Raw genomic sequence first — 109,956 nt, forward strand, 5'->3', positions numbered from 1 at the left:
TGAGTGGTGTCTGTCCCGGACCAGAACCTCTCCCACCCCTCCCCCTCTCCCACGCCCGCGCCGACCCACCCATCTCTCGCCCCAAACAAACCTCCCCCCCCCCCCCCCGCGACCGGCACCGCGCCCGGCCGGCACCGCGCCCGGCCGGCCCCGCGCACGTGCCGGTAGCGTGCCGGCGTGTCCCTGATACGGATCCTCGCCGACGCCGCCGGGGGCGTCTTCCCGCCCGCCGACGGCTCGGTGACGGTGGTGCCGCAGCCGTCGCCCCGCGACGCGGGCGTCATCGCCTTCACCGCCCACAGCGTGGTCTTCGCCGACGCCGATCCGGAGGTGGTCCGCGGACTGCTGCCGCCCGGCGACCTGTCGGCGCCGCTCAACCCGCCCTTCCTCACCGCGCTGTGCGGGCTGCTGGACCGCACGGTCGACAACATCGACCTGCTGACCGCCGCGCCGGCCCTGCCGGGACCGCCGCAGGCCGCCCTGGACCTGCCCCTGCGGGAGACAGCCGACCGGGACCGTCCACGGATCGCCCGGGCCCTGCGGCACCGTGACGGGGTACGGGCCTGGACGGTGCCCGGGGGCACGGTCCTTACGGGCCGCGGCGTCGCCGGCCGGTGGGAGGCGGCCGTGGAGGTCGACCCCGGGGCACGCGGTGCGGGCCTCGGCCGCCGGCTGGCACTGGCGGCCCGTCATCTCGTCCCCGCGGGCGCGACGGTGTGGGCGCAGATCGCCCCGGGCAACGCGGCGAGCGTGCGGGCGTTCACGGCGGCGGGCTTCGTACCGATGGGCGCCGAGGCGCTGCTGGTCACCCGGGAGGACTGACGGCCCCGCGGGGTCACTCGACGGCGGCGGTGGCCCAGGGCAGGCTGATCCACACCGTCTTGCCGCCCTCGGCGGTGGGGGTGACGAGGAGGGTGCCACCGGCCTCCGCCGTGAGGTGACGGATGATCACCATGCCGCGCCCGTTGTCCTGCTGCACGGCGGCGGGCAGCCGCTGGGGCCATCGGGGGTGACTGTCGGTGACCCCGATGCGCAGTTGCTCGTCCCGGTCCAGCTGGACGTCCAGAGTGAAGGTCGGCGACTGGCCGAGGGTGTGCAGCACCGCGTTGGTCGCGAGTTCGGACACGATGAGCCGGACGGAGTCGGCCGGGTCCGAGTCCTCGGGCATGCCCCACTCCACCAGCAGGTCGCTCACGTAGCGACGTACCGCGCGGACCGAGGCAGGGTCGCTCGGCAGGGTGACGGATGCTTCCTGGTGGTCTGCCATGGCGACGCTGTCCCTTTCCCGCCGTGACCAGGACGCCGGCGCCTGCCGCGCCCGTGGCCGCGCGCGCGACAGCCGAAGGCGCCGTGCCCCGCCTTCCGCGCGGCACGTCCCCGTACGGCACTCACGCGCCAGAGTGTCACTCATCGTCCCCTTAATCGGGTGTCACCACAGCTATATGCATATATCTGTCGCCCAAAGCGGTGAACTCTGCTACGAGAGAACGTATTTGCGCGGCAGACTTCGCTCGGGGACCGGCGAGGGTGCCGGGAACCGGGAGGTGCACACACCATGCAGCAGGTGCCGGCGGTACGCCGCCGAAAGATCGGCTCGGAATTGCGCCGTCTGCGCGACACGGCGGGGCTCACGAGCGGTGAGGCCGCCCAGCGCCTGGGATGGCACCAGTCCAAGGTGAGCCGGATCGAGACCGGCCGCAGCGGAGTGCGCCCCGAGGACGTCACGGCGCTGCTGGACGTGTACGGGGTGCGCGACCAGCGGCTGCGGGAGATGCTCGCCGCCCTGGCCGGCGAGGGCGACCGCCGCGGCTGGTGGCACGAGTTCCGCGAGGAACTCCCCTCCGCCTACCGGGACTTCATCTCGCTGGAGACCGACGCCTGCCGGGCGCGGACGCTGGAGACGACGGTGGTGCCGGGGCTGCTGCAGACCCCGGACTACGCCCGCGAACTGACCCGCTCCGTCCTCCCGCAGCTCGGAGCGCGGCAGATCGCGACCCTGGTGCAGGTGCGGATGGCGCGCCAGGCGGTGCTGCGCGCGGACCCTCCGCTGGAGCTGTGGGCGGTGCTGGACGAGGCGGTGCTGCGTCGCAGGGTCGGGGGTCCCGGAGTGATGGCGGCGCAATTGAGCCATCTTGTGGAGCTGGGTTCACTGCCTCATGTGCATCTGCAGGTGCTGCCTTTCTCCGCCGGTGGGCATATAGGCGTCACAGGGCCTTTCGTAATCTTCTCATTTCCGCGCATTGCTGATCTGGACGTGGTTGTTCTCGACCATTTGACGAGTAGTCTCTATCTGGATCAGCACGAGGACGTCAGGGCGTACGGTGCAGCCTTCAATCGGTTGCGCTCCCATGCCCTGTCGAGTGAGCAGTCGCTGTCCTTCATCTCCGGCATCGGCAAAGGCGCGTAAGGAGGCACACCCCCCATGTCCGACGCTCTGCCTCAGTACGTCACCTCAAGTGCGTCCCTCTTCGGCGTGAACTGGCGACGCAGCAGCTACAGCACGGCGGCGAACAACTGCGTCGAGACGGCCCTCATCGGGGACGGGCCGCTCTCGGGACAGCTCGCCGTACGCGACTCCAAGGATGTGCGCGGCCCCGCCCTGCTCTTCCCCCCGGCGACCTGGGCGGAGTTCCTCGCCGCCGTGGCGGCGGGGAACCTGACCGAAGGCCCCTGAACTCAGGGGCGCGGCGGCGCCGTACGGACGATCGTCCCCACGGCGTCGCCGATCTCCCGGTCCGTCAGGTCCGCCCGCGCGGTGAGCCGCAGCCGCGAGATCCCGTCGGGCACGGACGGTGGCCGGAAGCAGCCCACCGCGAGGCCCGCCCCGCGGCACGCCGCGGCCCACTCGACCGCCGCATCGGGCGACGGCGCCCGCACCGACACGACGCACGCGTCCGGCGCGGTGACGTCCAGTCCCGCCTCCACCAGCCGCTCGTACAGCTCGCGGGCGACCGCCCGGGCCCGTTCCGCACGCTCCGGCTCCCGCCTCAGCAGGCGCAGCGCGCCCAGCGCCGCGCCCGTGGCCGCCGGGGCGAGGCCGGTGTCGAAGATGAACGTCCGCGCGGCGTTGACCAGGTGCTCGATGACCCGGGCCGGGCCGAGCACCACGCCGCCCTGGCTGCCCAGGGACTTGGAGAGCGTGGCGGTGCAGACCAGTCCGGGCGCACCCGCCAGACCCGCCTCCGCGGCGGCCCCCCGGCCCCCGGGGCCGAGCACCCCGAGCCCGTGGGCGTCGTCGACCAGCAGCGCGGCCCCGTGCTCACGGCAGGCGGCGGCCAGCGCGCCGAGCGGGGCGGCGTCGCCGTCCACCGAGAAGACCGAGTCGGTGACGGCCACGGCGGGCCCCTCGTGGCCGACGAGCGCCTTGCGGAGGGCGTCGGGATCGGCGTGCGGCACGACCTCGGTGGTGGCCCGGGAGAGCCGGCAGCCGTCGATCAGCGAGGCGTGGTTGCCGCTGTCGGAGACGATCAGGGTGCCCGGCTCGGTGGTGAGCGCGGTGACGGCGGCGAGGTTGGCGGCGTAGCCGGAGGCGAGGACCAGCGCGGCCTCGAAACCGCAGAAGGCGGCGAGTTCGGCCTCCAGTTCGGCGTGCAGCTCGGTGCTGCCGGTGACCAGCCGCGAACCCGTCGAACCGGCGCCCCAGCGCAGGCAGGCGTCGGCGCCCGCCCGCGTCACCTCGGGGTGGTGGGCGAGCCCCAGGTAGTCGTTGGAGGCGAGGTCGAGCAGGGGCGAGCGCGCGGGGCGGGGCCGCAGGGTGCGCACCAGTCCGGCGGCGCGACGCCGTTCGGCGTGCGCGTCGATCCAGTCGAACGGGTCGCGGGTCATGGTCGTCCCCTGGGGTCGGCGGAGGGTTCGGCGCCACCGTAGTGTGCCGGACCGGCTCGCACGGTGTGGTGATGCACACACCCTGAGCGAGCTGTCTTGTGGGATGCCCCATTGGCCCGGGCCCGCGCGGTACGTCAGGATCGCGGCATGGATCTGCTGAATGCTTTGGTGGAGAAGGGCCTGCGCCGCGAGCTGCCCACCCGCGAGGAGGCGCTCGCCGTGCTGGCGACCTCCGACGACGAGCTCCTCGACGTGGTGGCCGCGGCAGGGAAGGTGCGCCGTGCGTGGTTCGGCCGCCGGGTCAAGCTGAACTACCTGGTCAACCTGAAGTCGGGGCTGTGCCCCGAGGACTGTTCGTACTGCTCGCAGCGGCTCGGCTCGGAGGCCGGGATCCTCAAGTACACCTGGCTGAAGCCCGACGAGGCGGCGGCCGCCGCGGCGGCGGGGGTCGCCGGCGGCGCCAAGCGGGTCTGCCTGGTGGCGAGCGGACGCGGCCCGACCGACCGCGACGTGGACCGGGTCTCCCGGACCATCGAGGCCATCAAGGAGCAGAACAAGGCCGTCGAGGTGTGCGCCTGCCTGGGCCTCCTCTCCGACGGGCAGGCCGAACGGCTGCGCGGCGCGGGCGCCGACGCGTACAACCACAACCTCAACACCTCCGAGGCCACGTACGGGGACATCACCACCACCCACACCTACGCGGACCGGGTCGAAACGGTGCAACAGGCCCAAGCGGCGGGTCTGTCGGCCTGCTCCGGGCTGATCGCGGGCATGGGCGAGAGCGACGGGGACCTGGTCGACGTGGTGTTCTCGCTCCGCGAGCTGGACCCCGACTCCGTCCCGGTGAACTTCCTCATCCCCTTCGAGGGCACCCCGCTGGCGAAGGAGTGGAACCTCACCCCGCAGCGTTGCCTGCGAATTCTTTCGATGGTGCGGTTCGTCTGTCCCGATGTGGAGGTGCGCATCGCGGGCGGCCGCGAGGTGCACCTGCGGACCATGCAGCCGCTCGCGCTGCACCTGGCGAACTCCATCTTCCTGGGCGACTACCTCACCAGTGAGGGACAGGCCGGCCAGGCCGACCTCGACATGATCGCGGACGCCGGCTTCGAGGTGGAGGGCGCCGGCGAGGTGACCCTGCCCGCGCACCGGGCGGACGTGGCGGCCACCGCGGCCGGGAGCTGCGGCGGACAGGCCTCCGCGGGCTGCGGCTCGCACGGCGAGGGCGGGGGAGGCTGCGGTCCCTGCGGCGGCCACGCCGAGGGCGATGTCCCCGGTGACGTCCCCGGTGACGTCCACCGCGACGCCGCGCAGCCGGCAGCCGCCGGTGCCGCCCGCACCGACCTGGTGGCCGTGCGCCGCCGCGGCACCGGGACGGACCTGCCCCCCAATGCCTGAGCCGCTCACCCCCGGCGAGCTGCTGGCACTGGACCGGGAGCACGTCTGGCATCCGTACGGGCCCATGCCGGGCCGTCAGGAACCGCTCGTCGTCGAGTCCGCGGCCGGGGTCCGGCTGCGGCTCGCCGAGCCCGTCGAGGGCGTGACCGACCTCGTGGACGGCATGTCGTCCTGGTGGTCGGCGATCCACGGCTACAACCACCCGGTGCTCAACGAGGCGGCCCGCGGCCAGCTCGACCGGATGAGCCACGTGATGTTCGGCGGCCTCACCCACGAACCGGCCGTGCGGCTCGCCGCCCGCCTGGTCGAGATCACCCCCGAGCCGCTGCGCCACGTCTTCCTCGCCGACTCCGGCTCGGTGTCGGTGGAGGTCGCGGTCAAGATGTGCCTGCAGTACTGGCGTTCGCTCGGACGGCCGGAGAAGCAGCGGCTGATGACCTGGCGCGGCGGCTACCACGGCGACACCTGGCAGCCGATGTCCGTCTGCGACCCCGAGGGGGGCATGCACGGCCTGTGGTCCGGCGTCCTGCCGCGGCAGGTCTTCGCGGACGCGCCGCCGGCCGCGTACGAGGAGGCGTACGCCGACCACCTGCGGGAGACGGTCGCCCGGCACGCGCACGAGCTCGCCGCCGTCGTCGTGGAGCCCGTCGTGCAGGGCGCGGGCGGCATGACCTTCCACTCCCCCGCCTACCTTCGGGTGCTGCGCGAGGCGTGCGACGAGCACGACGTGCTGCTGGTGTTCGACGAGATCGCCACCGGCTTCGGGCGCACGGGGACGCTGTTCGCCGCCGGACACGCCGGGGTCGCCCCGGACGTGATGTGCGTCGGCAAGGCCCTGACCGGCGGCTACCTCACGATGGCCGCCACCTTGTGCACCTCGCGGGTCGCCGACGGGATCTCCCGGGGCGAGGTGCCGGTGCTCGCCCACGGGCCGACCTTCATGGGCAACCCGCTGGCCGCCGCCGTCGCCTGCGCCTCCCTCGACCTGCTGCTCGGCCAGGACTGGGCGCAGGAGGTCAAGCGGATCGAGGCCGGGCTCCGCGAGGGCCTCGCGCCGGCCGCGGACCTCCCGGGGGTGCGCGACGTACGGGTGCTGGGGGCGATCGGCGTCGTCCAGCTCGACCACCAGGTCGACATCGCCGCCGCGACGCGGGCCGCCGTCCGCAGCGGGGTATGGTTGCGGCCGTTCCGGGACTTGATCTACACGATGCCCCCGTACGTCACGGGGGACGAGGACGTCGCGCGCATCTGCGCGGCGGTGCGCGCGGCGGCGGAGGCGGCATGACGGTGTTGTTCGTGACCGGTACGGGCACGGAGATCGGCAAGACGGTGACCACGGCGGCCCTCGCGGCGGCCACGCTCTCCGCCGGGTACAGCGTCGCCTACCTCAAGCCCGCGCAGACCGGGGTGGGCCCCGGCGAACCGGGCGACGCCGCCGAGGTCACCCGGCTCGCCGGTCCCGAGGTCACGAGCGTCGAACTGGCCCGCTACCCCGAGCCGCTGGCGCCCGCCACGGCCGCTCGGCGCTCCGGGATCGCCCCGGTGGGTCCGGCCGACGTCGCGGAGGCGGCGGCGAAGCTGGCGGCCGTGCACGACATCGTCCTCGTCGAGGGCGCGGGCGGACTGCTCGTCCGTCTCGACGACGCGGGGTCGACGCTCGCGGACGCGGCGCGGATGCTGGCGGCCCCGGTGCTCGTGGTCGCCCCGGCGGGACTCGGCACCCTCAACGGCGCCGCGCTGACGGCGGAGGCGCTGAAGGCGCGCGAACTGAAGTGCGTGGGCTTCGTCATCGGCAGCTGGCCGGAGGACGCCGACCTGGCCACCCGCTGCAACCTGGCCGACCTCCCCGAGGTGACCGGCGCCCCGCTGCTGGGGGCGCTGCCCGCGGGCGCGGCCGCCCTCGACCCCGCCACCTTCCGCCAGGCGGCGCCCGGCTGGCTCTCCCCCCGCATCGGCGGCATGTGGGACGCCACCGCCTTCACCACCCACTGGGCACCCCCGGTCCTGGCCTGACCCGCCGACCTCCCCCCGCCCCGGACCCCCTCACCGCAGCGGCGTCCGGGGCGGGGGCAGGCGCCCCCGCGGCGAAAGCCACACGGCACGGGCGCGCCAACGCCGCCCGGAAGGCGCCCACCCTCGGCCCCTGGCCTGACGTTCGCCTCCGGCCGCCCGCTGACTTCCCCGCTGCAACGGCGTCCGGGCGAGGGAGCGGGCGACCCCGCGGCGAAAGCCCCACGGCATCGGAGCGGGCGGCAGCGCCGGCCCTTCGCAACCTCGTAGCGGTCAACGGCGTCCCGCCCACCCGCACGCCCGCACGCCCGGGCCTGACGTTCGCCTCCGGTCGCCCCCTCGCTCCCCCGGTGCAGCGCTGTCCGGTGCCGACGGGCGGGCGGACCGCGCCGGGGGCGGCACGTCGCGGACTCACCGGCCTCCCCGAGGTGACCGGCGGCGGGGGCGCCCGCGCCCGGTCGTCCGCAGGGTCGGTCCACCCCGCACGGGACGCGCCGGAGGCGGACGGCGGGCGACACGTCCGAATTCACCCCGGTACGGGAAGGCTTGGGACGGGCTGCGGGGCGGCAGAATCGGAGGGAAGGGGACCCGAGGCGAAGGAGGTCCGGCGATGAGGAGCCATCCCGGCGTGCCGCGTGAATCCGTCCACCACCCACTGTTCGCCCGCTTCTACGCCCGCTGCGGCCCGGTCATGGACGCCCGCGCCGGCTTCGGCGCGTACCGGGAGACCGTCCTCGCGGGGCTCACCGGCCGGGTCGTCGAGATCGGCGCGGGCTCGGGACTGAACTTCCGTCACTATCCGCGCGGCGTCGCCGAGGTCGTGGCGATCGAGCCGGAACGGCATCTGCGCCGGCTGGCCGCCGACGTGGCGCGGCGCGCGGAGGTGCCGGTGGACGTCGTGCCGGGGGTCGCCGAGGCGCTGCCGGTCAAGAGCGACGCCTTCGACGCGGCGGTCGCCTCGCTGGTGCTGTGCTCCGTACGCGACCAGAAGCGCGCCCTCGCCGAGCTCCACCGGGTGCTGCGCCCGGGCGGAGAACTGCGGCTGCTGGAGCACTGCCGGGCCGAGGGCCGCGGGCACGCCGCGCTGCAGTGGGCCGCGGATCGCACGCTGTGGCCGCTGCTGTTCGGCGGCTGCCGGACCGGACGGGACACGCTCGCCGCAGTCGAGGCGGCCGGGTTCGAGGTGCTGGAGGTGCGCCGCTTCCGCGTCCCGGAGGGGGCCAAGGGCCTCACCCTGCCCCTGCCGAGCGCACCGCACGTCCTGGCCACCGCGCGCCGCCCCGGCTGAGCCGCCTGCGTCTCTGTACCTACTGGTATGTACACTGCTGCCATGGAGACGACGCCGGAGCGCCTGATCGAGAGCACCCGCGAACTGCTCTGGGAACGCGGCTACGTCGGCACCAGCCCGAAGGCCATCCAGCAGCGCTCGGGGGTCGGCCAGGGCAGCATGTACCACCACTTCTCCGGCAAGCCGGAGCTGGCGCTCGCCGCCGTGCGCCGGACCGCCGAGCAGATGCGGGAGACCGCCGAGCGCGAACTCGCCCACCCGGGCACGGCGGTCGAGCGGGTCTCGCGCTACCTGGGCCGCGAACGCGACGTGCTGCGGGGCTGCCCGATCGGCCGGCTCACCCAGGACCCGGAGGTCGTCGCGAGCCCGCAACTGCGGGCGCCGCTCGACGAGACCTTCGAGTGGCTGCGCGGGCGGCTGGCGGACGTGCTCGCCGAGGGCCAGGCGCGCGGCGAGATCGCCCCGGGCCTCGACACGGGCGACATCGCGGCGGCGCTCGTGGCCGTCCTCCAGGGCGGCTACGTCCTCGCCCGGGCGGCCGGCACGGCCGCCCCCTTCGACCAGGCCGTCAGCGGCGCGCTGAACCTGCTGGCGCACCACGCCTGAGCGCCGCGCCCACACCCGGCACCACACCCTGGGGGGACACATGTACGCGATGCAGTACGGGATCACGTTGCCGGCCGACTACGACATGAAGGTCATCCGCGACCGCGTCGCCGGCCGCGGCCGGCTCACCGACGCCTACGAGGGCCTGGGCTTCAAGGCGTACCTGATCCGTGAGCGCGGGGTGGAGGGCTCCCCCGTCAACGAGTACGCGCCCTTCTACCTCTGGGACGACACCGGCGGCATGAACCGCTTCCTGTGGGGCGGCGGCGGCTTCAGCGGGATCGTCGAGGACTTCGGGCGCCCGGACGTCAGTCATTGGACGGGGGTCGCCCACCGTCCGGGGTCCGCCTCCGGGGCCGCGCCCCGTGCCGCGAGCCGCCTCCGGCAGCGCATCCCCGCCGGTGCCGACCCGCGTGAGCCGGTCGCCCGGGCCCTGGAGACGTGGGAGGAACGCGCGGCCACGGCCGGAGTCCACACGACCGTGCTGGCCGTGGACCCGCGCCACTGGGAGACCGTCCTCTTCACGCTCTGGGAGCGGACGCCGCCCGCCTCCGTCACCGACCCGGACCGCTACGAGGTACTGCACCTGTCGGCACCGCACCTGGACGAGGTCCCGGTGGGACGCCAGTGGCCGTAGCCGCTCAGACGCACCAGGAGCGGAGTTCCCCGGCGATCTCCTGCAGCCCGGCGGTGCCACCCTTGACCAGCCGGGCCAGGTCGCGGACCCGCTCGGGCGTCGTGGCGACCTTCAGGCCGCCGGCGACGAGGTAGGCGTAGGCGACCGCGGAGGCGAAGAGCGCGTTGGAGCGCTCCAGGGCCGGCACGTGGACGAGCAGTTGCAGCAGGCAGGCGGCCCGCTCGTGGGGGTCGGTGTAGACGGGGACGCCGAATATCTCGGCCTCGTGGCGGCTGACGGCGGCCACCAGGGCGCCCCAGTCGGTCACCTGGGGGTCGCCGGGGGTGTTGTGCTCGGCGACCATGAGCAGCCAGGCGAGGTCGATCCGCAGGGTCAACGGCGACCTTCGCGCTCCGTGCCGAACTCCTCGGCGAAGACGGACTCGTAGCGCTCCATGAACTCGGCGGCGGCCTCGACGAAGCTGCGGCCCCGCTCCCCCGCGTCCTTGCGGACGAGTTCCTCGATGTACCGGTTGACGCTGACACCCCGCTGCGCGGCGCGCTCCCGGGCGGCCGCGGCGGTGGCCTCGTCCACCCGCACGTTCAACTGCGTCTTGGCCATACCGTCAAGCTAGCGCCGAGGCACTAGCAGTGACAAGCGGCCCCCGGGGGGCGCATCCGCCGTCGGGCCCGTGCGCCCCGGAGCCGGGCCGGGCTCCGGAGCGGACGGGGCGCGCCAGGCGCACGCGGGGCGCGCGCCGTGGCGGCAGCGTGCCCGGGGCGCGGGCTCAGAGGCGGCCGGCCACCGTGCGCGCCAGGTCCTCGAGCGGCTTGTCCAGCCGGGACGGGTCCTCGTTGCGGACCACCCGGATCGCGACCCACTGCCCGGACACCCGCAGGAAGACCGATCCGTCCTCCAGCCAGGCCTCGTCACCGATGCCGTCGAGCGGCCGCAGCTCGTGGCCGATCCCGCGCTCGGCGTCGTAGTAGTTCTTCCCCGCCTCCCCCGCGAAGACCTCGACCTGGCCCGTCGGGCCGGACGCCGGCGCGACGTAGGTGCAGGTCCCCTCCAGGTCCCGGCCGGGCTGGAGGGCGATGCCCGCGATCCCGTCGGCCTCGTCCTGCGTCACCAGGGCGCACGGGTCGCCGGCCGACGCGCCCGTCGGCGAGGCGGACGACTGCTGCGGGGAGGCCGCTGACGACCCCTCGGCGGCCGGGCCGCTCGGCGCGGTCGCGGACGGCTTGCCGCCGGCCCCGTCGGCGCCGCCGTCCGCCGCGTCCCCCTGGCACCCCTGGAGCGCCAGGACCAGCAGCGCCGCCACGGGCACCGCCGCCCAGGCCCGCGTGCGCCGGCGGTCGCCGGCCCCGGTCCGGCTGCGTGCGTACACCATCATTTCGGTCCCCCTCGAAACGTGTCCTCGCCCCCGTCCCGGTCAGCGTGCCCGGCGCGGGTGCACCTACAGACGTACGGGGACGGCCGGCCGGTTTCGGCGGGACGAACTCCGAGGTCGCGCGGATGCCGCCCGCGCGCCCCGGCGCTCACCCTCGGGGACGATGCGGCGCCGCATCCGACGACCTACGCTCGGGTCGCATACGGACAAGTGCGCACTTCCTCACGTTGGGGGGCAAGCGTGTCGACATGGACCGCAGCTGAATCAGAGGGCATCGAGGCGGGAGCCGGGGCCGCCGCACGGGCGACGGCACTGACGAAGTCGTACGGAACGGGCGAGACCCGGGTGGTCGCCCTGGACGCGGTGGACGTGGAGATCGCCCGCGGCCGCTTCACGGCCGTGATGGGCCCCTCCGGGTCGGGGAAGTCCACGCTCATGCACTGCCTGGCGGGGCTGGACACGGTCACCTCGGGGCGGGTCTGGATCGGCGGGACCGAGATCACCCGTCTGGCGGAACGCGAACTCACCCGGCTCCGCCGTGACCAGGTCGGCTTCGTCTTCCAGGCGTTCAACCTGCTGCCGACGCTCACGGCCGCCGAGAACATCACGCTGCCGATGGACATCGCCGGCCGCCGGCCCGACCGGGAGTGGGTGGACCGGGTGATCGACACCCTGGGCCTGCGCGACCGGCTGGGGCACCGTCCGGCACAGTTGTCCGGCGGGCAGCAGCAGCGCGTGGCGTGCGCCCGCGCCCTCGCCTCCCGGCCGCAGCTGATCTTCGCCGACGAGCCGACCGGCAACCTCGACTCGCAGGCGGGCGCCGAGGTACTGGGCTTCCTGCGGGAGGCCGTGGACGCGCTCGGCCAGACCGTGGTGATGGTCACCCACGACCCCACCGCCGCGGCCTGGTCGGACCTGGTGCTCTACCTGGCCGACGGACGGATCGTCGACGAGATGCACGAGCCGACCGCGGACGGCGTCCTGGAACGGCTCAAGCGGTTCGACGCGCTGCGGAAGCAGGGCTAGGCACCGGCGATGCTCCGGGCGACGCTGCGCAGCTTCCTGGCCCACCGCGGCCGGCTGCTGCTCAGCGCGCTCGCCGTCCTGCTGTCGGTGGCGTTCGTCACCGGCAGCATGATCTTCTCCGACACCGTCAACCGCACCTTCGACCGGCTGTTCGCGTCGACGTCCGCCGACGTGACGGTCGGTCCCCCCGAGGCCTTCAGCGAGGACCGGCGGTTCGCCTCCGGTGAGGTGCGCACCCTCCCGGCGTCGCTGCTGGAGAGGGTGAGGGCGGTCCCCGGTGTCGCCGACGCCCGCATCGACGTCACCGTGCACAACACCACCGTCGTCGACGCGCGGGACCAGCCGGTGGAGCCCACCACCGGAGCCCTCACGGTGGCCACCGACTGGTCGGGCAGTCCGCGCAGCTCCGTCCGGCTGACCAGCGGTCACGCGCCGCACGGCGCCGGAGAGGCACTGATCGACGCCGACACCGCCGCCAAGCGCGACCTGAGGATCGGCGACCGGCTGCGGGTGCTGGCGCAGCCGGGCGCCTTCTGGGTCCGGCTCTCCGGGATCGCCACCTTCACCACGACCAATCCGGGCGCCGCCCTGCTGTTCGTCGACACCCCCACCGCGCAGTCCCGGCTGCTGGGCAGGACCGGTGTCGCGACGTCGGTGCAGGCCGACGCCGCTCCCGGGGTCTCCGACGACGCCCTGAAGCGGCGGATCGCCGCCGCGCTCGGTCCCGGCTACACGTACACGACCCAGGCAGAGCAGGCGAAGTCGGCGGTGGAGAGTCTGGCGGGCTTCCTGGACGTGATCAAGTACGTGATGCTGGGCTTCGCCGGTGTCGCGGTCCTGGTCGGGGTCTTCCTCATCGTCAACACCTACTCGATGCTGATCGCCCAGCGCACCCGTGAGCTCGGTCTGCTGCGCGCGCTCGGCGCGGACCGCGGGCAGGTGCGGCGGTCGGTGCTCGTCGAGGCCGTGCTGCTGGGGGTGGTGGGCTCCGCCCTGGGCCTGGTGTGCGGGATCGGCACGGCCGCGGGGCTGATCGGGCTGCTCGGACTGTTCGGGATGAACATCGACGCCGCCGAGATGGTCGTCCGCTGGCGCGTTCCGGTGGCGGCGTTCACCGTGGGCCTGCTGGTGACGCTGGTCGCGGCCTACCTCCCGGCGCGGCGGGCGTCGCGGGTCTCCCCCATGGCCGCGCTGTCCGACGCCGAGGCCGGCGGGACCGAACGCGGCCTGCGGTGGCGGGCGGTGGGCGGCGCCGTCGCGACGCTGGTCGCGGCGGGGGCGCTGAGCGGGGCCGCGGCGGCCGGGAGCACCGGGGACGCCGCGACGTTCCTGGGGGTCGGCATCGGGCTGTCGCTGGTCGCGGCGGTGGTCGTGGGCCCGTTGCTGGTGCGTCCGGTGATCCGGGTGCTGGGCGGGGCGTTCCCCCGGGTGTTCGGGCCGGTGGGGCGGATGAGCCAGCGCAACGCCCTGCGCAACCCGCGCCGTACGGGGGCCACGGCCGGCGCGCTGATGATCGGGCTGGCCCTGGTCACCGGCCTGTCCGTCGCGGGCACGTCGATGGCGGGCTCCTTCGACCAGGAGATCGACCGGGCCCTGGGCGCGGACTACGTCGTGCAGGGCACCCACTTCGCGCCGTTCGCCCCGGAGATCACCGACCGGGTGCGCGCGGTGCGCGGCGCCGGGGAGGTGGTGCCGGTGCGGTACGTCTCCGTCCTGATGACGCTGCCCGACCGGCGCGCGGTGGAGCTGACGGGGACGGCCATCGGCCCGGGGGCGGACCGGGCCCTCAACCTCGACTACGCCGCCGGCGACACGGCGGGCGCCCTGGCCCGCGACAGCCTGTCGCTGTCCGCGACCTACGCCGCCCACCACGGTCTGCGGGTGGGCAGCCGGGTTCCCTTGCGCTTCGTCGACGGCAGCTCGGCGACGTTCACGCTGCGCGCGCTGACCACCAGCCAGAGCACCCTGCTGGGCGACGACGCGACCCTCACCATGGGCCTGGCCACCGCCGAGCGGTTCCTGCCCCGCGGCCAGGACGCCGCGCTGTACGTGAACGCCGCACCCGGCACGGACAAGCCCACGCTACGGGCGAACCTGGAGCGGGCCCTCGACCGCTATCCGCAGGTGGAGGTCCGCGACCAGGCCGACTACAAGGAACTGGTGCGCACCCAGATCTCCGTGCTGCTGAACCTGGTGTACGCCCTGCTCGGGCTGGCGATCATCATCGCCGTGCTGGGTGTCGTCAACACCCTCGCCCTGTCGGTGATCGAGCGCACCCGCGAGATCGGGCTGCTGCGGGCGATCGGTCTGTCGCGGCGGCAACTGCGCCGGATGATCCGGCTGGAGTCCGTGGTGATCGCGGTCTTCGGCGCCGTGCTGGGGCTCGCCCTGGGGATGGTCTGGGGCGTGGTGACGCACGAGGTGCTGGCGCTGGAGGGCATGCGGGCGTTCGCCGTCCCGTGGACGACGGTGGGCGCGGTCATGGCCGGTTCCGTGGTGGTGGGCCTGGTCGCGGCGCTGCTGCCGGCCCTGCGCGCCTCGCGGATGAACGTCCTGGCCGCGATCGCCCACGAGTGAGCCGCCCGCGGACGGGGAAGGCCGGTGACCGGCGGACGGGTCGCGACGAGGGAGCGGTCATGGCACGACGGTTCCGGTTCGGTGTGAATCTGCTCGAGCCCGCGCTGGGCGACGCGTGGGCGCGCAAGTGCCGCCGGGTGGAGGCACTCGGCTACGACGTGCTCAAGGTGCCGGACCACCTGGGATGGCCCGCGCCCTTTCCGTCACTGGTCGCCGCGGCGCACGCCACGCGGCGCCCGCGGCTGGGGACCTTCGTGCTCAACGCGGCGTTCTGGAACCCGGTGCTACTGGCCCGCGAGGTCGCCACCACCGTCCGGCTCACCGGCGGCCGCCTGGAACTGGGGCTCGGCGCGGGCTACGTCCGCGAGGAGTTCGAACGGGCGGGCCTGCCCTACGGCACCGCCCGCGACCGGGTCGACCACCTGGAACGCACCCTCGTGACGCTGGCCGGGCTGCTCCCGGGACCGGACGGGGCCGGCTCCGCCGGCGCGGGCAGCGGGACCGGCGTGCCGCTGCCGCCGCTGCTCCTGGGCGGCAACGGCCCGCGCATGCTGCGACTGGCGGCGCGGCACGCCGCCGTCGTCGCCTTCACCGGCGCGGAGGCCGACCCGGGCGCGGACGACGGGTCGATGCGGCTGCTGTCCGCCGCGACCGTGGAGGAGCGGGTCGCGGCCGCGCGCGGGTACGCCGCGGCGTACGGCACCGACCCGGAGTTCAACGTCCTCGTCCAGCGGGTCGTCGTCACCGGGGACCGCCGGGCGGCGACCCGGGAGCTCGCCCCGCACGCGCCGCACCTGGACGAGGAGGAACTGCTCGACCTGCCCACGCTCCTGGTCGGCACGGTCGCGGAGATCGCGGAGCAGCTGCGGCGGGGCCGGGAGCGCTTCGGCTTCGGCTACGTCACCGTGCTGGAAGGCGCCATGGAGGCCTTCGCCCCGGTGATCGCGGAGCTGCGCCGCGGGGAACCGCCGGAAGGACCCGGAGGGCACTGATCCGCTGGCCCCGCGGCCCGCCGGGCTGGTTGGCTGACCCGCATGGACGATCTGGGGATACGCAGCGCGGTACCGGCCGACGCCGAACGGGTGCTGGACTTCTGGGGCACGGCCGCCGAGGGCACCAGCATCAGTGACGACCCGGAGGGCGTGGCGCGGCTGATCGCACGCGACCCCGGGGCCCTGCTGCTGGCCGAGGCCGGCGGCGTGCTGGTCGGCACGGTCATCGCGGGCTTCGACGGCTGGCGCTGCCATCTGTACCGGCTGGCGGTCCACCCCGGACGGCGGCGGCAGGGCATCGCGCGGGCCCTTCTGGCGGCGGCAGAGGAGCGCTTCACCGCGCTGGGCGGGCGCCGCGGCGACGCCATGGTGCTGGAGCGCAACGAGCGCGCCCACCACGCGTGGCGCGCGGCGGGCTATGCGCCCCAGCACGACTGGCGCCGCTGGACCAAACCGTTCCGGAGCACCCGGTAGCCCACGCCCCGGGAGGGCGCCTCGCGGGGCGCCCCGCCTCCCGGCCGGGACCGGCGGCGCTCCCGGCTGTCCGTTGTGCGCGGGCTTCCTACGATGGGCTTATGGACGACCCTGCGAGTCCGTCACGCCTCCGGTCCCGTCGCCCACGGCCACGCTCGCACGCGCGCCCGCGCCCGCGCCCGGGTCCGCGACGACGGCGCGCGGTCCACCGGCGCCTGACCGATCATGGGACCGAGGTGTCCCGATGACCGAAGTGCTGCTCCTGGCCGTCGCCCTGCTGCTCACCCTGGCCTGCGCCGTCTTCGTCGCCGCCGAGTTCTCGCTGACCACGGTCGAGCGGGCCGACCTGGAACGGGCAGAGAAGGCGGGCGAGCGCGGTGCCTCCGCGGCGCTGCGGGCGGTGCGCGGCCTGACGGTCCAGCTGTCCGGCGCGCAGCTCGGCATCACCCTCACCGGACTGGTCATCGGCATGCTGGCGCAGGCATCGATCGCCGAGCTGCTGGCGGGGCCGCTGCGCGCGCTGGGGATGTCGGCCGGCGGGGCGGCGTCGCTGGGCCTGGTGCTGGGCACCGGCATCTCGACGGTGGTGCTGATGGTGGTGGGGGAACTCGTCCCCAAGAACTGGGCGATCTCGCGTCCGCTGCCGGTCGCCAAGGCCGTCGCCCCGCCGCAGACCGTCTTCACCAGCGCCTTCGGGCCGTTGATCCGTCATCTGAACAACACCGCCAACCGGGTGCTGCACCGGCTGGGCATGGAACCCACCGAGGAGCTCGCCTCGGCGCGCAGCCCCGAGGAGCTGGTGGCCCTGGCCCGGCACTCCGCCCGGGCGGGCGCGCTGGAGGCCGACACCGCCGAGCTGTTCGTGCGGACGCTGAGCCTGCCCCGGCTGACCGCCGAGAACGTGATGACCCCCCGCGTCCAGGTCGTCGCCCTGGAGGAGGGCGCCACCTGCCGGGACGTCGCCGACATCACCCGCGCCACGGGGCTTTCCCGCTTCCCCGTCCACCGGGGCGGCCTGGACAACGTCATCGGCATCGTCCACATCAAGGACGTCCTGGCCGTGCCGTACGAACGCCGGGAGGGCCACCCGATCACGCCGTTGCTGCGGGAGCCGGTGCCGGTCCCGGAGTCGCTCACCGTGGACCGGCTGCTGGACCGGCTGTCCGGCTCGATGAGCATGGCCGTGGTCATCGACGAGTACGGCGGCACCGCGGGCGTCGTCACGCTGGAGGACATCGTGGAGGAGGTCGTCGGCGAGGTGCGTGACGAGCACGACCCGCTGGAGACCCCCGACCTGGCCTTCAGCCACCAGGACCGCACCGGCCGCCGCGTCTACGACGCCGACGGGGCGGTGCGGACCGACCAGCTCGCGCCCATCGGCCTGCGGGTCGCGGACGGCCCCTACGAGACGCTGGCCGGCCTGGTCGCCGAACGGCTCGGGCGGATCCCGGCCACCGGCGACACCGTCGAGGTCAACGGCTGGATGGTCGAGGTCACCGACGACTCCCACCACCGCGCGGCACACGTACGGCTGATCTCCCCGGCCCCCCGCACGCAGAACGGGCTCGCGCCGGCGCACGGCGCGGACGACGGGACGGCGGACCCGCGATGATCTTCCTGCAGTTGTTCGTCGGCTTCCTGACCCTGGTCGTGAACGCCTTCTTCGTCGGCGCCGAGTTCGCGATGATCTCCGTCCGGCGCAGCCAGATCGAGCCCCGCGCGGAGGCCGGGGAGCGCGGCGCGCGCCACGTCCTGTGGGGGCTCCAGCACCTGTCGCCCCTGATGGCCGCCGCCCAGCTGGGCATCACGCTGTGCACCCTGGTGCTGGGCATCGTGGCGGAACCGGCCATCGAGCACCTGCTCGCGCCGCTCTTCCACCTGCTGCACGTACCGCAGGGCGCGATCCACGCCCTGTCGTTCGCGATCGCGCTGACCCTGGCGACGTACGCGCACATGCTGTTCGGCGAGATGGTCCCGAAGAACATCGCGCTCGCCGCGCCGGAGCGGACGGCGCTGGTCCTCGGTCCCCCGCTGGTGACCCTGGCGCGTGCGCTGCGCCCGGTGATCTTCACGGTGAACGCCTTCGCGAACGGTCTGCTGAAGCTGCTGCGGGTCGAACCGAAGGACGAGGTCGCGGCGGTCTTCTCGGACGACGAGCTGGCCCGGATGGTCACCGACGCGGGCCAGGCCGGGCTGCTCGACGAGCGTGCCGCCATCCGCCTGCAGGACGCGCTGGAGCTGGGCCGGCGCCCGGTCCGCGCGGTCGTCGTCCCGTGGGAGCACGTGGTGTCGGCGCGCTTCGGCACGACCCCGGCGGGCCTGGAGCGCCTGGCCGCCCGGTCCGGCTTCTCGCGCTTCCCCGTCACCGACGACGCCTGCCGCATCCTCGGCTACCTCCATGTGAAGGACGCCCTCGCGCTCGGACCCAGCCGCCACGACCAGCCCTTCCCGCGCGGCGCGCTGCGCCGGATCACCCGGGTCGGCGCGGCCACCCCGCTGGACGACGTCCTGGCGGCGATGCGGGCCAGCGGCGCGCACCTTGCGGCGGTCGTCGACGACCAGGGCCGCGGCCTCGGTCTGGTCACCATGGAGGACGTGCTGAAGGAGCTCGTGGGCCGCGCACCGGCCGCCTGAAACGGCGCTCCGACGGGCCGGTAGGATCTCGCCCGCCATGCAGATGAACGCCACCCACACCAGCTTCGTCGCGCTCGGCGACTCCTTCACCGAAGGCATGTCCGACGCGCTCCCCGACGGCTCCTACCGGGGCTGGGCCGACCTCCTCGCCGGGCGGCTCGCCACCCACGCGCCGGGCTTCCGGTACGCCAACCTGGCGGTGCGCGGGAAGCTCATCCAGCAGATCGTGGACGAGCAGGTGGAGACCGCGGCCTCCATGGAGGCCGACCTGGTCACCCTGGTGGGCGGCCTCAACGACGTACTGCGGCCCAAGTGCGACGTGGCGAGGGTGTGCGCGCTGCTGGAGGAGGCCGTGGAACGGCTGGCGCCGACCTGCCGGCAGCTGGTGCTGATGCGCAGCCCGGCCCGCCGGGGCCCCGTGGCGGTGCGGTTCCTGCCGCGTATGGAGCAGCTGTTCGGCTTCGTCGACGACCTGGCCGCCCGGCACGGCGCGCTCGTGGTGGACCTCTACGGCGCCGATGTGCTGGGCGACCCGCGCCTGTGGGCGGAGGACCGGCTGCACCTGGACGGCGAGGGGCACCGCCGGGTCACCGAGGCAATCTGGCAGACCCTCGGGCACACCCCGCAGTTCGACTGGACCGCGGCCCTGCCCGACTCCGTCCCGCTGTCCTGGCCCGCCCGCCGCGCCGCCGACCTGCGCTTCACCCGCCAGCACCTCGTCCCGTGGATCGGCCGCCGCCTCTCCGGGCGCTCCTCCGGCGACGGCCTGCCGCCCAAGCGCGCGGAACTCGTGCCGTACGAGCTCTGAGCGCACGTCCCGGTGCCCCCGCCCACCTGACGTGGGGACGGGGGCACTCCGGTCCTGCTCGCGGGCAGGTCAGCCCCATCCGCCGAACAGGCCGCGGTTGGCCTGCGCGTGGCAGATGTTGTAGCCGCCGGCCGCGTGGGCCTTCTCGGTGTGGCCGTCGATGGTGACGGAGCAGTTGATGTCTCCGGAGCCCTGCAGTTGGGCGGTCACCGTGTAGTACAGGGCGTCGCCGTCGAGGGGGAGGCTCGTGGTGAACCGGCCGTTCTTCCAGTGCCCTTCACGGCTGTCGCTGTCGGAGCCGTAGGTGATGTCGAGCGGGCCGAGGGCCCCGGACGGCGCGGTGCCCCACACCGTGAACACGACCTCCGGCTTCGCGGCCTTCTTGGACGGCTGGTCCGCGTCGGTCTTCGTGGTGCCCTTGGCGTCGTCCTTCGTGCCGCCCTTCCCGTCGTCCTTCGCGGCCGGACTGCTCCCGGTGACCTTGCCCGTGGTGTCGTCGCCGCCCCCGGCGAGGGCGCCGAACGCGCCGACGACGACGATGAGGCCGACTGCGCCGAGGCATCCGAAGCCTGCGATCTTCCCCGCGTTGGACTTCTTCGGCGGCTGCGGTGGCCCGGCCCATCCCGGGCCCTGCCATCCGGCGGGCGGCTGCGGCGGTCCGGCTGGCGGTCCGGGTGGCGGCGGGTACTGAGGCGTCGACATGGCGTCCCCCTGACTGGTGTTGGTGTTGGGGACACCGTGGCAGGGACATCACTGTGCGCATCGCGTTACGCACCTGCTGTGACATCGCCGTGACCAATCAGGGACGGATCGTGACTCTTCGGGATGGGTCGCGTTCTGCTCTCGCGGCAGCGCCACTGTCCCGCCGTCTCGCGCCCTTCGGGCGCAAAGCAGCGGGCTGCGGAGGGGAGGGTGGCGGTCCGGGGCTTGTCGGCAGTGTGCGGCCCGGTGGTCGGCTGGGGTTCGGGCGCCGGAGCGGGTTGCCTGTCCGCTGGCATCGGGTCTCGTTGCCGTCAGCGGGTACGGATGGCCGGTTGCCACGCCTACTGCCGGTGGTGGGCGCGCCCGCCGTAACCCGCGACTGCGGGTATTTCGGGGTGCTGCCCGGGCGGTCGGCGGGAGATCGGGCTCTGTTTCGACGGTATGGACGTCGAAAGCGAGCCCGATCTTTGAGCCACGCTTTCAGCGGTCTAGCCGTCGGAACAAAGCCCGATGTCCGATCGGGGAATCACCCGCAGACGCCGGTTACGGCGGGCGCGCTCTCTACGGACAGGTGGCGTGGTCACCGGCCATCTGCACCCGCGGACGGCAACGAGACCCGAGCCAGACGAACAACCGGCCCCGCTCCGGCGCCGGAACGCCCGCCGCCCACCCACCCGCACACTGCGAACAAGGCAGGCCCCCCGCCCTCCCCGTCCGCAGCCGGCGCCGTGCGCCCGCAGGGCGCGAGACGGCGGGACAGCCGAGGAACCGGCGCACCACCCGCCGGCAGCACCTCACGCCCCTCCCAGAGCCCTTTGACCTGGGCATTCTCGGGCGTAGTGGACGGCGGCGACCACCATGGGCGGCGGGTAAACTATCGCTACGTGACTTCCAAGCCCCGCATCCCCAACGTCCTGGCCGGCCGCTACGCCTCCGCGGAGCTCGCCACGCTGTGGTCCCCCGAGCAGAAGGTGGTGCTGGAGCGCCGCCTGTGGCTGGCCGTGCTGCGGGCCCAGAAGGACCTCGGGATCGAGGTGCCGGAGCAGGCCCTCGCGGACTACGAGCGGGTGCTCGAGCAGGTCGACCTGGCCTCCATCGCCGAGCGGGAGAAGGTCACCCGGCACGACGTCAAGGCGCGCATCGAGGAGTTCAACGCCCTCGCGGGGCACGAGCACGTGCACAAGGGCATGACCTCGCGCGACCTCACCGAGAACGTCGAGCAGCTGCAGATCCGGCTCTCCCTGGAGCACGTGCGCGACCGTACCGTCGCCGTCCTGTCCCGGCTCGGCCGGCTCGCCGCCGAGTACGCGGAGCTGGTCATGGCCGGGCGTTCGCACAACGTGGCCGCCCAGACCACCACCCTCGGCAAGCGCTTCGCGACCACGGCCGACGAGCTGCTGGTCGCCTTCGCCCGGGTCGAGGACCTGCTCGGCCGCTACCCGCTGCGCGGCATCAAGGGCCCGGTGGGCACCGCGCAGGACATGCTCGACCTGCTCGGCGGTGACGCCGGCAAGCTGGCGGAGCTGGAGCGCCGGATCGCGGGGCACCTCGGCTTCTCGGAGGTCTTCACCTCCGTCGGCCAGGTCTACCCGCGCTCGCTGGACTACGACGCCGTCACCGCGCTGGTACAGCTGGCCGCCGCGCCGTCGTCGCTGGCCAAGACGATCCGCCTGATGGCCGGGCACGAGCTGGTCACCGAGGGCTTCAAGCCCGGCCAGGTCGGTTCCTCGGCCATGCCGCACAAGATGAACACCCGCTCGTGCGAGCGCGTCAACGGCCTGGCGGTCATCCTGCGCGGCTACGCGTCGATGGTCGGCGAGCTGGCCGGCGACCAGTGGAACGAGGGGGACGTCTCCTGCTCCGTGGTGCGCCGGGTGGCGCTGCCGGACGCGTTCTTCGCCTTCGACGGCCTGCTGGAGACCTTCCTGACGGTGCTCGACGAGTTCGGCGCCTTCCCGGCCGTCATCGCCCGCGAGCTCGACCGCTACCTGCCGTTCCTCGCCACGACGAAGGTGCTCATGGGCGCGGTGCGGGCCGGCGTCGGCCGCGAGCTGGCGCACGAGGTCATCAAGGAGCACGCGGTCGCCTCGGCGCTCGCGATGCGCGAGAAGGGCGCCGAGCGCAACGAGCTGCTGGACCGGCTCGCGGAGGACGAGCGCATCCCGCTCGACCGCGCCGGGCTGGACGCCCTCATGGCCGACCGGCTCTCCTTCACCGGCGCGGCCGCGGACCAGGTCGCCGAGGTCGTGCGCCGGGTCGGTGAGGTCGCCGACCGCTACCCGCAGGCGGCCGCGTACACCCCCGGGGCCATCCTCTGACCACGGTCCGGCGGACCCGCCCCTCCCAGGACGAGCTGGAGGCCGCCCGCGACCGCGTCATCCCCGACGTGATCGCGGACGGCCTGCGGGTGCTCTTCTGCGGCATCAACCCGGGGCTGATGTCGGCGGCGACCGGTCACCACTTCGCCCGCCCCGGCAACCGCTTCTGGCCGGTGCTGCACGCCTCCGGCTTCACCCCGCGCCGACTCGACCCCTCGGAGCAAAACGAACTCCTCGCGTCCGGGCTGGGGATCACCAACGTCGTCGCGCGCGCCTCGGCCCGTGCCGACGAACTCACCCGCGACGAACTGCTGGCGGGCGGGCGGCTGCTGTCGGAGCGGGTGCTGCGGTACGAGCCGCGCTGGCTCGCCGTGGTCGGCGTCACCGCCTACCGCGTGGCCTTCGCCGAACCCCGCGCCCGGATCGGCCCCCAGGAACGCACGATCGGCGGCACCCGGATCTGGGTCCTGCCCAACCCCAGCGGCCTGAACGCGGGCTGGTCGACCCAGGCCATGACGGAGGAATTCGGCCGCCTCCGCGACGCGTCGTCAGAATGACACGCCCATGGACCCGGGAAGCGAGGAGCACGCCCGCCACTGGCTCGCCACGCTCGGCGTCCGGCAGGTCGGCGACGACGCCTGGACCGACGGCGAGCACCCGGGACGCCGCTTCACCACCAACGAGATCGCGCACTCCAGGGTCTACGAGGTCTTCGTCGACGATCATCTGGACGTCGAGGGCCAGGTACGACTGGCGTTCGGGCTGCTGGACCTCCTCGACGACTACTGGGTGACCTGCGAGATCCGCATGGCCGACCGGGGACCGGACGGTCCGCTGCCGTCGGCCGCGCTCTGGGAGGGCTATCGACGCCGCTTGGAGGCGGAACGGGACCCCGAGTCCGTGACGTACTCGCTGTGGGTCGACTGGTTCGAGGACCGGACCACGGCCGCGACGGCCTTCGCCGAGGTCCTCGGAAATGACCTGGACCGGCTGCGGGACGGCGCCTCCCCCGCCCTGCTGCGGCGTGCCCGACGCGTACTGGAGAGCTCCGGCCCGGTGCCGTGGCCGGTGAAGGAGGCGGCGTACGGTGCGGCCGCACGCCTGCCCGAGCTGCACGCCGCCCTCTTCAAGGCCCTCTTGGCCTCGTACCACGACGTCCACGGCGACCTGCACACCGACGCCGCACTGACCCTCCTGTCCCGGCTCGGACTCCCCTCGGAAACCCGGCACTTGGCCGAGCTGTGCCACGTCCTGACCGCCGGGCACGAGAACCACCACCGCAGCCCCGGCGCGTGGGACGTCGCCGTGCGGGCTGCCGCTTCCTGAGGCGGGGGGGTCCGGGCGGGGGTCATGCCGTGCTTTCGGGTACGAGGGGGTCGGGGTGCGTGGCGAGGAGCCGGGTGAGGAGGGGGAGGGCGGCGGCTGTCGTGGGGGCCTGGGCGGCGGGGAGGTTCGCGACGTCGGGGGGCAGTGTCATGCCGCCCCGGGGGACGGCGAGGACGCGCATGCCGGCGGCGTTCGCCGAGCGGATGCCGTTCGGGGAGTCCTCGACGGCCAGGCAGCGGGTCGGCGGCACGCCGATCGCGGCGGCGGCCCGCAGGTAGGGGTCGGGCGCGGGTTTGGCCCGCGCCACGTCCTCACCGCACACGACGGCGCCCAGCCGTCCGGTCAGGCCCAGTCGTTCGAGGACCGCCAGGACGAAGCGGCGCGGGCTGGCCGTGGCGAGGCCGACGGGGCCGTGGCGTCCGGCCTCGATGACCAGGTCCACGGCTCCGGGCAGTGCCGGGACCCGGCCCGCGGCGACCTCGCCCGTCGCCGCGGCGGCGCAGGCGTCGGCCACCTCGGCGGGCCCGGCCGCGCCGTCGCACAGTCCGGCGACGTACACCGCCCAGCCGCCGTTGCCGTGCAGGGCCGCGGTGTCCTCGGCCCGCCACCGGTGACCGTGGCGGGCGGCGAAGGCGGCGCAGACGCGGACCCAGGTGTCCGCGCTGTCGACCAGGGTGTCGTCCAGGTCGAAGATCGTCGCTCGGGTCATCCGGTCACACCGTCGCGGGATCCGCGGGCCGGGGTCCGCTCGCCAGTTGCTCGATCGAGATGAGCGACAGGCCGTGCCGGTCGGCGAAGGCCCGCAGCCGGTCGAAGCGGGCGACCGAGCCGTCGTCCTCGCAGACCTCGCTGATCACCCCGACCGGCGGCAGCCCGGCCAGGCGCATCAGGTCGACGGTGGCCTCCGTGTGGCCGCGCCGCTCCGAGACGCCCCCGGCACGGGCGCGCAGCGGGAACACGTGCCCGGGGCGGTGGAGTTCGTCGGGCCGCGTGGTCTGGCCGGCGAGCGTCCGCGCCGTCAGCGCCCGGTCCGCGGCGGAGATCCCGGAACCGGCCCCGACCGCGTCGACGGAGACGGTGTACGCCGCGGTGTCGAAGCCGGGGCGGTGCGGGACCATCAGCGGCAGTTCCAGGCGGTCGGCGATCTCCGGCGCCATGGGCGCGCAGATCAGGCCGCTGGTCCAGCGGACGAAGAACCCGAGGGTCTCGGGGGTGGCGAACTCGGCCGCCATGACCAGGTCGCCCTCGTTCTCGCGGTCCTCGTCGTCGACCACGATGACGGGCCGTCCGGCCCTCAGGTCGTCGACGGCTCCGGACACGGTGTCCAGGCCGCCGGCCGGTCGTGGCGTCGGTGCTGACGTCACAGGAATCGTCCCTTCGTCGGATCCACCCCCCGGGGATGCATCGGTGTCCGAACGCGGGAGCTTGAGAAACCCGTACGCCGAACGGGCTTTCCCCTTGGCGCGGCACCGGATTCGGCAGCGCGCGGCCGGTGACGAAGGTTCGGGGGCGCCGTCGTGACGGGCAGCCCATGCGCGTCGAGCCCTACGGCGTCGTCACGGTACGGCCGCGGCGTCGCCGACGGCGGCCACGAGCTGGAAGGGCAGCTCCGCGTCCCACTGGCCCACGCACACGCCGATCCAGCGGCCGTCGACGCGCCAGGCCCACGCCTCTTGGGCGTAGTTGCACAGGGTGCGCAGCGGCCCCGGCACGGGCTCCCCCTCGACGAGGCGTTCGAGGTGGGCGGTCAGGTCGACCGTCTCGGGGACGCCCCAGCGCTCGGTGAACACCTCGACGAGGGCCTGGCACTCGGCTTCCAGGTCCTCCTCGGCCTGCCGTCTGCGCGCGTGGTCCCCGTCCGCGTCCCAGAAGTCCTCGCTGACGCGGAGGTCCGCTATGTGGTAGCCGGGGCCGCTGTCGACCGCGCCGCGGCGCTCGTCCCGCGCCGGGAAGGGGCGGGCGCGCAGCGCGTCGACGGTGGCCACGTGGCCGGGCAGGTCCATGGATCCAGTAAACCCCGCGCCTCTGACACTTGACATCGAGTCAGTAACCCTGTGCCGGTGCCACTCGCCGCGGGCCGCCGGGGCAGGTACGATCCGGCCAACACGCGCGCAAGCAGGGAGGACGTACGTTGGGGCGGATCACCGGCGGGGACCCGTCCCTGCTCCGGCGGATCAATTCCGCGGTGGTGCTCCACGCGCTGCGCGGGGAGCCCGCCGTGAGCCTGACGGAACTGGTGCAGTCGACGGGGCTGTCACGGCCGACCGTCGAGGGCGTGATCGAGGGCCTGACGGAGTCGGGCCTGGTCGTCGAGGCGCCGCAGGAGCCCGGCGACGCGCGCAAGCAGGGCCGTCCGGCCCGCAGGTTCCGCTTCCACGCGGAGGCCGGGCACCTGCTGGGCGTGGAGATCGGGGCCCGGCAGATCCGCGCGCTGCTGTCGGACCTCAGCGGCCGTGTCCTGGGGTCGCTGGCGCACGACGTCGCGGACACGCTGCCCGCCGAGGAGCGCCTGGAGCGGGTCCGCGGCATCGTCGCCGAACTGCTGCGCAAGGCCGGTGTGGCCCGCAGCACGCTGTGGGCGGTCGGCGTCGGCAGCCCGGGGATCGTGGAGACCGACGGCGCGGTGCGGCTGAGCACGGCGCTGCCCGGCTGGACGGGACTGCCGCTGGGGGAACGGCTGCGCCGCTCCTTCCGCTGCCCCGTCCTGGTGGAGAACGACGCGAACGCCGCCGCCGTCGCCGAGCACTGGAAGGGCGCGGCCGTCGGCACCGACGACGTGGTGTTCGTGCTGGCCGGGCTGAGCCCCGGTGCCGGGTCGCTGATCGGCGGCCGGCTGCACCGCGGCTTCGGCGGGGCGGCCGGCGAGATCGGGGCGCTGCACCTGCTGGGCCGCGAGGCGAGGCCCGAACGGTTGCTGTCCACGACCGGGACGCCGCTGCACCCGCTGGACGAGTCCGCGGTGGCCGAGGTGTTCGCGCTCGCGCGGTCGGGGGACGTCCAGGCGCGTGAGGCCTTCGACCGCTTCCTGCAGCGCCTGGTGCACGACGTGGCGGCGCTGGTGCTGGCGATAGACCCGGAGCTGGTGGTGATCGGCGGCTGGGCGGCCGGTCTGGACGGCGTACTGGAGCCGCTGCGCACCGAGTTGGCGCGCTACTGCCTGCGGCCGCCGGAGGTCGCGCTGTCGGCGCTGGGTCACGAGGCGGTCGCGACGGGAGCGCTGCGGCTCGCGCTCGACCACGTCGAGGAGCAGTTGTTCGCGGTGGCCAGGACCTCGCTGCTCGGCCGCTGAGCGGCAGGGCGGCTGGGACGGGCGCGTCCGGGCACCGAAAGGCGCCAGCACCGTACGCGGCGGGCCGCGCTCGCGGACGGCGTCCTCAAGGCCGGCCCCGTCGTTACGGCCGCCGTCCGGCTCCCCGGACGACGTCGCCGCGGGCCGCGGCACGGCGGCCGGGCCGACTTCGGCGCGGGGCCGGGCGGACGGCGGGCCGCCGGTCAGGGCAATCCGGGCGAAATTCCGCGGTCCACCGGCCTGCCTGCTTTGCCGGGTTGTCCGACCAGCCGACGATCCGTCGCATCGGCGAGCGTGCCGCGCGGGCGGGCGCGGCCGGCGAAAGGGCGTCCGCGTGCGGCGAGCAGTGGTCCTGGCAGGGTCCGTGGTCCTGACGGCCGGCGCGGCGACGGCCCCGGCCGCCGCGCACTTCCCCGAGCCCGTGGCCGCCGAGCAGGTACGGATGGCGGGGGCCGCCGTGGCGGCCCGGGCGGCCGGGGCCACCGGCATCACCTTCGGGGCCTGCCCGGCCGACAGCGGGCTGAAGGCACCCGTGCAGTGCGGCACCGTCCGGGTGCCGGTGGACTACGCGGAGCCGGGCGGCGCGAGGATCGGCCTGCTCGTGAGCCGGCTGCGGGCAGCGGGCCCCGCCTCCGTCCGGCAGGGGGCCCTGGTGTTCAACCCGGGCGGCCCCGGGGCGTCGGGGCTGTGGTTCCCAGGGGTGGGCCTGCCCGGCGCCGGGACCGTCACCCGCAAGGTCTGGGAGACCGCCGCCAGGACGTACGACCTGGTGGGCTTCGACCCGCGCGGGGTGGGCCACTCCGCGCCCCTGTCCTGCCACGACCCGGCCGGTCACCAGCACGCCCCCAGCGCCGACCCGCGCCTGGCCACCGAGGCGGTCAAGGCCGACAAGCGCGCGCAGGCCCGGCGCAAGGCCGCGGACTGCGGTGCGCGCGGCGGCCCGCTGCTGCGGAACATGCGCACCGCGGACCTGGCACGCGACCTCGACGTCATCCGCGCCGCCCTGGGCGAACCCCGCCTGAACTACTACGGCGTCTCCTACGGGACGTACCTGGGCGCGGTGTACGCCACCCTTTTCCCCGCCCACGTGCGCCGCATGGTCGTGGACAGCGTCGTCAACCCCGACCCGCGCGGCATCTGGTACGGCGCCAACCTCGCGCAGGACGTCGCCTTCGAGCGCCGCTGGGCGGACTGGCGCGCCTGGGCGGCCGGGCACGACGCCGTGTACGGACTGGGCGGGACGCCCGGGCGCGTGCAGGCGAGCTTCGACCGGGCGATGCGGATGCTCGGCAGGCACCCGGCCGGGAAGGTGGGGGCCGGGGAACTGCACTCGGCGGCGGTGCAGGCCGCCTACTACGACCAGCGCTGGGTCACCTTCGCCCACCTCCTCTCCCGCTACCTGCGCGGCGACGACGACCCGCTGGTCGCCGCGGCCGCCCCCGACCCCGGGGACGCGAAGGACCAGGAGAACGGCGACGCCGTCTACCTGGCAGTGGAGTGCTCGGACGCGGCCTGGCCGCGCGACTGGAGCGTGTGGGACCGCGACAACTCACGGGTGGCGCGCCAGCGTCCCTTCGAGACCTGGGCGAACGCCTGGCTGAACCTGCCGTGCGCCTCCTGGCCCGTCGAGGGCGGGCGGGCGGTGGACGTCGGGGCGCGCCCCGGGTCGGGCCTGCCGCCGGTGCTGATCGTCCAGTCGGAGCGGGACGCGGCCACGCCGTACGAGGGCGCGGTCGAACTGCACCGGAGGCTGCCGGGCTCACGGATGATCACCGAGGCGGGGCGCGGTTCGCACGGCCTGATCAGCTTCTGGAACGAGTGCGTGACCGCACGCGTCGACCGCTACCTGGTGTCCGGCGCCGTCGGCGACCGCGACGTCAGCTGTTCCGGGCACCCGCTGCCCGTGCCGTCCGGCGACAAGGGCGCCAAGGACGCCAACACGGGCCGCTTCTACTGACCGGACGGGCCGCGGCGGCCGGCGTCCGGTCAGGACGCGCGGCCGCACCGCCGCACCCCGTCAAGAAGCGGCGGCGTGCCGCTCCTGGCCGTGGTGGGTGATCTCCATCGCGCCGCTGTCGCCGAAGGTCAGCCGGCAGGTGTCGGCACGGTAGGTGGCGACGGCCACCGCCACGACGCGTCCGCCGCTGAAGTAGCGGGTGGTGACGACCAGCACGGGGGCGCCGGGCAGCCGGTCGAGCTGCTTGGCGTCCTCGGCGCGGGCCGAGCCCAGCTCCACCGCCCGGTCGTCGCCGTCGAGGTCGAGGGCGTGCAACTCCCGCAGGACGGCGGGGGCGTGGCCGGCCGGCGTCAGGTCGCGGGCGAGGCCGAGGACGGAGGACCGCGGGACGTAGAGCAGTTCGGTGGCGACGGACTGCCCGCCCATCGACCGGACCCGGCGGACGGTGTGCACCGCCTCGTCGGTGCCGGTGCCGAGCGCCTCCGCGACAGCGGCCGGCGCGGTGGCCTCGACGCAGCCCACGGTGCGCCAGGCGTCACCCGTGGCACCGGGCCAGCTGCCGCTCGACGGGCCGACGGAGACACCCACGCGGGGCGGGGCAACCGTGGTGCCGACACCGCGGCGGCGCTGCAGTCGGCCCTCCAGCTCCAGCTGCTCCAGCGCCTGGCGCAGTGTGGCCCGGGCGACGCCGAAACGGGCGGCGAGGTCACGCTCGTTGGGGAGGATCTCGCCGACCTCGAACTCGGAGTCGAGCGCGTCGATGAGCACGGTCTTGAGGTGCCAGTACTTGGGCTCCGGCACGTTCTCGAGCTGCGTGGTCCCCACCCTGTCCTCCGCAATCGGCCTGACGCCGTCCGGGGTTTGTTCAGCCTTGTTTCCGAACGGCTCTTTATTAAAGGTTCTTGCACTACTAGGCGACGATAGAGCTGCCCTCCGGCTTGGTCAAGACCAATGCTCAGGGGCCTGACGACGTGCGCCGGGCCCGGCCGCGAGCTGTTCACGAGGTGTTCGCGCCCGTCATGGCGCGTTCGCACGCTGGTAGCGTTGGTGATCACGTCGAGCGAGGGAGAGCTGGCATGGGTCCGGTCACGGTGGTCACCGGAGGCGGCCGCGGCATCGGCGCGGCGGTGGCCCTGAGGCTGGCCCGCGAGGGTCACGCCGTAGGCATCGGCTATGAGAAGGACGCCGACGCCGCCGAGGACACCGCCCGCAAGGTGCGCGACACCGGCGGCCGCTGCGTGGTGGTGCGCGTCGACACCAGCGACGCCGGGCAGGTGGACGCCCTCTTCGACACCGTGGACGAGCAGCTCGGCACGGTCACGGGCCTGGTCAACAACGCGGGCGTCACCGGGCCGCTGGGCCGGTTCACCGAGACCCCGGTCGAGGTGATGCGCCGGGTGATCGACGTCAACGTGATGGGCGCCCTCATGTGCGCCCGGCGCGCGGCACTGGGGATGTCCACCCGGCACGGCGGACGGGGCGGCGCGATCGTCAACATCTCCTCCGGCGCCGCGACGCTCGGCGGTCCCGGGGAGTACGTGCACTACGCCGCGAGCAAGGCGGCGGTCGACGCGCTGACCGTGGGCCTCGCCAAGGAACTGGCGCCGGACGGCGTACGCGTCAACTCCGTGCAGCCCGGCATGATCGTGACCGACATCCACGCCGCGATGGGCGACCCCGAGCGGCCCTGGCGCAACCCGGAGCGCGTGCCCATGCGGCGGCCCGGCGAGCCGGACGAGGTCGCCGGCGCGGTCGCGTGGCTGATGTCGCCGGACGCGTCGTACACCACGGGCGCGGTGCTGCGCGTCTCCGGCGGCCTGTAGCGCCGCCTCCGGCAGCTCGTGAGGCGCGCGGCGATCCGCCGCCCGCCGCTACTCCTGGGCGTCGGCCCCGGCGTGCGCGGCCTCCCCGTCGCCCTCGGTGTCGATCATGCGGAGCACGTCCGTGGCGAGCGCCGCCACCTGCGGGATCAGCTCCGGGGTGGCGAGGGCCAGGTGGCACAGCGACCAGGTCAGGGTGACGACCCGGCTCTGCCGCGCCTCCAGGGCGTCCAGCAGACGGCGCCCGATCAGCTCGGCGGCGTCCTTGCGTACGGCGGGGTCGGTCCAGGCGGTCGCGACGATCGCGAGCCCGGCCGCCTCGCACACCCAGTCCTCGGCGTTGTTCAGCACGTCGACGAGGAGCGTGCGGCGCCGGGAGACGGCCCAGGGCTCGTCCGTGCGGTGGTGCGCCAGGCCCAGGCACGCCCAGACCTGCACGCACCGGATCCACAGGTCGGGAGCCTGGGCGGCGAGCGCGCGGCCCAGCTCGTCCTCGCGCGGGGCCGGCGGGTGCACCAGCACACCGAGCAGGTCCTCGGGGTCGAGCGCCGAGAGCCCCACCGCGTCGTCGTAGGCGGCGACCAGGTGCGGCCAGCCGTGCCACGCCACACGGCGCACCGCCTCGGCCGCCTCCGGGGACGGCGGGCGGACGGCGGGCCTCGCGGTAGTGCCCTCGTAGGCCCACAGCGAGACCTCGACGGGGTGCGGCGCGATCCGCAGGTCCGGCTCGGGCACGGACTGGATCTCCGTCACCGCGTTCGGGTAGGCGGAGCGCAGCGCGAGCAGCGCGCTCGGCGGCTCCAGCGCCGAGACCGTGAGCGTCAGCCCCGCGTCGCCGGGCACGGACTGCCCGAGCGCCTGGTGCAGCAGGCTTACGACCGCCTCGCTGCCGCCGGGTATCCAGTTGAGCCACGGCGTGCCCTGGCTCAGCCGGGTGAGCAGGTCCGCGGCGTAGCCGTGCCCGGGTTCGGCCCGCAGGTGGTCGGCGAGCGCGACCAGGTGCCGCAGGCCGGGCTCCACCGCGTACCGCAGCGCGTGCACCGCCGGGGCCGCCTTGGGGTGCGCGGGGTCGGCCGACACGGCCCGCTCGGCCCACACCACGCCTTCGGCGGGACGGCCGAGGGAGTCCAGCAGCTCGGCGATGTCGACGAACAGGTCGAGGTCGGAGGGGTCGCGGGCCACCTCGGCCTGCCACACCTCCAGCGCCTCCTCGGCACGGCCGGCGCTGCGCAGCGCGTAGCCGAGCATCACGGCGGCGGGGTGGGAGGGTTCGAGCTCGTACGATCGGCGCGCCCAGCCCACGGCCTCCTCCGTGCCGCCCATGCGACGGGCGAGGGTGGAGCCGCACCACAGCAGCATCGTGTGGTCGGGGTGGTGCGCGACGCTCGCGCGGACCAGGTCGAGCAGCGGCAGCAGGGGACCGCGCCGCTCCTCGTCGACCGGGTCGGGCAGTTGGGGCGCGACGCGGGCCGCCGCGCGGGCCACGGTGTCCGGCGTGACGAGCTCCGCGATGTCGGGACGGCGCAGCCACGCCACGTCCAGCCAGGGCCGCTGCGGTTCGTGGCCGGCGCACTGGGCGAGCAGGCCGACGGCCTCGTCCCAGTGGCCCGCGACGGCGCAGAGGTGTCCGCGCGCCGCCACGGTGCCGATGAACGCCCGTTCCTCCGGGGCGAAGTACGTCAGAGCCGCCTCCGCGCCACCGACCCGCGCGGCGAACTCGGCCAGCGCCTCGTGGATCTCGGGCAGTCCCGGGTCGCGGGCCAGCGCGTCCTCCAGGTGCCGGGCGGCGTGCTCCAGGTCGCCCCCGGCCAGCGCGATGCGTGCGGTGGCCACTTCGCCCTCCGCCTCCAGTCGCGCCCCGCCCTCGTTCCCCTCCGGATGATCCCGCACAGCCGCTCCCCACCTCGTACCGCTCCTGGCGCCCCCGCCACCGGGGCACCCTAACGGACGCCGTTGAATCCGAGGCCGCGCGCCGGGCGGTGTCCGGCCGGCCGGACATCTCGACCCTCGCATTACTTTCGTGCCCGGGGGTGGGTGGGTGGGGCCGGTGAATGGGTGCGGGTTCGTCTCGCGCCCTTCGGGCGCACAGCGGCGGGCTGCGGAGGGGAGCGTGGCGCTCCGGGGCTCGTCGGCGTGTGCGGGTGGGTGCGTGGCCGGGGTTCAGGCGCCGGAGCGGGTTGCCTCTCCCCTGGCGGCGGTCTCGTTGCCGTCCGCGGGTGCAGACGGCCGCTTCCACGCCATCCGTGGGTGGTGGGCGCGCCCGCCGTAACCCGCGACTGCGGGTGCTTCGAGGTGCTGTCCGGGCGGTCGGCGGGAGATCGGGCTCGCTTTCGACGGTATGGACGTCGGAACAGAGCCCGATCCTCGGATCGGGGAAGCACCCGCAGACGCCGGTTACGGCGGGCGCGCCACCCAAGGGTGGGCGTGGTCACCGGCCATCTGCACCCGCGGACGGCAACGAGACCGGCATCAGACGAACAACCGGGCCCGCTCCGGCGCCTGAACCCCAGCCGACCACCGGGCCGCACACTGCCGACCGGCCCCGGACCGCCACCCTCCCACCCGCTACCGGCGCTGTGCGCCCGAAGGGCGCGAGACGGCGCGACAGCCGAACACCGGCAGCGGCAGCGGCAGCGGCAGCGGCAGCGGCAGCGGCAGCGGCAGCGGCACCGGCACCGGCACCGGCACATCCGCGGACCGGCCCCACCCGCCGGGCGGTGCCGATTCGTTAACACAAGGAAACGGATTCAAAACCCGAGGGGGCGTTCCGGCGTACACAATCCCCCCAGCCTCCAGCAGGTCGTCAGGTTGTCGCACCAACCCCGAGGAGCACCATGTCCGCTCAGGCCACCGACGTGGCGAAGGGCTCGCCACCACCACCGCAGAACGCACTCGACCGCTACTTCCGCATCGGGGAGCGCGGTTCGACCTTCGGCCGTGAAGTCCGCGGCGGCTTCGCCACCTTCTTCACCATGGCGTACATCCTCGTGCTGAACCCGATCATCCTCGGGAGCGCGAAGGACAAGTTCGGCCACGTCCTGTCGACCGGTCAACTGGTCACCGCCACCGCGCTGGTGGCGGCCGTCATGACCATCGTCATGGGCGTCGGCGGCAACCTGCCGCTGGCCATCGCGGCCGGCCTCGGGCTCAACGCCGTGGTCGCCTTCCAGATCGCGACCCTGATGAGCTGGGACGACGCGATGGGCCTGATCGTCATCGAGGGCGTGGTCATCTGCGTCCTGGTGGTGACCGGGCTGCGCGAGGCGGTGATGCACGCGATACCCCAGCCGCTGAAACAGGCGATCAGCGTGGGTATCGGCCTGTTCATCGCCTTCATCGGCTTCGTGGACGCCGGCTTCGTCAGCCGCATCCCGGACGCCGCGAACACCACGGTCCCCGTTCAGCTGGGCGGGGGCGGGGCGCTGTCGGGGTGGCCGGTGCTGGTCTTCTGCCTGGGGGTGCTGCTGACGATCGCCCTGCTGGCCCGCAAGGTGAAGGGCGCCATCCTGATCAGCATCGTCGCCATGACCGTGCTGGCGATCGTGGTCGACGCCGTCGCGGACGTGAAGAGCTGGGGGCTGACCACGCCCAAGGTGCCCGACGACGTGTTCGCCGCGCCGGACTTCGGGCTGCTGGGGCACTTCAGCCTCTTCGGCGGGTTCGCCGAGGTCAGCTTCATCACGGTGGTGCTGCTGGTCTTCACCCTGATCCTGTCGGACTTCTTCGACACCATGGGCACGGTCGTCGGCATCACCGCCGAGGCGGGCCTGCTGGACGAGGAGGGCAAGGTCCCGAACCTGGGCCGGGTGCTGCTCATCGACGGTGCCGCGGCCGTCGCGGGCGGCGCGGCCTCCGCGTCGTCGAACACGGCCTACATCGAGTCGGCGGCGGGCGTCGGCGAGGGGGCGCGTACGGGCTTCGCCAACCTGGTCACCGGCGGTCTGTTCGCGGTGGCGCTCTTCCTGAGCCCGCTGCTGACGATCGTGCCGCTGCAGGCGGCGGCGCCGGCGCTGGTCGCGGTCGGCTTCCTGATGATGACCCAGGTCAAGAACATCGGCTGGGACGACTTCGAGATCGCCCTCCCGGCGTTCCTGACGATCGCCGTGATGCCCTTCACGTACTCGATCACCAACGGGATCGGTGCCGGTTTCATCGCCTTCGTGCTGCTCAAGGCCGTGCTGGGCAAGGCGCGGCAGGTGCACTGGCTGCTGTGGGCGGTGTCGGCGCTCTTCGTCGTCTACTTCGCGATCGACCCGATCGAGCAGCTGCTCGGGGTGAAGTAGCGCCCGGGGGGCCGCGGGGGCCGGCGCGGCCTCCCGCGGCCTCACGGTGAAGACCCCGACCGGGACGGGGGCCCCCGGTCGGGGCCGCTGGCCGGACCGGCGCTCCGCGCTCGGCCCGTACCTGTCGAACTACCGGCGCGGGGACGGAGTTCCCGCCCGTTCCGGATCCTCCGGTGTGACGTGGCGCACGTCCCCGGACGTGCGTCCCGCCGTGCCGGGCGGCGGCCTGCCGGCGGGCGCTGCCGCGGGAGACCGGCCCGCGACCGGACGGCACCGGCCGGCACCGGCCGGCGCGCCCGCGCCGTACCGCCACCGAACACCGCGTCCCCGGACCGGAGTTCCGGGTGCGGGCGGGCGCGGACCGGGGGCCTCGCCGCCGCTGCCGGACGGGGGTGTGGGCACCGGGGCGTGTGGGCCTCATGCGAGCGTTTGATCTCGATTCGGCAACAGCGGGTTTGAGTGGGGAATCCCCCCTTATCGGCGAGCCTGGTTGCTTGATACACATGGTTCCGCGCGTTCCTGTCCGTCGACGGTCGCACCACTCCCCCTCTGCTCGCCGTGCCTTCGGCCGTCCTCCAGGAACGCCCATGTCTTCGCGGACCGCGCCCTCGCGCGCCCTGCTGCCGCTCGTCGCCCTCTTCTGCGCCGGCTACCTCGCGCCGTACCTGATGCCGACCGTCGTCGGCCGCCTGACCACCGGGCTCGCCCTGAGCGGTTCCCAGGCCGGGGCGGTCGGCAGCGCGCTGCTGCTCGGCTCGGCCGGCGCCGGTTTCATGCTCGCCTCGCGGGTCGACCGGATCGGCCGGGCGCGGCTGGCCCGGTACGGACTGCTGATGATCGCGGGCGGCTTCACGACGGCCGCGGCCACCGGAGTCGTCCCGCTGGTCGTCCTCGGCTGCGTCGCCGGCGGCTTCGGCTCCGGCACCTCCTCGGCGGTGGCCGCCGTCGGGATCGCCGGGGAGCGGGAGTCGCACCGGGTGACGGTGCTCGGGCTGCTGGCCACCTCCGCGACGGCCGGGACGCTCTACCTGGTCCTGCCGCGGCTCGGCGGCGGCCACGCCCTGCCCTTCGCGGCCATCGCCGCCGCCGCGCTGCTCGTCCTCCCGCTGACCCGGCGGCTGCCCGCCCGGCCCGGCCCGCGGGCCGCGGCCGCCGCGCCGCCCGTCGGGCCGTCGCTGCCGCACGTGGGCGCCGGTGCCGTGCTCGCCGCGTCGATGCTGTGCTGGTCGCTCGCGCAGAACGCGCTGTGGGGGGTGAGCGGCCGCATCGGGCTGGACCGGGTCGGCCTGTCGGAGGCGGCGGTCGGCATGGTGTTCGCGGCCGCCCTCGGGGGCGGGCTGCTGGGCGTCATGGGCGCGGGTGCGCTCGGTCCGCGCCTCGGGCGAGCGGTGCCCGTGGGGGTGGGCACCGTCGTGATCGCCGTGTGCGTGGCGGCCAGCGCCTCGGCCCGCGGCGCGGTGGCCTTCGCGGTGGGCGAGGTGCTGTGGAACACCGTCTACCCGGTGGTGCTCTCGTACGCGATCGGCCTGGCCGCCGCCCTCGACCCGCGCGGCCGCTGGGCGGTGTACGCCGGTTCGGCGTCCTCGCTCGGGGTGGCCTGCGGGCCGCTGACCGGTGCGCTGCTCGGCGCCCGGCTGGGCTTCCCGCTGATGGGCGGCGTCCTGGCCTGCCTGCTGCTGCTCGCCGCCGTGCCGCTCACCGTGGTGGCCCGGGGCGCCGGTTCCGGGGCCCGGGGCGCCGTGGCGGTGGGGCGCCGTGCCGGCGCAGTCGTGGCGCGTTCCGACGTGGCGCGTTCCAGCGTGGGCCGGGCGGCCTGAGCGGAAACCCGGATGCCGGGGCGCGGGGGCGTCTGGCAGGGTGCGGGCTCGTGAACGACACCGGAAGCATCCGCATCACCACCCTCGCCGAGCGCCCCGAGCTGCTCCCCCGGCTCTGGGAGATCTCCGAGGACTGGCCGGCCTTCATCCCCCAGGACCCGGTCGCCGGGGCCCTGTTGCACCGGGTGGCGGAGGACTTCCCGCGTCACTGCGTCGTCGCCACCGACGGCGACCGGGTCGTGGCCCGGGGCTTCGCCGTCCCTTTCGACGCCACCGGCGAGGGCCGTGAGGAGACCCCCGACCAGGGCTGGGACCGCGTACTGGTGTGGGCGTACGACGATCTGCGCGCCGGGCGGCCGGCGACGGCCGCGAGCGCGCTGGAGATCACCGTCGACACCGGTCACCTCGGGCGCGGCCTGTCGCACCGCCTGGTGGCCGCGCTGCGCGACGCCGCGCGGGAGGTGGGCCACGACGCGCTGTTCGCCCCCGTCCGTCCCACGGCCAAGCACCTGCGGCCGCGGCTGCCCATGACCGACTACGTCGGCCTGCTCCGCGAGGACGGGCTGCCCGAGGAACGTTGCTGCGGGTGCACGTCAGGGCGGGCGGCGTCGTCGTGAAGGTCGCTCCGGCCTCCATGACGGTCAGCGGGACGCCGGCCCAGTGGCGGCGCTGGACGGGGCTGCCCTTCGACCGCGACGGCGCCGTCGAGGTGCCCGGCGCGCTGGTGCCCGTGCACTGCGACACCGCGCACGACCAGGCCGTGTACGTCGAGCCGAACGTGTGGGTCCGGCACGCCACCGGCGGCCGCCAGCCCAGACCTGGCTAGCCCAGCGCCCGGTCGAGGTTGAAGGCGGCGCTGATCAGGGCCAGGTGCGTGAAGGCCTGCGGGAAGTTGCCGCGCTGCTCGCCGGCCCGGTCGATCTCCTCGGCGTACAGGCCGAGGTGGTTGCCGTAGGTGATCATCTTCTCGAAGGCCAGCCGCGCCTCGTCCTTGCGCCCGGCGCGGGTGAGGGCCTCGACGTACCAGAAGGAGCAGATGGAGAAGGTGCCCTCGTCGCCGGGGACGCCGTCCGGGCTCGCGAGGGGGTCGTAGCGGTAGACCAGGGAGTCGGAGACGAGGTCCTTGCCGAGGGCGTCGAGCGTCGAGAGCCACTTGGGGTCGGTCGGCGAGATGAACTTGGACAGCGGCATCATCAGCACCGAGGCGTCCAGCACGTCCTCGCCCTCGCTCTGGGTGAACGCGCCGCGCGCCTGTGACCAGCCGTTCCTCATGATCCGCCGGTAGAGGTCGTCGCGGGCCCCGTACCAGCGCTCGCGGTTGGCGGGCAGGCCGCGGTGGTTGGCCATGCGGATGCCGCGCTCGATCGCCACCCAGCACATCACGCGGGAGTACAGGAAGGGCTTGCGGCCGCCGCGGGTCTCCCAGATGCCCTCGTCGGGCTGGTCCCAGTTGTCGCAGACCCAGTCCACCAGTTCGCAGACGGTGTCCCAGTGCGCACTGGAGATCGGCTTGCCCCACTTGTCGTACAGGTACAGGGAGTCGATGAGCTCGCCGTAGATGTCCAGCTGGAGCTGGTGGACGGCGTTGTTGCCCACCCGGACGGGTGCGGAGCCCGCGTAGCCCTCCAGGTGGCCCAGCTCCCGTTCGGGCAGCTCGGAGCGGCCGTCGATGCCGTACATGATCTGCAGCGGGCCGGCGGCGCAGCGCGGACCGCCCCCGCAGACGCGGTCCGACAGGAAGTTCATGAACGCCTCGGCCTCGTCGGTGAAGCCCAGCCGCAGCAGCGCGTAGACGCAGAAGGCGGCGTCGCGGATCCAGACGTAGCGGTAGTCCCAGTTGCGCTCGCCGCCGATGCGCTCGGGGAGGCTGGTGGTGGGCGCGGCGATGATGGCGCCGGTGGGCGCGTAGGTGAGCAGCTTCAGGGTGAGTGCGGAACGGTGCACCATCTCGCGCCAGCGGCCCCGGTACTTGGACTGGGAGAGCCAGTGCCGCCAGTACTGCACGGTCTTGTCGAACTGCTCCTCCGCCTCGGTCAGCGGGCAGCCGCGCGGTCCGACGCCGTCGCCGACCTGGTCCAGGGCGAAGACGGCGGCCTCGCCCTCGGAGAGCTTGAACTGGGCCCACACGTCCCGGTCGTCGTGCTCCAGCGGCACCGAGCAGGTCAGCGCGATGGTCTGGGCGGCGGTGGCGAAGAGCGCCTGCATGCCGCTCATGTGGACGGTGTGCGGCACGGTGCCGTAGTCGAAGCGCGGGGCCACCCGCATCCGGAACGGCAGCACGCCCCGCACGCAGACCACGCGGCGGATGAGCCGGTGCCGGCCGGCCTCGTGGGACTCGTCGACGACCGGCATGAAGTCCTGGACCTCGCCCATGCCGTCCTCGGCGAAGAACCGGGTGATCAGCACGTTGGTGTCGGGGAAGTAGAACTGCTTGGTGCGCGCGGGCACGTCCGCGGCCAGCTCGAAGCTGCCTCCCCGGTCGGCGTCGAGGATGGAGGCGAAGACGCTGGGGGCGTCGAAGCGCCCGGAGCAGTACCAGTCGATGGTGCCGTTCGTGCCGACCAGCGCCGCGCTGCGCAGGTCGCCGATGAGCCCGTGGGCGGCGATCGGCAGGTACCGGCCGTCAGCCGGTGCGAACTCGGACCGGAGGGCTTCGGCTGTCACGGTGGCCTCCTCGCACGCCAGGGAAGGGCAAAAGCCACCATTCAGACTAACCCTCCGGGTGCTCCTCCTTCTCGGTCAGCACCGCGCCGCCCGCCGGGCCTACGCCTCCCCGGCCGCCGCCTCCCCCGCCTGCGCCTTCTCCGGTCCTGCGGGCCGTTCGCCGACGTACTCGAGGACGGAGCGCGCCTCGGCGAGCCGCTGGGCCGCGACCTCGTCGCCGCCCCCGTCCTCCCCGGCGTACAGGGCGATCACGGCGCGGGCCCGCTCCGCGGCCGCGGCGGGCCGTCCGAGGTCGGCCTCCAGCCAGGCGGCCATCAGCTGGGCGGCGCTGCGCGCGGGACCCGGGCCGAAGAGCGCGATCGCACGCTCCGCGCAGGCCAGGCCCTCCTCGTAGGCGGCGCGGGCCGAGCCGTCCGTGTCGTCCTCGCCGGGCTCGCCGGGACAGGCGCGGACGATCAGCTCGCCGGTCTGCCGGTGGGTCCCGGCCAGTTCGGCACGCAGCTGCGCCGCGGCCGCCCCGTCGCCGGCCGCCGTCGCCGCGGCGAGGGCCTCCTCGGCGACCGCGGCGGCCTCGGCCATCGCGGAGCGGCCCGCGGCAAGGCCGTCCCGTTCGTCGTGGAGGGCGAGCCACGCCCGGGCGCGCAGGGTGCGGACGAGCGGGACGGGGCGCCCCATCGCGCGCCAGAGCTCACCGGCCCGGTCGTACGCCTGGGCCGCCTCGCCGGTCAGGCCCGCCCGTTCCAGGGAGTCGGCGGCCAGGTTCGCGAGGACCGCGTGGTCCTGCTGCTCGTCCCAGCCCTGCGCGATCTCCGCGGCGAGCAGGAACTGCTCGGCGGCGGCACGCGGCTCGTCCAGGTCGCGCAGCGCCTCGCCCAGCCACCAGCGGGCCTGGACGACCCGCCCGTCGTGGTGGGCGCGCACCAGGTCGGGCAGGGCGGTCTCCAGGACGGTGGCGGACTCCGCGGCCCTGCCCTCGCGCAGCAGCGCGCCGCCGAGGACGAGCCGCGCCCAGGCGCCCAGCTGCTCGGACACCTCGCCCTCGTCCGCCCAGTGGGCGCCCTCCAGGGCCTGGTCGGCTGCCTCCGCGTCGGCGCCGCGCTCGGCGAGCGCGGCGGCCAGCACGGTGTGCAGGTGGGCGCGGTGCACCGGGCCCAGGGTGGCGGCGCCGTGCTCCAGCGCGGCGCGGGCGGACTCCTCGGCGGTGGCGTGGTCGTCCCGCTGCAGCGAGAGGTCGGCGAGCAGCGCCTCGGGCTCGGCCGCGTACCAGGGGGTCGCGGCCTCGTGGTGGAGGCCGGCGGCCCGCGCGAAGAGCCCGGCAGAGACGTCCACGTCGCCGCGGGCGGCGGTGAGGCGGGCGTGCAGGGTGAGCGCGTCGGCGAGCCGTCCCGTCATCCGCTCCTCGTCGCGGTGCTCCTCGGCGAAGGCGATGATCCGCAGCAGTTCCGCCTCGGTCTCGGCGTCCGGCGGCCGGACGTCGAACCGGGCCAGCCAGGCGCCGGTGAGCTGCCGGGCGGTGGCCCGGCCGGTGTCGTACAGCTTCCGCAGGTCGTCGAGGGCGGTGTCGAGCGCGGCGACGTTGTCGGCGCCGCCTTCCGCGACGGCCACCGCGTACGCGGCGCGGGCGCGGCAGGCGGCGGCCTCGCCGGGCTTGCCCGCCGCCTCGAAGAGTTCGGCGGCCGTGCCGAAGAGCGGTACGGCGGTGCCGGGATCGGCGAAGGCACCGATCCCGGCGCGGTCGGCGATCTCGGCGCGGTCGAGGGCGTCCAGGGCGGTGCCGGTGCGCTCCGCGGCGCGGCCCGCGGCGGCCCAGGCGGCGCCCGCGTCGGGGTGCTGGGCCTCGCTCAGCCCGCGGGCCTCGGCGAGCAGCGCGGGGACGTCGTCGCCGCCCGCGGGCACCGACGCGGCGGGGACGGGCGCGTGCCGCGGGCCGGCGGAGGGCGCGGCGAGGCGCTGGAGGGCCCGGACGCCCAGCGGGAGCCGCTCGACGAGCGGTACGGCGGCGAGGCGCTCGCGCATCCGGCGACTGACGGCGTCGTTGCCGTTGCGGGCGTCGAAGCGCGCGGCGACGGCGGCCGCCTCGCGTTCGGCGTGGGGCAGCAGTGCGCGGGCGGTCCATTCGGTGCCGGCGGGGCCGGGGACGCCGCGGTCTCCGTGGCCGAGGGCGACGAGGCGGCGCATGAGCAGCCCGGTGACGGCCAGGTGGTCCATGAGCGTGTCGGGGTCGCCGGTGTCGGTGAAGTACGCGGGGTGCTCGGCCAGGATCTCCAGCGCCCGCGCCTCGTTTCCGGTCAGGGCGCAGAACTCGACGTGGGAGGAGACCGCGCCGCGCATGCTCTCCATGCTGCGCACCAGGCGGTAGCCGCGCAGGTGGTGGGCGCGGGCCTCGTCGAGCCGGCCGAGCCGGACCAGCGGCAGCAGCGAGGAGGCCAGCACGTTGTGCGGTTCGTGGGCGCAGGTGTACTGCCCGGCGAGTACGGGCCGCCAGGTGTCCAGTGCCTCCTCGTCGCGGCCCCGGTCGACCTGCCAGCCGCCCTGTCCGTGCAGTTCGCAGGCGTGGCAGTCGGCCATGGCGTCGCGGTCGGCGGCGAGCCACGCGGCATGGGCGGCTTCGGCGCGGGCCGTGTCGCCCAGGTGCCGGGCGATGCGGAACTCGCCCTGGCGCACGGCGCGTTCGGAGTGGCCCGCGAGGCGGTAGCGGTGCTCCATCTCGCGCTGCCACTTCTCGATGGAGGCGAGCGGCACGTCGGGCTGGTCGAGCATCCCGTTGGCCACCCACTTGAAGATCCAGTGCAGGTGGTGGGTGTTCTCGCCGTCGAAGTCCCCGGGCCGTTCGTCCCACATGCGCAGCAGGCGGGCGAAGGGCACGAAGAACTTGTCCTTCTCGCTGCTGTAGGCGTAGGCGCTCGCGAGGTTGAACAGGGTGTCGAGGAGCAGCGGGGAGTCGCCGGTGGCCTCGGCCTCGGCGACGAGCCGCTCGGCACCGGCGTTGCGGGCGCGGCCCTCGGGCTCCTCCCTGTTGTGGTGGAGCGCGCGGCGTACGGTCTCGACCGCCGGGTCCTGGGTGCTCATCGGCCTTCCTCCTGTTCGGCGTCGCCGGGTCTGCCCGCGGGGCCGTCCGCGGTCTGCGCCGCCCACTGCAGCAGGCCGAGGAAGGCGCGGTTGAGGAGCGCGGAGTCCGCGGGGCGCAGCGGGCGCTGGGCCATCAGCAGGGCCTGGCCGTACAGCGCCTCGGCGGCGGTGCCGACGAGTTCGGGGTCGGTGAAGCCGCTGATCCGCCGGACCAGCGGGTTGAGGTGGTTCAGGACCAGCCGGGCGCGCGGGGCGCCGCCGCGCAGCGAGCCGAGGATGCCCGCCCACAGCTCGTCGGCCTGCTCCTCCTCCTCGGCGCGGGCGCGTTCGTGGCGGGCGGCCCGGTCGTCCAGGTGGAGCGCGGGGACGGTGATCGGGTGGAAGGTGCGCAGCGACACGTCGCAGCCGAGCGCGTCGAGCCGGGCGCGGGCCGCCGCGAGGAAGCCGGACAGGGCGAGTTCCTCGGCCGGGTCGACGGCGTCGAGGTGCGCGGTGACGGTGTCCGCGTCGAGTTCGGCGACGGCGGTGCCGGGAAGCACGGTGGGCAGCAGCTCGACCAGGTCGGCGTCGTAGGTGTAGCCGCCGTTGACGACCCCGATGCCCTGCGCGGAGGCGATCGCGGCGACCTGCCGGTACTCCTCGACGGTGCGGGTGAAGTGGACGACGGGGTGGCGGCGGGCGAACTCGGCGAGCGAGAGCTGCCCGTCGGTGGTCTCGAAGGGCAGCCACGGCAGCATCGTCCGCAGCATCTCCGCGTCGTACCGGGCGAGCGACTTGACGCCGAGGTGGTGGACGGCGAGGAACTGGGCGAGCCGTTCCTCGTCGCCCGCGGCGAGCTCGGTCAGCCAGCCGCGGATGCGCTCGCCGAGCGCCTCGCGGACGGCGGCGAGCGTCTCGTCGGCGTACAGGCTCTCCCGGGAGGCGGTGGGGCGCAGGCTGTCGGTGTCGATCACGCAGCGGACGAAGAAGGCCCACTCCGGCAGCAGTTCGTCGGCCCGGTCGGTGAGCAGCATGCCCTTGAGGTGGACGCGGTGGCCGGCGCGGTGGGCGGGGCTGACCGCGGCGGGCAGCACGTAGCCGACGCCGCGCACGCCCGCGAGGGGGACGTCGAGGTCGATGACGTCGAGCGGCGTGAAGCCGAACCGCTCGTGGCAGTGCCGGGCGAGCGCGACCCGGCGGGCGGCCTGACCGGGGTGCGGGCGCTCCCAGACCGGCGGGCGCTCGGTGACGGGGGTGTCGCCGACCCGCACGTCGTACGGCAGCAGGGAGCCGAAGTCCTTGGCGAGGGCGAGCACGCGCTCCTCGGCGAGCCATTCCGCCGCGCCCGGCCGGGCGGTGAGGTGCACGGTCGTACCGGGCTCGGGGTGCTCCTGCGCGGGCAGCGTGCGGACGGTGTACGAGCCGTCGTCACGGGCGGTCCACTCCACCGGCGGGGCGTCGGGAGTGCGGGCGGACCGGCTGACGACGCGGATCTCCGCGGCGACGACGAAGCAGGCGAGCAGCCCGATGCCGAACTGGCCGAGGAACTCCGAGCGGGCGCTCTCCAGGCCGTCGCGCTTGGAGCTGCGGCCGATGGTGGCCAGCAGGTCGTGCACGTCGGACTCGGTGAGGCCGACACCGGTGTCCTCGACGCGCAGCCGGCCGCCCGCGGCGTGCAGGCGCACCCGGGCGGGGGCGTCGGGCTGCCCGGCCCGGCGGGCGGTGATCGCGTCGACGCCGTTCTGCAGCAGCTCCCGCAGGTAGACCTTGGGGCTGGAGTAGAGGTGGTGGGAGAGGAGGTCCACCAGGCCGCGAAGGTCGACCTGGAAGGTGTGCGGTGTCTGATCTGCAGTCATCGTGGGGGCGCCGGTGCATCCCCGAGGAGGGAGGGCGGGGCGCGGGTAGGGCGATCGGGTGATCGCGGCCGCCGGATTGCGGACCATCGTATGGCCGCGGAGCCCGGGGTGACCAGGGGGTTTCGTGGTGCGGGGCGGTGGGCGGGGAGCGCGGGGATCGGCCGGGCGCCGCGGTCGGCCCGGGGGCGTGGGCGTTGTCGCCGCAGCGCAGGTCCGGGCCCGGCCGCGCGCCGTGGCGTCGGGGAGGCACCGGTCCTGCCTGCCGGGTGTCCGGGGCCGTGGGGAAGCCGGTGCGCGTGCCCGTTTCCGGGGCGGCGCGGGGCGGTTGTTCACTGGGCGTTCGGATCGACGGCACGCGGCGCGAGTAGGAACGGGGACGGACGCGTTTCGGCGTCACGTCGGCGTGCACGGCTCGTACTTGGGAGGCCAGGATGACGGACGGATCCGGGAGCACGGTCGGACGGCGCTCGGTGCTGAGGGGCGGCCTGGCGGCCTCCGGGGCACTGCTGGTGCCCGCGGCGGCCGCGCCCGCGCTGGCCCTGTCGGGGAGACCGGCGGCCACGTCGGGTGTGCAGACCGGCGACGTGACGGCGTCGGGCGGCCTGGTGTGGGTACGGGCCGACCGTCCCGCGCGGATGGTGGTGGAGACCTCGGCGACCGGCTCGTTCCGGCACACCCGGCGCTTCCACGGTCCGGTGGTCGGCCCCGGCACGGACTTCACCGGGGTGACCCGGCTGCACGGCCTGCCGGCGGGTGAGCAGATCCACTACCGGGTCCTGCTGGCCGACCCCGACGACCCGCGCCGCACCGGCGCGCCCGTCACGGGCACCTTCCGCACGGCGCCGGACGGACGGCGCGGCGGGGTGCGGTTCGTGTGGTCGGGCGACCTGGCCGGGCAGGGCTGGGGCATCAACCCCGACATCGGCGGCTACCGCATCTTCGACGCGATGGGGGCGGTCGACCCGGACTTCTTCCTGTGCAGCGGTGACAACATCTACGCCGACGGCCCGATCGCGGCCGGCCAGGCACTCCCCGACGGCAGCGTCTACCGCAACATCACCACGGCGGAGAAGTCCAAGGTCGCCGAGACCCTGGCCGAGTTCCGCGGCAACTTCCGCTACAACCTGCTCGACGAGAACCTGAGGCACTTCAACGCCCGGGTGCCGTCGGTCATCCAGTGGGACGACCACGAGGTCCGCAACAACTGGTACCCGGGCGAGGTGATCGCCGCCTCGGACCCGCGCTACACCGAGAAGAGCGTGGACGTCCTCGCGGGCCGGGCACGGCGGGCGTTCGCCGAGTACTTCCCCGTCTCCTCGCTGCGCCCGGACGGTGCCGGCCGGGTCTACCGGGTGCTGCGGCAGGGCCCGCTGCTGGACGTCTTCGTCCTCGACATGCGCACGTACCGCAACGCCAACTCCCCCGACGACCAGGCCCACGACCCGCAGGGCATCCTCGGCCGCGAGCAGCTGGAGTGGCTGAAGCGGGAGCTGTCGCAGTCGCGGGCGGTGTGGAAGGTGATCGCCGCCGACATGCCGCTCGGGCTGGTGGTGCCCGACACGACGGAGGGCCGGCCGAACATCGAGGCCGTGGCGCAGGGCGACCCGGGCGCGCCGCTCGGCCGCGAGCTGCAGATCGCCGAGCTGCTGCGGTTCGTCAAGCACCGCGGGATCACGGGCACGGTGTGGCTGACCGCCGACGTCCACCACACCTCGGCGCAGCACTACCAGCCGTCGCGCGCGGCGTTCACGGACTTCGCGCCGTTCTGGGAGTTCGTGTCCGGTCCGCTGAACGCGGGCGCCTTCCCGGCGAGCGCGCTGGACGGCACCTTCGGGCCGGAGCGGGTCTTCGTGAAGGCGCCGACGGCGTCGAACGTCTCGCCCGCCGAGGGCTACCAGTTCTTCGGGCAGGTCGACATCGACGGCCACTCCGGCGACATGACGGTGCGGCTGCGCGAGCAGGACGGCTCAGTGCTGTTCACGAAGGTGCTGCGGGCGGGGCTGGTCGGGCAGTAGCGGCTCACGGCGCGGGGTGCGCGACGGTGCGACGGCCCGGCGGTGCGTGCGCGCCGCCGGGCCGTCCGGTGCGGGCCGGCGCGGTCCGCTGCCGTCCGCGCCGCTCAGCGGGCGGCCGCCAGGATCACGTCCGCCACGGCCCGCGGCTGCGAGACCATGACCAGGTGGCCGGCGCCCGGCACCGACACCGTCTCGGCCCCCATGCGCCGGGCCACGAAGCGCTCCAGGTCCGGCGGGATGATCCGGTCGTCCTCGGCGACGACGTAGTGGCACGGGTGCTCACGCCAGGCCGGGGGGCCCGACACGAACCCGAAGCGGGCCAGATCGCTTGGACCCTGGACGGCGGCCAGCACCCGGGCCTCCTCCGGTGCGAGGTCCGGGCAGAAGTACTGCGGGAACAGCTTCTGCGGAAGAGTGAAGCGGCCCTGCCGGTCCACCTCGAAGTGCTCGGCCGAGGGGAGCCGCCCAAACGGTTCGCCCAGAGTCGCGGCGCTCTCGCCCTCGTCGGGCGCGAACGCGGCGACGTACACCAGGGCACTCACCTGGGGGGCGTCGTGCGCCGCCTGGGTGATGACGACACCGCCGAAGGAATGGCCCACCACGACCACGGGGCCGTCGAGTTCGTCGAGCACGCCGCGTACCTTGGCGACGTCGTCGCCGATCGAGCTCAGCGGCTGCTGCACGGCGACGGTGTCGTGTCCCGCGGCCTGCAGCAGGGGTATGACCTTCGCCCAGGACGACCCGTCGGCGATCGCTCCGTGGACGAGCAGAATGGTGGTCATGCGTGTGCCTCTCCTTGTGAAGGGCCGGCCCGCCGGCGTGGAGGCGCCGCATTTCCCCTTCCGCTGACCGCGGACAGGCCCCCCACTCACGGCACCGGACTGTTTGTTCCCCGGATCGTAGGGCGCCGGCATCGGGGCTTTCTGCGTCACGCGGGAAGGAAAGTCCGCCCTTTGGGGCACCGCATGTCAGTCAGGCCGGCCGACCCTCACGTCCTGCACCTCGATGTCGATCGACCAGTTGTCGCTCGCGGAATTGTCGGGATTCCTCCGGTGGACCCTGCGCCGCGTCGGGAAGACGATTCCGCCGAATTCCCGGTACGCGCCGACGTAATGGGCGACGGGGACCCCGACGTTGACGTCGACGTCGTAGTCGAGCCGGCGGAGCATGCCGTCGTCGCCGAAGTAGAAGGTCTGCTCGGCGCAGTGCGTGGCGATGTCCTCGGGGAACGTCACGCGCAGCCGGCGCCACACCTCGCCGCCCTCGCTCCACGGGGCCACCTCGCGGGTCCGGACCCCTGGACGGGTGAACAGGAACGGCGTGTTCAGGTAGTTCCACATGGCGTACCCGATGAAGTAGCCGACCTGCACGGACTCCCACGGCGAGGACAGGTCGTATCCCGTGTAGCCGGCCCGGACGCCGGTGCGGCGTTCGAGGACCTCGTCACCGGGTGTCCGCAGCTCCACGGCGTCCTCGTCGGCGTGGAACGTCAGGTCCCGGCCGGGGGCCGCCCACGGGCTGAAGCGGATCCGCTCACGGCGGGTGTCCACCGTCACCTTCGCGCCGAAGGGCCTTTCCGAGAATCCCCTGATTCGCCAGAACGGGCCTCCGAACACCACGTCCGCGTTGAGCGAGTCGATACCGGACCAGCGATCGGGTCCGCCGTGGGCCCGCAGGACGTGGTCGACCAGGTCGTTCATCTTCTGTCTTCTCCAGGTGTCGGTATTCTTTTCCTGCTCACAGCAATCCGGCCCGGATCACATGGGCGACGGCATGGGTGCGGTTGCTCACCCCGAGATTGATGACGATTCCGTGGACGATGCTCTTGATGGTACGTTCCGAATAGTTCAGCCGACGCGCGATCTGCGCCGTGTCAAGTCCGTCCGAGAGCATTCCCAGCACCGTGATCTCCCGTGGTTTCAGGCCGTGTCGGTCACCCGTCCCGGCCCGGTCGACGTGTCTGATGCGGCGGACGAGGTGGCGCAGCAACTCGGGGGAGATGTCGGAGCGTCCTTCGCGTGCCGCGGCGACGGCCCGCCCGATGTGAGCGAACGTGACGCGTTCGCGCAGCAGGACGCTCACCACGCCGAGACCGATCGCCCTCATCAACTGCGGCTCGGAGACGGATTCCGCGACGAGGACGACCTGGATGTCCGGCTGCGCCTCCGCGACCTGCCCCAGGAGCGTCAACACGCGCTCCGGCAGCTCACCGGAGAACGCGACGAGCACCTGTGCGTTCCGGTGGTGCTCCCAGGGCAGCATCCGTAGGCCGGGGAATCCGGACAGGGCCGCCACCGCGCCTTCGTACGTCAGCCGGTCCTCGGAGAGGACCGCGACGGGAACGGGATCACACGGGTGCGTCCCACGCCGGGCGTCGGGCGCGACGACCGCCGTGGACGCCGGCCCGCACCGGGTCGCGGTCGCCGGGTCTTGCCCGCTCAACGCATGTCACTCCGTTCCGTCGCGGTTCCCCGGCTCACAACCGGCTGACCTCGACGTACTCCAGGGTCAGCAGACCGTGGGCGACGTACGGGAGTCTGCTCAGCCGCTCCTGAGCGTCGCCCGGTCCGTCCGCCTCGACCACGAGCAGGGCGCCGGGCCTGTCGTGGCGGCGCAGGGCCATCACCACGGTTCCCTCGGCCTTGAGTTCCTCGAGCACACGCCGCTCCTCCTCGGCGAACGGCGCGAGCCCGGCGGGCTCCGTCACCGTCCCGGTCACGTGCAGGTACATCACTGTCTCCCAGTTCTTCTCGGTGGGCCCGCGCCGGCATCCCGGCGCCGGACCGGGCCGGTCGCGGGTGCGCCGGCTCAGCGTCGGGCTCGTGCCTCGGCCGCGCTGCGGGCCGACAGTTCACGGAACTCCTCCTGCGTGAGCCGTCGCACCGGGTACGGCGTGCCGTGCACCCAGCGCGCCGTCAGCTCGGCCAGGCGTGCCCCGTACCGCTGCGCGGTGACCCGGTCGCCGTGCGATCCGGCCGGGTCGGGACCCTCGTCGGCGTTGGTCTGGCCCATCGCGCCCAGCCAGGACCCCAGCCGGTTGACGTCGTAGCGGGTGCCACCGGTCCAGTTGTGGCCGGCCGAGTCGCCCACGGAGATCCACTGCATGTTCATCTGCGCGGCGAAGACGGCCAGTTGCTGCAGCGAGAACAGCTTGTCGCCGTTCTGGGAGGCGGAGTGGGTGAAGCCTCCCGCGAGCTTGTCCTTCCACTCCTGGCCGAGAAACGGGTGGAAGGCGCCTTCGAGGAAGGCCTTGAAGACGGCGGACAGGCTGCCCATGTAGGTCGGGGCGCCGAACACCACGGCGTCGGAGGCGCCGAGGAGTTCCATGGTCGGGGCGTGCGACCAGCGTCCGTCGGTGACCTGCTCACCACGGATCTCGATGAGGTGGACGTCGGTGCCCGGCACGGTCTCGGCGCCGCGGGCGATGTGCTCGGCCATCGCGCGGGTGTGGCCGTTCGGCGAATGGTAGACGACGGAGAGTGTGGCCATGATCGTTCTTCCTGGGTCGTGCTGGAGGGGGTTCGTGTGCGCCGGGCGGAGGGCCGCCCCGCGTCGTCGCGCATGCGTGTGCGTGCCGCACGCGGCGGGATCGGATCCCGGCTACGCGGCCGGTTCCACCGCGGCCAGGAACCGGTCGACGGTGGTCACCTCGTGCCCGTAGGTGGGGTAGGAGATCTCGAGGGCCGCCCGGTGCGCCTCCTCGGTGAAATCCGCGACCGCGTCGCTGAGGAAGGTGACGTGGTAGCCGGCCTCCAGGGCGTGGCGACCGGTGCCCTCGATGCAGGTCTGCGAGGTCAGACCCGCCAGGACCACCTTCTCGATCGCGTGGGCCCGCAACTGCTCGTGCAGGCCGGTACCGGAGAACGCGTCGAACATCCGGTGGCGGCCTACGACGACGTCGCCCTGGCGCGGGCGCAGCGGCGGGTAGAAGTCGCCGCCGCGGCTCCCCTCCCAGAACACCTCGTTGTCCACGGCGAACCGGAAGCGCGGAAGGACGTGCCTGAGGTCGTCGAACACGCCTTCCTTGAGGCCGTGCGGCGCGTGGAAGACCGTGACCCCGGCGTCGCGCGCACCGGTGAGCAGGCGGGCGAGCCGGGATCGCAGACCGGACTTCTCCAGTGCGGGGCCGATCTGGCCGGCGAGCTTCCCGTCCTCGGCGAGGAAGTCGTTCAGGAGGTCGACCGCGACCAGGGCGGTCCGGGCTGCCGGATAGCTGCGGGCATTCATGGGTGGTTCCTGTCCTGACCTGAGGTCGGTCGTGGGGGGATACGGCGCTGACCGGTGCCGTCTCGGCGTCGGCCATCGTTTACATGATGGTCAACATGAATAACTTAATCATGATGGCCATCATGTAAAGTGTCAAGCGAAGGTCTCTGGAGGTGGTCATGCGGGTAACCCGTGAGCAAGCGGCTGCGAACCGTGAGCAGGTCGTCGTCAGCGCGGCCCGGCAGTTCAGGAAGCACGGCTTCAGCGCCGTGTCGATCTCCGACGTCATGAAGGCGGCCGGCCTCACGCACGGGGGCTTCTACGGCCACTTCCCCTCCAAGCAGGCACTGGAGTCCGAGGTCTGCCGACGCGGACTGGCCGAGAGCGTGGCCGCGGTCGACGACGTGCTGGACGACGGTCCGGACGGGAAGCCCTCCGAGGCCCCCTCCTTCCTCCGGCGCTTCGTCGACACGTACGTGTCCGCGGACCACCGGGACGCACCGGAGCAGGGGTGCACCGTGGCCGCCCTCGCCTGTGACGCCGGTCGCAGCGAACCCGCGCTCCAGGAACTCTTCGTCGAGGGGATCACGGGGATGGCCGACTCCCTGGCGCGGCTCCGGCGGCGGGATGCGCCCGGCGAGGAGCAGGCCGACGCCCCCGACCTCGCGACACTGTCGAGCATGGTGGGCGCGCTGGTCCTCTCGCGTGCCGTGGCCGGGGCCGACCCCGCCCTTTCGGAGGCGATCCTCGCGGCGACCAGGGAGCAGGTCGAGGCGCGGACCGCGACCCCCGGCACCTGAGACGCAGCGGCGCCCGTCCGCCGCCGCGCTTCGCGCACGTCCACGCCCGGTGGAGCGCCGGTCGCAGGCCGGGGGGCGGGGCGGTGGACCCTCCCACCGAACGGCATCCCGCGACCCCGCCGACCACCGGGCCACTCCCACCTCCAGCACGGGCGGCGCCGGCGCCGCCGATGACGGCGACTCCACCGGAGTTCCCGCCAAATCGAGGACGCCGTTCGCGTCCGACCGCCCACCCTGCACGAGGACGCGGCCCGGTTGAAGTGGGCGCGGGGCCCTCTGCACCAAGGGGACGTCCGGCCTTCCCGAAGTGACCGGTCAGCACGCCACCGAAGCGGTCGGATCCGCTCAAGAGCGGTCAACTTCCGTGATACGTGGTAGCCGGGACAGGGCGGGGCGGGCCGCCCTCCCGCCGCACCCCGCTCGGGGGCCGCGCGACGGGCCTGGCAGGGTGTCCCCGTGCGCGCACACGACGGGGACCGCCCCGAGCCGTTGATCACCTGCTGGAACTACTGGCTGGCCGTGCCCACCGGCGACCAGGCCGGACTCATGGACGTGCTCGGCCTCGCCCACCCCAGGCCGGTGGGGTTCGCCGAGGCGTTCGCGGTGCTCGACGCGGACGCCCACCGCGGGGCGGGCGAGGACGGGATCCGTGGCGCGCGCGTCTACGTCTCCCCGGAGCTCGACGGCTGGACCCTGGTCCTCGGCGACTGGTGCAACCCCTGCGACATCGAACGCAGCGAGGAGGTCCTCCAGTTGTGCACGACGCTCAGCGGCCGCTACGGCCGGGCGCAGGCCTACTACTACGGCGCCCAGAACGACGGATCGGCGTGGCTGGTGGCCCAGGCCGGCCAGGTCGTACGACGCTACTGCGAGACCGGTGACGGCGAGGACGAGCTGCTGACCCTCGGCGACCCCCTTCCCCACGAGCGGGCCCGCCGGGTGGAGCTGGGGCTGTCCGCCGAGTGGGACGCGGCCGAGGAGAGCGACGAGGACGAGCAGGAGTGGAGGTGGGCCACCTTCGACATGGCGCCCGACATCGCCGCCAGCTTCGGCCCCAGCCCCATGAACCTCACCCCCGAGACCCCGGTGCGCGGCACGGGGATGCTCGCGCTGACGCCGTATGGAGTGGCACGCGGCGTCCCGCCGGGCCCGGACGCCCCGGGGCTCTGACGTTCGCCCGCGGCGCCGGGTCCACGGGCGGCCGCGGACTCCGCGGCCGTGCACGACACGCGGGGTGCGAAGGACGTCGTGTCGCCGGGCGGCGGGCACCCCGCGGGGCTTAGCATGTGCAAATCGACCGGGCAATACGGCGATTTCCAGACCTCGTGGGGCGGCCGGGAGGCCGCTCGGCGAAGTCCTGGCGGAGGGGGAACAGCGTCGTGGCGGGTGGTTTCACCTACGAGCAGGTCGGGGTGACCCGGACCGGCGGGCCGACCCCGCCGGGGTTCCACCGCCTGCACGAGCGGATCCGGCTCGGCGAGGGCCCCGAAGTGCTGGCCGCGGCCGGACGGGCGCTGATGGGCTGGCGGATGCACCGGGCGACCGGACTGCGGGTGCCCGCCGACACCCCCGACGCGGCACCGGGCGTACGGGTGCCGCTGCGGATCGGGCCGCTCGGCGCGCCGTGCGAGGTGGTGTGGGCCGAACGCGGCCCGGAGCGCGTGGGGTTCGCGTACGGGACACTCCCCGGTCACCCGGAACGCGGCGAGGAGGCCTTCGTGGTGAGCCGCGCGCCGGACGGGTCCGTGTGGCTGGATGTCACGGCCTTCAGTGGACCGGGGGCGTGGTACGTGGGTCTACTGGGCCCCTTGGGACGCGTCACTCAGCGTGGCATCGCGCGCCGCTACGGCCGGTGCCTGCGCCGGTTGTCGCAGGACGGAACTGTTGAAAGGGGGAGTTAACCGACATGGGACACCCTTTACCCGTCGGTCACAACGCGTTCGTGCTCACGCAACACCAGTTCGGCATGGTGTTCGCATGCGAGAACTGACTTCCGCCACGACCGCCGGCGCCGCCACCGCGCGCCGGTGGCACCGCCGGCGCCGCGACGTCATCGAACTCGCCGCGCTCCTGGTGGCCGTGGCCGCCGCCGACCTCGTCGCCCGCCTCGGCGGGCACGCCCCCGCCGGGGCCTTTCTGCTGTGCCTGTCGGCCGCCGCGGTCGCCGCGACCGCCGGCCTGCGCACATGGCGGGCACGGGGCCACGGCCATTCGCCTCCACCCGCCGCGGGCCACGCCGGGGACCGTACGACGGAGCCGGGGGAAAGCTCCGCCGACGAACGGCCCGACGCGGGAACCACGTTGTGGCGGGTCCGCACCACCGTGCGGGACACCCCGGGCAGCCTCGCCGCCCTCTGCGCCGCGCTGGCCGGGCGGGACGTGGACATCCTCACGCTCCAGACCCACCCCCTGGCCGAGGGCACCGTGGACGACTTCCTGGTCCGCGCCCCGGCCGCACTCGCGCCGGGCGACCTGACGCGGGCCGTCGCCGACGGCGGCGGGCGGGACACCTGGACCGAGCGGGCCGACGCCCACGACCTCGTCGACACCCCGACCCGGGTGCTGGGCCTGGCCACCCGCACCGCCATGGACGCCGCCGAACTGCCGCTGGCCCTGCGCCAGTTGTTCGGCCGCTGCACGATCAGGTCCACCCCGCCCGGCACGGCCGGCCCCGACCCGGCCGAGGACGTCCTGGAGGGCACGGTCATGCGGCTGCGCGACCCGGCGGGAGGCACCGTGACCGTGGAACGCACCTACCTCCCGTTCACCCCGACCGAGTTCGCCCGGGCCCGCGCCCTCGTCGAACTCGACGCGCAGCTCGGCGCCCGGCTGCCGGACGGCCGTGCCGTCCTCACCCTGCCGGAGGGCAACGAGATCAGCGTCCGCCGGGCGGGCCCCGAGGACCTCGAGGCCGCCCGCGAACTCCACGACCGCTGCTCCAGCGCGACGCTGGCCCGCCGTTACCACGGCCCGGTCGCGGACGTGGACCGCTACCTGACCCACCTGCTCAGCCCCCGCTTCGGGCGGACGCTCGCCGTGCAGACGGTCTCCGGCCGGCTCGTCGCCCTCGGCCACCTGCTGTGGGACGGCGACGAGACCGAGGTCGCCCTGCTGGTCGAGGACACCTGGCAGCGCCGCGGCATCGGCCTGGAACTGCTGCGCCGCCTGGTCGCCCAGGCCGTCGACGCGGGGTGCGGGAGCGTGTACGCGGTGACCCGGGCGACCAACACCGGGATGGTCGCTACGATGCGCCGCCTGGGTCTGCCGCTGGACTACCAGGTCGAGGACGGCACGCTGGTCATCACCGCGACGCTGTCACCGGCCGGCGCGAGCGCGTCGCTGCGCTGAGCGCGATGTCCAGGTCCTCCCAGAGGTCCTCGACGTCCTCCAGCCCGACCGACAGGCGCAGCAGCCGGTCGCTGACGCCCGAGTCGTGCCGGTCGCCCTCGTCGACGATGCGGTGACTGATCGAGGCCGGGTGCTGGATGAGGGTGTCGACGCTCCCGAGGCTGACCGCCGGGGTGATCAGCCGGACCCCGGCGATCACCTCGTGCGGGTCGCCCCGGACCTCGAACGCGACCATGGCGCCGCCGATCCGCGGGTAGTGCACCTTGACCACCCGCGGGTCGGCGGCCAGCCGCTCGGCCAGCGCGGCCGCCGTCGCCGAGGCGGACCTCACCCGGACCGGCAGCGTGGACAGCCCGCGCAGCAGCAGGTAGCCCGCGAGGGGGTGCAGCACCCCGCCGGTGGCGAAGCGGACCTTGCGCAGCACGCGGGCGAACTCCTCGTCGCAGGCGATGATCCCGCCGAGGACGTCGCCGTGGCCGCCCAGGTACTTGGTGGCGCTGTGCAGCACGATCCTGGCGCCGCTCTCCAGGGGCCGCTGCAGGACGGGCGTGGCGAAGGTGTTGTCGACCAGCAGCGGCACCTCGCCGCAGGAGTGGGCGACGGCCCGCAGGTCGACCTCGGCCAGCGTCGGGTTGGCGGGGGTCTCCACGATCACCAGGCCGGTGTCGGGGCGGATGGCGTCGGCGATGCCGGCCGGGTCGGTCCAGGTCACCTCGGTGCCGATCAGGCCCCCGGTCAGGAGGTGGTCGCTGCAGCCGTACAGCGGGCGGACGGCCACCACATGGCGCAGCCCCATCGAGGCGCGGGCCAGCAGGGTCGCGGTGAGGGCGGCCATGCCGCTGGCGAAGGCCACGGCCGCCTCGGCGCCCTCCAGGCGGGCCAGCGCGGTCTCGAAGCGGGCGACGGTGGGGTTGTCGAGCCGGGAGTAGACCGGCGGGCCGGTCAGTGCGGCGCCCGTCGCGGCGAAGTCGTCCAGGCGGGCGGCCTCGGCGCGGCTGTCCCGCGAGGGGTAGGTGGTGGACAGGTCCAGGGGAACGGCGTGCAGACCGAGGTCGGCGAGGTCTTCGCGGCCGGCGTGCACAGCCTCGGTGGCGAGGGCGCGGGTGGGCGCCGATGCTGTCGTGTCCATGGCCCGATGCTGAACAGCTACCGGCACGTAGCGGCAACGGCCCGTGTTAACTTCGGCCGATGTCCGATTCTGTGCTTCTGGATCCGGTCGACCTCGAGATTCTGCGGCTACTGCAGAACGACGCACGGACGACGTACAAGGACCTCGCCGCGGCCGTCGGCGTGGCCCCGTCCACCTGCCTGGACCGGGTCGCCCGGCTGCGCCGTACGGGAGTGATCCTCGGCCACGAGCTGCGGGTGGACCCGGCCCGGCTCGGGCGGCCGCTGGAGGCGCTGCTGGCGGTGCAGGTGCGGCCGCACCGCCGCGAGCTGATCGGCCCCTTCGCGGAACGGGTGCGGGCGCTGCCGGAGTCGCGGGCGCTGTTCCACCTCACCGGGCCCGACGACTACCTCGTCCACGTGGCCGTCGCGAGCACCGGCGACCTCCAGCGGCTGGTCGTCGACGAGTTCACCTCGCGGCCCGAAGTCGCCCGCGTGGAGACCCGGTTGATATTCCAGCACTGGGACTGCGGCCCGCTGCTCCCGCCCACGTCAGGAATATGATCGTCAATGGTGATGACGGAGCGGGCCGCTCCGTACCAGGATGTGACCATGCCCGACACCACCGGCAGCGCGCTGCCCCGCCGGATCGCCGACGCGTACGTCGACGCGGTCACCGAACTCGACCCCATCACCGCCACGTACCTGGGGGTGCGGACCGGACAGGACCGGCTCCCCGACTTCACCCCGGCCGGCCTGGAGGCCCAGGCCGAGCTGGCCCGCCGCACGCTGGCCGACATCGACGCGGCCGAGGTGCCGGACGACGACGAGCGCCGCTGCGCGCGGCTGCTGCGCGAGCGGCTGACCGCCGAGCTGGCCGTGCACGAGGCCGGTGAGGGCCTGCGGGCCGTGAGCAACCTGCACTCCCCCGTCCACTCGGTGCGCGGTGTCTTCATGCTGATGCCGACCGCGACCGACGAGGACTGGGCCGACGTCGCCGCCCGGCTGCGCGCCGTCCCGGAGGCGCTGGCGGGCTACCGGGCGTCCCTGGAGGAGGGCCTTTCCCGCAAGCTGCCGGCCGGACCGCGCCAGGTCACCACGGTCGTGGAGCAGCTCGGCGAGTGGCTGGGCGAGGACGCGGGGGCGAGCTGGTTCGCGCAGTTCGTGGAGGAGGGCCCGCAGGCCCTGCGGTCCGAGCTGGACGCGGGCGCCGCCGAGGCCACCGCCGCCGTCGCCGGCCTGCGCGACTGGCTGCGCGACAGCTACGCCCCGGCCGTGGAGGGCACTTCCGACGCCGTCGGCCGCGAGCGCTACGCCCGCTGGGCCCGCTACTGGACGGGCTCCGACCTCGACCTGGACGAGGCGTACGCCTGGGGCTGGGAGGAGTTCCGGCGCATCGAGGCCGAGATGCGCGTCGAGGCGGAGAAGGTGCTGCCCGGCGCCACCCCGATGGAGGCCCTGGCGCACCTGGACGAGGCCGGCGAGGCCATCGAGGGCGTCGACGCGGTCCGCGAGTGGCTGCAGGGTGTGATGGACGAGGCCATGGCGGCGCTCGACGGCACCCACTTCGACCTCGCGGAGCCCGTCAAGCGCGTCGAGTCCCGCATCGCCCCGCCCGGCAGCGCCGCCGCGCCGTACTACACGTCGCCGTCGCTGGACTTCTCCCGCCCGGGCCGCACCTGGCTGCCCACCCTGGGCCGCGAGCGGTTCCCCGTCTGGGACCTGGTCAGCACCTGGTACCACGAGGGCGTCCCCGGCCACCACCTGCAGCTCGCGCAGTGGGTGTACGTCGCGGACCGGCTCAGCCGCTACCAGGCCACCCTGGGCCAGGTCAGCGCCAACGCCGAGGGCTGGGCCCTGTACGCCGAGCGCCTGATGGACGAGCTCGGCTTCCTGACGGACGCGGGCCGCCGGCTCGGCTACCTCAACGCGCAGATGCTGCGGGCCACCCGCGTCATCCTGGACATCGGCATGCACCTGGAGCTGGAGATCCCGCAGGACAGCCCCTACCGCCCGGGCGAGACCTGGACGCCGGAGCTGGGACGGGAGTTCTTCGGGCGCTTCAACGGCCTCAGCGACGCCATGCTGGACAGCGAGATCATCCGCTACCTCGGCATGCCGGGCCAGGCCATCGGCTACAAGCTGGGCGAGCGCGCCTGGCTCGCCGGCCGCGAGGCCGCACGCAAGGCCCACGGCGAGTCCTTCGACCCCAAGGCCTGGCACATGGCCGCGCTGTCGCAGGGCTCCCTGGGCCTGGACGACCTCGTCGACGAGCTCTCGAAGCTGTAGCGAGCGGGCGGTGCGCAGGGTGGCGGGGCCCGGGTCGGCCCTGCCACTCCTTGCGTGCCCGGGGGCCGGTGGGCGGGGAAGACCGGCCGCACGCCCACCGCCGGCGCCCGGTCCACGGTCTCCTGGCGGCGCCCGCCCCGACGGGTCGGCGCCCGCCCCCGCCAGGTCGGCGACAGGTTGCCTGCCGAGGGCGAGGCCGGACGGATAGGGTGCGGGCATGGGGGTGTTGTTCGTCTTCTGCGCCAACGCGCTGCGGCCGCGCCGCGTCGACGCGCACTTCGCGGCCGAGGCCGACGCGGTGCGCGCGCTCGGCCACGAGGTGGCCCTGGTGGACCACGACGCCCTGCTGGCGGGCGACGCCACCGCCGCCTGCTCACGCGTCCCCCGCGGTGCGGGACCCGCCTGGTACCGGGGGTGGATGGTGTCCTCGGAGCGGTACGCCGCGCTCGCCGCGGCCCTGGCCGAACGCAACGTCGTCCTGGGGACCTCCCCCGGGCAGTACCGACGGGCGCACGAGCTTCCCGGCTGGTACGGGACGTTCGCCGAGCACACCCCGCTCAGCACGTGGCTGCCCGTCGCCCCCGGCGGGACGCCTCCCGGCGCGGCGGAGCTCGCTGCGGCGACCTCGCCCCTCGGCGGCGGCCCTGCCGTGGTCAAGGACTACGTGAAGTCCCGCAAGCACGAGTGGGACGAGGCGTGCCACGTCCCCGCGCTCGCGGACACCGGGCGCCTGGCCTCGGTCGTCGCCCGCTTCGCCGCGCTCCAGGGAGAGGACCTCACGGGAGGCGTCGTCATCCGGGCCTTCGAGCCCTTCGTCACGGCGGCCGGAGAGGCCAGGGTCTGGTGGACCGGGGGCGAACCCGCGCTCGTCACGGCTCACCCGGACACCCCGGAGCTGCGTCCGGCACCGGACCTGGAGGCGGTACGCCCCCTGGTGCGCGAGCTGGGCTGCCCCTTCGTGACCACCGACCTGGCGCTGCACGAGGACGGCCGGTGGCGGGTGGTGGAGGTCGGCGACGGGCAGGTCTCGGACCTGCCCGCCGGCGCCTCACCGAGGGTGCTCGCAGCCGCGCTCTCCGCCCTGGCCGGCGAAACCGGCGGACCCGTCCCGTCCCACTGCGACCCGTCCGACCGATCCCCGCTGCGAAACGGTGCCGCCAGATGATCCCTCAGGCCTCCCGCGCCAACGGCCGCCTGGTGCTCAGCCACGGCCGGCTGACCCTGCGCGAGCAGGCGCCGGACGATGCGGCGCAGCTGGCCGACGGCAAGCCGGCCGGGCTGGAGTGGATCGACGGGGGGCCGGGCGAGGGGACCATCATCGCGGCCGGGATGGCGACGATCGCGGCGGCCGCCGGCGTGTTCGCCCCGGGGTGGGGGCTGTTCGTGATCCAGCGGTCGCGGGACGGCCTCGCGCTCGGCGGCATCGGCTTCCACGGCCCGCCCTCCGCCGTCGACGGGCAGGTGGAGATCGGCTACGACCTGTCGGAGTCCGCACGCGGCGCCGGGTGGGCGACGGACGCGGTGCTGGTGCTGTCCCGGTGGGCGCTGAGCCGTGCCGAGGTGCACTCCGTGCTGGCGACCACCGACCCGGGCAACCGCGCCTCGCAACGGGTGCTGGAGCGGGCGGGCTTCGGGCGGATCGCGGACCGCGACGCCCAGTGGGCGTACGAGTTGCGGCCGGTCGGCCAGGGTGCGCCGGCGTAATCGGCTGTCGCGGCACCCGCCCGCTGCGGCACCATCGGGACCGTGAACACCGCGCCCCCGACGCCCCGGACCCTCTTCCTGTCGCCCCGGGTGACCGCCACCGGCCACGCGCTGGCCGCCGCCGCCCGCCGGCGCGGCATGGCGACCCGCACCCTCCCGACCTGGCGGGTGCCGCAGGACGCGGCGGGCACGGTGGGCCCCTCGCTGTACGCGGGGCCGCTGTTCGCCGACGCCGTCGCCGGGGACCTGGGCCTGGGGCTGCTGGAGGCGGACGAGGACTGGCTCGCACGGCTGCCGTTCGAACTCGTCGGGCGGAACGTCGGGTTCACGACCCTGGCCGAGGCCCGCGCGCTGCGCCGGCCCGCCTTCATGAAGCCGCCGAACGACAAGAGCTTCCCGGCCAGGGTGTATCCCGACGGCAGCGGTCTGCCCGGCCCGGACGCGGTCGACGACGACGCTCCCGTGCTGGTCAGCGACATCGTGGCGTTCGCCGTCGAGTACCGGCTGTTCCTCCTGGACGGCGAGGTGGTGACGGGCAGCCGCTACGCGACCCGCGGCGAGCTGGACGTGGCGCCGCTGGACGGCGACCGACCGGCCGGCGAGGTACGGGACTTCGCCGCACGGCTCTTCGCGCCCGGCGTGCCGGAGCTGCCGGGAGCGGTCGTGGTCGACGTCGGCCGGACCGCGGACGGCTGGGCGGTGGTCGAGGCAAACGCGGCCTGGGCGAGCGGCCATTACGCCTGCGACGCCGACGCCGCGCTGGACGTCGTCCTGCGGGCGGCGGCGCCGCTCGCCGGGGTCGGGCCGCGGGACCGCCGGTTCCTGCGGCCGGCCGTCTCCGTCGTACGCTGAGGCCGCCCCGCGGCGGCCTCAGCAGCCGCAGTCGTCCGCGCCCACCGGGGCGGTCAGCGGGTCGGCGGCGCGCCGCACGGTGCCGTCGGCCGTCTCGTGGGCGAAGCCCTCGCGGATCCAGTACTCCATGCCGCCGAGCATCTCCTTGACCTGGTAGCCGAGGCCGGCCAGGGCGTGCGCGGCGCGGGTGGCGCCGTTGCAGCCGGGTCCCCAGCAGTGGACGACGACGGGCACGTCGCGGTCGAGGAGGGCCGCGGCGAGCCGCGGGACGTCCGCGGTGGGCAGGTGGACGGCGCCGGGTATGTGGGCCTGCTCCCAGGCCTCGGTGGAGCGGGAGTCGACGACGACGAATCCGGGTGCGGCGCCGGTCTCCGCCGCGGTGGCGAGGGCGGCCGCGACGTCGGACACGTCGGTGTGGAAGGCGAGGCTCGCGGCGAAGTACGCGGCGGCCTCGGCGGGAGCCGCGGGCGGCACGCGCAGCACGGGGTTGCCGGCAGTGGGAGCGGGGGCGGCCGTGGGAGCGTGGGCGGCGGTGGGAGCGGGGGCGGCGGTGGCGGCGGTCGATGTCGTCATGGCGGTAAATCTACGAACCGCGGACCGCCGCCTGAAGGGCCGTTCCCCGGCGTCCGCCTTGCCCGGCCGGGGATTTCCCTGGTAGCCAGGGGGTATGACCGTGGATTCCCTCGACGCCACCGACTGGCGCATCCTGGACGCCCTGCAGCGCGACGGCAGGGCCAGTTACGCCGAGCTGGCGCGTGCCGTGTCGATGTCCCCGAGCGCCGTGACCGAGCGGGTCCGGCGGCTGGAGGAGGCGGGTGTGATCACGGCGTACACGGCCGTGGTGGACCTGGAGCGGACCGGGCGCCCGATCCTGGCGTTCGTCCGGCTGCGCTACCCCCACGGCAACTACAAGCCGTTCCACGACCTCCTGGAGTCGACCCCGGAGATCCTGGAGGCCCATCACGTCACGGGCGACGACTGCTTCGTCATGAAGGTCACCGCCCGCTCCATGCGTCACCTGGAGGAGGTCACCGGCCGGGTCTCGGGCCTCGGGCCGGTGACGACGAACGTCGTCTACTCCTCACCGCTCCCCCGCCGTGCGGTGGCGGAGGGCTGACCCCCGCTGTCCCTTGACGACCTGCAACTGGGCGGGGACGCGCTGCCGCAGCTCGGCGACATGGCTGACGATGCCGACGGCGCGGTCCCGTTCGCGCAGCCCGTCGAGGACGTCCAGCACCTCGTCGAGGGTCTGCTCGTCGAGGCTGCCGAAGCCCTCGTCGACGAAGAGCGTGTCGAGCCGGGCGCCGCCCGCCTCGTCCGTGACGACGTCCGCCAGGCCGAGGGCGAGGGCCAGGGAGGCGAAGAAGGTCTCGCCGCCGGAGAGCGTGGCGGTGTCGCGCTCGGTGCCCGTCCAGGAGTCCACGACCATCAGCCCGAGGCCCGACTTGACGTTGCGCGAGGCGCGGGCGTCGGTGTGGACGAGGGTGTAGCGCCCGGAGGACATGCGGTGCAGCCGGGCGCTGGCCGCGGCCGCGACCTGCTCCAGCCGGGCCGCGAGCACATAGGTCTCCAGCTCCATGCGCAGGGTGTTCTCCCCGGCGCCGGTGGCCAGGTCGGCGAGGCGCCGCAGCCGCGCGTACTCCTCGCGGGCCGGGGCCAGCGCCCTGGTGCCGCGCGTCGCCTCGGCGCGCAGCCGGTCGAGGGCGTCGCGGGTGGTGTGCGCGGCGGACTGACGGGCGGCGGCGCCGCGCAGCCGTGCGGTCGCGGCCTCCACGGCGCGCCGGGCGGCGTCGGGGTCGGCCGGGGGCAGCGCGGCGGCCTCCGCCAGTTCCAGCGAGGTGAGTTCGGCGGTGACCGCGGCTTCCTCGCGGCGCCACTCCTCCGCACGCTGCCGCAGCCGCCGCAGTTCCGTCCCGGGGAGCACGGCGGCGGCCGCCGCCTCGGGGGTGGGGAAGCCGGCCTTGTAGGCGGCGTCGGCCAGGTCGGAGTCGGCGTCCTTGAGCGCGCGGGCCGATTCCTGCGCGGCGCGGGCCGCCGCCGCGGCGGTCGCCGCGCGCTGGGCGTCGGCCGCGAGCCGGGTACGGCGTTCGGCGACGGTGGCGTACGCGCCGCGGGCCCGCGTCAGCCGGGCGGCCAGTTCGGCGTCCTCCCGGTCGAGGAGTTCCCGGCGGGTGGTGAGGGAGGCGAGGCGCTGCCCGGCCTCGTTGCGGTCGGCGGCACGCCGGGCGTGCTCCGCGAGGGCCCGGTCGAGCGCCTGGCGCGCCTGCGGCGCTTCCGCGGCGGCGCGGGTGGCGGCCCGGCACTCCTCCTCCAGCGCGGCGTGCGCGGCGGCGAGTTCGGGCTCCGGTTCCGCTCCCGCGGTGGCCAGGGCCGCTTCGTGGGCCGCGGTGAGGCGTACGACCTGCTCCTGCGCGGTGTCCCGGGCGGCGGCGGCCCGCTGCTGGGCCTCCTGCGCGGCCTCCTCGTCGGCGCGGCCCACCTGGCGGCCGGTGGGGCGGGCGGGGTGGGGGTGCTCGGTGGCACCGCACACCAGGCAGCCTTCGCCGGGGCTGAGCCGGGCGGCCAGTTCGGCGGCGATGCCGTTGATGCGGGCCTCGCGGACGTCCTGCCAGTGGTCGCGGGCGTCGGCGGCGGTGTCGCGCGCCGCGCGCAGCCGGTCCTGCGCGGCGAGCAGCGCGGTGGCGTGGGTGTCGCGTTCCCGGGCGGCGTCGCGGCGGCGGCGGGCCCGGTCGAGGGCCCCGGACAGTTCGGCGGCGCGGGTGGCGGCGGACTGGGCGGCGTCCACGGCCCGTTCACGGCCGAGGCGTTCGGCCTCCCAGCCGTCGAGCCAGCCGGCCGTGTCGGCGATCAGCCGCTCGTCCTCGGCGGCCTCGCGCTCCACGCGCCCGCGGTCGTGGGCCAGTTCGGCGGCGCGCTGCTCGTCCCGGCCGGCGTCGGCGAGGGAGCCCAGCTCCTCCCGGAGCCGGTTCTCGTACTCCGCGAGCTGTTCGGCGCCCGCCTCGTACCGCTCGGCGGGCAGGCCCGCGCGGGCGGTGCGCTCGTCGGCGGCCGCGCCGGCCTGCCGGGTGGCGGCACGCTCGCGCAGTTCCAGTGCGGGCACCACGGTCGCGGCCCGCTCCGCCGTCGCCAGCAGTTCCTGTTCGCGGTCGCGGGCCTCTCGCTCGCCGGCCATGGCCTGGGCGCGGCGCCCGGCGGCCGCGTGCCGGCCCTGCCGTACGGCGAGCTCGCGTGCTTCCTCGGCCTCGCGCTGGGCCTGCTCGTGCGCGGCCTCCGCGGCGGTCACCGCGAGGTCGGCGGCGTCGACGCGCTCGCGGGCGGTGGTGGCCAGGACGGCCGCCCAGCGCAGGATGTGCCCGGCCAGTTCCGGGTCGCCGGCGGCGACGCCGTCCGGTGACGGCCCGGCGAGGGCGTCGGGGTCGTCCCCCGCGGCCTGGCCCATGCGCTCGGCGAGCCGCAGCAGCTCCCCGTCCCCGGCGGCGACCCGCTGCTCGGCGGCCCTGCGCTCGGCCCGCAGCCACTCCTCGACGGCCTTGAAGCGGCGGGTGTCGAAGAGCCTGCCGAGCAGCGCGGCCCGCTCGGTGGCGGTGGCCCGCAGGAACGTCGCGAACTCGCCCTGGGGCAGCAGCACGACCTGGCAGAACTGCTCCCGGCTCATGCCGATGAGCTGCTTCAGCTCCTCGCCGGCCTCCTGGTGGGACTTGCTGAGCGCCCGCCACTCCCCCGCGGTGTGCTCGCGCAGCAGGGTGACGGCCTTCTCGATCGTGTAGCCCGTGCCGCGCTTCTTGGGGCGGGGCTGCTCGGGCCGCCGGGTGATCTCCAGCCGCCGGCCGCCCACGGTCAGGTCGAGCACGACCTCGGTGAGCGTGTCCCCCTCCGCGTGGTCGCTGCGCAGCCGGTTGCCCTGCCGGCTGCCGGGGACGCCGCCGTACAGGGCGAAGCACACCCCGTCGAGCACGGAGGTCTTTCCGGCGCCGGTCGCGCCGTGCAGCAGGAACAGCCCGGCGGCGGAGAGCTCGTCGAAGTCCACGGTGTGGCTGCCGGCGAACGGCCCGAAGGCGGTCAGGGTCAGACGGTGCAGGCGCATCAGTCGGTCTCCGCCCGTGCGGCGTCGCTGCGGACCGCGTCGAACGCGTCCCGCAGGACCGTCCGCTCCGCGGCGTCGGGGGCGGTGCCCCGGACGTGGGTCACGAAGTCCTCGGCGATCTGGCGGTCGGTGCGGCCGCGCAGGCGCTGCGCGTACGAGGCGTGGGGGTCGTCGGCGACGCGCTCGGGCTCGAAGGCCAGCGCGAGGGCGTGCGGGAACCGCTCGCGCAGGCGGGCCATCGGCTCGTGCGGGCGGTGCGGGTCGGTGAGGGTGGCCTCGACCCAGGAGTCCTCGTGCCGTTCGTGCGCCGGGTCCGCCAGCAGCTCCTCGAGGTGGCCGCGGATCCTGGCGAGCGGCCGGGGCACGGGGCAGTCGACCCGCCCGGCGGTCACGGAGCCGTCGGCGCCGAGGTCGACCAGCCACATGCTCTTGCGGTGGTCGGCCTCGGAGAAGGAGTAGGCGAGCGGCGAGCCGGAGTAGCGCACGCGCTCGGAGATCGTCTGGCAGCCGTGGAGGTGGCCGAGGGCGACGTAGTCGACGCCGTCGAAGACACCGGCGGGGACGGCCGCCACACCGCCGACCGTGATGTCGCGCTCGCTGTCGCTGGGCGCACCGCCCGCGACGAAGGCGTGCGCCAGCACGACCGAGCGGGTGCCCGCGGGGCGCGCGGCCAGGTCGGCCCGGACCCGTGCCATCGCGGCGGTCAGCACCTCGGTGTGCCCGGCCCGGCCGAGGGTGAACTCCTCGCGCACCAGGGCGGGTTCGAGGTACGGCAGCCCGTACAGGGCGACCGGCCCGTGCGCGTCCGCGAGGACGACCGGCGTCGCGCACCCGGCCGGGTCGGTCCGTAGGTGGATGCCGGCGCGGTCGATGAGGCCGGAGGCCACGCCCAGCCGGCGGGCGGAGTCGTGGTTGCCGGAGATCATCACCGTGGGCACGCCTAGGCCGGCGAGCCGGTGCAGCGCGTCGTCGAAGAGTTCGACGGCGGGCAGCGAGGGCAGCGCCCGGTCGTAGACGTCGCCGGCGACGAGGACGGCGTCGACGCGCTCCGCCCGCACCGTCGCCACCAGGTGGTCGACGAACGCCGCCTGGGCCTCGAGGAGTCCGACCCGGTGGAAGGACCGCCCCAGATGCCAGTCGGAGGTGTGCAGCAACCTCACCGTGGCTCTCCCGCCCGCATGTTCCGTTCCTCCGGCTCACGTTCCGCATGCTCCGCACGGGCCCCGGCGTCCCCACCGGTCCCGTGCGCTTCGACAGCAGGCTATCCGCCACCACTGTCAACGCGTCGGGCGAGTCCGAAGTCGGGCAAGGTCGGTCAAGCCGTGTCCCCGCCCGCCCGTACGATGTCCGCCATGACGGCGAGCGACTCCGGCAGACGACTGATCGACGGCCGCTTCGAACTGCTGGAACGGCTGGGCGGCGGCGGCATGGGCCTGGTGTGGCGGGCCCGGGACACCGCCCTGCACCGCGAGGTCGCCCTGAAGGAAGTGCGCCCGCCCGAACCGGAGTTGGCCGACGCCGACGCCGAGGCGGCGGCGAAACTGCGCGAGCGCGTTCTGCGCGAGGCCCGCGCGCTGGCCCGGGTGCACCACCCCAACGTCGCGACGATCCACCACATCGTGGACACGACGGACCTCGCGCACCCCTGGCTGGTGATGGAGCTGGTGACCGGCGGCTCCCTCCAGGACCGGCTGGCCCGCGGCCCGCTCACCCCGCCGGAGGCGGCCGCCATCGGCCGCGGCGTCCTGGCAGGCCTGCGCGCCGCGCACGCGGTCGGCGTCCACCACCGCGACGTGAAGCCCGCCAACGTGCTGCTCCGGCCCGACATGACGCCGGTGCTCACCGACTTCGGCATCGCCACGCTCCGCGACTCGACGCGGCTGACGACCACCGGCGGGCTCATCGGCTCGCCCGAGTACATCGCCCCCGAACGCATCCGCGGCGAGGAGGGCAACCCCGCCTCCGACCTGTGGTCGCTCGGCATGCTGCTCTACGTCGCGGTGGAGGGCGTCCACCCGCTGCGCCGCGAGACGAGCATCGCCACGCTCGTCGCCGTCCTCGACGAGCCCCTGCCGCCGCCGGCCCGGTCCGGACCGCTCGCCCCCGTGCTGACCGCCCTGCTGGTACGGGACGCCGCCGCGCGGCCGGACGCCGACCGGCTCGACCGGATGCTCGCCGACGTGGAGCGGGGCGCGGCGGTGTCCGCGCCGCCGTCCCCGTCCCCGTCCCCGTCCCCGTCCCCGTCCCCGTCCCCGGGGCCCGCGCCGGCGGACGCGGCGCCCGGCGGTTTCGGGCCCGCCCCGGCGACGTACCAGCCGATGGCGCCCCACGCGTACTACCCGCCGCAGCAGCCGACCCGCCCCACCCCGCTCCCCGCGCCGCGCGGCGGCGGCCGCGTCGTGGCCGCCGCCACCGCGGTCGCGGCGGTGGGCGTTGCGGGCGTCCTGCTGTGGACCCTCCTCCCCCAGCTCCACGGCGACGGGGACGCGGGCGCGGCGGGCAAGGGCCGCACGACGTCGTCGAAGGGCACCCGTTCCTCCGGCGCCCCGAGCACGGCGGCTTCGAAGAAGCTGCTCTCGCCGGCCGGGGGCCGCTCCGTGGCGGAGGTCGTGAAGTCGGTGTCGGGCGGCACCAAAGTGGTCGACCTCACCATCTACGACGACTACGCGAGCTTCAGCGCGCCCAAGAAGACGGACGACACCGTCTTCGACAGCTACTCGTACCGCGACGGCAAGGTCGACGAAGGGATCATCAAGGGCACCATCGACGCCGACGACACGGTCGACCTCGAGACCGTCAACTGGGACGCGCTCCCGGCCCTGATGAGCCGTGCCGACAAGGAGTGCAAGGTCAAGCGTCCGACGGCCACCTACGTGGTGGTGAAGCCCGACATCATCACCAAGAAGCCGTCCATGTACTACTACCGGTCCGACGAGTACCGGACCTGCTTCATCGAGGCCACCACCAAGGGCAAGGTCACCGACGTCCTCGCCGGGGACTGACCTCCCGGACGGGCGAACCCCGGCGTGTACGGCGTGCGCCGCGAACCGCCCGGCCCGCAGGCCGCAGGGCCGGCACTGACGTTCCCGGAAGCCGCGGTCAGACGTCCACGAAGGCGCTGCCCGCCACCTCGACGCCCGCGGTCCCGGCGGAGGCGTCGGCGAGCCAGGCCCGGAAGGCGGCCAGTTCCTCCTCCGGCACGCCCAGCTCGATGCGTACCTCGGCCGCGCCGTAGGCGACGCCGCGCACCGTGCGGCCGGCGGCGCGCAGGTCGTTCTCGATGCGCCCGGCCCGCTGGTGGTCGGCGACGACGGTGACCAGGGCGAGCTTCTGCCGCTCCACGGTGCCGAGCTCGTCGAGGGCCGCCGAGACGGCACCCCCGTAGGCGCGCACCAGGCCGCCCGCGCCGAGCTGGATGCCGCCGTAGTAGCGGGTGACGACGGCGACGACGTCCCGGATCTCGCGGCGCAGCAGCACCTGCAGCATGGGGGTGCCCGCGGTGCCGCCCGGCTCCCCGTCGTCGCTCGCCTTGTGGATCCGGCCCTCGGCACCGATCACGTACGCGTAGCAGTTGTGCGACGCCCCGGCGTGCTCCTTGCGGACACGGGCGATGAACTCCTGCGCCGCCTCCTCGCCGGACACCGGCGCCAGCGCGCACAGGAACCGCGAGCGCTTGATCTCGCTCTCGTGGACGTGCTCGCGCCCGATCGTCAGATACCGCTCCACCACCCCGCCACCCTAATCCCTTGTCAGGGGCAGGGCCGGAACGCCTTTCGCCACCCGGGTGCGCGTGAGCACGGAGAGCGGCGCGCGGCATCCCAGCGCTACGTGTTCAACCGCATGCCCGGGCCGGCCACCGCCTCCGGAACCGCCGGCGCGATGAGGCCGCCGCACGGACCACGTCCGGCCGCGTCCTCACTCAGGGATGAGCAGACCCAGGGCACGCAGGCGCGGCAGGCAGATCTCCAAACAGGCTTCCACGGAAGCGGCGTCCGTGCGCACGAGCAGCTCCTCATGGAACGGGGCGCCGCTCGCGACGAACGTCCACGGCCCTGTCCCGCCGCGCAGACGTTCCGCATCCGCCTTGAGCAGCACCGTCACGCCCTGCTCGGCCAGCGCCTCCATGAGACGCACCACGTCCATCAGTAGACCCCACCTGCTAGAACAGCGAGATCACGCTACACGCACCGGCCGGCCTCCGACGTGGCGGCATGGCGACGTGAGGCGTCCACGGGAACAGCCCGGTCCGTGCTCTGGTTGACTGCTGCGGAGCGGAGTGAGGGAGGACGACGTGCACGGAGACGACGCGGCGGTTCGGGAGATCCTGACCGGTCTCGGGGACACCTGGGCCGTGGTGGGGCTGTCCAACAACGCCTCGCGGGCGGCGTACGGCGTCGCCGCGGTCCTGCAGCGCTACGGCAAGCGCGTGGTGCCGGTGCACCCGAAGGCCGAGACCGTGCACGGGGAGCAGGGCTACGCCTCGCTCGCCGACATCCCGTTCCCGGTCGACGTGGTGGACGTCTTCGTCAACTCCGACCTGGCCGGCGCGGTCGCCGACGAGGCCGTCGCGATCGGCGCGAAGGCGGTCTGGTACCAGCTCGGCGTGGTCGACGAGGCCGCGTACGCGCGTACCCGGGACGCGGGGCTGCTCATGGTCATGGACCGCTGCCCGGCGATCGAGATCCCCCGGCTCGGGTAGCCGGGCTCAGCCGCCGGGCCGCTCCGCCGCCTCCAGATCCGCCAGCCGCCGCAGTGCCGGGCCGAGGGCGCGGCGGCAGGTGCCGAGCCCCTTCCAGGGGTCGCCGTCCTTGTCGAGGCGGTCCGGGAGGGTGCGTACGGTCCAGCGGCGGGGGCCGAGGGCGGGGTCGTCGAGTTCGGCCCAGTGCAAGGGCGTGGCGACCGGGGCGTGCGGGCGGGCGCGCACCGCGTAGGGGGCGACGGAGGTCTGGGCGTACCCGTTGCGCTGGACGTCCAGGTAGAGGCGGCCCCGGCGGGCCGCCTTGCGGACCTCGGTGGTGAGCCGGTCCGGGTGGCGGGCGGCCAGCACGGCGGACACGCGCCGGGCGAAGTCCCGTACGGCGTCGAAGTCCGGGCCCCGGGTCAGCGGCGCCACGACGTGCAGCCCGCGCGAGCCGGTGGTCATCACGGCGGGGCGCAGGCCCAGTTCCCGCAGGAGGTCGCCGACCCGGGGCGCGGTCCAGCGCACGGTGGCGAAGTCGTCGTCCCCGGCCGGGTCGAGGTCGAGGACCAGCCGGTCGGGGACGTCGAGGCGGTCGGTGCGGCTCAGCCAGGGGTGCGGGGTGACGCAGGCCTGACCGGCCAGGTAGACGAGGGTGGCCGTGTCGTCGCAGACGACCATGGTGACGGTGCCGCCCTCCTTGGGGACCTCGCGGCGGCGCACCCACGCGGGGAAGTAGCCGGGGACCTCCTTGTGGTAGAAGGACCTCCCGTCGATGCCGTCCGGGTAGCGCTCCATCACCAGCGGGCGGCCCCTGACGTGCGTGAGCAGGGGTCGTGCGACACGGCGGTAGTGGTCGGCGAGCTCGGCCTTGGTGATCCCGTCGCCGGGGAAGAGCTCCTTGTCGGGACGGGACAGTTCGACGGTCCGCCCGCCGATGCGCAGGGACCGCCCGCCGCGGGCCGGGTGGCTCATCGCTTCATCACCTCTCCGGTACGCCTCACCGCTGCGGGGGCGGGCATGCAGGATGCGCCGGAAACTCGCTGCGTGGCGCCCGGAGCCGTGTTGTAGCGTGCGCGCATGCCCGGTCCCGTACGCCCCGCCCGTCCCGACGACGCCGCCGAGCTGGTACGGCTGCGGCGGCTGATGTTCCTGGCCATGAGCGGGCGGGACGAGCCCGGTCCCTGGGAGGCGGCCGCCGAGGAGCGGGCGCGCGAGCAGCTCGCCGGGGGCGGTCCGCGGTGGCTGGGGGCGTTCGTGGTGGACGGCGGACCGGTGGTCGGTGCGCACCCGCACCTGGCGGCGTGCGCGGTGGGCCGGATCGAGGAGCGGCTGCCCGCGCCGGCGCACCCGGCGGGCCGGTTCGGCTTCGTCTTCAACGTCTGCACCGACCCCCGCTACCGGGGGCGCGGGTACGCGCGGGCCACGACGGAGGCGCTGCTCGGGTGGTTCGCCGAACAGGGCGTGACCCGGGTCGACCTGCACGCGACCGCGGAGGCCGAGCCGCTGTACCGCAGCCTGGGCTTCGCCGAGCACTCGATACCGCTGTCACTGGACCTGTCACGACGGCCGGCCCGCGAGGCGCCCGGCGACCCGGTCAGTGGACGGGCGGCTCCGCGATGAGGGCCGTGCCGACCCGGTGGAAGCCGAGCCGGGCGTAGATCCTGGCGACGTCCTCGTCCCCGGCCGACAGGAACACCGTGCTCAGCCCGCGTTCACGGGCGTCGGCGACCAGCGCGCCGGTGACCGCGAGGGCCAGGCCGCGGCGGCGGGCGCTGGGCAGGGTGCCCACTCCGACGATCTCGCAGACCTCGCCCACGGGGTTGTACTGGCCCGCGCAGAGCGCCGTGCCGCCCTCGACAGCGGCGGCGTGGACGGTGAGCCCGGCCCGTAGGCGCGCCTCCGCGGTCGCCACGAGGCCCGGGGCGGCGTGCAGCGGGACCGCGGCGGCGAGTTCGGCCCGCCCGGCGGTACCGATGGCCGTACCGGCCTGCGCGAACGCGAGGTGCGGGACGGTCAGCGCGCTGGGCAGCGCCGGGTCGCCGGGCCCCAGCAGCCGCACGCCGACGCCCGCGGGCAGCTCCGGCAGCAGAGCGGGAGGGGCGAGCGGGTCGAGCACCATCAGCGGATGCTCGTGCACGGCGAGCCCGGACGCCTCCGCCGCGGCCCGCAGCGCCGGGGCGGTCTCGGCGATCCACTCGAAGCACTCGGGCACGCCCAGCTCGCGCTGGCGTGCCCGGACCCGGTCCACGTCGTCCCGGCCGACGGGACCGCCGTCCGCGTCCGGCGCCGGGCGGGCGTAGAAGGGCCAGCCGACGCCCTCGCGCACGAAGAGGGTGAGCGGACCGTGCTCCTCGGCGCGGGCGCCCGCCCGGGGAACGGCGTCGTAGTAGCGCTCCAGGCGGTCCAGCAGTTCCGTCACGCGGGGAGTCCCAGCCCTTCCAGCAGTTCGACACCGGGCAGCGACGCCAGCGCCTTGCCGGGCACGAGCAGCTTGCCGCGCCGCCGGCCGCTGCCGATGATCACGTACGGGGTGTCCGTGACCGACGCGTCCACCAGCAGCGGCCAGCCGGCGGGCAGCCCGATCGGGGTGATGCCGCCGTACTCCATGCCGCTCTCGCCCACGGCGGTGTCCATCGGCGCGAAGGAGGCCTTGCGTACGCCGAGGTGACGCCGCACGAGACCGTTCACGTCGGCCCGCGTGGTGGCGAGGACGACGCATGCGGCGAGCGTGACCTCCCCGCCGCGCTTGCCCGCGACGACCACGCAGTTCGCGGACTGCTCCAGGCCGACCCCGTACGTCTCGGCGAAGACCGCGGTGTCGGCCTTCTCGGGGTCGGTGTCGACCAGCAGCAGTTCCTCCACCGGCACCTGCCCGCTCCAGGCGGTCAGTGCGGCGGCGACGGGGGCCGGCAGCAGGTCGAGCCGTTCCACGGCGGGGTGGACGTCGGTGAAGGTGCCGATGGGTGCGCGCATGTCGGGCACGCTAACAAATCCCGGGAGTTGGCGGCGGACCGTCCCGAACAGCGGGCACGGGGGCCCCGCCGCGCCCGCGCAGTGCCGGTGTGCTGCCGCGCCCCGACGGCGTACGGGTCCGGCCGGGGCGGCCGTGCCCGGGTCGTGCACGTCGCGGCGCCGGAGAAGTCGCCGGAGGAGTCGCTGGTGCGCCGACCCGGCCGCGCTCTGCGGGGCAACGGGAAGCGGCCCCTTCCCCGCCACCCGGTCGTCGCCTGCACGGACAGCCGGGGCGGGGCCTCGCCGCGTCCGCGGTTCGTCGTCGCGCGCCCGGTGGGATCGGCGGGTCCCCGCAGCCCTGCGTCGTTCGCCCGCGCCGCCGTTCACGCGGTGCGGTCCGGTTCGGGGTGCGACGCATCTCGCCACGCCCACCTCACGTTCGCCGCCGCCAGCAGTTGGAGCGTGCCCTGCCATCTCTCCGGCTCGCCCTTCCCTGTCCGCTCGCGACGGCCGTGCCGACCGCCCATCGCCCCACCCTCACCGGCCGGACCGGCATCGCCTTCTTCGCGGCAACGCGTAGGACGTATCCGCGCCGGTCCGCTCGGCGAGCGGGCGCACGGGCACCCCACCCACCACGCGGGACAGCCGTACCGCCCGCGCCACCGCCGTTGCCGGGTTTGCATCAAGGCGTGCCGTTTCGGCAGCCTGGGGGTGTGGGCGACACAGGGGACACGAAGAAAGAGGTGCTGGACGCCGTCGGGCCCCGGTTGCGGGAGCTGCGGCGGCGGCGCGGCATGACGCTGGCGGAACTGGCCGAGCGGACGGGGATCAACGAGAGCACCCTGTCCCGGCTGGAGGGCGGCGGGCGCAAGCCGACCCTGGAGCTGCTGCTGACCCTGGCGGAGGTCCACGCGGTGCCGCTCGACGAGCTCGTCGGGGCGCCCCGCACCGGCGACCCCCGCATCCACCTCCGGCCGGTGACCCGGGACGGCCTGACGTACGTGCCGCTGAGCAGGCCCGGCGGGATCCAGGCGCACAAGCTGCTGATCCCGCCGCACCCGGGCGCGGAGCCCGAGTTGAAGACCCACGAGGGCTTCGAGTGGGTCTACGTGCTGGCCGGCCGCCTGCTGCTGCTCCTCGGCGACCGGCGCGTGGTGCTGGGGCCGGGCGAGGCGGCGGAGTTCGACACCCACGTCCCGCACTGGCTCGGCCCCGAGGGCGAGCAACCCGTCGAACTGCTCGTCCTGTTCGGGCGGCAGGGCGAGCGGGCCCATCTGCGGGCCCGCACCGCCTGAGCCGGGCACGACCGGGACGACCGGCGTTACCGGCGTCACCCGCACCACCAGCGGCTCACACCCCCTGCCGCGGGTCCACCCCGTGCGCCCGCGTGCCGAGGACACGCCGCGTGACCTCCGCCTCCATCGGGCCGCTGAACACCTCGGCGCCCCCGGCCCGGCGCGACCGGGCGGCGGCGCGCGCGTCCTCGGCCAGCAGGTCCATGACGATGGCGGCAGCGGCCGTCGTCCCGGCTGCCGCGGCCGCGGGGACGCCCGCCATCAGGTCGCTGACGTTCCCCGCGGCCCACACGCCGTCGACGCCGGTGAAGCCGGAGGCGTCCACCGTGAGCTGCTCCCCGAAGCCCGCCGGGTGCTCCCGTACGGACAGACCGAGGTCCCCGAGGAAGGACGCCCGGGCCGTGAAGCGGGGGGCGACCGCGAGGGCGCGGACGGGGACCACGCGCCCGGAGGCCAGGCGCACCCCGGCCAGCCGGTCGCCGTCGTCGGTCTCCAGGCCGCTCACGGCGCCGTCGACGACGCCCACGCGCAGCCCCGCGAGCTGCTCCCACTGATCGGACGTCAGATCCGTGCCGGGGCCGAGGAACAGGGTCACGTCCTCGGACAACTGCCGGAACAGCAAGGCCTGGTGGAAGCTGCCGAGTACCCCGACCGCGGTGTCGCGGGCCTCCCAGCCGTGGCAGAAGACGCAGTGCACCACGTCCTTGCCCCACCGCCCCGCCAGGCCCGGCACGTCCGGCAGTTCGTCGACCAGGCCGGAGGTCACCAGGACCCGCCGGGCCCGCGTGCTCCGCCCGTCCTCGCACTCGGCCACGAAGACGTCGCCGTCGCGGCGGATCGCGGTGACGCGTCCGGCGGCGACCCGGCCGCCGTAGGAGGCGACCTCCTCCCGTCCCTTCCGCAGCAGTTCCAGCGGGGCGATGCCCTCCCGTCCCAGCAGCCCGTGCGCGGCGGCGGCGGGGGCGTTGCGGGGCTCGCCCGCGTCGATCACCAGCACCGGCCGCCGTACCCGGGCCAGGGTCAGCGCGCCGGAGAGGCCGGCGGCGCCTCCTCCGACGACCACCACGTCCCACACGCCGCCCGGAGCCTCCAGGCCGTTCCCGCCGCCGTCACCGTTGTCCTTCGTGTTCTCGTCCATGGCGGCACGATCACGCCGGCCGCGGGCGGGGGGCAATGTTCCATGCCGTTTCGGCAACGAAGCCGCGGTGGGTCGCCCGGAACGGTCATGCCTCGGAGGTGAGCTTGTCCTCCAGCCCCGCGAGGAGTTCGGGCTCCAGCCCCGCGAGCGCGGCCAGTTGCTGGTGGGTGGCGCCGGCGGGAACCGGCCGCGGCGCGGGCGTGCGCAGCGGCGGCTCCCAGCCGCGCTCGGGCGTCCAGCGCCGGACGACCCGGGCGGGCGCGCCCGCCACCACGCAGTGGTCGGGGACCTCGCCGCGCACGATGGCGCCGGCCGCGACGACGACGTTCCGTCCGATCCGCGCCCCCGGCAGGATCACCGCGCCCGCGCCGAGCCAGCTGCCGGAGCCGATCTCGACGGGTGCGGAGCGCGGCCACTGGCGGCCGATGGGCTCGTGGGGGTCGTCGTAGGAGTGGTTGTCGCTGGTCACGTACACGTACGGCCCGCAGTAGACGTCGTCGCCGAACACCACCGGCCGGGAGGCGATGACGTGGCTGCCGCGGCCGAGGACGACGCCGTTGCCGAGCCGGACGACGGGGTCGGGGCCGAGGTCGAGGCCGGGCATCATCCCGGCCGTGAGGGTGACCTGTTCGCCGATGATGCAGCACTCGCCGAGGTGGATCCACTCCTCGCCGAAGATCGTCCCCTGCGGGAAGGCGAGGCGGGTGCCCGCGCCGATCCGGCCGAAGCGCAGCGGGCCCGGGCGGTCGGCGGAGACGGCACCCGCGTTCTGGACCCACCGCCAGCCGCGGTGCACCAGGCGCGAGACGGCCCGGCGGCGCCAGGCCGCCGCGGAGGAGAACAGGTTCTCGTTCTTCGGCACCCGATCACGGTACCGAGGGCGCGGGGGCGCGGCCGGGCGATCAGGTGTGATGTGCGCCGCGTTCCGTCCAGGCGACGGCGACCCGCGCGGCGAGGCGGACGTTGCCGCGCACGGCGGCGAGGTTCGCCTCCAGGCTGGCGCCGCCGGTGTGCTCGACGAGGTGCCCGAGGAGGAACGGCGTGACGGCCTGCCCGGTGACGCCCTCGCGTTCGGCGGCGGCCAGCGCCTCCGCCAGGACGCGGTCGTGCAGCGCCGGGTCGAGCTGCTCGTGCTCCGGCACGGGGTTGGCGAGGATCACCGCGGACGGCGGGCCGTCGAGGTCGTCCTGGGCGGCCATGACGCAGGCGGCCTCGTCGGGCGTGCGGACCGTCCAGTCCACGGGCTGCCCGGAGCCGCTGAGGTAGAAGCCGGGGAACTCGGCGGTCCCGTACCCCACGACGGTGACGCCGAGGGTCTCCAGTCGCTGCAGGGTGGCGGGCACGTCGAGGATGGACTTCACCCCGGCGCACACGACGGTGATCCGGGTGCCGGCGAGCAGCCGCAGGTCGGCGGACTCGTCCTGCTCCTCCGTCCAGCCGCGGTGCACACCGCCCAGTCCGCCGGTGGCGAAGACCCGCAGCCCGGCGCGGGCGGCGAGGAAGGCCGTGGCGGAGACGGTGGTGGCGCCGCTCGCGCCGGTGGCGACCGCGACGGGCAGGTCGCGGTGACCGAGCTTGCGCATGCCCTCGTCGCCGGCGATGCGCTCCAGGCCCTTCGCGTCGAGCCCGATGCACGGCACGCCGTCCAGCACCGCGATCGTCGCGGGGACGGCGCCCGCCTCGCGCACGGCGGCCTCGAGCTCCAGCGCCACCTGGTGGTTGCGGGGGCGGGGCAGGCCGTGGGAGATGATCGTCGACTCCAGGGCGACGACCGGGGCACCGGTTTCCAGCGCGATGATCACTTCGTCGGAGAACTTCAGCACGCTGTACGCGCTACCCGCGGGGCGATCGGCGCAATCACGGGACTACGGTGATCCCCATGACGGAGAGAGCCTTGATCGCGGACGTCGCCGGACGCTCACCCCGGCTGGACCCCGCCGCCTTCACCGCGCCGACCTCGGTGGTACTGGGCGACGTGACGATGGCGGCCGGCGCGAGCGTCTGGTACCACGCGGTGCTGCGCGGCGACTGCGAGTCGATCAGCCTCGGCGAGGGCAGCAACGTCCAGGACAACTCGACGGTGCACGCCGACCCCGGGTTCCCGGCGGTGATCGGCGCGCGCGTCACGGTGGGCCACAACGCGGTGCTGCACGGCTGCGTGGTCGAGGACGACGTGCTGGTCGGCATGGGCGCCACCGTCCTCAACGGCGCGCACATCGGCACCGGCTCGCTGGTCGCGGCCGGCGCGCTCGTCCCCCAGGGCATGCGGGTTCCCCCGGGGTCGCTGGTGGCGGGCGTGCCGGCGAAGGTGCGCCGTGGGCTCACCGCGGAGGAGCGCGAGATGGTGCGGCTCAACGCCGAGCACTACGTCGCGCTCGCGGACGCCCACCGGGCCGCCTTCGCCGGGGACTGACGGCCCCGGGCCCGGCCGCTCAGTCGGTGGTGGCCGCCGCCACGGCGTCCGCCCCGGGCGCGGCCTCGTGGGCCTTGGCCGCGGCCTTGGCCCGGCGGCGTACGACGAGGAACGAGCCGAGGCCGATCAGCACGGCGGCCACCAGGCCGAGCCACGAGAACCGCTTGAGCCACGGCTCGGCGACGATGCCCACGTAGTAGATGACCGCCGTGGTGCCGCCCGCCCACACGATGCCGCCGAGGACGTTGGCGGTGAGGAACTTCCAGTACGGCATCCTCAGCACGCCCGACAGCGGGCCGGCGAAGATCCGCAGCAGCGCCACGAAGCGGCCGAAGAACACCGCCCACATGCCCCAGCGCGTGAACGACGCCTCGGCGGTCGCGATGTGCGCCGGCGAGAAGTGCTTGGGGAAGCGCCGCCCCAGTCTGTCGAGCATCGGCCGCCCGCCGCGGCGGCCGATGGCGTAGCCGATCGAGTCGCCCACGATCGCCCCGGCGGAGGCGCACACGCCCACCACCCAGGGGTCCACGTGCCCCTGCGAGGCGAGCAGGGCGGAACTGACGAGGATGATCTCGCCCGGCAGCGGGATGCCCAGGCTCTCCAGGCCGATCACGAGGCCCACCAGCAGGTAGACGCTGACCGGCGGGATCGTGCCGAGCCACTCCTGGACGTGCAAGGCCGCTTCCTCCCCCTAGGGCGGACGGGATGTCGGTCGACGCGCCGGTGCGCGCACGTCGTTGCAGCGTATCCGACGTGCGGCCCGGCATGTCGCCACCGCCCCCGACCGGGGGCTCAGCCCTGCGCCGTGACGAGGATCCCGTCCGCGAGCAGGAGAACCCCGCAGGCGAAGCCGAACACCGCGAGGACGGCCAGCACTCCCGGCCGCAGGATCACCGACGAGGAGGCCACCGCCGCGGGGCCGCGTTGCCGCCGTCTGAGCATCAGTGCCCGGACGCCGGCGTAGACGCTGACGCAGCCGACGATCAGGTACGACATGTGGGCAGCCCTCCAGGCTCTCGAGTCGCTCCGTGAGCCCGCGGCAGGCCGGGGCATGGAGCCGGAACCGCTCCGGCCGCACGAAGACCACAAGAGCCACGATCTTGGAACCTGACACGCCGGGCGTCAACAGGCGGTTGCGCCCGGGGCCGGGAACGCCGGGGCGCGGCTCAGCCGTTGGGGCGGAGGGTCCAGACGATGGTCATCTCGCCCGTGACCGCGCCGTCCTCGCGCCGGAGGGCGACCGTGACGGGGAACTCGGGGCGTTCGCCCTTGTCGAGTTCGGCGATGACGTCGGCGGCGGGGCGGCCGAGGCGGGCGGTGGCGGTGACCGGGCCCATGGCGAGCTTCTTGTAGCCGATCTCGGCGCGGACGGCGAGGGGGACGGCGCGGGAGAGGTGGTCGGCGAAGGCGGCGAGGACGACGGCGCCGCTGGCGGTCTCGGCCAGGGTGAACATCGCGCCGGCGTGGGGGCCGCCGACGTGGTTGTGGTAGGCGGCCTGGTCGGGGAGGCGGACCACGGCGTGCTCGGCGGTGGTCTCCAGGAACTCGATGCTGAGGGTGGCGGCCATGGGCACGGTGGCCGCCATGAGCTCGCCTATCTGCGGCTGGTTCTCGGGCATGGGCCGGATGTTACCAGCAAGTAATCAGCGCTTCCATGGAACCGCGCCCGCTCAACCCCTAGTGTTTCGAGCCATGTGGCCAGGACAGCAGCAGCCGGGGGGACCGCAGCATCCGCAGCAGCCCCCGCAGAACCAGCCCCAGTGGGGCCACCAGCAGCAGCCCTCCCCGTACCAGCCGCAGCAGCACCCCGCCTACCAGCAGCCCCCGCAGACATGGGGGCCGCCGCCGGCGCCGGGCGGGCCGCAGCCGCCCGGGGGGCGGCGGGGCGTGGTGATCGCCGTGTCGGTGGTGGCCGCGGTCGCGGTGGTCGCCGCCGGCGCGCTGGTCGCCGTCAGACTCACCGGCGACGACGAGGACCCGCAGGCCGGCCCGTCCGGCACCGGCTCACCGGTCGCCTCGCGGAGCGCGCCGGAGTCCGCCACCCCGACCCCCTCCGCGACGGCGGACGAGGAGGGCCCCGGCCCGGACGACGCCCGCGGCAACCCGGGCGAGGACACGGTCAAGCCCGTGGTGCCCGGCTGGCAGACCGTCGTGCGCAGCGACATGGGCGTCGCCTACGACCTCCCGAAGGACTGGACGGCCAAGCCGCAGGGCCTGCTCATCGGCTACGAGTGGGGCACCAACCGGGTCGTCACCGGGGGCGCGGCCGTGCTCGACGAGAAGTGGTGCGGCACCGACGAGCGCGGACTGGCCGGCGTGAAGGGCGGTAAGGGCGCCAAGAGCCTGAGGTCCGAGGCCGCCAACGAGGCCTACAACTGGGCGTACGGCAAGTACAAGAAGGAGGGCGGCACCAAGCTCACCGAGGCCGCCCCCCGCGCCTACACCAACGCGCAGGGCCTGCACGGCTGGACCGCCTCCACGCGCGCGACCGGGATGAAGGGCACGTGCGCGGCCGACGGCACCGCGTACAGCTTCACCTTCCTCGGCAAGGACAAGGAGGTCCGTTCCTGGCTGCTGATCGTGGACAGCGGCTACGCGGGCGCGGTCGACGCCGCGACGGTGGCGAAGGTCCGCGACAGCGTCCGGCTGGTCGGCTGAGGCCGCGGCCCGCCCTGCGCCGACGGCCCGGAAATCGGTTTGCCAAAGCCCGGCCCAGCGACGATAGTCCCCGGGTGAAACCCGACGTCCCCCATCGGCTGCGGTTCCCGGACTGGGCCGGCCGCAACTTCCGGCTCCTGGCCGCGTCCGCCTTCGTGACCGGGATCGGCGCCTCGGGCGCCGTCGTCGCGTCGGCGTTCGCCGTACTGCAGGCGGGCGGTGGCGGCACGGAGATCGGACTCGTCGCCGCCGCGCGGACGGTGCCGCTGGTCGTCTTCCTGCTCATCGGCGGCGCGGTCGCCGACCGGCTGCCGCGGCACCGGGTCATGGTCGCGGCCAACTGCCTCAACACCGTCTCGCAGGGCGTGTTCGCCGTCCTGGTGCTGACCGGCCGGGCCGAGATCTGGCACATGGCGGTGCTCTCCGCGCTGGGCGGCACCGGCCAGGCCTTCTTCGCCCCCGCCAACGAGGGCATGCTGCTGTCGACCGTCGACTCCGCCCACGCGAGCCGCGCCTTCGCGGTGTTCCGGCTCGGCGTCAACGGGGCCAACGTCGGCGGTGCCGCGCTCGCCGGGGCGCTGGTGGCCCTCGCGGGGCCGGGCTGGGTGCTGGCGGTGGACGCGGCGTGCTTCGCGGTCGCCGCGGGCCTGCGCGCACTGCTGCGGGTCTCCCCGGCCGCGGTACGCGACCGCGCGGAGCGGCGCGGCGGCGGTCTGCTGGGCGATCTGCGCGAGGGCTGGCGGGAGTTCGCCTCACGGCGCTGGCTGTGGGGCATCGTGGTGCAGTTCTCCGTCGTCAACGCCGTGATCACCGCCGCCGACGCGGTGTACGGCCCGCTCGTCGCGCGCGAGCACCTCGGCGGCGCCGGGCCGTGGGGCGCCGCGCTGGCGGCGTTCGGCGCCGGGAACCTGCTGGGCGGGCTGCTGATGCTCCGCTGGCGGCCGCGCCGCATCCTGCTCGCCGGGGTGCTCTGCGTCTTCCCGTTCTCGCTGCCCGCCGCCGCGCTGGCGCTGGCGGTCCCGGTGCCGCTGCTGGCCTGCGCGATGCTGGTGGCGGGCATGTCCATCGAGGTCTTCGGCGTGACCTGGATGATGGCACTCCACCAGGAGATCCCCGAGGACAAGCTCTCCCGCGTCGCGGCCTACGACTGGTTCGGCTCGGTCTCCATGATGCCGATCGGCACCGCCCTGGCCGGCCCTGCCGCGGACGCCTTCGGCCTGTACGGGGCGCTGTGGGGCTGCGCGGGGCTGACGGTGCTGCTCACCGGCGCCGTGCTCACCGTGCCCGAGGTGCGGCGGCTGCGCCGGGTGGACGAGCCCGACGGCGGGCGGACGGTCGCCCGGGGCGGTCAGCCGACGCCGAAGGAGCCGTCGGGCGGGATCGGCGAGGGCACCGCGTCCTTGTCGTAGACCGGCCGCGCACCCCGTCCGAACAGCTCCAGCGCGTCGCCCTCCACCACCCGTGCCGGGAAGACGTCGGAGGCGGCGCGCCGGGCGATCAGGTCCACGGGCAGCGGGGTACGGCTCGCGGCCAGCACGGCGTTGCCGAAGCGGCGGCCCCGCAGCACCCCGGGCTCGGCGATCAGGCACACCTCGCCGAACAGCTCGCGCAGGCCCGCGATCTGCGGCCGCAGGAAGTCGAAGGGCGCCGAGTCCGCGAGGTTCGCCAGGTACAGCCCGCCGGGGCGCAGCACCCGGGCGGCCTCGGTGACGAACTCGTACGAGGTCAGGTGCGCCGGCACCCGCGAACCGCCGAACACGTCCGCCACGACGACGTCCGCCGAGGCGTCCGGGGCGCCCTCCAGCCAGGCCCGGGCGTCGTCCGTGGCGATCGCCACACCGTCGCCGCCGCGTCCCAGCGGGAGCCGGGTGGCGACGAGCCCGGCGAGCGCCCGGTCGGCCTCCACGACGCGCTGCCGCGAGCCGGGCCGGGTCGCGGCGGTGTAGCGGGGCAGCGTCAGGGCCCCGCCGCCCAGGTGGACGACATCCAGCGGCGCACCCTCGGGCGCGGCCTCGTCCATCACGTGGGCGAGCCGCCGGGTGTACTCGAACTCCAGGTGGGTGGGGTCGTCGAGGTCCACGTACGACTGCGGTGCCCCGTCCACGGTGAGCAGCCAGCCCGCGGGCCGGTCCACGTCGGGCAGCAGCCTGGCCGCGCCGAAGTCCACGTCCTGGCTCACGGGTATGCGTCCGTCGTCCTCCACGCTGCGATTCTCCCAGCACGCGCGGGGGCCCGGGGACGGACCCCCCGGGACCCCCGCGCTGGGCGGCCCGGCTCAGCCCGCGCCGCTCACTCGTCGAGCGCCGTCACCGTGCCCGCGCCGACCGTGCGGCCGCCCTCGCGGATCGCGAAGCCGAGCCCCGGCTCCAGCGGCACCGCCCGGCCCAGTTCCACGGACATGTCGACGGTCGCCCCCGGAAGGGCCGCCCCCGCCTCGCCCAGGTCGACGTCGCCGACGACGTCGGCGGTGCGGACGTAGAACTGCGGCCGGTACCCGCTGGCGATGCCCGTGCGCCGCCCGCCCTCGGCGGCCGGCAGCAGGAAGACCCGGGCCCGGAAGCGGCGGCTCGGCGTGACGCTGCCCGGCGCGGCCACCACGTGGCCCCGGCGGACGACGTCCCGGGCCACGCCGCGCAGCAGCAGCGCCACGTTGTCGCCGGCCTGGGCCTCCTCCATGGGCTTGCCGAAGGTCTCCAGACCGGTCACCACGCTCGCCGTGTCCGCGCCGAGCACGTCCACGCGGTCGCCGACCCGGACGGTGCCCCGCTCCACCGCGCCGGTGACGACCGTGCCGCGCCCGGTGATGGTCAGCACGTTCTCCACCGGCAGCAGGAAGGGCGCGTCGGTGTAGCGGTGCGGCATCGGCACGTGCGTGTCGACCGCGTCGAGCAGCGCCTCGACGGCCGCCGTCCACCGCGGGTCGCCCTCCAGCGCCCGCAGTCCCGACACCCTGACGACGGGCAGCGTGTCCCCCGGGTAGCCCTGGGCGGACAGCAGCTCGCGCACCTCCAGCTCGACCAGGTCGGTGAGTTCGGGGTCGCCGGCGTCGGCCTTGTTGAGCGCGACCACGATGTGCTCGACGCCGACCTGACGGGCGAGCAGCACGTGCTCGGCGGTCTGCGGCATGACGCCGTCGAGGGCCGAGACGACGAGGATCGCGCCGTCGAGCTGGGCCGCGCCAGTGATCATGTTCTTCACGTAGTCGGCGTGACCCGGCATGTCGACGTGCGCGTAGTGCCGGGTGTCCGTCTCGTACTCGACGTGCGCAATGGTGATGGTGATCCCCCGCGCGGCCTCCTCCGGGGCCTTGTCGATCCGGTCGAACGGCACGAACGCGGCGGAGCCGCGGGCGCTGAGCACCTTGGTGATGGCGGCGGTCAACGTGGTCTTGCCGTGGTCGACGTGACCCATCGTGCCGATGTTGAGGTGCGGCTTGGTGCGCACGTACGCCTGCTTGGGCATGGTTGCTTCCTCGGTAAGTCGATTCATCGCCTCGCGTGCGGGACCCCTGGACCGCGCCGACCCTCCCCCTGCGGGGTCCGCCGGACTGTCCGGGAAGGGTCAGATTCGGGCGCCGCCGAACGCGTTGGCCGAGAAAGCCTGTGCCGGGGCAGCCTGCAGCGCGTCCGCGACTGCGGACGTATCTGCGCTGAGGGCGTACCGGAACATGCCGCCGATCATCGGGCACACCCCGGCCGTCGGTCGAACGATTTTCCGCCGGGGCTGCGCCTGGGCCCCGCGCGCCGGTACTACGGCCTCGGTGACCAGACCCTCCGGAACCCGCCCGACGGCGCGTCCGCGATGTTCCTGTGCCATGGGGAGTTGACCGAGGGCGAGTCGGGGCTGCCGTCCGGCATCGGCCCCGCGGACGACGACGAGGCGCGCTGCCCGGAGGACGACGCGTGGGACGTCCCGCTGCCGGAGACGGTGCGCGAGAGGGACCGCTTCATGCCCCGCTGACGCGGGCGAGGACGTAGGCGCGCCGGGTCTCCGCCTCCTGCGGGTACGGGGCCCGCTCCAGCCTGGCCTCGACCTCGAACCCGGCGCCGGTCAGTGCCCCGGCGACCGTCGCGGGGTCGTGGAAGTGGAAGTCGACGTCGACCTCGTGCCCCCACCACTGCGTCACCCGACGGGTCTCCGCCCCGGTGTGGAAGGCCGCGAGTGCCCGGCCGGACGGCCGGAGCACGCGCCGCATCTCACCGAATGCTGCCCCCAGTTCACCCGGCGCCAGGTGGATCACCGAGTACAGGGCGACGACGGCCCCGAACTCCCCGTCCGCCGCCGGGAGACGCAGCAGGTCGCCCTCGCGGAAGTCCGCCCCGGGGTGCTCGCGGCGGGCGAGCGCGACCATCCCCGGCGACAGGTCGATCCCCACCGTCCGCACCCCGCGCGCCGCGAGCCACGCCGTGACGTGGCCGGGGCCGCAGCCCAGGTCCGCCACGGGCGCGCCGTCCGCGGCCTGCTCGGCGAGGGCGGCCAGCAGGGCCCGGTCCAGGGGCTTGTGGGCCAACTCGTCGCCGATGCGCTCCCGGTACTCCTCGGCCACGGTGTCGTAGCTGCGGCGCACGCGGCTCCGCCCGTCGTTCCTGCTCACAGGTGCTTGCCCGCTTCCCGTACCGACAGCGGCGACAGCCGCTCCCCCTCCTGCGCGAGGAACGCCCGCACGGCGTCGGGGTCGGTGCGGGCGTACTCGCGCAGCGCCCAGCCGACGGCCTTGCGGATGAAGAAGTCCCGGTGGCCCGCCTGCCGCAGGCAGTAACGGAACAGCCGCCGGGGGTCGGTGTCCGCCTTGTACGTCAACTGGTGGAGCAGCGCGGTGCGGGCGAGCCAGAGGTCCTCGTCCTCGATCCACTCGTCCATCGTGCCCACCAGGGCGGGGTCGGCGGCGACGAGCCGTCCGACGACGTGCGCGGCGAGCAGGTCGACGGTGTCCCACCAGGACTCGGTCGTGACGAGGTGCCGGACCGTGGCGAGGAAGTCCGAGGAGCAGCGCCCCACGTGGCGGCGCAGGTAGTCCACGGCGAAGTAGCGGTACTCCCGTTCGGGGAGCGCCCAGCAACGCAGGGCGACGGCCGTGCAGTCGGCCTCGTCCGGGCGCGGCGTGCCCGCGAGCACGGCGCGGGAGAGGGTGCGCCGGGCGGGCGTCGCGATGCCGAGGAACGGGAACGCGTCCCGCATGTACGCGGCGGCCGAGGCAGCCCGCACCGGGTCCGCGGCGCCGCCGTACGCCGTGGTCAGGCGCGGCAGGACGAGGTCCGCGAGGGCGCTGTCCGGCACGGCCGGGGCGGGAGGGGCCATGGCCCTACGGTACGCGGCGGCACCGGAGCGACATCGTCCTCCGCTAGGCTCGCGGGATGTCCGAGGTCACCGCCCTCTCCCGTCCGCGCCCGCGAGCGGCGTCGTGGGCCCGGCTGGCGCTGCTGGTCGTCCTGCTGTCCGGGGCCGCCGCCTCGGTGCTGGTGTGGGACCCCCAGCGGCTGCTCGCGCACGGCTGGCCCGTCCAACTCACCGGTGTCGCGGCCGTGGTGCTCTTCGCCGCGGGCTACGGGCTGTGCGCCCTCGCCTTCGTGCCGCGCCCGCTGCTCAACGTCGGTGCCGGGGCGCTCTTCGGCGCCCAGGCCGGACTGCCCGCGGCCCTCGCGGGAACGGTGCTCGGCGCAGGCCTCGCCTTCGTCCTCGGCCGCCTCCTCGGGCGGGACGCGTTGCGCCCGTTGCTGCGCGGGCGGGTGCTGCTCGCCGCGGACCGCCAGCTCAGTGAGCACGGCTTCCGCACGATGCTGGCGATGCGTCTGTTCCCCGGCGTGCCCTTCGCGGCGGCCAACTACAGCGCGGCGGTCTCGCGGATGCGGCTGGCGCCCTTCCTGCTGGCCACGGCGCTGGGCAGCGTGCCCAACACGGGGGCCTACGTCGTCGCCGGGAGCCGCGCCGCGACGCCCACGTCGCCGGTCTTCCTCGTCGCGATGGGCTTCATCGCGGTCACCGGCCTCGCCGCCGTCGTGGTCGCCGCCCGCACCCGCCGCAGGCGATGACCTCGCGCTGGGAGGTTCCGCCTTCCAGCAGGGAGGGAGCCGGTCGTGGCGGCGGTCCCGGTTCCCGGCGGATGATCAGGGCGCGGACACCGGCGCACGAGGCTCGGGCGCGGGCCGGCACCGGGCCGGGCGCGTCCGCAGCCATCCGCCGTCGCCGAGGAGTCGTGCTGTGCACCGGACGTTCTTCATCACCGCCGTGGGCAGTGGCCTGGGCCGCGCCTTCGCCGAGGAGGCCCTGGCGGCGGGGCACCGGGTGATCGGTACCGTCCGAAAGGCCGAGCAGGCGGCGGCGTTCGAGGCGCTGGCGCCCGGCCGGGCCGTCGGCAGGGTCCTGGACGTCACCGACGAGGACGCCGTCGTCGCGGTGGTCGACGAGGTCGAGCGGACCGTCGGCCCGGTCGAGGTGCTGATCAGCAACGCCGGCTACGGCCTGGAGGGGACCGTCGAGGAGTCCACGATGGGCGACCTGCGGCGCCAGTTCGACGTCAACGTCTTCGGCAGTGTCGCGGTCATCAAGGCCGTCCTGCCGCACATGCGCCGGCGCCGTGGCGGCCACGTCTTCTCGGTGTCGTCCATGGCGGGCCTGACCGCCCTGCCCGGTGTCGCGTTCTACGGGGCCAGCAAGTTCGCGATGGAGGGGATCGCCGCGTCCCTGGCGCAGGAGGTCGCGGGCTTCGGCGTCCATGTCACCTCCCTGGCCCTCGGCTCGTTCCGTACCGACTGGGCCGGCCGCTCGATGGTGCGCGCCCCGCGCACCGTCGCCGACTACGACGCCCTCTTCGACCCGATCCGCGCCGCGCGCCAGGCCAAGAGCGGCAACCAGACCGGCGACCCGGTCCGTGCGGCGCGCGCCGTGCTCCGGGTCCTGGAGGCCGACGAGCCGCCGCTCCACCTCGTGCTCGGCAGCGATGCCCTGCGCCTGGTCGAGCGGGGGCAACGGCAACTGGCCGGCGACCTCGCCGCGTGGGCCGACGTGACGGCGTCCACGGACTTCCCCGCCGACGCCTGACCCGGCGGCGCCTGACCCCCGGACACCTGACCCGGCGGCGGTGATCACGCCCCGCCCGGGTCCGGCTTCGCCGGGGCCCCCAAACGGTGCCAGGCGTGGCTGCATCCGTCGGCGCAGTAGCGCCCCCGCCTGCGCTCGTCGGCGACCGCGAGCAGCGCGATCAGCAGGCGGAAGGCCTTGACCCGCTCGTCCTGGGGCAAGTTGATGATTTTCGTCAGCTGCTCGGGGAGTCGGCCCCGGGTCAGGAGCACGGCCGGTGTGTGGGTCGGCCGGATCCCGGCCCGGCGGCGCTCTCCTCGCCGTCCTCGCGGGTGGCGCGTGCCTGGAGGCAGTACCCGGCCAGGTCCCGGAGGACCTCGAACTGCTCGTCGGCGCTCGAGCCGGCGAACCATGCCACGCCCCCGGGCAGGGGGCGCAGCCCCTGGGCCAGTTCGTTGAGGATGACCTCGCGCTCGTTCACTCCGCCCCCAGAGCCCGCCCGGCTGCTGCGTTCCACCGGCATCGAACCAGATCGCGGAAAAGGTGCGCGCACCGGGCCCCCACGGCCGGTGGACCGTGCCGGTCCGGCCGGTGCACGACCGGCGAGAGTTCATCGTCGGCGACCTGGTGCGGTTGCTTGTTTCACGGCCTTCGCTCGCCACGCACCGCGGCGTCGGCGGATTTTTCTCCGCGTGGCCTTTCCCCGGGACGAGGAACGTGGCGTGGACCTTCTTTCCGCGACTCTTTCCAGGTGTTCCGGCGTGAACCCGCCGTCGAAGGCGAGGGCGACATTTCCGCACACGAAGGCCGTGCCGGAGCGGTGGCTCCCGACGCTCCCGATCACGCCCGAGGTAGGGCGAAGGCCGCCGGCCGCCGGAATTCGGGGGAGGTCGAAATGGCCGGTGAATTTCCCGAGGGTCGTGGCCGCAAAAGTACGGACCGCGGGGACCCGGGAATTCGGCCGCAGGTGGCGGCCTTTCCCGTCCGAAGGAACGATGTGCGGTGGGCTTCCCTATACTTTGGTATAGAAGTCCGCCGAGGACGCCCGATATGTTTTGATGCGGGCCGGGACGGCGCTTACGGTTGCGTGCGTGATCGATGTGAGACGGGCCCTGCACGGGCATCCGCGGCTCATGGACGCGGGCGTGGTGGTCGCGGCCGCCGGGCTGACGGTGCTCGTCATGCGGGTGCAGCAGTCGGGGCAGCACGTGTACCCGCAGCTGTCCAGCGGCGCCTCATTCACCTCCCTGCTGCCGGGCGCACGCCCGTTCCAGACGATCGCCCTGCCGGCCTGCGTGGCCCTGTTCTGGCGCCGGCGTCACCCGGTCGCGCTGGCCCTGGCCCTCGTGGCGCTGACGGTGGTCTGCCCGGTGGTCGTCCCGCTGCTGGTGGCGCTGTTCACCGTGGCCGCCACCCGTCCCCCGCGGACCACGCTCCTGGTCACCGCGGTGGCGCTGCTGCCCGTGCTCGCGCAGTCCGTGCTCGCCTCGTACTCCGGGCCGCTGACCGCCGCCGCGGCGGTGTCCGCGGTGGCGTGCGTGGGCGGCGCCGTCGGCTGGGGCCTGTACGTGGCCGGGGTGCGGGAGCGGGCCGCGCGGGCGGAGCGGGAGGCGGACCTGCGGGCCGAGCAGGCCCGGCAGCACGCCCGGGAGGAGATCGCCCGGGAGATGCACGACGTGCTGGCACACCGGCTGACGCTGCTCAGCGTGCACGCGGGGGCGCTGGAGTTCCACCCCACCGCGTCGCCGGCCCAGGTCGCCGAGGCGGCCGGGGTGATCCGGCAGAGCGCGGGCCAGGCGCTGGAGGACCTGCAGGACGTGCTGCGCGTCCTGCGCACCCCCACGGTCAGCGCGCACGCCGAGCCGCCGCAGCCCGCGGTGGCCGACCTGGAGCTGCTGGTCGAGGAGTCACGCGCGGCCGGCGCCACCGTCGAGCTGCACCAGGACACGGAGGACCTGACGACCATGGACCCGGCCACGAGCCGAGCCGCGTACCGCATCCTGCAGGAAGCGCTCACCAACCACCGCAAGCACGCCCCGGACGGCCCGCTGCGGCTGTCGCTGACCGGCGGGGCCCGGCAGGGGCTGACCATCACGGCCCGCAACCCGGTACGGCCGGACCGCGCCGCGCACCCCGCGGGCGCCGGTCAGGGCCTCGTCGGGATGGAGGAGAGGGCGGCCCTGGCGGGCGGCACCGTGCGGCGCACCCTCACCGCCACCGGTTTCGCGCTCGAGGTCCGGCTGCCGTGGACGAGGTGACCCGCGTCCTGATCGTGGACGACGACCCGTTGGTGCGCTCGGGCCTGCGCATGATGCTGTCCGGCGCGCAGGACATCGAGGTGGTCGCCGAGGCCGCCGACGGCACGGAGGTCCTGCCGCTGGTCGACGCCCACCGGCCCGACCTCGTCCTGATGGACATCCGGATGCCGCGGATGGACGGTCTGAGCGCCACCGCCGAACTGCGGCGCAGGCCCCGGCCGCCCGAGGTGCTGATCCTGACGACGTTCACGACGGACGGCTACGTCCTGGAGGCGTTGCGGGCGGGCGCGGCGGGCTACGTCCTCAAGCACACGCCGCCCGCCCAGATCGTCGCCGCGGTGCGGAACGTCGTGGCGGGCGAGCCGGTCCTCTCCCCGGCCGCCGTCAAACAGCTCATCGGGGCCGTCACGGCCCCCGGCGACGAGGCCGGCGGCGCGGGCACCGCCGACCGGGGCGAGGCGGAACGGCTGCTCGGCCTCCTGGGGCAGCGGGAGCGGGAGGTCGCGCTCGCGGTGGCGCAGGGCAGGACCAACGCCGAGATCTCGGCGGCGCTGTACATGAGCGTCGCCACCGTGAAGGCGCACGTGTCCCACATCCTCACCAAGCTCGGCCTGAACAACCGCGTCCAGATCGCCCTGGTGGTGTACCGGGCCGGCCTGGCCTGACGACGGGTCAGTCGCCCCGGCGCAGGCCGGCGACGAGGAGCCCGGCCAGGCGGCGCGCGTCGTAGCGCGGATCGGCCTCCGCGCCGATGCAGAGATTCCCGACGCCCCGCATGAGCGCGTACGCCTCCACGTCGGAGCGGATCTCGCCCGAGGCGGCGGCCGCGTCGAGCAGTCCGGAGCACACGGGCAGGAGGCGGTCGAGGAAGTAGGCGTGCAGCGCCTCGAAGCCGGCGTTGTCGGACCGCAGCACGGCGGCGAGCCCGTGCTTGGTCACCAGGAAGTCGACGAAGAGGTCGATCCACCGGGCCAGCGCGGTGTACGGGCTCGCGCCGCCCGCCAGCAGCGCGGGCGCGGCCTCGGCGCAGGCGTCGACCTGGTGCCGGTAGACGGCGACGATCAGGTCCGCGCGGGTCGGGAAGTGGCGGTAGATGGTGCCCGTCCCGACACCGGCCCGGGCGGCGATGTCGCGTACGGGGGCCTCCACGCCCGACGCGACGAAGGCCGCGGCGGCCGCCTCGAGCAGGCTCTCCTGATTGCGCCGGGCGTCCGCCCGCGGGGACCTCTCGACCACCGTGCCGCTCCTCCCACGAACCGTGCTTGCCAAAACGGAACCACGTTCCGTATCTTTAATGGAACGAGGTTCCGTTTCCTCATGATGCCAGGGCGCTCGCCCCGGGACCAATCCGTGCGCGCTTGCGCCGCGCGACGCCACCCACCCGCAAGGGAGAACACGCTCATGCAGTACCGCACCTTGGGCCGCACCGGTGTGCAGGTCAGTTCCCTCGCGCTCGGCGCGATGAACTTCGGCAGCATCGGGCGCACCACACAGGACGAGGCCACCGCCCTCGTCGACGCCGCCGTCGAGGCGGGGATCAACGTCATCGACACCGCCGACATGTACGGCGCAGGCGAGTCGGAGGAGATGGTCGGCAAGGCACTCGCCGGCCGCCGGGACGACATCGTGCTGGCCACGAAGGCGGCCATGCCGATGGGCGAGGAGCGCAACCACCGCGGCGGTTCCCGCCGCTGGCTCGTCAGAGCGCTGGAGGACAGCCTGCGCCGGCTCGGCGTCGACCACGTCGACCTCTACCAGATCCACCGGTGGGACCCGGCCACCGCCGACGAGGAGACCCTGTCGGCCCTGACCGACCTGCAACGCGCGGGCAAGATCCGCTACTTCGGCTCCTCGACCTTCCCCGCGTACCGCATCGTGCAGGCCCAGTGGGCCGCCCGCGAACACCACCTGGGCCGCTACGTCACCGAACAGCCCGGCTACTCCGTCCTCCAGCGCGGTGCGGAGACCCATGTGCTGCCGGTGGCCGAGGAGTACGGCCTCGGCGTGCTGGCGTGGAGCCCGCTGGCCTCGGGCTGGCTGTCCGGGGCGATCCGCGAGGGCCGCGCGGTCACCACCAGCCGCTCGTCCTTCATGCCGGAGCGCTTCGACACCGCGCTCCCGGCCAACCGGGCCCGGCTCGACGCCGTGGAGCGGCTCGCCGCGCTCGCCGACGGCGCCGGCCTGACCATGGTCCAGCTCGCCCTCGGCTTCGTGACGGCGCACCCCGCCGTCACCGCCGCGATCATCGGCCCCCGCACCCCGGACCACCTGCGGGCCCACCTCGCCGCCGCGGACACCGTGCTCGGCGACGACCTGCTCGACGCGATCGACGAGATCGTCGCCCCCGGCCTCGACCTCGCCCCGCACGAGAAGTTCGACACCCCGCCGGCCCTGCTCGACCCGTCCCTGCGCCGCCGCCGCGCCTGACGCCCGACCAGGGGGCCGGTCCCCGCGCCGGCGACGGCACCGGGGGTGGTCGGTGCGGCCGGCGGCGTCACCACCGCCGGCCCGGGCCGGCCGATCCGGGCCCGACGGACCGCTCCCGGCTAGCCCTGGACGACGCCCGGCCAGTCGGCGTAGCGGATGCGGGAGATCTCCAGGACCTCGCCGGTCGTGCCCCACTCGTCCTTGCCGAGGCGGGCCAGCGGGCGGAGCTTGCGGACGTCGGGGTGGCCCTCGGCCATCGCGGCCTCGGAGACCGCGGCGTGCACGACACGGCCGAAGACCACGGTGGAGTCGCCGAGGGTGACCGTGCTGTGCAGTTCGCACTCCAGGGCGACGGGCGAGGCGGCCACACGCGGCGGCTTGACGGCACGGCTGGGCTCGCGGGCGATGCCGACCGCGTCGAACTCGCTGACGCCGCGCGGGAAGTCGGTGGCGGTGGCGTTGATCTGCTCGAAGAGGTGCTCGGGCGCGAGGTTGACCACGAACTGCCGGGTCTCCTCGATGTTGCGCAGCGAGTCCTTCCGTCCCACGGAGGTGAACTGCACCACCGGCGGGCTGACGCACGCGACGGTGAAGAAGGAGTGCGGTGCGAGGTTGGCCGTCCCCGCCTCGCTGAGCGTCGAGACCCAGGCGATGGGGCGCGGGACGACCACCGAGGTCAGGAGCTTGTAGAACGGGGTCCGGCCCATGGCCTCGGGATCGAAATCGATACGCATGGCCGACAGTATCCCCCTCGGCGGGTACGGATCCTCACCGACCTGTCCGCCCGGCCGGAGGTTCCGGCCACCGTGCGTGTGCGACCTCCGTTGAATGCGGCCGCCGCACGGGGCCGGAAGGCCGTGCGGGGCGGGCGTGCACCCACCCCGCACGACCCGGCCGGACTCGGCGCGCCCCCCTCGCCGACCCACCGTGAGCGGTGCCTACGGCATCGTCGCGCCCTGGATGGAGGCGGAGTCGAACTGGTTGATCGCCGACTGGGTGACGTCGTGGGACGTGGAGAAGATGCCCGCGTCCTGCGTCGCCGCGGCCGAGGCCAGCGTCACGGGCTGACCGATCGGGACGTAGTTGGCGCCGTCGTAGGAGTACGAGGCGCTGAACGAGGTGCCCGAGCGGGTGAGCTTCACCCAGATGGGACGGTAGATGTCCACCCCGGCACGGCGTCGGTGTCCAGGTACCCGTCACCGTTGGCGTCCCACTCGAACACCACGCCGTTACGGGCGGTGACGGCGACCACAGCGTACCCGGCGGAACTGCCCGCCTTGGTCATGTCGTTGCGGACCATGACCCCGGACTTGGCCCAGGCGTTGGCGTCGTTGACCGACACGACCCGGGTGGACACGCTCGAGTCGGCCTTGAAGCCGGACCGGTAGATCGAGCCGAACTGGTCGTCGTGCTGACCGCCGGCGCCCCACACGTCGGCGCCGGCCGCCGCGATCCCGAACGCCTTGCCGTTCTGGCCGAAGTACGAGCCGACGGCCGAACCTCCCGCGGTGCGGAAGGCGGGGGCGACCGGTCCGCCGGCCGGGCACCCGCTGAAGCCGAACTGGTTCGCGTTGAGCGACGTGCGGTACTGCGGCGCGACACCGGCCTGGCAGATCACGTCCCGTGCGCCCGCGGGCCAGCCGGCGCCGTTGACCTTCACGTTGTTGATCAGCTGGTTGTTGTGCGCCGCGGCGTTCGGCGTCGAGGCTCCACCGGAGTTGTACCAGTTGTTCTGGATGACGTTGTCACTGGTGTTGTTGCGGAGGCTGTACGCGTTGGTGAAGAGGAAGGAACCGCCCTGGACCACGTTGTTCTCGTACGTGGTCGAGCGCGTGCCCTCGTCGAGGTAGAGGCCGACTCCCGAGATGTTGAACAGGTAGTTCTTGGTGACCACGGTTCCCGGGCTCGCGGAGAGGTTGTAGACCGACCCTCCGTCGGCGAAGCGGGCCTTGGTGTTGTGCACGAGGTTGCCCTCGACGCGGTTGTCCTTGAGCGTCGTCGGCGTCGTGTACTGCGTGTTCCACTTGTAGTAGCCGCGGTCGACGTAGTCGTTCGAGCCCCCGGCGTCGTTGATGCCCCAGCCGTAGCCGGTGTCGATGCCGTCGTAGGGGACGTTGGAGACCTCGTTGTGCAGGATGCGGGCGCCGGTGACGTAGGTACTGAGGATGCCGCTGTTGTCCTTGTAGTCCACCGCCACACGGTTGATCGTGTTGTCGGAGATCAGGACGTTCCGGTTGGTCATCCTCGGATCACTGGGGTGGTGTGCGTCAGGCAGCACGCCGCCGACCGCGACGCCGTGCCCGCTGTTCTCCGTGAACCGGTTGCCGACCACCTCGACGTCGGCAGCGCCCAGCCCGACTCCGGTGGCCATGGCGTTGGCATCGTTCCCGATCCCCAGCGCCGACTGGCCGAGGTTGGTGAACGTGTTGCCGGTGAACGAGATGCGGGCGGCGGCGGAGACCTGGACGGCGGCGGGCTCCTGGTACCAGCTGGTGCGGGCTCGTTCGAACATCTCACAACCGCGCGAGCAGTTGGTGAAGGCGTCGGCGGGGCGGTAGTCGTAGGTGCCCTTGATGAACAGGCCGTTCTGCTGGTCCGCGTACCCGTCGGTCGAGGGGCCGAGCCAGGAGGTCCCGGAGAACTGGATGCCCTCGAAGGACAGACCGGTCACGGGCTCGTCGTACGTCCCGCCGATGCTGACCAGCGTCTGCAGGCGGGGCAGCTCGATGTCGAGCTGGTTGGGGTCGACCCCGTCCGCCGGCTTGTAGTAGAGCTTCCCGGCGTCCGGCGATATGTACCACTGGCCGACCTGGGTGAGGAAGCTCAGTGAGTTGTCGAGGTACCAGCTCGGACCGGCCAGGAACGAGTTCTGGACGGTGTCCCAGCCCCAGGTGTTGTTGTCCCAGGCCGGCTGCGCCATCGTGATCCCGGTGGCGCTGATGCTCTGCACCGGGGAGTAGCGGTTGGTGAAGTCACCGAGGGACTCGAACTCGATGCGCCCCTGGTCGGGGAGCGTGGCGAGGTAGCTCAGGGCCGGGTTCTTGAAGGTCAGACCCGTCGCGGTGGGAGTGACGTCCGCGTTGGCCAGGCGGATGGCGGCGCGGGGGGCGATCACGCCGTTCACGTAGAGCTGGCGGGTGTCGAGGCCGCTGGGGGTATCCGCCTCCCAGATGCCGGACCCCGCAGCGGACTTGGACCAGCCGGAGACCTCCGAGGCGCCGGTGACGACGGGATGTGCGCCGGGTTCGGCGGCCCAGTGGACGGTGTGGTCGCCGCCGTCGTCGTCGGGTCCGAACCGCAGCGGCTCGGACAGGCGGTAGGTGCCGTCGGCGAGGTGGACGACTACGTCACCGTGCTTGGCGGCCGGGCGGACGACATGCTGCGCCCGCTCCAGCGAGCACGGCTGCGACTGGCTGCAGTGCCCGGCGTCCTTGCCGTCCGGTGCGGCGAAGTACTCCGCCCGGGGCGCGGCCTGAGCCTGAAGAGGAATGAGCGCCGATGCGATGACGGCGCAGGCGCCGAGCGCCGCGAGGGTGCCCGTCCGGCGTCTCCATCGTCTGCTCACCGAGCGTGTCGAGTCTGACGTCGATGTCATGTTCGATCGCTTCCTGTGATAGGGGCGTTGATGCCCGCCACAGAGTTAGCATACGTATTATGTTTGCGACAAGATACATATGACGTTCTAACTCAAGCCCTGGAGAACCGACTTGCCCGGACCGGGTCGGGGACGAGCCCGGTGACGTGCAGCTCCTCCCACAGCGCGTCCGGGATCACCGCCCGGTACCGCGCGACGTTGCTGCGCACGTGCTCCTCGGTGCGCATCCCCGTCACCACCGAGACGACCGCGGGATGGCGCAGCGGGTACTGGACGGCGGCCGCGGGCAGCTCCACGCCGTACCGCTCGCAGACCGCCGCGATGCGGACGGCACGTTCGACGACGGCCCGCGGCGCAGCCCCGTAGTCATACGGCGCCGAACCGTCGACGGCCGCGCTGCTCAGCAGCCCGGAGTTGTAGACCGCCGCCGCGACGACGCCGACACCGCGGGCGGCGGCGACGGGCAGCAGATCGTCCAGCGCCGACTGGTCGAGCAGGGTGAAGCGCCCGGCGACCATCACCACGTCGACGTCGGTCCGCCTGACGAACTCGGCCGGCATCGCGGCCTGGTTCATGCCGACGCCGATGGCACCGACGACGCCCTGCTCCCGGAGCTCGGCCAGAGCGGCGATCCCGCTCGACGACGCCGGCCCCCAGTGCTTGTCCGGGTCGTGCAGGTATGCGATGTCGAGCCGGTCCGTCCCGAGCCGTGCCAGTGACTCCTCGACGGACCGGAGGATCCCGTCGCGGCTGAAGTCCCAGACCCGTCTCTTCGCCGCCGGCACGACAAACCCGTCGTCGTCGGGCCGGTGAGCCGTTTCCGGGCTGTCCACGAGCAGGCGCCCGGCCTTCGAGGAGATGACCGCACCTCGCACGGTCACCGCACGCAGGGCGTTCCCCAGGCGGCGTTCGGAGAGCCCGAGGCCGTAATGCGGCGCGGTGTCGAAGTAGCCGATCCCCTCCTCGGCCGCGGTGCCGACGGCGCGATGCGACGCGTCGTCGGTCGTCTCGGTGAACAGGTTGCCGAACTGGGCCGCGCCCAGGCCCAATTCCGTGAGCCGGTGCCCGGTGCGCAAGGCCCGGGTCGGGAGCGTCTGCTGCGTGGATGCGGGGTCGCGCGGCGGCGGTTCGCTGGTCATGCGGGCGACTATAGCGGTGACAGCATACGTATGATGTTTCCTGCTAGGGTGCGCAGGGCTGCGGGCCGGGACGGCCCGCGACGGAGCGAGGAGGGCCGAGCGGCATGTTGGCGGCACGTTACACAGGCGCGCGCACGATCACGGTCGAGGAGCTGGAACCGGCTGAGCCGCGTGCGGGGGAGGTCCAGGTCGCTGTGGCCTACGTCGGGATCTGCGGCACGGACCTCCATGTGTTCCACGGGGACATGGACGGCCGGGTCGACAGGCCGGCGACCATCGGGCACGAGATGTCGGGCACGATCGCGGCCCTCGGCGCGGGCGTGGAGGGCTGGTCGGCGGGTGACGCGGTGACCGTCATGCCGCTTGCCTGGGACGGCACATGCCCGGCCTGCCGGGCGGGGAACGAACACATCTGCCAGAACCTGGACTTCATGGGCATCGACAGCCCCGGAGCCCTTCAGGAGTACTGGACCGTACCGGCGTCGGCACTCGTGCGGCTGCCCGCGGCGCTGCCTCTGCGGGACGCCGCGCTGGTGGAGCCCGTCGCGGTCGCGGTCCACGACGTACGGCGTTCCGGACTGGCCGCGGGCGACAAGGCGGTCGTCATCGGTGCGGGTCCGATCGGTGTTCTGATCGCGCTCGTCGCCGCCTCGTCCGGTGCCGAGGTCGTGATCGCCGAGATCGACCCGACCCGGCGGGCCGCCGCGCAGGAGATGGGACTCACGACGCTGGACCCCTCGACGGTCGACCAGGTCGCCTGGGTGGAGAAGTGGACGGACGGCGCCGGAGCGGACGTCGTGTTCGAGGTCTCCGGTTCGGCCGCCGCCGTTCTCGGCGCCACGAGCCTGGCGAAGGTCCGCGGCACGCTCGTGGTGGTGGCCATCCACCCGCAGCCGCGCCCCGTCGACCTGCACCGCGTGTTCTGGCGGGAGTTGAGGCTGCTCGGGGCACGGGTCTACCAGCGCCAGGACTTCGAGCGCGCCGTGGAGCTCGTCGCCGGGGGCGCCGTCCCGGCCGGGAAGCTCATCACGGGCGTCGTGCCCCTGGGTGAGGTCGCCTCGGCCTTCGACACCCTCGAAACCGGGCAGGCGATGAAGCTGCTCGTCGAGGTGAGCGCGTCATGAACCCGTTCGACCTGACCGGACGTCTGGCGGTCGTGACGGGGGCCAAGCGGGGCATCGGGTTCGCCGTCGCCGAGGCCCTGGCCGCGGCCGGTGCCGACATCGTCGCCGTCTCCGCCACCCTCGATCCGGCGTCGTCGGCGATCGGCGACCGCGTACGCGCGCTCGGCCGGGAGTTCTCGGGACACCGCGTCGACTTCGCGGACCGGCGGCAGGTGACCCGGTTCGCCGACGAACTGGCCGCGGGCGAGCACCCGGTGGACATCCTGGTCAACAACGCGGGGACCATCCGCCGCGCTCCCGCCGCCGACCACTGCCTGGAATGGTTCGACGAGGTGCTCGAAGTCGATCTCACGAGCACGTTCGTGCTCAGCCAGGTCCTCGGGCGGCGGATGCTGGACGCGCGGTACGGGCGCATCGTCTTCACCGCCTCCCTGCTCTCCTTCCAGGGCGGGATCAACGTGCCGGGTTACGCGGCCGCCAAGTCCGGTGCGGCGGGTCTGATCCGGGCGCTCTCGAACGAGTGGGCCGGACGCGGTGTCACCGTCAACGGCATCGCCCCCGGCTACATCGCGACCGACAACACCCGGGCGCTCCAGGACGACCCCGACCGGTCCCGCGCGATCCTGGAGCGGATCCCGGCGGGACGGTGGGGCACGGCGGAGGACATCGCCGGCGCCGCCGTGTTCCTGGCGTCGGACGCCGCGCGCTACGTCTCCGGGACGATCCTGCCGGTCGACGGTGGCTGGCTCGGCCGATAGGGCCGGACGGGTACCTGCCGCCCTTCGGGGAGGCGGCAGGGCCGTTCCGCCGCCGGCGTCGGCGGCCTGCTCGGCATGAGGCGCCGGGTGGGACGTGCCGGGACCGTCGCCCTCCGTCCGCGGGGCGTTGACGGCGCCGGAGGCAACGGTGTCGGCACGAAGGTCGTCGATCGCGACGCGCCGACCGGCCCCGCGACGCGTCATGGGTGCCGGTCGGCGTGAGGAGCCGGCCCGGTAGGTACCGCCCGCGGAGCGTCCGGTCATTCCGCCCGCGCTCTCGGACCGGCTCCCGCTCGGTCAAGGACCGTTGACGCGCCGCGAGATGGCGGTCGTGGTCGGCATGGACGCGGTGCAGGCCGTAGTCGAGGAGCGGGCGGATCCCGCATCGTCCGCGTGGCAGTACGCCTCTGACCCAGCCCGGGCGGCGTACACAACCACCGCTCGATCCAGCCGAGTTGAACTGAGTCCACGGGAGCGCGTACGACGCGGCGGCACCAGTTCCTCCAGGGCCTCGTTCCAGCCTCGCGACCCCCAACCACCAAGCCCCCGAGGGCAACTGCTCAAGATGATGCTGCTCCAGCCCGTGACAAACATCATACGTATGTTCTACAGTCCTCGCGCGGAGTCGTCAGAGAAGTCGACAAGACAAGGACATCCCATGGCCGGAATCCATACTGTGGTGCGTTCGCGCCGTAAGGCGCCGACCGTCGCCGTGATATGCGCCGCAACGGCGTTGCTGGCCCTCGCTGGTTGCGGCGGCCAGGGCAGCTCGGCGAACGGGGAGTACGGCTTCCCCGAAGCCAAGCAGGAGGCCTCCTCGACGATCACCGTCTGGGTGGACGCCGACCGGCAGGCCGCCACGAAGGCGTTCCAGGCGAAGAACCCGGACACCAAGATCAAGGTCGTCACCTACGACGGCTCGGCCAACGGGTCCAACTCCTTCCGGACGAAGATGCAGCTCTTCGACCGCGCCGGCAGCGGCTGGCCCGATGTCGTCTTCTCCAGCCAGAACAACGACGCGTCGTGGGCCAGCCAGAAGAACGGCGGCAAGCAGGCGTTCGCCGCGGTGCTCGACAAGGGCCTGGTCCCGAAGGACACGCTCGGCAACTTCACCCCGGGCTCGCTCAACCCGTGCACGGTCGAGGGCCGCGTGTACTGCCTGCGCAACGACCTCGCGCAGGCGGTGCTCTGGTACGACAAGTCCCAGCTGGACAAGTTCGGCTACGCCCTCCCGACCACCTGGGAGGAGTACCAGGCGCTCGGCGAGAAGGTCGCCAAGGAGCACCCCGGCTACATCGTCGGGACGGCCGGGGACGCCTGGACGCCCGAGGTGTTCATGTGGGGGAGCAAGTGCCAGGCCAATAACGTGACAGGCCCCAAGTCCGTCACCGTCAAGACGGACTCGGCCGAGTGCAAGCGGGCGGCCTCGATGCTCGACACCCTCCGCGGCAACGGAACGGTGCCGGTGGTCAGCGTGTTCACTCCCGAGTTCCTGAAGAAGTACACGGGCAAGGTCCTGATGATGCCGGGTCCGGCCTGGTACGCCGGCGCGATCTTCAACAACCCGCAGTCGCTCAATGTGAAGGCCGGGCAGCTCGGCGTCGCCGCGCCGCTGCCGTGGAAGGGCGAGAGCGAGGCCGCGACCGGCAACGTGGGCGGCGGCACCTGGTTCGTCTCCAGCCACTCCAAGAACCTGAAGGCCGCCGAGAAGTTCGTCCAGTTCGTCACCACGGACGACGCGTACCAGGTCGATGTCGCACCGGGGTACCCGGCGTACGCGCCCGCCGCGCAGAAGTGGGTCGCCAAGCAGGAGGCGAGCAAGTACTACGCCACCCCGCTGGAGCCGGTGGTGACCGCGGCGTCGCAGGTCTGGGACGGCTGGGGCTACCCCACCTTCAGCCAGGAGGCGATCTGGGCGAAGACGATCACCCCGGGGGTCACGGGCGGCACGTCGATCGTGGACCTGCTTCCGGACTGGCAGACGGCGATCGCGAACCAGGCCAAGGTCAACGGATACACGGTGAAGTGACATGACCCTCGCTCCCCCGAGTGACCGGCCGGCCGTCGACGCCCCAGGGCGCCGGCGGTCGGGCCGGAGCGGCGGCCGGCCGCCCGGCCGCGCCTTCGCCCGCAGTCCCATCGGCTACCTCTTCGTCTCGCCCTACGCGCTGTTCGCCGTCGCCTTCGGGATCGTCCCCTCGCTCTACGCGGTGGTCCTGGCCTTCACGAACGCCGACGGCGGATTCGCGGGCTTCGACAACTTCACCAAGGTCGTGGGCGACTTCCGGTTCTGGCCGGCCGTGTCCCACGTGACCGTCTACCTCGTCATCTGGCTCCTCGCGCTGGTCGTCCTCGTCGTCGGCCTGGCGCTGGTGGTCCACGCCGTGAGTGTGCGGTGGGTGAGCACGACCCTGCGCTTCGTCTACTACCTGCCGGGCGCGCTCGCGGGCGCCTCCAGCGTGCTGCTGTGGCTCTTCGTCCTCGATCCGACCGCGAGCCCGGTCAGCGGTCTGCTCTCGGCGATGGGGTTCGACAGCTTCGTGCAGGTGATCCAGCCCGGTCACCTCCCGGCGATCTTCGCGATCATCGCGTTCTGGACCGGAGCGGGCGGATGGATCCTCATCATGTACGGAGCGCTCAACAACATCAGCACCGACGTGATCGAGGCCGCCCGCATCGACGGTGCGAACGCCGTGCAGATCGCGCTGCGGATCCAGCTGCCGATGCTGCGCAAGTGGGTCGCGTACATGGGCGTCATGTCGCTCGCGGCCGGCACCCAGCTGTTCGTCGAGCCACAGCTGCTCAGCCAGGCCAGCAACGCGGTGGTGCCCAACGACTACTCGCTCAACCAGCTGGCCTACCAGTACGCCTTCCAGCAGAACGACTTCAACGGCGCGGCCGCGATCTCGCTGATCCTGCTGGTCGTCGCACTCCTGCTGTCCTGGGTGTTCGTGACCCGCGGCGGCCTCTTCGAGAAGGAATGACCATGGCAGCACTCTCCGCCGATCGCCGCCGGCCGAGCCTCAGCGGGTGGAGCGGTCGGTCCATCATCGGCGTCCTGCTCGCCGTCTTCGTCCTGTTCTTCGCGGTTCCGATCATCTGGCTGCTCCTCGCGGTCACGAAGTCCTCGAAGACGCTCGTCGTCGGCAACCCGTTCTCCATCGGGTCGTGGTCGGACCTCGCCACCAACTGGCACCAGTTGTTCGGCTTCCAGGACGGGGCGGTGACGACCTGGATCGGCAACTCCGCGCTGTACGCGGTCGGCGCTCTGGTGATCACGCTCCTCGTGAGCATCCCCGCCGGCTACGCGCTCGCGCTCACGGAGTTCAGGCTTCGGCAGGCGCTGCTCGTGCTGACACTCGTCGTCATGCTGATCCCCAACACCGCGCTGGTGCTGCCCATCTTCCTCGAGCTGAACAGCATCGGCCTGATCGGGAGCCCGCTGTCGGTGATCCTGCCCATGTCGTTCTTCCCGTTCGGCGTCTACCTCACCTACATCTACTTCTCGACCAGCATCCCCCGTGACATCCTCGCGGCCGCGCGCATCGACGGCTGCAACGGGTTCCAGGTCTTCACCCGGGTCGCCCTTCCGCTGGCCGCCCCGATCGTCGCCCTGGTGGCGTTCTTCAGCTTCGTGCAGAACTGGAACAACTTCTTCCTCCCGTTCGTCATGCTGCCCTCGAGCGACGGCTACCCCGTCCAGGTCGGGCTCACCTCGCTGCTGGCTTCGACCCCGGCCTTCAACCCCAGTTCCGCGGGATCCGACTCCGTCCAACTGCCCACCCTGGCGCTGGGAACGATCGTGTCGATCCTGCCCGTCCTGGTCGTCTTCCTGTTCTCCCAGCGATTCCTGGTCGCGGGCATGACAGCAGGAGGAACCAAGGAATGACCGCTCGCACACGCAAGGAGAACCACCGCCGATGAAGATCACCGGGTACCGCAGTCTGAGCACCGTTCACGACTGGGGCAGGATCACCGGGGACGTCAACGGTGTCCAGCCCGGCCACGCCACACCAGTCCCGGTCCTCGTCATCGAGACAGACGCCGGGATCGAGGGAGTCGGCCTCGGGTCCCACGCCGACATCGCCCGGGTCTTCCCCGCGATCGAGGGGGACGACCCGCGGTCGGTCACGGCGCTCTACGACCGGATGCTCGACTGGGTGTTCAAGGCCGGCCACTCGGGATCCACCTTCGGCACCATCGGGGCCGTCGACATGGCCCTCTGGGACATCAAGGCGAAGGCCGCCGACGAGCCGCTCTGGCGGACCCTCGGCGCCCGCGAGCGCTTCGTCCCCGGGTATGCGTCCGGCCTCGAGTACGGCCTGACCGACGACGAACTCGCCAGCCTCTACGGCCGGTTCGCGGAGCGCGGGTTCAAGGCCGGCAAGCTCAAGGGCGGCCGCGACCTCGACCGCGACCTGCCCCGGCTGGAGATCATGCGCGACGTCCTCAGCCGCAACGCCCGCCGGCCGGCTCTGATGTTCGACGCCAACGAGGCATGGAACCACGCCCAGGCGGCCCGGTACGTCGCGGCCATCGAGGAGCGGATGGACCTCACCTGGGTGGAGGAGCCGCTGCGCCGGTGGGACGCGGCCGGCATGGCCTCGCTGCGCGGGAAGGTACGGGCGGCGATCGCGAGCGGCGAGAACCTGACGGGGCTGGAGCAGTACCGCCCCCTGCTCGACGCCAACGCGGTCGACATCGTGCAGGTCGGCAACGTGTGGGGGATCACCCACTTCCTGCGCGTCGCGACGCTCGCGCACGCCCACGACCTGCCGGTGAGTCCCGTCGCGTACAACGCGAACCCGGTGGCGCACGCGGCCGCCGCCGTGCCGAACCTTCTGACCTTCGAGGTCCAGGACCTCGTCTTCCCCGTAGGTCTGGACGTCGACCAGCAGTTCGACGACGGAGGCATCGTCCTGGGCGACCGGCCGGGCATCGGGATCGTCGTCGACGAGTCGAAGATGTCCCCGGCCGACGGCCCGGCGCCCCTGCCGGCGCTGACCGGACCGCACATCCGGCCCGAGCGGGCCGCCCTGCGGCTGGTGGCCGAGCCGGACGTGATGGAGAACCCGTCGTACCGCGGAGGCCGACTCTCATGACCCGTTCCCCCGAGCGCAGGGCCTTCGTCGTGGGCGTGCGGCCCGAGAAGCGCGATGAGTACCTGGCGCTGCACCGTGCCGTCTGGCCGGGCGTCGAGCGAAAGCTCACCGAGTGCAACATACGCAACTACAGCATCTTCGTCTTCGGCGACATCCTCTTCGCCTACTACGAGTACGTCGGCGAGGACCACGAGGCGGACATGCGGCGGATCGCCGACGACCCGGTGTCGCAGGAATGGTGGACCCACACCGACCCGTGCCAGGTGAGGATCGCCGAGGAACGTGATCCCGGGGCGCTGTGGCAGCCGGTGGAGGAAGTGTGGCACCTCGCATGAACGCCGGCATCGACGCCCATGTGCACCTGTGGGACCGGGCCCTGGACCCGCAGGACTGGATCGACGCGGAGACCATGGCACCGGTCGCCCGCGACTTCGGGGCCGTTGATCTGAGCGGGATGCTCGCCTCGACCGGACTCGACGCTGCCGTGGTCGTGCAGTCGAGCAACAGCCTCGACGAGAGCATCCGGCTCGCCGCGCTGGACTCGCCGGCCGTCGCCGGCCTCGTCGCGTGGGTCGACCTCACGGCGGAGGTGGGACCCCAGCTCGACCGGATCCGCGAGAACGCCGCTGTCCCCGTCGTCGGGGTGCGGCATCTGGCCCACATCGACCCGGACCCGGAGTGGTTGACGCGTGAGGACGTCGGCGCGGGCCTCGGCGCGCTGGAGCGGGAGGGTCTCTGCTTCGACCTCGTCGTGCGTGAGTGGCAGCTCCCCCAGGCGACCCGCCTGGCCGCGCGCCACGACGGACTCCGCTTCGTGCTCGACCACTTGGGCGGTCCGCCCGGGCCCGGGCAGGACAGGACCACGTGGGCGGCGCGGCTGCGGCAGCTCGCACGGCAACCGAACGTCGTCGCAAAGGTCTCGGGACTGACGTCGGGCCTCGCCTGCGGATCATGGCGTGCAGACGATCTCGCCGCCCCGGTGATGATCGCTTTGGGTTCCTTCGGCCCTGAGCGTCTGCTCTACGGCTCCGACTGGCCGCTGGCCGAGCTCGGCGGGGGCGTGGCGCCCTGGAAGTGCGCTCTGGAAACCCTGCTCCCCGGGCTCTCCGCCTCGGAACGCGCCGGTGTGTTCGGCGGCAACGCGGCCGACGTCTACTCGCTGGCCTGATCGCGCGCCCGGCCGCGCGCCCGCGGCGCGTGGTCGGGCAGCCGCCGGCGCTCCCACGCGATGTGGATGTGGTCGTGCATCGCCTTCTGGGCCGCGGCGACGTCCTGCCGCGAGATGGCGTCGACGATCGCCGCGTGTTCCTTCAGCGTCAGGGCGAACGCGTCGGGCGGGTCGATGCCCTGGTAGCGGCTGGACTCCACGGCGCGTTTGTACAGGTGCTTGGCGATGTTCTCCGCGAGCCGGTTGCCGGAGAGGTCCATGACCGCGTAATGGAACATCACATCGGCCTGCCGGAAGGAGTCCGTCTCGGTCTGGCTCTCACGCATCGTGTTCAACGCGTTCTCCAGCCTCCGCAGACCGTCCGCGCTGCGGGAACCGGCGACCGCGCCCGCCATGGCCGACTCCAGGCTCGCCCGCACGATCGTCAGCTCGTCGAGGACACCGAGCGTCTCGTCGTTGTCGATCAGCGCGGAGAGCACCACCGGGTCGAGCATGTTCCAGTAGCCCGGCGCCCGCACCTGGGTGCCGCGACCCTGGGCGACGATCACCAGGCCCTTCTCCTCGAGCCGCTTCACCGATTCCCGCAGCACCGTGCGGCTCACGCCGAAGTGCTCGCTCAGCGGACCCTCCGGGGGCAGCAACTGGCCTTCCTGCAACTGGCCCGTCACGATGAGGTCGACGAGCTCGGCAACGACGGCGACACCCAGGCGGCCGGCCGGCAGGCGTGGCGGGAACAGACGGGTCGAGGGCTGCGGCTCGGTTGGCATACGTATGACCTTATCGCTCAGTCAATACCGCGGTCGAAGAGGTTCCGGTAGCTTGCGGCGCCCAGTATCCCGGTCGCCGTCCGCGCCGGGTCACCAGGACACCTCGCGGATGGTCGCCTTGCTCTGCGGGGTGGTGGTGGCGACGATCTCGGAGCGGTGCCGGTCGCCGGAGAAGGTCACCGTCAATTGCTGCGCCCCGGCGCGCCGGGTGGAGACGGTGAACCCGCTGGCGGGCACGGCCGAGACGAGGCACACGGCGTCCTCGCCGAAGCGCACCGAGGCCTGGCCGCCCTGCGACTGCAGGGTGTGGACCCCCGCGCCGCCGGTGCCGCAGTCGACGGGCGTGGCGGACGGGGGGCGGGCGGTGCGGGTGGCGGGCGGGGTGGTGGCCGGCCGGACCGGGGTCCGGGTGGGCCGGCGCACGGTGGTGCGGTCGGGGGTGCGCTTCGCGGCCGGGGACGCCGGTGCGGAGTGCGAGGGAGAGGGGGAGGGGGAGGGGGAGGGAGGTTGCGCCGCGGAGGGGCTGCCGGCGGCGAGCGCGCTCTCGGGGACGTCCCGCGCGACGGGCGGCGTCGGGCGCGTCGAGCCCACCACGAAGCCCACGGTGAGCATGACCGCGGTCACGCTGACCGCGGTGCACGAGAGCCATATGACGACGTAGCGCAGGTACCGGGGCACGCCGCCATCTTTCCCGACCGGCTACTGTCCCTCCACATGGCATCCGTACTCCTGGTCGAGGACGACCCCGCGATACGCGCGCGGCTGGTCGAGGTGCTGACCGCACACGGCCACGTGGTCCACAGCTCGGCCTACGGTTTCGAGGCGCTGCGGCAGGCGGCGCAGCGCCCGCCGGACGCGGTGGTGCTCGACCTCGGGCTGCCGGACCTGGACGGGGTGGACGTGCTGCGGATGCTGCGCGGCATCTCGCGGGTCCCGGTGCTCGTCACGACCGCCCGCGACGAGGACAGCGAGGTGATCCGGGTGCTGAACGCGGGCGCCGACGACTACCTGGTGAAGCCGTTCTCCGGGGGCCAGTTGGTGGCCCGGCTGACGGCGGTGCTGCGCCGCTCGGCGATGGCCCCGGCACCGCAGCCGCAGGGCCCGGCCCCGGAGGGCCCGGCCGGCGGGCTGCGGGTGGGCGGTCTGCTGATCGACGTACCGGCCCGGGTGGCATACCACGACGGGCGGGAACTGCGCCTGACCAGGCGGGAGTTCGACCTGCTCGCCTATCTGGCCGAGCACGCCGGCCGGGTGGTGCCGCGCGGCCGCATCCTGGCGGACGTGTGGCAGCAGTCCTACGTGGAGGACCAGACGATCGACGTCCATCTGTCGGCGCTGCGCCGCAAGCTGGGCGAGCGGGCCTCGCAGCCGCGCTACCTGCACACCGTCCGGGGCGTCGGCATCAAGCTGGTGACGCCGCGATGAGACGCGCCCTGGCGGGGGTGGCGCTGGCGGTGACGTCGATGGTGGCGCTGTCGTTCCTGATCCCGCTGGCCCTGCTGGTGCAGTCCGAGGCCCGTACGCGGGCGACCACCGTCGCCGAGCAGCGGGCCGCGGCGCTGGCGCCGGTGCTGGCCCTGACCACCCGGCCGGCGGACGTCCAGCAGGCGGTGGCGGGTCTGGACTCGGGCGACCACCTGAGCGTGCGGCTGCCCGACGGGCAGGTGGTCGGCACGGTGCACGCCTCGCAGGAGGCCCTCGACCGGGCGGCCCACGGGCGCCGGACGATGGCCTCGGACACCTCCGCGGGCTGGGTCTACCTCCAGCCGGTGATCCTGGCCCGGGACCGGGTGGCGGTGGTGGAGGCCTTCGTCCCCCGCGCCGACCTGGACCGCGGGGTGAAAGCCTCCTGGGCGATGATGGCGCTGCTGGCGCTGGGCCTGGTGGCGGGGTCGGTGCTGGTCGCGGACCGGCTGGGGGCGCGCGTGGTGCGGGCCTCCCAGGGCCTGTCCCGTGCCTCGCGCTCGCTCGGCGCGGGGGAACTCGGCATCCGGGTCGAGCCGGCCGGGCCGCCCGAACTGCAGGAGGCCGGGGCGGCCTTCAACACCATGGCCGACCGGGTCGTGGAACTGCTCGCCATGGAGCGGGAGCTGGTCGCGGACCTCTCGCACCGGCTGCGGACCCCGCTGACCCGGTTGCAGCTGGAGGCCGAACGGATCGCGGCGCAGGTCCCCGGCTACCGGGGCGAGGACCTGGAGGCCGCGATCGCGCACCTGGAGAGCGAGCTGGACTCGATCATCGACACGGCCCGCACACCGCTGTCGGCGCCGCCCGAACGCCCGGGCCGCGCACCGGAGTGCGACGCGTCGGCCGTGGTGCGCGGCCGGGTCGAGTTCTGGTCCGTCCTGGCGGCGCAGCAGGGACGCGAGTGCCGCCTGGAGGCGACGACGGAGGAGACCGCGGTGCCGCTCGGCGAGGACGACCTCGCGGCGGTCGTCGACGCGCTGATCGGCAACGTGTTCCGGCACACGCCGCAGGGCACGGCGCTTGCGGTCACGGTGGCCAGGGCCGGCCGGGCGGTGCTGCTCACGGTGGACGACGCGGGGCCGGGGATCAGCGACCCGGACACCGCCCGGGCCCGCGGGGTGAGTGTCGGCGGGTCCACGGGCCTCGGGCTGGACATCGTGCAGCGGACGGCGGCCGCCGCCGACGGCGGCATGGAGATCACCAGGGGCCCGCTGGGCGGCGCGAGGGTGCGGGTGACGCTCGGGCTCGCCGGCGGGCCGCCTGTGGGGGGAAGGAAAGCGGCCCGACGCACGAGGCGTCACCCGCACCCGGCCTGAGGCCGACCGGCCGCCCCAGCTGACCGGCCGGTCGGCGGTTCAGCGGGGCGTGCCGAAGTCCTGGGTCCACCAGGGACCGTTGGACGACGTGTTCACGCCGACCCCGATCTGCTCGAAGTCGCAGTTGAGGATGTTCGCCCGGTGCCCCTCACTGTGCATCCAGGCGTCCATCACGGCGGCGGCGGTCTGCTGACCGACGGCTATGTTCTCGCCCAGCCTCGACCACGGGTACCCGGCGGCGTCGACGCGCCCGGCCATGGTGGAACCGTCGGGGCCGGTGTGGGAGAGGACGCCGGAGCGGGCCATCACGTCCGTGTAGTCCTGGGCGGCCTCGGTGAGCCGCGACTCCAGCGTCACCGGGCGGCATCCGGCGGACGCCCGCTCGACGTTGACCAGCCGGACGATCTCCGCGACGACGGAGTCCTCAGCGCCGGACTTCGGGGGCTGCGCCGTGACGGTCGTCCTGGCCGGTGATGGGGTCACCGTGCGGGTCGGCGTGGCGGAGGGCCGCGGTGCGCGGGTGTGCCGCGAGGCCGGCTTGCGCCGCTCCGGGGAGGCGGACGGACTGGGGCTCGCGGTCGTCGGACCGGGGCTCGCGGTCTCCGGGAGCGCGTCGGAGGCGACGGGGTCGTCGCCCTCCCGGTCGCCGGCCGCGAGCGGGGCCCTGTCCTTGCCGCCGACGTGGTTCCCGAACTGCGCACTGGTCCCGGCCAGGGCGCCCGCGGCCACCGTCGCCACGGCGGCGGCCAGCGGCCAGGACCGCGCCGAACCGGCGCGGCGTCGTTTCCTGTGGGAACTCATGCTCGGGGTACCTCCGGACGACGGGACTTCACCGGGCACGTCCGAACGCGATGTGCCGGGCACTGTGACCCTAGGCGCCCCGGGCGGAGAACTCGCCGGTCGGGAGCGGATCTTCAAGAACACATAAGGCTGCGCTCAGGTAGGACACCGCTTCCCCGGGCCTTTCCCGCCCGCGGTGTGGGAACCGTCACACGGGCCCGCGATGGGTGTCAGCACCCATATCGGCCCGCTTCGCCCGGATGAAAGGATGAGGCTCCACGGGGGGACGAAACGGACGAGGAACCGGGCGGCGGCGTGCCGTCCGTGAAGGGATTCGAGCTGTGCCAGCTCCGCGGATGAGCACGACACCATTGCCGGGCATCGGTGTCCGGTACGACCTCACCACGCGGGACCGGCGCCATCTGTCGGTGGTCGCCCACCGCGACGGGTCGCGGACGGTGAACGTGTACCGCGCCGACGACCCGGACGCGTGCGCGCAGTCGCTGCGGCTGACCGGGGCCGAGGCCATGTCGCTGATCGACGCGCTGATGCCGACGCACCACAGCCCCAACCTGCTGCACACGACCGACCTCGGCCTGGTCGCGGAGCGCATCGAACTGCCCGTCACCTCGCACTGGAACGGCCGCCTGCTCGGCGAGACCCGGATGCGCACGGACACCGGCGCCTCCATCGTCGCCGTGCTGCGCAGGGCGGACGCGATCCCCTCCCCCGCACCGGACTTCCGCCTGTCGGGCGGCGACACGCTGATCGTCAT

General features: G+C 74.0%; 106 protein-coding genes and 2 pseudogenes (1 of these 108 only partly in view). 60 read left to right on the forward strand and 48 right to left on the reverse strand.

Translation table 11 applies throughout. The features are described from left to right. Positions 1 to 177 precede the first annotated feature (177 nt). The gene (locus ACZ7MY_RS09440; RefSeq protein ID WP_499600700.1) at positions 178 to 822 is read left to right on the forward strand and encodes a GNAT family N-acetyltransferase; all 645 of its coding nucleotides are present in this window, start codon (positions 178 to 180) and stop codon (positions 820 to 822) included. 13 nt (positions 823 to 835) lie between these two features. On the opposite strand, the gene ACZ7MY_RS09445 is transcribed toward ACZ7MY_RS09440, so the two are convergent. Continuing rightward, on the reverse strand, positions 836 to 1,267 hold the full coding sequence (locus ACZ7MY_RS09445) for an ATP-binding protein (RefSeq protein ID WP_499600701.1): 432 nt from the start codon (positions 1,265 to 1,267) through the stop codon (positions 836 to 838). Positions 1,268 to 1,555: 288 nt separating this feature from the next. Between ACZ7MY_RS09445 and ACZ7MY_RS09450 the strand changes: the two genes are divergently transcribed. Continuing rightward, positions 1,556 to 2,407: a helix-turn-helix domain-containing protein gene (locus tag ACZ7MY_RS09450; RefSeq protein WP_499600702.1), complete on the forward strand. Its 852-nt coding sequence runs from the start codon at positions 1,556 to 1,558 to the stop codon at positions 2,405 to 2,407. A 15-nt stretch (positions 2,408 to 2,422) separates the two neighbouring features. Beyond that, entirely contained in the window at positions 2,423 to 2,674 is a 252-nt protein-coding gene (locus ACZ7MY_RS09455; RefSeq protein WP_499600703.1) for a DUF397 domain-containing protein, read from the forward strand. A gap of 2 nt (positions 2,675 to 2,676) precedes the next feature. On the opposite strand, the gene ACZ7MY_RS09460 is transcribed toward ACZ7MY_RS09455, so the two are convergent. Continuing rightward, a complete protein-coding gene (locus ACZ7MY_RS09460; protein WP_499600704.1) occupies positions 2,677 to 3,825 on the reverse strand; it encodes an 8-amino-7-oxononanoate synthase in 1,149 nt (382 codons plus the stop codon). Positions 3,826 to 3,972: 147 nt separating this feature from the next. Here ACZ7MY_RS09460 and bioB point away from each other — a divergent pair, with 147 nt between their 5' ends. The 6 genes from bioB (at position 3,973) to ACZ7MY_RS09490 (ending at position 9,761) form a co-directional block, all read left to right on the forward strand. Then, the gene (gene bioB, locus ACZ7MY_RS09465; RefSeq protein WP_499600705.1) at positions 3,973 to 5,220 is read left to right on the forward strand and encodes a biotin synthase BioB; all 1,248 of its coding nucleotides are present in this window, start codon (positions 3,973 to 3,975) and stop codon (positions 5,218 to 5,220) included. Further along, positions 5,213 to 6,505: an adenosylmethionine--8-amino-7-oxononanoate transaminase gene (locus ACZ7MY_RS09470; RefSeq protein ID WP_499600707.1), complete on the forward strand. Its 1,293-nt coding sequence runs from the start codon at positions 5,213 to 5,215 to the stop codon at positions 6,503 to 6,505. Before bioB ends, ACZ7MY_RS09470 begins: the two co-directional genes overlap by 8 nt. Then, positions 6,502 to 7,233, forward strand: a complete 732-nt coding sequence (gene bioD, locus ACZ7MY_RS09475; RefSeq protein ID WP_499600708.1) for a dethiobiotin synthase — start codon at positions 6,502 to 6,504, stop codon at positions 7,231 to 7,233. The genes ACZ7MY_RS09470 and bioD overlap by 4 nt, the downstream gene beginning before the upstream one ends. Positions 7,234 to 7,840: 607 nt before the next feature. Beyond that, on the forward strand, positions 7,841 to 8,518 hold the full coding sequence (locus tag ACZ7MY_RS09480; RefSeq protein ID WP_499600709.1) for a class I SAM-dependent methyltransferase: 678 nt from the start codon (positions 7,841 to 7,843) through the stop codon (positions 8,516 to 8,518). A gap of 42 nt (positions 8,519 to 8,560) precedes the next feature. Next, positions 8,561 to 9,124, forward strand: a complete 564-nt coding sequence (locus ACZ7MY_RS09485) for a TetR/AcrR family transcriptional regulator (RefSeq protein WP_499600710.1) — start codon at positions 8,561 to 8,563, stop codon at positions 9,122 to 9,124. A gap of 40 nt (positions 9,125 to 9,164) precedes the next feature. After that, entirely contained in the window at positions 9,165 to 9,761 is a 597-nt protein-coding gene (locus ACZ7MY_RS09490; RefSeq protein ID WP_499600711.1) for a DUF4865 family protein, read from the forward strand. A 4-nt stretch (positions 9,762 to 9,765) separates the two neighbouring features. Here the strand turns inward: ACZ7MY_RS09490 and ACZ7MY_RS09495 are convergent, their stop codons facing one another. The 3 genes from ACZ7MY_RS09495 to ACZ7MY_RS09505 all read right to left on the reverse strand — a co-directional run bounded on the left by ACZ7MY_RS09495 (position 9,766) and on the right by ACZ7MY_RS09505 (position 11,133). After that, entirely contained in the window at positions 9,766 to 10,137 is a 372-nt protein-coding gene (locus ACZ7MY_RS09495; RefSeq protein WP_499600712.1) for a fic family toxin-antitoxin system, toxin component, read from the reverse strand. After that, positions 10,134 to 10,361 carry a toxin-antitoxin system HicB family antitoxin gene (locus ACZ7MY_RS09500; protein ID WP_499600713.1) on the reverse strand — a complete coding sequence of 76 codons (228 nt, stop codon included), beginning with the start codon at positions 10,359 to 10,361 and terminating at the stop codon, positions 10,134 to 10,136. Before ACZ7MY_RS09500 ends, ACZ7MY_RS09495 begins: the two co-directional genes overlap by 4 nt. A 166-nt stretch (positions 10,362 to 10,527) precedes the next feature. Then, positions 10,528 to 11,133: a hypothetical protein gene (locus tag ACZ7MY_RS09505; RefSeq protein ID WP_499600714.1), complete on the reverse strand. Its 606-nt coding sequence runs from the start codon at positions 11,131 to 11,133 to the stop codon at positions 10,528 to 10,530. A gap of 237 nt (positions 11,134 to 11,370) precedes the next feature. Between ACZ7MY_RS09505 and ACZ7MY_RS09510 the strand changes: the two genes are divergently transcribed. The 7 genes from ACZ7MY_RS09510 to ACZ7MY_RS09540 all read left to right on the forward strand — a co-directional run bounded on the left by ACZ7MY_RS09510 (position 11,371) and on the right by ACZ7MY_RS09540 (position 19,641). Further along, positions 11,371 to 12,156 (forward strand): ABC transporter ATP-binding protein, encoded by a 786-nt coding sequence (locus tag ACZ7MY_RS09510; RefSeq protein WP_499600715.1) that lies wholly within the window; start codon positions 11,371 to 11,373, stop codon positions 12,154 to 12,156. A 9-nt stretch (positions 12,157 to 12,165) separates the two neighbouring features. After that, positions 12,166 to 14,733 (forward strand): ABC transporter permease, encoded by a 2,568-nt coding sequence (locus ACZ7MY_RS09515; protein ID WP_499600716.1) that lies wholly within the window; start codon positions 12,166 to 12,168, stop codon positions 14,731 to 14,733. Between the two features lie 59 nt (positions 14,734 to 14,792). Next, positions 14,793 to 15,725: a TIGR03621 family F420-dependent LLM class oxidoreductase gene (locus tag ACZ7MY_RS09520; protein ID WP_499600717.1), complete on the forward strand. Its 933-nt coding sequence runs from the start codon at positions 14,793 to 14,795 to the stop codon at positions 15,723 to 15,725. Between the two features lie 42 nt (positions 15,726 to 15,767). After that, on the forward strand, positions 15,768 to 16,199 hold the full coding sequence (locus tag ACZ7MY_RS09525; RefSeq protein ID WP_499600718.1) for a GNAT family N-acetyltransferase: 432 nt from the start codon (positions 15,768 to 15,770) through the stop codon (positions 16,197 to 16,199). Positions 16,200 to 16,443: 244 nt separating this feature from the next. After that, on the forward strand, positions 16,444 to 17,811 hold the full coding sequence (locus tag ACZ7MY_RS09530) for a hemolysin family protein (protein ID WP_499600720.1): 1,368 nt from the start codon (positions 16,444 to 16,446) through the stop codon (positions 17,809 to 17,811). Next, positions 17,808 to 18,833, forward strand: coding sequence for a hemolysin family protein (locus ACZ7MY_RS09535; protein ID WP_499600721.1), 1,026 nt, complete (start codon positions 17,808 to 17,810; stop codon positions 18,831 to 18,833). Before ACZ7MY_RS09530 ends, ACZ7MY_RS09535 begins: the two co-directional genes overlap by 4 nt. 37 nt (positions 18,834 to 18,870) lie before the next feature. Beyond that, positions 18,871 to 19,641, forward strand: coding sequence for an SGNH/GDSL hydrolase family protein (locus ACZ7MY_RS09540; RefSeq protein WP_499600722.1), 771 nt, complete (start codon positions 18,871 to 18,873; stop codon positions 19,639 to 19,641). A gap of 69 nt (positions 19,642 to 19,710) precedes the next feature. Here ACZ7MY_RS09540 and ACZ7MY_RS09545 read toward each other — a convergent pair whose 3' ends face one another. Next, entirely contained in the window at positions 19,711 to 20,343 is a 633-nt protein-coding gene (locus ACZ7MY_RS09545) for a hypothetical protein (protein ID WP_499600723.1), read from the reverse strand. 884 nt (positions 20,344 to 21,227) lie between these two features. On the opposite strand from ACZ7MY_RS09545, the gene purB reads away from it, so the two are divergent. From purB to ACZ7MY_RS09560, 3 genes are all read left to right on the forward strand, one after another. Continuing rightward, entirely contained in the window at positions 21,228 to 22,661 is a 1,434-nt protein-coding gene (gene purB, locus ACZ7MY_RS09550; protein WP_499600724.1) for an adenylosuccinate lyase, read from the forward strand. 68 nt (positions 22,662 to 22,729) lie between these two features. Continuing rightward, positions 22,730 to 23,218: a G/U mismatch-specific DNA glycosylase gene (mug, locus tag ACZ7MY_RS09555; RefSeq protein WP_499600725.1), complete on the forward strand. Its 489-nt coding sequence runs from the start codon at positions 22,730 to 22,732 to the stop codon at positions 23,216 to 23,218. Positions 23,219 to 23,225: 7 nt separating this feature from the next. Further along, positions 23,226 to 23,987, forward strand: a complete 762-nt coding sequence (locus tag ACZ7MY_RS09560) for a hypothetical protein (RefSeq protein WP_499600726.1) — start codon at positions 23,226 to 23,228, stop codon at positions 23,985 to 23,987. Positions 23,988 to 24,009: 22 nt separating this feature from the next. On the opposite strand, the gene ACZ7MY_RS09565 is transcribed toward ACZ7MY_RS09560, so the two are convergent. The 3 genes from ACZ7MY_RS09565 to ACZ7MY_RS09575 all read right to left on the reverse strand — a co-directional run bounded on the left by ACZ7MY_RS09565 (position 24,010) and on the right by ACZ7MY_RS09575 (position 25,990). Next, positions 24,010 to 24,696, reverse strand: a complete 687-nt coding sequence (locus ACZ7MY_RS09565) for an HAD family hydrolase (RefSeq protein ID WP_499600727.1) — start codon at positions 24,694 to 24,696, stop codon at positions 24,010 to 24,012. 4 nt (positions 24,697 to 24,700) lie between these two features. Further along, entirely contained in the window at positions 24,701 to 25,351 is a 651-nt protein-coding gene (gene ribB / locus ACZ7MY_RS09570) for a 3,4-dihydroxy-2-butanone-4-phosphate synthase (RefSeq protein WP_499600728.1), read from the reverse strand. Between the two features lie 192 nt (positions 25,352 to 25,543). Then, positions 25,544 to 25,990, reverse strand: a complete 447-nt coding sequence (locus ACZ7MY_RS09575) for a hypothetical protein (protein ID WP_499600729.1) — start codon at positions 25,988 to 25,990, stop codon at positions 25,544 to 25,546. Between the two features lie 128 nt (positions 25,991 to 26,118). Here ACZ7MY_RS09575 and ACZ7MY_RS09580 point away from each other — a divergent pair, with 128 nt between their 5' ends. Beyond that, positions 26,119 to 27,276: an ROK family transcriptional regulator gene (locus ACZ7MY_RS09580; protein WP_499600730.1), complete on the forward strand. Its 1,158-nt coding sequence runs from the start codon at positions 26,119 to 26,121 to the stop codon at positions 27,274 to 27,276. Between the two features lie 334 nt (positions 27,277 to 27,610). Continuing rightward, positions 27,611 to 29,233 carry an alpha/beta hydrolase gene (locus ACZ7MY_RS09585; protein ID WP_499600731.1) on the forward strand — a complete coding sequence of 541 codons (1,623 nt, stop codon included), beginning with the start codon at positions 27,611 to 27,613 and terminating at the stop codon, positions 29,231 to 29,233. A 60-nt stretch (positions 29,234 to 29,293) separates the two neighbouring features. Here the strand turns inward: ACZ7MY_RS09585 and ACZ7MY_RS09590 are convergent, their stop codons facing one another. Beyond that, positions 29,294 to 30,058, reverse strand: a complete 765-nt coding sequence (locus ACZ7MY_RS09590; protein WP_499600732.1) for a GntR family transcriptional regulator — start codon at positions 30,056 to 30,058, stop codon at positions 29,294 to 29,296. Between the two features lie 251 nt (positions 30,059 to 30,309). Here ACZ7MY_RS09590 and ACZ7MY_RS09595 point away from each other — a divergent pair, with 251 nt between their 5' ends. After that, the gene (locus ACZ7MY_RS09595) at positions 30,310 to 31,056 is read left to right on the forward strand and encodes an SDR family oxidoreductase (protein WP_499600733.1); all 747 of its coding nucleotides are present in this window, start codon (positions 30,310 to 30,312) and stop codon (positions 31,054 to 31,056) included. A 48-nt stretch (positions 31,057 to 31,104) separates the two neighbouring features. On the opposite strand, the gene ACZ7MY_RS09600 is transcribed toward ACZ7MY_RS09595, so the two are convergent. Then, entirely contained in the window at positions 31,105 to 32,943 is a 1,839-nt protein-coding gene (locus ACZ7MY_RS09600; protein WP_499600734.1) for a tetratricopeptide repeat protein, read from the reverse strand. Between the two features lie 944 nt (positions 32,944 to 33,887). On the opposite strand from ACZ7MY_RS09600, the gene ACZ7MY_RS09605 reads away from it, so the two are divergent. From ACZ7MY_RS09605 to ACZ7MY_RS09615, 3 genes and pseudogenes are all read left to right on the forward strand, one after another. Then, positions 33,888 to 35,336, forward strand: coding sequence for an NCS2 family permease (locus ACZ7MY_RS09605; RefSeq protein WP_499600735.1), 1,449 nt, complete (start codon positions 33,888 to 33,890; stop codon positions 35,334 to 35,336). Between the two features lie 587 nt (positions 35,337 to 35,923). Beyond that, positions 35,924 to 37,153, forward strand: a complete 1,230-nt coding sequence (locus tag ACZ7MY_RS09610) for an MFS transporter (protein ID WP_499600736.1) — start codon at positions 35,924 to 35,926, stop codon at positions 37,151 to 37,153. Between the two features lie 50 nt (positions 37,154 to 37,203). Further along, positions 37,204 to 37,979: pseudogene (locus ACZ7MY_RS09615) on the forward strand (N-acetyltransferase). On the opposite strand, the gene ACZ7MY_RS09620 reads toward ACZ7MY_RS09615, so the two are convergent. From ACZ7MY_RS09620 to ACZ7MY_RS09630, 3 genes are all read right to left on the reverse strand, one after another. After that, positions 37,976 to 39,817 carry a glycoside hydrolase family 15 protein gene (locus ACZ7MY_RS09620; RefSeq protein ID WP_499600737.1) on the reverse strand — a complete coding sequence of 614 codons (1,842 nt, stop codon included), beginning with the start codon at positions 39,815 to 39,817 and terminating at the stop codon, positions 37,976 to 37,978. The pseudogene ACZ7MY_RS09615 and the gene ACZ7MY_RS09620 sit on opposite strands and share 4 nt — an antisense overlap. A 99-nt stretch (positions 39,818 to 39,916) precedes the next feature. Beyond that, the gene (locus tag ACZ7MY_RS09625) at positions 39,917 to 42,886 is read right to left on the reverse strand and encodes a tetratricopeptide repeat protein (RefSeq protein WP_499600738.1); all 2,970 of its coding nucleotides are present in this window, start codon (positions 42,884 to 42,886) and stop codon (positions 39,917 to 39,919) included. After that, positions 42,883 to 44,721 carry an HSP90 family protein gene (locus ACZ7MY_RS09630; RefSeq protein WP_499600739.1) on the reverse strand — a complete coding sequence of 613 codons (1,839 nt, stop codon included), beginning with the start codon at positions 44,719 to 44,721 and terminating at the stop codon, positions 42,883 to 42,885. Before ACZ7MY_RS09630 ends, ACZ7MY_RS09625 begins: the two co-directional genes overlap by 4 nt. 431 nt (positions 44,722 to 45,152) lie before the next feature. Here ACZ7MY_RS09630 and ACZ7MY_RS09635 point away from each other — a divergent pair, with 431 nt between their 5' ends. After that, entirely contained in the window at positions 45,153 to 46,736 is a 1,584-nt protein-coding gene (locus ACZ7MY_RS09635) for an alkaline phosphatase D family protein (RefSeq protein WP_499600740.1), read from the forward strand. Between the two features lie 104 nt (positions 46,737 to 46,840). Here ACZ7MY_RS09635 and ACZ7MY_RS09640 read toward each other — a convergent pair whose 3' ends face one another. The 6 genes from ACZ7MY_RS09640 to ACZ7MY_RS09665 all read right to left on the reverse strand — a co-directional run bounded on the left by ACZ7MY_RS09640 (position 46,841) and on the right by ACZ7MY_RS09665 (position 50,963). Then, entirely contained in the window at positions 46,841 to 47,518 is a 678-nt protein-coding gene (locus ACZ7MY_RS09640; protein WP_499600741.1) for an alpha/beta fold hydrolase, read from the reverse strand. A 186-nt stretch (positions 47,519 to 47,704) separates the two neighbouring features. Continuing rightward, positions 47,705 to 48,436: a hypothetical protein gene (locus ACZ7MY_RS09645; protein WP_499600743.1), complete on the reverse strand. Its 732-nt coding sequence runs from the start codon at positions 48,434 to 48,436 to the stop codon at positions 47,705 to 47,707. A gap of 37 nt (positions 48,437 to 48,473) precedes the next feature. Further along, positions 48,474 to 49,031 (reverse strand): helix-turn-helix transcriptional regulator, encoded by a 558-nt coding sequence (locus ACZ7MY_RS09650; RefSeq protein ID WP_499600744.1) that lies wholly within the window; start codon positions 49,029 to 49,031, stop codon positions 48,474 to 48,476. Positions 49,032 to 49,212: 181 nt separating this feature from the next. After that, positions 49,213 to 49,467: a hypothetical protein gene (locus tag ACZ7MY_RS09655; RefSeq protein ID WP_499600745.1), complete on the reverse strand. Its 255-nt coding sequence runs from the start codon at positions 49,465 to 49,467 to the stop codon at positions 49,213 to 49,215. A 77-nt stretch (positions 49,468 to 49,544) separates the two neighbouring features. Beyond that, the gene (locus ACZ7MY_RS09660) at positions 49,545 to 50,225 is read right to left on the reverse strand and encodes a flavodoxin family protein (RefSeq protein ID WP_499600746.1); all 681 of its coding nucleotides are present in this window, start codon (positions 50,223 to 50,225) and stop codon (positions 49,545 to 49,547) included. A 111-nt stretch (positions 50,226 to 50,336) separates the two neighbouring features. Next, complete coding sequence (locus tag ACZ7MY_RS09665; protein ID WP_499600747.1) at positions 50,337 to 50,963, reverse strand: cysteine hydrolase family protein; 627 nt, start codon at positions 50,961 to 50,963, stop codon at positions 50,337 to 50,339. A 158-nt stretch (positions 50,964 to 51,121) separates the two neighbouring features. Between ACZ7MY_RS09665 and ACZ7MY_RS09670 the strand changes: the two genes are divergently transcribed. From ACZ7MY_RS09670 to ACZ7MY_RS09685, 4 genes are all read left to right on the forward strand, one after another. Continuing rightward, positions 51,122 to 51,742, forward strand: coding sequence for a TetR/AcrR family transcriptional regulator (locus ACZ7MY_RS09670; protein WP_499600749.1), 621 nt, complete (start codon positions 51,122 to 51,124; stop codon positions 51,740 to 51,742). Positions 51,743 to 52,198: 456 nt separating this feature from the next. Then, positions 52,199 to 52,912 carry a hypothetical protein gene (locus ACZ7MY_RS09675; protein ID WP_499600750.1) on the forward strand — a complete coding sequence of 238 codons (714 nt, stop codon included), beginning with the start codon at positions 52,199 to 52,201 and terminating at the stop codon, positions 52,910 to 52,912. A 209-nt stretch (positions 52,913 to 53,121) separates the two neighbouring features. Continuing rightward, positions 53,122 to 53,643, forward strand: a complete 522-nt coding sequence (locus ACZ7MY_RS09680; RefSeq protein ID WP_499600751.1) for a DUF1990 domain-containing protein — start codon at positions 53,122 to 53,124, stop codon at positions 53,641 to 53,643. Positions 53,644 to 53,719: 76 nt separating this feature from the next. Continuing rightward, positions 53,720 to 55,090 (forward strand): GNAT family N-acetyltransferase, encoded by a 1,371-nt coding sequence (locus ACZ7MY_RS09685; RefSeq protein ID WP_499600752.1) that lies wholly within the window; start codon positions 53,720 to 53,722, stop codon positions 55,088 to 55,090. Here ACZ7MY_RS09685 and ACZ7MY_RS09690 read toward each other — a convergent pair. Continuing rightward, on the reverse strand, positions 55,044 to 56,219 hold the full coding sequence (locus ACZ7MY_RS09690) for a trans-sulfuration enzyme family protein (RefSeq protein ID WP_499600753.1): 1,176 nt from the start codon (positions 56,217 to 56,219) through the stop codon (positions 55,044 to 55,046). The genes ACZ7MY_RS09685 and ACZ7MY_RS09690 overlap by 47 nt on opposite strands. Before the next feature lie 59 nt (positions 56,220 to 56,278). Between ACZ7MY_RS09690 and ACZ7MY_RS09695 the strand changes: the two genes are divergently transcribed. The 5 genes from ACZ7MY_RS09695 to ACZ7MY_RS09715 all read left to right on the forward strand — a co-directional run bounded on the left by ACZ7MY_RS09695 (position 56,279) and on the right by ACZ7MY_RS09715 (position 61,042). Continuing rightward, the gene (locus ACZ7MY_RS09695; protein WP_499600754.1) at positions 56,279 to 56,761 is read left to right on the forward strand and encodes an Lrp/AsnC family transcriptional regulator; all 483 of its coding nucleotides are present in this window, start codon (positions 56,279 to 56,281) and stop codon (positions 56,759 to 56,761) included. Positions 56,762 to 56,809: 48 nt separating this feature from the next. Next, on the forward strand, positions 56,810 to 58,486 hold the full coding sequence (locus tag ACZ7MY_RS09700) for a DUF885 domain-containing protein (RefSeq protein ID WP_499600755.1): 1,677 nt from the start codon (positions 56,810 to 56,812) through the stop codon (positions 58,484 to 58,486). 217 nt (positions 58,487 to 58,703) lie between these two features. Then, complete coding sequence (locus ACZ7MY_RS09705) at positions 58,704 to 59,651, forward strand: ATP-grasp domain-containing protein (RefSeq protein ID WP_499600756.1); 948 nt, start codon at positions 58,704 to 58,706, stop codon at positions 59,649 to 59,651. Further along, positions 59,648 to 60,190 carry a GNAT family N-acetyltransferase gene (locus tag ACZ7MY_RS09710; RefSeq protein ID WP_499600757.1) on the forward strand — a complete coding sequence of 181 codons (543 nt, stop codon included), beginning with the start codon at positions 59,648 to 59,650 and terminating at the stop codon, positions 60,188 to 60,190. The genes ACZ7MY_RS09705 and ACZ7MY_RS09710 overlap by 4 nt, the downstream gene beginning before the upstream one ends. Positions 60,191 to 60,232: 42 nt before the next feature. After that, complete coding sequence (locus ACZ7MY_RS09715) at positions 60,233 to 61,042, forward strand: ATP-grasp domain-containing protein (protein WP_499600758.1); 810 nt, start codon at positions 60,233 to 60,235, stop codon at positions 61,040 to 61,042. Positions 61,043 to 61,060: 18 nt separating this feature from the next. On the opposite strand, the gene ACZ7MY_RS09720 is transcribed toward ACZ7MY_RS09715, so the two are convergent. Further along, complete coding sequence (locus tag ACZ7MY_RS09720) at positions 61,061 to 61,615, reverse strand: rhodanese-like domain-containing protein (RefSeq protein ID WP_499600759.1); 555 nt, start codon at positions 61,613 to 61,615, stop codon at positions 61,061 to 61,063. Between the two features lie 94 nt (positions 61,616 to 61,709). On the opposite strand from ACZ7MY_RS09720, the gene ACZ7MY_RS09725 reads away from it, so the two are divergent. Then, complete coding sequence (locus ACZ7MY_RS09725; protein WP_499600760.1) at positions 61,710 to 62,159, forward strand: Lrp/AsnC family transcriptional regulator; 450 nt, start codon at positions 61,710 to 61,712, stop codon at positions 62,157 to 62,159. On the opposite strand, the gene ACZ7MY_RS09730 is transcribed toward ACZ7MY_RS09725, so the two are convergent. Then, entirely contained in the window at positions 62,124 to 65,126 is a 3,003-nt protein-coding gene (locus tag ACZ7MY_RS09730; RefSeq protein WP_499600761.1) for an AAA family ATPase, read from the reverse strand. The genes ACZ7MY_RS09725 and ACZ7MY_RS09730 overlap by 36 nt on opposite strands. After that, entirely contained in the window at positions 65,126 to 66,286 is a 1,161-nt protein-coding gene (locus ACZ7MY_RS09735; protein WP_499600762.1) for an exonuclease SbcCD subunit D, read from the reverse strand. The genes ACZ7MY_RS09730 and ACZ7MY_RS09735 overlap by 1 nt, the downstream gene beginning before the upstream one ends. Before the next feature lie 183 nt (positions 66,287 to 66,469). Here ACZ7MY_RS09735 and ACZ7MY_RS09740 point away from each other — a divergent pair, with 183 nt between their 5' ends. Continuing rightward, positions 66,470 to 68,128 carry a serine/threonine-protein kinase gene (locus ACZ7MY_RS09740; RefSeq protein WP_499600936.1) on the forward strand — a complete coding sequence of 553 codons (1,659 nt, stop codon included), beginning with the start codon at positions 66,470 to 66,472 and terminating at the stop codon, positions 68,126 to 68,128. A 97-nt stretch (positions 68,129 to 68,225) separates the two neighbouring features. On the opposite strand, the gene ACZ7MY_RS09745 is transcribed toward ACZ7MY_RS09740, so the two are convergent. Together ACZ7MY_RS09745 and ACZ7MY_RS09750 are read right to left on the reverse strand one after the other, a co-directional pair. Next, on the reverse strand, positions 68,226 to 68,855 hold the full coding sequence (locus tag ACZ7MY_RS09745) for a YigZ family protein (RefSeq protein WP_499600763.1): 630 nt from the start codon (positions 68,853 to 68,855) through the stop codon (positions 68,226 to 68,228). A 186-nt stretch (positions 68,856 to 69,041) separates the two neighbouring features. Next, the gene (locus tag ACZ7MY_RS09750; protein WP_499600764.1) at positions 69,042 to 69,269 is read right to left on the reverse strand and encodes a hypothetical protein; all 228 of its coding nucleotides are present in this window, start codon (positions 69,267 to 69,269) and stop codon (positions 69,042 to 69,044) included. Between the two features lie 148 nt (positions 69,270 to 69,417). On the opposite strand from ACZ7MY_RS09750, the gene ACZ7MY_RS09755 reads away from it, so the two are divergent. Beyond that, the gene (locus ACZ7MY_RS09755; protein WP_499600765.1) at positions 69,418 to 69,825 is read left to right on the forward strand and encodes a CoA-binding protein; all 408 of its coding nucleotides are present in this window, start codon (positions 69,418 to 69,420) and stop codon (positions 69,823 to 69,825) included. A 6-nt stretch (positions 69,826 to 69,831) separates the two neighbouring features. Here ACZ7MY_RS09755 and ligD read toward each other — a convergent pair whose 3' ends face one another. Next, complete coding sequence (gene ligD / locus ACZ7MY_RS09760) at positions 69,832 to 70,779, reverse strand: non-homologous end-joining DNA ligase (RefSeq protein ID WP_499600766.1); 948 nt, start codon at positions 70,777 to 70,779, stop codon at positions 69,832 to 69,834. 105 nt (positions 70,780 to 70,884) lie between these two features. Between ligD and ACZ7MY_RS09765 the strand changes: the two genes are divergently transcribed. Continuing rightward, complete coding sequence (locus ACZ7MY_RS09765; protein ID WP_499600767.1) at positions 70,885 to 71,427, forward strand: GNAT family N-acetyltransferase; 543 nt, start codon at positions 70,885 to 70,887, stop codon at positions 71,425 to 71,427. Here ACZ7MY_RS09765 and ACZ7MY_RS09770 read toward each other — a convergent pair. Together ACZ7MY_RS09770 and ACZ7MY_RS09775 are read right to left on the reverse strand one after the other, a co-directional pair. Further along, positions 71,402 to 72,226: a GNAT family N-acetyltransferase gene (locus tag ACZ7MY_RS09770; protein WP_499600768.1), complete on the reverse strand. Its 825-nt coding sequence runs from the start codon at positions 72,224 to 72,226 to the stop codon at positions 71,402 to 71,404. The two genes, ACZ7MY_RS09765 and ACZ7MY_RS09770, sit on opposite strands and share 26 nt — an antisense overlap. Then, a complete protein-coding gene (locus tag ACZ7MY_RS09775) occupies positions 72,223 to 72,780 on the reverse strand; it encodes a YbaK/EbsC family protein (protein ID WP_499600769.1) in 558 nt (185 codons plus the stop codon). The genes ACZ7MY_RS09770 and ACZ7MY_RS09775 overlap by 4 nt, the downstream gene beginning before the upstream one ends. Before the next feature lie 692 nt (positions 72,781 to 73,472). Here ACZ7MY_RS09775 and ACZ7MY_RS09780 point away from each other — a divergent pair. After that, positions 73,473 to 74,054, forward strand: coding sequence for a helix-turn-helix domain-containing protein (locus tag ACZ7MY_RS09780; protein ID WP_499600770.1), 582 nt, complete (start codon positions 73,473 to 73,475; stop codon positions 74,052 to 74,054). 55 nt (positions 74,055 to 74,109) lie between these two features. On the opposite strand, the gene ACZ7MY_RS09785 is transcribed toward ACZ7MY_RS09780, so the two are convergent. The 3 genes from ACZ7MY_RS09785 to ACZ7MY_RS09795 all read right to left on the reverse strand — a co-directional run bounded on the left by ACZ7MY_RS09785 (position 74,110) and on the right by ACZ7MY_RS09795 (position 77,015). Continuing rightward, complete coding sequence (locus ACZ7MY_RS09785) at positions 74,110 to 75,192, reverse strand: NAD(P)/FAD-dependent oxidoreductase (protein ID WP_499600771.1); 1,083 nt, start codon at positions 75,190 to 75,192, stop codon at positions 74,110 to 74,112. Between the two features lie 85 nt (positions 75,193 to 75,277). Beyond that, positions 75,278 to 76,054, reverse strand: coding sequence for an acyltransferase (locus ACZ7MY_RS09790; RefSeq protein ID WP_499600772.1), 777 nt, complete (start codon positions 76,052 to 76,054; stop codon positions 75,278 to 75,280). Between the two features lie 40 nt (positions 76,055 to 76,094). After that, a complete protein-coding gene (locus ACZ7MY_RS09795; RefSeq protein WP_499600773.1) occupies positions 76,095 to 77,015 on the reverse strand; it encodes a pseudouridine-5'-phosphate glycosidase in 921 nt (306 codons plus the stop codon). A gap of 56 nt (positions 77,016 to 77,071) precedes the next feature. On the opposite strand from ACZ7MY_RS09795, the gene ACZ7MY_RS09800 reads away from it, so the two are divergent. Continuing rightward, positions 77,072 to 77,605 (forward strand): gamma carbonic anhydrase family protein, encoded by a 534-nt coding sequence (locus tag ACZ7MY_RS09800; RefSeq protein WP_499600774.1) that lies wholly within the window; start codon positions 77,072 to 77,074, stop codon positions 77,603 to 77,605. Positions 77,606 to 77,624: 19 nt separating this feature from the next. On the opposite strand, the gene ACZ7MY_RS09805 is transcribed toward ACZ7MY_RS09800, so the two are convergent. From ACZ7MY_RS09805 to ACZ7MY_RS09815, 3 genes are all read right to left on the reverse strand, one after another. Next, positions 77,625 to 78,281 (reverse strand): DedA family protein, encoded by a 657-nt coding sequence (locus ACZ7MY_RS09805; protein WP_499600775.1) that lies wholly within the window; start codon positions 78,279 to 78,281, stop codon positions 77,625 to 77,627. 116 nt (positions 78,282 to 78,397) lie between these two features. After that, positions 78,398 to 78,601, reverse strand: coding sequence for a hypothetical protein (locus ACZ7MY_RS09810; protein WP_499600776.1), 204 nt, complete (start codon positions 78,599 to 78,601; stop codon positions 78,398 to 78,400). A gap of 170 nt (positions 78,602 to 78,771) precedes the next feature. After that, positions 78,772 to 79,224: a DUF4442 domain-containing protein gene (locus ACZ7MY_RS09815; protein ID WP_499600777.1), complete on the reverse strand. Its 453-nt coding sequence runs from the start codon at positions 79,222 to 79,224 to the stop codon at positions 78,772 to 78,774. Between the two features lie 73 nt (positions 79,225 to 79,297). On the opposite strand from ACZ7MY_RS09815, the gene ACZ7MY_RS09820 reads away from it, so the two are divergent. Next, positions 79,298 to 80,263 carry a DUF8017 domain-containing protein gene (locus tag ACZ7MY_RS09820; protein ID WP_499600778.1) on the forward strand — a complete coding sequence of 322 codons (966 nt, stop codon included), beginning with the start codon at positions 79,298 to 79,300 and terminating at the stop codon, positions 80,261 to 80,263. Between the two features lie 74 nt (positions 80,264 to 80,337). After that, positions 80,338 to 81,672 (forward strand): MFS transporter, encoded by a 1,335-nt coding sequence (locus tag ACZ7MY_RS09825; protein WP_499600779.1) that lies wholly within the window; start codon positions 80,338 to 80,340, stop codon positions 81,670 to 81,672. On the opposite strand, the gene ACZ7MY_RS09830 is transcribed toward ACZ7MY_RS09825, so the two are convergent. Continuing rightward, the gene (locus tag ACZ7MY_RS09830; protein ID WP_499600780.1) at positions 81,612 to 82,466 is read right to left on the reverse strand and encodes a spermidine synthase; all 855 of its coding nucleotides are present in this window, start codon (positions 82,464 to 82,466) and stop codon (positions 81,612 to 81,614) included. The two genes, ACZ7MY_RS09825 and ACZ7MY_RS09830, sit on opposite strands and share 61 nt — an antisense overlap. Positions 82,467 to 82,552: 86 nt before the next feature. Next, a complete protein-coding gene (gene tuf / locus ACZ7MY_RS09835) occupies positions 82,553 to 83,725 on the reverse strand; it encodes an elongation factor Tu (protein ID WP_499600781.1) in 1,173 nt (390 codons plus the stop codon). Between the two features lie 360 nt (positions 83,726 to 84,085). On the opposite strand from tuf, the gene ACZ7MY_RS09840 reads away from it, so the two are divergent. Further along, the gene (locus tag ACZ7MY_RS09840; RefSeq protein WP_499600782.1) at positions 84,086 to 84,223 is read left to right on the forward strand and encodes a hypothetical protein; all 138 of its coding nucleotides are present in this window, start codon (positions 84,086 to 84,088) and stop codon (positions 84,221 to 84,223) included. On the opposite strand, the gene ACZ7MY_RS09845 is transcribed toward ACZ7MY_RS09840, so the two are convergent. Both ACZ7MY_RS09845 and ACZ7MY_RS09850 read right to left on the reverse strand, forming a co-directional pair. Then, complete coding sequence (locus ACZ7MY_RS09845; protein ID WP_499600784.1) at positions 84,210 to 84,857, reverse strand: class I SAM-dependent DNA methyltransferase; 648 nt, start codon at positions 84,855 to 84,857, stop codon at positions 84,210 to 84,212. The two genes, ACZ7MY_RS09840 and ACZ7MY_RS09845, sit on opposite strands and share 14 nt — an antisense overlap. After that, the gene (locus tag ACZ7MY_RS09850; protein ID WP_499600785.1) at positions 84,854 to 85,561 is read right to left on the reverse strand and encodes a DNA alkylation repair protein; all 708 of its coding nucleotides are present in this window, start codon (positions 85,559 to 85,561) and stop codon (positions 84,854 to 84,856) included. The genes ACZ7MY_RS09845 and ACZ7MY_RS09850 overlap by 4 nt, the downstream gene beginning before the upstream one ends. Positions 85,562 to 85,617: 56 nt before the next feature. Here ACZ7MY_RS09850 and ACZ7MY_RS09855 point away from each other — a divergent pair, with 56 nt between their 5' ends. Both ACZ7MY_RS09855 and ACZ7MY_RS09860 read left to right on the forward strand, forming a co-directional pair. Further along, the gene (locus ACZ7MY_RS09855) at positions 85,618 to 86,292 is read left to right on the forward strand and encodes a TVP38/TMEM64 family protein (protein WP_499600787.1); all 675 of its coding nucleotides are present in this window, start codon (positions 85,618 to 85,620) and stop codon (positions 86,290 to 86,292) included. A 169-nt stretch (positions 86,293 to 86,461) separates the two neighbouring features. Beyond that, positions 86,462 to 87,301: an oxidoreductase gene (locus ACZ7MY_RS09860; protein WP_499600788.1), complete on the forward strand. Its 840-nt coding sequence runs from the start codon at positions 86,462 to 86,464 to the stop codon at positions 87,299 to 87,301. Positions 87,302 to 87,345: 44 nt separating this feature from the next. On the opposite strand, the pseudogene ACZ7MY_RS09865 reads toward ACZ7MY_RS09860, so the two are convergent. Next, positions 87,346 to 87,803, reverse strand: a pseudogene (locus ACZ7MY_RS09865) (DUF5958 family protein). A gap of 568 nt (positions 87,804 to 88,371) precedes the next feature. Between ACZ7MY_RS09865 and ACZ7MY_RS09870 the strand changes: the two are divergent. Both ACZ7MY_RS09870 and ACZ7MY_RS09875 read left to right on the forward strand, forming a co-directional pair. Continuing rightward, entirely contained in the window at positions 88,372 to 89,538 is a 1,167-nt protein-coding gene (locus tag ACZ7MY_RS09870) for a sensor histidine kinase (RefSeq protein WP_499600789.1), read from the forward strand. After that, positions 89,526 to 90,203 carry a response regulator transcription factor gene (locus ACZ7MY_RS09875; protein WP_499600790.1) on the forward strand — a complete coding sequence of 226 codons (678 nt, stop codon included), beginning with the start codon at positions 89,526 to 89,528 and terminating at the stop codon, positions 90,201 to 90,203. The genes ACZ7MY_RS09870 and ACZ7MY_RS09875 overlap by 13 nt, the downstream gene beginning before the upstream one ends. A 7-nt stretch (positions 90,204 to 90,210) precedes the next feature. Here ACZ7MY_RS09875 and ACZ7MY_RS09880 read toward each other — a convergent pair whose 3' ends face one another. Continuing rightward, positions 90,211 to 90,774, reverse strand: a complete 564-nt coding sequence (locus tag ACZ7MY_RS09880; protein WP_499600792.1) for a TetR/AcrR family transcriptional regulator — start codon at positions 90,772 to 90,774, stop codon at positions 90,211 to 90,213. Between the two features lie 165 nt (positions 90,775 to 90,939). Here ACZ7MY_RS09880 and ACZ7MY_RS09885 point away from each other — a divergent pair, with 165 nt between their 5' ends. Continuing rightward, a complete protein-coding gene (locus ACZ7MY_RS09885; RefSeq protein ID WP_499600794.1) occupies positions 90,940 to 91,965 on the forward strand; it encodes an aldo/keto reductase in 1,026 nt (341 codons plus the stop codon). 119 nt (positions 91,966 to 92,084) lie between these two features. Here ACZ7MY_RS09885 and ACZ7MY_RS09890 read toward each other — a convergent pair whose 3' ends face one another. The 4 genes from ACZ7MY_RS09890 to ACZ7MY_RS09905 form a co-directional block, all read right to left on the reverse strand. Further along, positions 92,085 to 92,699: a flavin reductase family protein gene (locus ACZ7MY_RS09890; RefSeq protein WP_499600795.1), complete on the reverse strand. Its 615-nt coding sequence runs from the start codon at positions 92,697 to 92,699 to the stop codon at positions 92,085 to 92,087. 204 nt (positions 92,700 to 92,903) lie between these two features. Continuing rightward, a complete protein-coding gene (locus ACZ7MY_RS09895) occupies positions 92,904 to 93,131 on the reverse strand; it encodes a hypothetical protein (RefSeq protein ID WP_499600796.1) in 228 nt (75 codons plus the stop codon). Then, positions 93,104 to 95,560: a right-handed parallel beta-helix repeat-containing protein gene (locus tag ACZ7MY_RS09900; RefSeq protein WP_499600797.1), complete on the reverse strand. Its 2,457-nt coding sequence runs from the start codon at positions 95,558 to 95,560 to the stop codon at positions 93,104 to 93,106. The genes ACZ7MY_RS09895 and ACZ7MY_RS09900 overlap by 28 nt, the downstream gene beginning before the upstream one ends. A 92-nt stretch (positions 95,561 to 95,652) precedes the next feature. Next, a complete protein-coding gene (locus ACZ7MY_RS09905; protein ID WP_499600798.1) occupies positions 95,653 to 96,699 on the reverse strand; it encodes an aldo/keto reductase in 1,047 nt (348 codons plus the stop codon). Positions 96,700 to 96,803: 104 nt separating this feature from the next. Here ACZ7MY_RS09905 and ACZ7MY_RS09910 point away from each other — a divergent pair, with 104 nt between their 5' ends. From ACZ7MY_RS09910 to ACZ7MY_RS09945, 8 genes are all read left to right on the forward strand, one after another. Beyond that, a complete protein-coding gene (locus tag ACZ7MY_RS09910; protein WP_499600799.1) occupies positions 96,804 to 97,823 on the forward strand; it encodes a zinc-dependent alcohol dehydrogenase in 1,020 nt (339 codons plus the stop codon). Further along, positions 97,820 to 98,581, forward strand: coding sequence for an SDR family oxidoreductase (locus tag ACZ7MY_RS09915; protein WP_499600800.1), 762 nt, complete (start codon positions 97,820 to 97,822; stop codon positions 98,579 to 98,581). Before ACZ7MY_RS09910 ends, ACZ7MY_RS09915 begins: the two co-directional genes overlap by 4 nt. 658 nt (positions 98,582 to 99,239) lie before the next feature. Further along, positions 99,240 to 100,610: an ABC transporter substrate-binding protein gene (locus tag ACZ7MY_RS09920; RefSeq protein ID WP_499600801.1), complete on the forward strand. Its 1,371-nt coding sequence runs from the start codon at positions 99,240 to 99,242 to the stop codon at positions 100,608 to 100,610. A gap of 1 nt (position 100,611) precedes the next feature. Next, on the forward strand, positions 100,612 to 101,565 hold the full coding sequence (locus tag ACZ7MY_RS09925) for a carbohydrate ABC transporter permease (RefSeq protein WP_499600802.1): 954 nt from the start codon (positions 100,612 to 100,614) through the stop codon (positions 101,563 to 101,565). Between the two features lie 2 nt (positions 101,566 to 101,567). Then, complete coding sequence (locus ACZ7MY_RS09930; protein ID WP_499600803.1) at positions 101,568 to 102,470, forward strand: carbohydrate ABC transporter permease; 903 nt, start codon at positions 101,568 to 101,570, stop codon at positions 102,468 to 102,470. A gap of 31 nt (positions 102,471 to 102,501) precedes the next feature. Beyond that, positions 102,502 to 103,683, forward strand: coding sequence for a mandelate racemase/muconate lactonizing enzyme family protein (locus ACZ7MY_RS09935; protein ID WP_499600804.1), 1,182 nt, complete (start codon positions 102,502 to 102,504; stop codon positions 103,681 to 103,683). Next, complete coding sequence (locus tag ACZ7MY_RS09940; protein WP_499600805.1) at positions 103,680 to 104,018, forward strand: L-rhamnose mutarotase; 339 nt, start codon at positions 103,680 to 103,682, stop codon at positions 104,016 to 104,018. Before ACZ7MY_RS09935 ends, ACZ7MY_RS09940 begins: the two co-directional genes overlap by 4 nt. Next, positions 104,015 to 104,851, forward strand: coding sequence for an amidohydrolase family protein (locus ACZ7MY_RS09945; protein WP_499600806.1), 837 nt, complete (start codon positions 104,015 to 104,017; stop codon positions 104,849 to 104,851). The genes ACZ7MY_RS09940 and ACZ7MY_RS09945 overlap by 4 nt, the downstream gene beginning before the upstream one ends. On the opposite strand, the gene ACZ7MY_RS09950 is transcribed toward ACZ7MY_RS09945, so the two are convergent. Both ACZ7MY_RS09950 and ACZ7MY_RS09955 read right to left on the reverse strand, forming a co-directional pair. After that, positions 104,836 to 105,618, reverse strand: a complete 783-nt coding sequence (locus ACZ7MY_RS09950) for a FadR/GntR family transcriptional regulator (RefSeq protein WP_499600807.1) — start codon at positions 105,616 to 105,618, stop codon at positions 104,836 to 104,838. The two genes, ACZ7MY_RS09945 and ACZ7MY_RS09950, sit on opposite strands and share 16 nt — an antisense overlap. Before the next feature lie 90 nt (positions 105,619 to 105,708). Further along, positions 105,709 to 106,296: a hypothetical protein gene (locus ACZ7MY_RS09955; RefSeq protein ID WP_499600808.1), complete on the reverse strand. Its 588-nt coding sequence runs from the start codon at positions 106,294 to 106,296 to the stop codon at positions 105,709 to 105,711. A gap of 36 nt (positions 106,297 to 106,332) precedes the next feature. On the opposite strand from ACZ7MY_RS09955, the gene ACZ7MY_RS09960 reads away from it, so the two are divergent. After that, entirely contained in the window at positions 106,333 to 107,043 is a 711-nt protein-coding gene (locus tag ACZ7MY_RS09960) for a response regulator transcription factor (RefSeq protein WP_499600810.1), read from the forward strand. After that, positions 107,040 to 108,401, forward strand: a complete 1,362-nt coding sequence (locus ACZ7MY_RS09965; protein ID WP_499600811.1) for a sensor histidine kinase — start codon at positions 107,040 to 107,042, stop codon at positions 108,399 to 108,401. The genes ACZ7MY_RS09960 and ACZ7MY_RS09965 overlap by 4 nt, the downstream gene beginning before the upstream one ends. A gap of 39 nt (positions 108,402 to 108,440) precedes the next feature. Here the strand turns inward: ACZ7MY_RS09965 and ACZ7MY_RS09970 are convergent, their stop codons facing one another. Beyond that, on the reverse strand, positions 108,441 to 109,202 hold the full coding sequence (locus ACZ7MY_RS09970; protein WP_499600813.1) for a CAP domain-containing protein: 762 nt from the start codon (positions 109,200 to 109,202) through the stop codon (positions 108,441 to 108,443). Between the two features lie 320 nt (positions 109,203 to 109,522). Between ACZ7MY_RS09970 and ACZ7MY_RS09975 the strand changes: the two genes are divergently transcribed. Beyond that, a protein-coding gene (locus tag ACZ7MY_RS09975; protein WP_499600814.1) for a cation:proton antiporter regulatory subunit crosses the window boundary here: on the forward strand, positions 109,523 to 109,956 show its 5' portion. 52 nt of this gene lie beyond the right edge of the window; only the first 434 of its 486 coding nucleotides appear in the window; the start codon lies at positions 109,523 to 109,525; the stop codon falls past the right edge of the window.

This window comes from Streptomyces sp. NPDC111520, from assembly GCF_055635295.1.

Bases quoted from the DNA above. Each gene is read 5' to 3' on its own strand.
- ACZ7MY_RS09725 (WP_499600760.1), top strand. From the start codon at position 61,710: ATGACCGTGGATTCCCTCGACGCCACCGACTGGCGCATCCTGGACGCC.
- ACZ7MY_RS09575 (WP_499600729.1), bottom strand. From the start codon at position 25,990: ATGGACCTGCCCGGCCACGTGGCCACCGTCGACGCGCTGCGCGCCCGC.
- ACZ7MY_RS09965 (WP_499600811.1), top strand. From the start codon at position 107,040: ATGAGACGCGCCCTGGCGGGGGTGGCGCTGGCGGTGACGTCGATGGTG.
- ACZ7MY_RS09710 (WP_499600757.1), top strand. From the start codon at position 59,648: ATGATCCCTCAGGCCTCCCGCGCCAACGGCCGCCTGGTGCTCAGCCAC.
- ACZ7MY_RS09490 (WP_499600711.1), top strand. From the start codon at position 9,165: ATGTACGCGATGCAGTACGGGATCACGTTGCCGGCCGACTACGACATG.
- ACZ7MY_RS09535 (WP_499600721.1), top strand. From the start codon at position 17,808: ATGATCTTCCTGCAGTTGTTCGTCGGCTTCCTGACCCTGGTCGTGAAC.
- ACZ7MY_RS09520 (WP_499600717.1), top strand. From the start codon at position 14,793: ATGGCACGACGGTTCCGGTTCGGTGTGAATCTGCTCGAGCCCGCGCTG.
- ACZ7MY_RS09720 (WP_499600759.1), bottom strand. From the start codon at position 61,615: ATGACGACATCGACCGCCGCCACCGCCGCCCCCGCTCCCACCGCCGCC.
- ACZ7MY_RS09970 (WP_499600813.1), bottom strand. From the start codon at position 109,202: ATGAGTTCCCACAGGAAACGACGCCGCGCCGGTTCGGCGCGGTCCTGG.
- ACZ7MY_RS09455 (WP_499600703.1), top strand. From the start codon at position 2,423: ATGTCCGACGCTCTGCCTCAGTACGTCACCTCAAGTGCGTCCCTCTTC.
- ACZ7MY_RS09670 (WP_499600749.1), top strand. From the start codon at position 51,122: ATGCGGGTAACCCGTGAGCAAGCGGCTGCGAACCGTGAGCAGGTCGTC.
- ACZ7MY_RS09730 (WP_499600761.1), bottom strand. From the start codon at position 65,126: ATGCGCCTGCACCGTCTGACCCTGACCGCCTTCGGGCCGTTCGCCGGC.
- ACZ7MY_RS09910 (WP_499600799.1), top strand. From the start codon at position 96,804: ATGTTGGCGGCACGTTACACAGGCGCGCGCACGATCACGGTCGAGGAG.
- ACZ7MY_RS09850 (WP_499600785.1), bottom strand. From the start codon at position 85,561: ATGGCCCCTCCCGCCCCGGCCGTGCCGGACAGCGCCCTCGCGGACCTC.
- ACZ7MY_RS09815 (WP_499600777.1), bottom strand. From the start codon at position 79,224: ATGCCCGAGAACCAGCCGCAGATAGGCGAGCTCATGGCGGCCACCGTG.
- ACZ7MY_RS09660 (WP_499600746.1), bottom strand. From the start codon at position 50,225: ATGGCCACACTCTCCGTCGTCTACCATTCGCCGAACGGCCACACCCGC.
- ACZ7MY_RS09625 (WP_499600738.1), bottom strand. From the start codon at position 42,886: ATGAGCACCCAGGACCCGGCGGTCGAGACCGTACGCCGCGCGCTCCAC.
- ACZ7MY_RS09635 (WP_499600740.1), top strand. From the start codon at position 45,153: ATGACGGACGGATCCGGGAGCACGGTCGGACGGCGCTCGGTGCTGAGG.
- ACZ7MY_RS09515 (WP_499600716.1), top strand. From the start codon at position 12,166: ATGCTCCGGGCGACGCTGCGCAGCTTCCTGGCCCACCGCGGCCGGCTG.
- ACZ7MY_RS09485 (WP_499600710.1), top strand. From the start codon at position 8,561: ATGGAGACGACGCCGGAGCGCCTGATCGAGAGCACCCGCGAACTGCTC.
- ACZ7MY_RS09905 (WP_499600798.1), bottom strand. From the start codon at position 96,699: ATGACCAGCGAACCGCCGCCGCGCGACCCCGCATCCACGCAGCAGACG.
- ACZ7MY_RS09950 (WP_499600807.1), bottom strand. From the start codon at position 105,618: ATGCCAACCGAGCCGCAGCCCTCGACCCGTCTGTTCCCGCCACGCCTG.
- ACZ7MY_RS09605 (WP_499600735.1), top strand. From the start codon at position 33,888: ATGTCCGCTCAGGCCACCGACGTGGCGAAGGGCTCGCCACCACCACCG.
- ACZ7MY_RS09855 (WP_499600787.1), top strand. From the start codon at position 85,618: ATGTCCGAGGTCACCGCCCTCTCCCGTCCGCGCCCGCGAGCGGCGTCG.
- ACZ7MY_RS09890 (WP_499600795.1), bottom strand. From the start codon at position 92,699: ATGCGTATCGATTTCGATCCCGAGGCCATGGGCCGGACCCCGTTCTAC.
- ACZ7MY_RS09630 (WP_499600739.1), bottom strand. From the start codon at position 44,721: ATGACTGCAGATCAGACACCGCACACCTTCCAGGTCGACCTTCGCGGC.
- ACZ7MY_RS09645 (WP_499600743.1), bottom strand. From the start codon at position 48,436: ATGAACGACCTGGTCGACCACGTCCTGCGGGCCCACGGCGGACCCGAT.
- ACZ7MY_RS09690 (WP_499600753.1), bottom strand. From the start codon at position 56,219: ATGGACACGACAGCATCGGCGCCCACCCGCGCCCTCGCCACCGAGGCT.
- ACZ7MY_RS09750 (WP_499600764.1), bottom strand. From the start codon at position 69,269: ATGGACGTGGTGCGTCTCATGGAGGCGCTGGCCGAGCAGGGCGTGACG.
- ACZ7MY_RS09935 (WP_499600804.1), top strand. From the start codon at position 102,502: ATGAAGATCACCGGGTACCGCAGTCTGAGCACCGTTCACGACTGGGGC.
- bioB (WP_499600705.1), top strand. From the start codon at position 3,973: ATGGATCTGCTGAATGCTTTGGTGGAGAAGGGCCTGCGCCGCGAGCTG.
- bioD (WP_499600708.1), top strand. From the start codon at position 6,502: ATGACGGTGTTGTTCGTGACCGGTACGGGCACGGAGATCGGCAAGACG.
- ACZ7MY_RS09810 (WP_499600776.1), bottom strand. From the start codon at position 78,601: ATGTCGTACCTGATCGTCGGCTGCGTCAGCGTCTACGCCGGCGTCCGG.
- ACZ7MY_RS09925 (WP_499600802.1), top strand. From the start codon at position 100,612: ATGACCCTCGCTCCCCCGAGTGACCGGCCGGCCGTCGACGCCCCAGGG.
- ACZ7MY_RS09930 (WP_499600803.1), top strand. From the start codon at position 101,568: ATGGCAGCACTCTCCGCCGATCGCCGCCGGCCGAGCCTCAGCGGGTGG.
- ACZ7MY_RS09900 (WP_499600797.1), bottom strand. From the start codon at position 95,560: ATGACATCGACGTCAGACTCGACACGCTCGGTGAGCAGACGATGGAGA.
- ACZ7MY_RS09700 (WP_499600755.1), top strand. From the start codon at position 56,810: ATGCCCGACACCACCGGCAGCGCGCTGCCCCGCCGGATCGCCGACGCG.
- ACZ7MY_RS09960 (WP_499600810.1), top strand. From the start codon at position 106,333: ATGGCATCCGTACTCCTGGTCGAGGACGACCCCGCGATACGCGCGCGG.
- ACZ7MY_RS09560 (WP_499600726.1), top strand. From the start codon at position 23,226: ATGGACCCGGGAAGCGAGGAGCACGCCCGCCACTGGCTCGCCACGCTC.
- ACZ7MY_RS09785 (WP_499600771.1), bottom strand. From the start codon at position 75,192: ATGGACGAGAACACGAAGGACAACGGTGACGGCGGCGGGAACGGCCTG.
- ACZ7MY_RS09775 (WP_499600769.1), bottom strand. From the start codon at position 72,780: ATGCGCGCACCCATCGGCACCTTCACCGACGTCCACCCCGCCGTGGAA.
- ACZ7MY_RS09610 (WP_499600736.1), top strand. From the start codon at position 35,924: ATGTCTTCGCGGACCGCGCCCTCGCGCGCCCTGCTGCCGCTCGTCGCC.
- ACZ7MY_RS09470 (WP_499600707.1), top strand. From the start codon at position 5,213: ATGCCTGAGCCGCTCACCCCCGGCGAGCTGCTGGCACTGGACCGGGAG.
- ligD (WP_499600766.1), bottom strand. From the start codon at position 70,779: ATGAGCCACCCGGCCCGCGGCGGGCGGTCCCTGCGCATCGGCGGGCGG.
- ACZ7MY_RS09595 (WP_499600733.1), top strand. From the start codon at position 30,310: ATGGGTCCGGTCACGGTGGTCACCGGAGGCGGCCGCGGCATCGGCGCG.
- ACZ7MY_RS09945 (WP_499600806.1), top strand. From the start codon at position 104,015: ATGAACGCCGGCATCGACGCCCATGTGCACCTGTGGGACCGGGCCCTG.
- ACZ7MY_RS09445 (WP_499600701.1), bottom strand. From the start codon at position 1,267: ATGGCAGACCACCAGGAAGCATCCGTCACCCTGCCGAGCGACCCTGCC.
- ACZ7MY_RS09885 (WP_499600794.1), top strand. From the start codon at position 90,940: ATGCAGTACCGCACCTTGGGCCGCACCGGTGTGCAGGTCAGTTCCCTC.
- ACZ7MY_RS09940 (WP_499600805.1), top strand. From the start codon at position 103,680: ATGACCCGTTCCCCCGAGCGCAGGGCCTTCGTCGTGGGCGTGCGGCCC.
- ACZ7MY_RS09800 (WP_499600774.1), top strand. From the start codon at position 77,072: ATGACGGAGAGAGCCTTGATCGCGGACGTCGCCGGACGCTCACCCCGG.
- ACZ7MY_RS09685 (WP_499600752.1), top strand. From the start codon at position 53,720: ATGCGAGAACTGACTTCCGCCACGACCGCCGGCGCCGCCACCGCGCGC.
- ACZ7MY_RS09480 (WP_499600709.1), top strand. From the start codon at position 7,841: ATGAGGAGCCATCCCGGCGTGCCGCGTGAATCCGTCCACCACCCACTG.
- ACZ7MY_RS09500 (WP_499600713.1), bottom strand. From the start codon at position 10,361: ATGGCCAAGACGCAGTTGAACGTGCGGGTGGACGAGGCCACCGCCGCG.
- ACZ7MY_RS09460 (WP_499600704.1), bottom strand. From the start codon at position 3,825: ATGACCCGCGACCCGTTCGACTGGATCGACGCGCACGCCGAACGGCGT.
- ACZ7MY_RS09540 (WP_499600722.1), top strand. From the start codon at position 18,871: ATGCAGATGAACGCCACCCACACCAGCTTCGTCGCGCTCGGCGACTCC.
- ACZ7MY_RS09640 (WP_499600741.1), bottom strand. From the start codon at position 47,518: ATGACCACCATTCTGCTCGTCCACGGAGCGATCGCCGACGGGTCGTCC.
- ACZ7MY_RS09820 (WP_499600778.1), top strand. From the start codon at position 79,298: ATGTGGCCAGGACAGCAGCAGCCGGGGGGACCGCAGCATCCGCAGCAG.
- ACZ7MY_RS09565 (WP_499600727.1), bottom strand. From the start codon at position 24,696: ATGACCCGAGCGACGATCTTCGACCTGGACGACACCCTGGTCGACAGC.
- ACZ7MY_RS09920 (WP_499600801.1), top strand. From the start codon at position 99,240: ATGGCCGGAATCCATACTGTGGTGCGTTCGCGCCGTAAGGCGCCGACC.
- ACZ7MY_RS09705 (WP_499600756.1), top strand. From the start codon at position 58,704: ATGGGGGTGTTGTTCGTCTTCTGCGCCAACGCGCTGCGGCCGCGCCGC.
- tuf (WP_499600781.1), bottom strand. From the start codon at position 83,725: ATGCCCAAGCAGGCGTACGTGCGCACCAAGCCGCACCTCAACATCGGC.
- ACZ7MY_RS09545 (WP_499600723.1), bottom strand. From the start codon at position 20,343: ATGTCGACGCCTCAGTACCCGCCGCCACCCGGACCGCCAGCCGGACCG.
- ACZ7MY_RS09765 (WP_499600767.1), top strand. From the start codon at position 70,885: ATGCCCGGTCCCGTACGCCCCGCCCGTCCCGACGACGCCGCCGAGCTG.
- ACZ7MY_RS09530 (WP_499600720.1), top strand. From the start codon at position 16,444: ATGACCGAAGTGCTGCTCCTGGCCGTCGCCCTGCTGCTCACCCTGGCC.
- ACZ7MY_RS09665 (WP_499600747.1), bottom strand. From the start codon at position 50,963: ATGAATGCCCGCAGCTATCCGGCAGCCCGGACCGCCCTGGTCGCGGTC.
- ACZ7MY_RS09525 (WP_499600718.1), top strand. From the start codon at position 15,768: ATGGACGATCTGGGGATACGCAGCGCGGTACCGGCCGACGCCGAACGG.
- ACZ7MY_RS09450 (WP_499600702.1), top strand. From the start codon at position 1,556: ATGCAGCAGGTGCCGGCGGTACGCCGCCGAAAGATCGGCTCGGAATTG.
- ACZ7MY_RS09655 (WP_499600745.1), bottom strand. From the start codon at position 49,467: ATGTACCTGCACGTGACCGGGACGGTGACGGAGCCCGCCGGGCTCGCG.
- ACZ7MY_RS09505 (WP_499600714.1), bottom strand. From the start codon at position 11,133: ATGATGGTGTACGCACGCAGCCGGACCGGGGCCGGCGACCGCCGGCGC.
- ACZ7MY_RS09740 (WP_499600936.1), top strand. From the start codon at position 66,470: ATGTCCGCCATGACGGCGAGCGACTCCGGCAGACGACTGATCGACGGC.
- ACZ7MY_RS09695 (WP_499600754.1), top strand. From the start codon at position 56,279: ATGTCCGATTCTGTGCTTCTGGATCCGGTCGACCTCGAGATTCTGCGG.
- ACZ7MY_RS09915 (WP_499600800.1), top strand. From the start codon at position 97,820: ATGAACCCGTTCGACCTGACCGGACGTCTGGCGGTCGTGACGGGGGCC.